Origin of the sequence: Parafilimonas sp., from assembly GCF_051953455.1 — a bacterium.
Lineage (GTDB): Bacteria > Bacteroidota > Bacteroidia > Chitinophagales > Chitinophagaceae > Parafilimonas.
Genome location: NZ_JBQCIT010000019.1, coordinates 1 through 109009 on the forward strand (window position 1 = coordinate 1; position 109009 = coordinate 109009).

The window sequence follows — 109009 nt, forward strand, 5'->3', positions numbered from 1 at the left end:
TGCTGAAGATTGGGTTTTTTATATTCCTGTTTATGTGGATCAGGTGGACGGTGCCAAGGTTTCGTTATGACCAGTTGATGGACCTCGGCTGGAAAAAATTAATTCCGCTGGCACTGGCAAATATGGTTATTACAGGGGCTGTTATTTTATGGATGAATAAGTGAGAAAAATGAATATTTTTTTAGATAAATCGTTGCCAAAAAGAACGCAGGTTTTGTTACAAATTCTGCGGGTGACACTTATTATATTAATTTTTGGCGGCTTCTTTTTAGCATCGATTTACCCGGAAATACAGGACATGTTAATATATATAAGTGTGGGAATGCTGGTAATTTTTCTTGCGGTGAAATGGATGGCTGAACGTAAAAAAGGAAGATTGATAAAACAGCGTGAAAAAGCTGAATAGCATATCAACTGTACAAGGGAGTGACACAACGAAGATGAACCATGATATGTAGCTGGCAAACAAAAAATTAAATTCAAAAATTAAAAAGGTTTTATTGACAAACGTTGTGTTTTGAGTTTTGAATTTTTACTTTTGAACTTTTAGAAATGACAACATTAACTGATAGAGCGAAACCGGTAAACCGTAAGCCGATGACTTTCCTGGAAAGCATTTACTTATGGAATATTTTCCTGGGAATGATCATTACGATAAAACATTTTTTCAAGAAAAAAGCAACGGTTCAATATCCTGAGCAAACACGCCCTTACAGCCCGGTATTTCGTGGTGTTCAAATTTTAAACCGCGATGAAGAGGGAAGGGAAAGATGCACTGCCTGTGGTTTATGTGCACTGGCTTGTCCGGCCGAAGCCATTACCATGGAAGCGGCAGAACGCATGCCCGGCGAAGAAAACTTATACCGTGAAGAAAAGTATGCAGCCAAATATGAAATAAATATGTTGCGTTGTATTTTCTGCGGTTTTTGCGAAGAAGCCTGCCCGAAGGATGCGATTTATTTATCTGAAACGCATGCACCACCTGCTTATAACCGTAAAAACTTTATCTATAATAAAAAAGATTTACTGATTCCTGATCCTGTAACACAACCTGAAGAATATGCTCAGGCAAAAGGTTTAAGGGAAATCAGCAAAAAGAATAAATAAACGAATGACTGCTACAGAAATATTATTCTGGTTTTTAAGTGCGCTTGCACTGTTCAGCGCATTAATGGTACTGGTAAGCAAAAACCCGGTTCACAGCGTGCTTTGGCTTATTGTAGTTTTCTTTTCCATCAGCGGGCATTACATTCTATTAAATGCACAGTTTCTTGCCATTGTAAACTTAATTGTTTATGCAGGGGCCATAATGGTGCTGTTTTTATTTGTAATAATGTTGATGAATTTAAACAACAGGACCGAGCCTCAGAAAAATTCACTGGTTAAACTGGCCGGTGTTGTGGCAGGTTGTTTATTATTAACGGTGTTTGTTTCTGCCGTTCGTTCGGCCCAGGAAATAAAAGACAGCCAGGCTTTAATGAATACCGGAGATATTGGTTTGATTGAAAACCTGGGTAAGGTTTTGTTTAAGGATTATGTAATTCCTTTTGAGTTAAGCAGTATTTTGTTTTTAAGTGCAATGGTGGGCGCTGTGGTGATTGGGAAGAAGGAGTAAGAAGCTCAAGCCCCAACGCTAAAGGGAGTTAAGGCAAGAGCAAAATTGAAATTAATTTATTAACTGCTTAGGTTCTATCAGGAGCTTAGGCTTAAAAGTCCCTTTAGGGATTTAGGGCATGCCAATTCAGTATTATATAATTTTAGCTGCAGCGCTTTTTTGCATTGGTGTTACCGGCGTATTAATACGCCGCAATGCCATTATTATTTTTATGTGCATTGAACTAATGCTTAATTCAGTGAACCTTTTGCTGGTTGCATTTTCAAAAATGCATTATGCTATAAGCAGTGCTAATAATAAAGGAACGCAGGCCGTTATTACTACCGGCACAGATGCCCAGTTATTTGTTTTCTTTATAATGGTAGTGGCAGCGGCAGAAGTAAGTGTGGGTTTGGCAATTATAGTAATGATGTACAGGAATGTACATTCAACCGATGTGAATTTTTTAAACAGGCTGAAAAATTAAAAACCCCAGTCCCAGGAGAGTTGGGCAGGTTTGATTAGGTTTTTGGATTTAAACTATTTTATAGCTTATGGCTTACTTAGTTCCGCTTTTTCCTTTAATTGGTTTTTTGCTTAACGGCGTTTTCAGAAACTCGTTATCCAAAAGCCTTGTAGGTATTATTGGGTGTGGGGCCGTGCTTGCTTCATTTATAGTAAGTGTAATTTTATTTTTAGATGTAAGGGCAGGCGGGGCGCTTGCCGTGCAGCCACTCTATCCTTTTATACATGTTGCCAATTTTAAAATTGATTTTGCCTTCCAGGTTGATCAGCTATCATCACTTTTTCTTTTAATTATTACCGGTATAGGCTTCCTCATTCATGTGTACTCCACCTCATACATGCATGATGAAACCAACGATCATTTTGCAAGATATTTTTCTTATCTCAACCTTTTCGTGTTCTCCATGCTTTTGTTAGTGCTGGGCGCGAATTATGTTATTATGTTCATCGGTTGGGAAGGCGTTGGCCTTTGTTCTTATTTGTTGATTGGATATTGGTTTAAGAATACCGATTATAATAAAGCGGCCAATAAAGCATTTATCATGAACCGCATTGGCGATGCCGGTTTTTTATTAGGCATTTTCTGGCTGTTATCTAAACTGGGCACAGCAAACTATACAGATGTTTTTGCAAACGTTTCAAACCTTACTCCAACAGATATTACCGGCATAACGGTTTTATTATTTATTGGCGCAATGGGCAAAAGCGCACAAATTCCTTTATATACATGGCTGCCTGATGCCATGGCCGGCCCAACACCTGTTTCCGCATTGATACATGCCGCCACAATGGTAACCGCAGGTATTTATATGGTTGCCCGCAGTAATGCACTATATTCTTTAAGCCCCATTGCTGAAAACCTGGTGGCAATTATTGGTATCGCTACGGCTTTGTTTGCAGCAACAATTGCCATCAAACAAAATGATATTAAAAAAGTATTGGCTTATTCAACGGTAAGCCAGTTGGGTTATATGTTTTTAGGTCTTGGCGTTGGCGCTTATACCGGCTCCGTATTTCATGTAATGACGCATGCTTTCTTCAAAGCCCTACTGTTTCTCGGCGCCGGTTCTATTATCCATGCTTTACATCATGAGCAGGATATGCGCAATATGGGCGGGTTAAAAAAATATATGCCTGTAACACACTGGACTTTTTTAATTGCCTGTATTGCCATTGCCGGTATTCCGCCATTCAGCGGTTTCTTTTCAAAAGATGAAATATTGGCGGCAGCTTATGCAAAGAACCCGGTTTATTGGGTGCTTGGTGTAATCGGTGCAGGAATGACGGCTTTTTATATGTTCCGTTTATATGCTACTACCTTTCTTGGTGAATTTCGCGGCACAGAAGAGCAGAAACATCATTTGCATGAAAGCCCGGCAGCCATAACCATTCCACTCATTATTCTTGCTGTGTTTGCTTTTAGCGGCGGCTTTTTTAATGTGCCTGCTATCTTTGGCGGCAGCCAGCAACTGCACCATTATTTGTCACCGGTATTAACAACAGAGCATGAACATGAAATAGCGCATGGTACGGAATTAATGTTGATGGGTATATCTGTTGGCGTTGCATTACTGGCAGCCATCATTGCCCTAACCAAATATGCAAAGAAGCCGGAACTGAATGAACCCGAAGGCCTGGGTAAAGTGCTTGCCAACAAATGGTATATTGATGAGTTGTATGATGCTGTTATTGTAAACCCTTTGCTTGCACTTGGCGGTTTCTTTAAAAATGTAATTGAGAAGTCAGGTATTGACGGCTTTGTAAATGGCGTGGGCAGTTTTGTACAATATTCATCGAGAAGGTTAAGGCTGGTGCAGAATGGTAAAGTGGGCACTTATATTCTTTTAATGATCTTTTCTATTTTGATATTGTGGCTGGCGTTTTGGTATCAGGCAACGATAACCGGCTTTTTTCAAAAAATATTTTAAATAAAACATGATCGCTTTATTACTCATACTTATACCGGTTATTGGCGGCTTAATAAATTTATTTATTAAGAATGAAAGTTCGGCTAAAGCATTTTCTTTAATTGTTTCATTGATTGTGTTAGCCGTTGCATTAGGCGGCATTTATACAAACCAGGCTGATCTTTTGCATTATGATATATCATGGATGCCCGACCTCGGAAGCCGCATTACTTTAGAGCTTGATGGATTGAGCAAAATATTATCCCTGCTTACAGCCGTTTCCATGCCGGTTATTTTAATAGCTGTTTATAAAGATCATTATCCTGATGCCGGCAAATTCTTTGGTCTTATGCTTTTATGCCAGGCCGGAATGCTTGGTGTATTTCTTTCCATGGACGCCTTGCTTTTTTACTTCTTCTGGGAACTGGCTTTAATACCGGCTTATTTTATTTGCTCCATCTGGGGCGGCGAAAAGCGCATACAGGTTACTTTCAAATTCTTTGTTTACACATTTGTGGGTTCGCTGTTAATGCTGGTGGCAATTATTTTTGTTTACTTCCACACACCTGATCATTCTTTTGCAATTAAATCTTTTTATAACGCTCACCTTACTGCCGCACAAACGCAGTGGATGTTTTGGTTATTCTTTATTGCACTGGCTATTAAAATGCCTGTATTTCCATTCCATACATGGCAGCCCGATACGTATGAACAGTCGCCTACAGCATTTACGATGATACTGAGCGGCGTAATGGTAAAAATGGGTTTGTTTGGCGTAATCCGCTGGCTGTTGCCTATGTTCCCGCAGGCTTCATCATCTAATAGTTCAATCATTATTATACTTGCCGTTATAGGAATGCTGTATGCTTCGCTGATTGCCGTTAAGCAGGATGATATGAAGCGGCTGATTGCTTATTCCTCCATCGCTCATATTGGTTTAATGTGTGCAGCTTTATTTGCGAAACAGCAGGCTGGGATAGAAGGCGTGTTCATTCAAATGTTCAATCACGGAATAAACATTATAGGATTGTGGATAGTGGTAGACGTAATAGAAAAACAATTGGGCACAAGAAAGTTTAGTGAACTCGGCGGCCTTGCCCAAAAAGCGCCAACACTCGCCATATTGTTTGTGATAATGTGCCTGGCAAATGTTGCATTGCCGTTAACCAATGCATTTGTAGGGGAGTTCCTTATGTTCAGCGGTTTGTTTAACTACAGCCCTGTTATGGCAGGCGCCGCAATTATATGCATTATACTGGCCGCAGTATATACGCTTAATATGATCCGGAAAGTTTTTTATGGTAATACCGTTGCATTAACAGAGCATGCACACGACAGCAGCTTTAATGTGAATGCAGCATTGGTAATATTAGTGATTTTGGTAATAGTTTTTGGGTTTTACCCGCAGCCAATGATTGACTTAACGCGTGAAACCGTACAACTTTTTATCACCAAAATTTCTTAACAGGCAGCAATTATGAATGCAATTATATTTTCAGCAGGCTGGGGAATAATAATGATGTTTTGCAGTTTTCTTGTAAAGAACCAATCAAGTTACAGGCATATTGCAGCCATTGGTTTGCTTGTACTGCTTGCAGCAAATATTTTTGATACCTACGGCGTTGATTTTTTTCATATTGATTCGGGCAAAATGCTTGCCTACACCCGTTTTGGATTTGTGTTTAATTCCATTGCCATTGGTTCAACATTAATTTATGTATTGCTTACGGGGAAGGATATTGAGCGCCTTGGCAGATATACTGCCGAATTTTTTACACTTATCTTTTTTGTGCTTTGCGGCGTTTGCCTGCTATCCGCTTACAATAACCTGCTGATGTTATTCCTTGGCATAGAAATTCTCACCATACCCTTATATATTCTTACAGGAAGCGATAAGCGTAATCTCAAAAGCAATGAGGCGGCGCTTAAATATTTTTTAATGGGTTCCTTTTCAACCGGCTTAATGCTCATGGGTATTGCATTAATGTATGGCGGCACGGGAACATTTTTGCTTGAATCAAGCCGCCTGCAATCTAACCTTTACCATGGCGTTTCTTTTCTTGAAATAGTAGGGCTTTTATTTCTTCTCGTGTCTATGTGCTTTAAAGTATCCGCTGCTCCATTTCATTTCTGGACGCCTGATGTATATGACGGAGCACCTTCAGTGGTTACATCATTCATGGCAACTATTGTAAAAGTAGCAGGCTTTATAGCGTTTTTTAAATTGTGTTATGTGCGCATGAGCGTAACATCAACAGCAATAGACTGGAAACTGATTTTTTCCATTATTATCATACTTACTTTATTGTTCGGCAACATCACTGCCATATTTCAGCAGAGTGTTAAGCGCATGCTTGCCTATTCCAGCATTTCGCAGGCAGGCTTTATGCTGTTTGCCCTTTTCAGTATCAATGAGTATGCCAGCAAAGGATTATTAATGTATGCTGTTGCCTATTGCCTCGCCACTATTGGTTTATTTGCCGTTTTGGTAAAAATGAAAGATGTAACATTTGAAGGGTATAACGGGCTTGCCAAAACCCAGCCGGTGCTGGCGGCTACGAATGCTATTTTCCTGTTTTCACTTGCCGGAATTCCTTTAACAGCCGGCTTTCTTGCCAAGTATTATATGCTTGCTTCCATTATGAAAACCGGAACCTATACATGGATTGTTGTAGCGGGTGTGTTGTTTGCAGCCATAAGCGTTTACTATTATTTCCGTGTTATACAGGCGATGTATTTTAAAAGCGGGGAACCACAAACAGAAAGCATCAGCAAAAGTTTTAAATTAGGTTTAGTTATTCTCGCAGCAATTATCGTCATTGTTGGCGCTTTCCCGCAGGCTTTGTTCAACTGGTTATATTTTTAGTTACGCATTATTATTTGTACCTTAAAACTGTTTTAGCAAAACAGCGAAACTTTCGTGGTACCTTAATTACTGGTCTCGATTTTAAAAATCTTAAATCTTATCTAAAAAACTACAGAAGCGTATTCTTATTTTACATTTGCTTTTTAATCGCTGAAAAACATCTGGTATTACGAATGTTAAGCCTTGCTTCGCAAATTGTTTGGTGCATACTTGCAGATAATTTTAGTTTGCTGCAATTAATTTTTCCCGACTAAGTGTCTGCCAAACACAATTTTTAAAATAAAAGCATGAACATGAAAACCAGATTTAAGTTAAACATGCCAAATGTTTGGACAGGATTTTGATTATTTATAAAACCAGGGGTTAATTAAGAGGTTTAAGAATTAGTGTATTTGTATAATTGCCTGCGGAAATAAAAAATTAACTGAATAAACACTAAGGACTTTCTTAAACACCAATTAATTTATGCCTGTGTTCAAAAAAGCGCTTTTTGTTGATGATGATGTAATAGCCATTAATATTTCTGAACGGTTACTTACGCTTAATGGTTTTGCAGAAGAAGTGGTTGCCAAAACTGATGGCGAACAGGCAAAAACATTTTTGCTGCATAATAAAACTGATCTTCCTGATATTATTTTTGTAGACCTGTACATGTCTATAATGAGCGGCGTTGAATTTATAAAATGGCTTAATGCATGGCAGGCTAAAGAAAACATTCATGTTCCGGTTTATGTGCTTTCTTCAAGCATGTCTATTGATGATTTTAACCTTGTTTCCAAACACCAAATAAGCGGTTATATTGTAAAGCCCTTAACACCGGGCCATCTTAAGGAAATAGCTACTAAGCATGCTAACAAGCTGCATCATTTTCTAAAGCTTTACTAACTTAACAGGCTATTTAAATATCAAGGTATTTGCCTTTTCAATTTCATCCGTACTGATTGTATGCCCCATGCCGGGGTAAATTTTTACAGTTACATCTGCATGCATATTTTTTAAAACCGTGACTGTTTCCTGTACTCTTTCCACAGGAACATGCATATCGGGATCACTGCTGCCTATAAACAAGGGCATTTGCAAAAAATCGCCGCTGTAATTTTCTTTATAGATTTTATCGCCAACCAGGCCACCGGTAAATGCTACAGCGCCGCCCCATTTTTGGGCATAACGTGTAATAAATTCCAGCATTAAGCAGGCGCCTTGTGAGAAACCAAGAAAATAAATATTATGTGATGGAATGCCGGCAGCAAGAATATCCGCTTCAACCTGTTTCAAAATATCTAATGCCGAAGAAAGCCAGGGTTCGTTTTGCTGTGGCGGCGCTAAAAAAGAATAAGGATACCAGGTGTTATTCGTTGCCTGCGGTGCCAGCAATGCATAATCTTTTACATCAAAATAACCGGCCAGTGAAAGTATGTCTTCGGCAAATGCGCCGCGGCCGTGAATCATTACCAGCGCCTTTTCTGCTTCATTTAAAGCTTTGCCTTTTGTGATTATTTTTTTCTGATGCATATCAGGCAAATTTTTCTGCGTTGAAACTTACCGGCGTTACAGCCTCCTCAATTATTTTACGATGTGGTTCATACCATTCAGGCAATTTTAAAGCTTCGCCTAAATGCGCTTTATCTTCATCAATAGCAAAACCCGGATCTGCGGTTGCCACTTCAAACAAAACACCACCCGGCTCCCTGAAATAAATGGAAGTAAAGTACTGCCTGTCAAGAATAGGCGTAGGGTTTAACATACGCTGAGAAATTTTTTCCCGCACAGCTTCCTGCGATTGCTTATTTGCCGTTGCAAATGCAATATGATGAACAGTGCCGCCGCCGCCAAGCCCCCGCAAGCTATCGGGCGCACAAATTATATCTACATAATTGCCGGGCGCATCCTGCGCTGCAAAACGAAAGCGGTTGCTTTGTTCGCTTATCAGTTTATGGTCCAATTGTTCGGTAAGCAGCGCCGCCGTTCTTTCATAGCCTTCTTCCCAAATTTCAACATTGTAAAAACCTTTTACAGCATATTCAATTGGGATATAACCATAAGAAAATCCTTTGCGTTCATCTTTATCATTAAACACCAGTTCAAGGCCAAGCCCGTCTTCATCTTCAAAATAAATGTAGGCTTCATTGTTGAACCGCTGCTGTGGCTGTTTAAAATTTACATTAAACTTTTTTAACCGTTCCTGCCAGTAATCAAAAGACGACATCGGTACGGAAAACGAAGTTGTATTCAGCATGCCTTTGCCATGACGGCCTTTGGCAATATTGCCATAAGGGAAAAAAGTAAGTATGCTGCCGGGCTCACCCATCTCATCGCCGTAATAAAAATGATATACTTCAGGCGCATCGAAGTTTACGGTTTTCTTTACAAGCCTCAATCCCAAAATGCCTGCATAAAAATCAATATTCTTTTGCGGGTTGCCGGCAAGCGCCGTTACGTGGTGTATCCCGGTTACCAGATTATCCATTGGAGTGTGTTTTTAGCGGTGTGTATTTTTTAAAAAGCGTACAACAATTTTGTCTATTGGTAATGATACAGATTCTTCAGTAAGCTCATTCCATTCAACCCATCTCAGTACTTCGCTTTGTCCCTTCGGATCTGCTATTTGATGTAATTCAAAATCAAAAACCTTTGTTTTTACCTGCAGTTCATTTAATCCTTCAGCCTGTACAAAATAATAAATTGAAATTATCTGGTCGAATGCATTAAATGCCGACTGCTGAAAATAATCCGTAGTGTAAATATGATCGCCAACTATAACATCAAGCCCTGTCTCTTCTTTAAATTCCCGCTTTAAACAATCTCTTGTGCCTTCGCCCAGCTCAAGCCCGCCGCCCGGGAATTTGGTAAAATAATCGCCCCGGATAAATTCATCGCTCACTAAAATCCTACTATTATCATCCAATAAAATACCGTAAACACGAACGGTATATTTCGTTATTGCCATATGCTAAAATACAGAGATAAATGCTGGTGAAATAAAATTAAAAAAATGTTTGAATTAATTTTTGCTTAACACGCATCTTACCCTTTCCGGGTTCAAAACTCCTATTATCTTTAACCTGTAAATTTGTGCAATGCGGAATACTTCTACACTTATTATTTGCATGTTGTTATCAGGTTTTATGAATGCGCAACCTGTTTCTGTAATATTTGATTCTGATATGGGGCCTGATTATGATGATGTGGGCGCCATTGCATTACTGCATGCTTTTGCTGATAAAGGTGAGGTTAACATTCTTGCCACCATTGCCAGCACCAAATATGATGATGTCGCTGCCGTATTTAGTGCATTCAATACATATTTTAAAAGGCCAAACATACCAATAGCCGTTCCCAAAGGTGAAGCGCTTGAGCTACGTGATTTTCAGCACTGGACTGATTCAGTAGTAAAAAATTATCCGCATGCTGTGAACAGCAACAGGGATGTGCCGGATGCCGTGGCCTTATACCGCAGGGTTTTAGCCATTCAACCAAACAATAGCGTAACTATAATTACAGTTGGCTTTTTGACCAATCTTAAAAACTTGTTGCAATCGAAGGCTGATATGTTTTCACCATTGAACGGTGAACAACTGGTACAACAAAAGGTAAAGCAACTCGTAAGCATGGCAGGTAAATTTCCTTCGGGAAGTGAGTTTAATATTAACCGTGATTTTATAGCTGCTAAATATGTGTTCGATCATTTTCCTGCGCCTGTATTGTTTTCAGGTTTTGAAATAGGAGAGAAGATAAAATGCGGCATCCCGCTTATTCAAAATGATTCTATTACACAAAGCCCGGTTAAGGATGTTTTCCGTATTTCAATTCCGCAGGCAAAAGAAGATAGTGCCGGCAGGAAGAGTTGGGATGAGACGGCTGTACTGGTTGGTGTGAAAGGTTATAAAGACTGGTACACGGTGAAGCAGGGCAAAATAATTATTAGTGATAAAGATGGCAGCAATATGTGGATGGATGATAAAACTTCAAAACAATACCATCTTGTAGAAAAAGCGGAGCCTGCTGTTGTACAGGAACTGATTGATAAATTAATTATGCATAAACCGGGAGAGAAGGAGTGAGGTCATTGGCAGGCACCAAACAGGTTTAGTCAAATTTTGTTGTTTAAAAATTAAATTGTTCTGCAATAGCCGATTGATAGCCGGCACAAAGCAAAAATTAATAACAGGAATAGCTAAATTTAAGGTTGTTTTGCAACAAGAAACCGGCAACTGATGAAGCGATTACTGTTCCTGTCTTCCTATATTTTTACAATACTTGTAGGCATATTCATGCTTACCAAACTTTCATTAAACGGTTACATCACTGATTTTTATTTTTTTGTTATCAGCCTTTTACTTAACCTTCTTGCATTTTGGGTGTTCGGCCGTATTGGCTGGACTAAAGGTATAGGCATTATTAACCTGGCTTTTGCCTCCTGGCAAATAATTGCACTTTGTATTTTTTTATCTATTAATACTTTGAAGGTTGATAAAGTATATACGCCCGCAAACAATAAGCACAATTTATATAGCAGAATACTCGGTTGGTATAATCGGGCTTATTTCAGGCCTTACAAAGACGATGGCTTATGCGATGGCGAATTTTGGCAAACCAAAGTGCCATATTTTTTTCCGCTGGTTGAAATAGAAACAAGCAGGGATAAGTGCCATAACATAGAGGATACACCTGATTATGACTGGCTTTTCAAGCATGTTCCGGAATAAAAACAGCGGGCATAAATTTTATTTTTTAAACTTCCCGTTGCGCCTCAATGGTTTTTTGCGTTTCTTCCTGGCTGGCATATTCTTCTTCGGGTTCAGGCAGGATTTTTATAACGGAATCCTGCAGCGATATTACCGATGACGCAGAATATAAGCCTATAAATTCGCCTGAATAAGTATAATCAATCAATGTAAGTTTTACAATGCCATCAACCGAAACCTCAATATAATTCCCATAGCTCAGCAGGCTGAAATGAAAACTCCTGTCTTCGTTTACTTTAAAAAGGCCCGCCTGTATATCATTAAAAACAAAATTGCTTTTAAAGTTATTGGGGTTGTATCCCCAGGTCCTTATTTTCACAACACCGTTGGATACATCAAATGAGATATAATAGCCGCTGCCATCACCATCGATATCTGTAACAATGCCCAACTTGCCCATGCCTTCCACATTTATTCTTCCTTCCCAAATAAAAGCAGTGGATGGTTTCTTGAAATAAAACACTTCATAACCGCTTCTTGATCCGCATACCCATTTATCGTCGTTTAAAAAAAGCGAAGCTGTAGGGTTATTGAATAAACACTTAACATCTTTTATATCCTGTTGCCGCACGCTGCCTGCTACCATTTGCTGCCAGCGATAATATGTTTTTAATAATAATCTTCCTTTATCATCGGTATCAAACTGCTTTGGCGGCGGCAATACCCTTAGCCTGTCTACAGTGCCGGCATAAAAAAAATTAAACACCAGAAGATGTTCTCCATCCTGCACCGTTCGTGCAGCGTAATTGCCAAGCGGCAATACCACATCGGAATGAAAGGAATGGTATTCCCCCAAAAATTCCGGTGAAAACCAATAGCGCACTTTTATATCCTCTCTTATTGAACCAAGTAGATAAAAACGGCCATGTAATTCAAACAAACACGGGCATTCAATATCATCGTAGGCCATGGGATGAATTAACGGCGGCAGAAACTCAGCGCCATCTGCGGTTAATTTTATAAGACCGGCACAACCTCTTCTTGATAAAGGCCCTGTATTACGGCGTGCACATACAATCAAATAAGTATCACCATTATAATCAAAACGAAAGGGATCGCGAAAGCTTAGCCACTTCCTTGGGTTGTCTTTCTTACTTTCGTAATATATGCCGGGTGGTTCAATATATAAAGCCGGTCTATCCGTTTTTTTCCAGGTGATTAAATCTTCTGATTCCGCAAAGCCTATCCTTGAAATTACGCCACGGTCTCTTCTCTGCAGGCCGGTATAATACATAATGAATTTGCCGTTGGCTTCACGCACATCCATCGTCCATAACATATCATCATCCCAATCGCCGGGATCGCCTACAAACAAGGCATTCTTTGTGCGCCGCCATGACATGCCATCTTTTGAAACAGCATGTGCTATATAATCGTGATTAGGTATAATAAGATGAAATAAATGATAAACGCCATTGTGGATCAGTACCGTTATATCGCCAATTTCCCATTCATTAAAACCAGAGCCTGAATACATATAATCTGTTTTGCAACCTTTTGAATTATCACAAATATCTAATTTTATGAGGATTAGTTACTTTTGAAGCTTACATGAAAGAATATTACATACAGTTATTCAGCCCACATGGGTTAATCCGGTATCATGAACCAGAGATAGGGAGAGATAAAGACACCGGAGGGCAGGTGAAGTACGTATTGGAACTTCTGGAAACTTTATCACAACATCCGCAGGTAAGAAAAGCAGACCTGTTTACAAGAAAGATTATTGATAAAAGGGTTGCTCCTGATTATGGAAAAGATATTGAAACGGTAAATGATAAAGCCCGTATTGTTCGCATTACATGTGGCGGCAATAATTACCGGCAGAAGGAATCGCTATGGGATCATTTGGATGAATTTGTTGACCGGACCATTCAATTTATAGAGCATGAAAAAGATATGCCCGATGTGGTGCACGGCCATTATGCTGATGGCATTTATATAGCCGGCCAGTTGAGTGAAGTATTTGGCATACCATTCTTTGCAACCGCCCATTCACTTGGCCGCAATAAAAAAAATATTCTGCTGCAGCAGGGCATGACAGAGGAAAAGATTAATGAGAAGTTTAACATGCAACGGCGCATCAAAGAAGAAGAAAAATACCTTGAAACTGCCGATGCCATTATTACAAGCACTAACTATATTATTGAAGACCAGTACAAGCTTTATGATAATAAAGCTTTGGGAAAATTTCATGTGATTCCGCCAGGCGTAAACAGTCATATCTTCTTTCCTTTTTACCGGCTCGATATGCCTTCTTACAATTTAACGCTCGAACAGGAACAGGCATTATACCGCGTGAATTCGGAAATAGAACGCTTTCTTTTCCAGCCTGCAAAACCATTGGTGCTTTCCATTGGCCGCGCCGATAAAAGAAAGAATTTTGAAACTATTATACAGGCTTACGGACAAGATAAAGAGTTACAGGCAATGGCTAATCTCGCCATTTTTGCCGGGGTAAGAAAAGATATTTCACAGATGCCGCCTGATGAGCAGGAAATACTTACCAATCTTTTATTGCTTTTAGATAAGTATGACTTGTATGGTAAAATGGCGATCCCAAAAAAGAATGACCCCAAATTTGAGGTGCCGGAAATTTACCGGATTGCTGCCCGTAAAAAAGGTGTTTTTGTAAATGCCACGCCAGGCGAAAATTTCGGCCTTACCATCGTTGAAGCTGCGGGTTGTGGTCTGCCTGTTATTGCTTCGCCCACCGGCGGCCCGAAAGAGATTATTGAGAACAGCAATAACGGAATTTTAGTTGACGTGGAAGATCCTGCTGCTATTGCAGCAGCATTAAAAAAGATAATTGCCGACCAGAGTTTATGGGAAGAATATTCTGGCAATGGCATTAAAGCCTCTACGCAAGATTACTCCTGGGAAACACATGCCAATAAATATGTTGAGCTTCTAAGCAAGGTTTTAGAAGGCAAGCATACCGGCGAAAAAAGTTATGTGCCTAAAACAGCGTATGGTAAAAAATTATCGGCTGCGCAAATGGCCTTTGTTTCAGATATTGACGGAACCCTGTTTGAAGAAGATAATACAGAAGGCCTCGGCGAATTATTGCAATGGATAAAAAATAACAGGGAGAAAATGATCTTTGGCGTTGCCAGTGGCAGAAACAGGCAGTTAACACTGGATGGCCTGCACAGTAAGAACATAAAAGATTTTGATGTGCTGATTTGTTCAGCCGGATCGGAAATTTATTATACGGATAAACTTATTCCTGATTATGGTTATGAAAACTATATTAACCGCCAGTGGAAGCGCGAAGAATTAAAAAGGGTGCTTGAATCATTTAAAGGCATTCATTTGCAGGGCCCTGATGCACAATGGCCTTTTAAACTTAGTTATTATGTGGATGAAGATTTTACAAGAACTGATCTTCAAAACCTCTATAAATTTTTGAATGACCGTAAGCTAAGGGCTAAGATATTGCTTACTGAAAACCGTTATCTTGACCTGCTGCCATTTCGTTCGGGCAAAGGCAGCGCCGTGCGGTACCTGAGTAATAAATGGAAACTGCCTTTGGAAAAATTTATAACTGCCGGTAATAGCGGTAATGATATTGATATGGTGCGCGGAAGAATTCGAGGAATAGTGGTAGCCAATTACAGCGCCGAAATGCAGGCACTTAAAAATAACCGGCAGGCCTATTTTGCCAGGCAGCCATTGGCCAAAGGCGTGCTCGAAGGCATTCATCATTACACTTCGCAGGATGATTTTAATGATTAAGGAATGTTCTGTTAGAAGCAAACATTATAAGCGCCGTCGTTTAAACCCAAAGGGTTGATGGTGGCCTGTATAGGTTAAAAATTTAGCGGAAAACCTTAAACGGTTTTATCGACTCATTATATTTACCTGCGTACAATTTTTATCGCAGTAAATAAATCGTTACATGAAAAAATCATCCCGCAGAAAATTTATACTTACATCTGCAGCAGGCGCCACTGCATTGGCCGTAAATGCAAAATCTTCGAATATGGAAAATAAACAAATAGCACATCATGTTTTTTTCTGGCTTAAGAATGACGGTTCTGCTGAAGACCGCGATAAACTGGTGGAAGGCGTAAAGACCTTATCAAAAATTCCCGAAATAAAAGAGTTGCAGGTGGGCATTGTTGCCGATACTGAAAAACGCGATGTGGTGGATGCTTCATGGGCAGTTTCTGAATTAATGTTTTTTGATACACTGGCCGACCAGGCTAATTATCAAAGTCATCCCATTCACCAGGAGTTTATTAAAAATTACAGCGGGCTTTGGAGCAAGGTGGTAGTGTATGATATACAGAAGGTGTAGAGCCCCCACCCTCGTTCGCTTTCTACTTTTGTTGAGGGATGCCCGGCTTCGAAAAATGTTATATAATTTGAATACGGGTGGCTGATTGTTGGAAGTCTGTTGCACTGTAATGCGGCCTGACTTTCTTTATCTTATTTCGCGGTTAATCCAAAAAATAAAGCAGTTTCATTCACAACCCGCAGCCGCAATAAAATATTACAGTACAAGTGCTGTGACACAACCGTGATGCCATAAAAAACCATTGCTGGTAACCTTAAAAAATCTTTTAAGTGCAGCGTAAAATAAATAAATATCGAAGCCTGATTAAGGATATTCGTAACTACCAGTGGCAGGTTTTATGATAATATTAAACAGGGGGCATCGCTCCAGGTAAATCGCAGGAAACGAGGTGAATTTTATTAACATCACACGTGCAAAAAATACTCCGTTTTAACCCTTAAACAGCATATAAATCATTAAATTTGCGGGCTTTATTTTTTTAGCGATTTTATATTACATGTAAATAACGAATGGAAGAAAATCAACTACCGCAGGAAACTGCAGATAACGATCGCGTCATCCAGGTAAATATTGAAGAACAAATGAAAACGGCCTACATTGATTATTCAATGTCGGTTATTGTTGGCCGTGCCTTACCCGATGTGCGTGATGGCTTTAAACCAGTGCACCGCAGGATTTTATATGCGATGAATGAACTGGGTTTAAGTTATAACCGTCCTTATAAAAAATGCGCCCGTATAGTGGGAGAGGTGCTGGGTAAATATCACCCGCACGGTGATGGCGCTGTATATGATGCGCTGGTGAGAATGGGACAGGAGTGGAGCATGAACCACACACTTGTTGACAAACAGGGAAACTTTGGCAGCCCCGATGGCGACCCGCCTGCGGCCATGCGTTATACAGAAGCAAGACTGGAGCGTTTGGCAGAAAGCATGCTGGATGATATTGAAAAAGAGACCGTGGATTTCCAGTTAAACTTTGATGATTCGCTGGAAGAGCCCGTTGTATTGCCCACACGTATTCCGCAGTTGCTGGTAAATGGTTCCAGCGGTATTGCTGTGGGTATGGCAACGAATATGATGCCGCACAATTTATCAGAAGTTATCGATGGTTGTATTGCACATATTGACGATAAGGAAATATCAGCAGAAGATTTAATGAAATATGTAAAAGCGCCGGACTTTCCAACAGGCGGCGTTATTTACGGCATGGATGGTGTGCAGCAGGCCATGCTTACCGGCAGGGGAAGGGTAGTGCTGCGGGGTAAATGCCATGTGGAAACAAAAGCAAGCGGCCGTGAACAAATTATTATTACGGCTGTGCCTTATCAGGTAAACCGCGATACGTTAACCGACCGCATTGGCCAGTTGGTAAATGATAAAACAATTGAAGGCATTGCACATGTAAATAATGAAAGCAATAAGAAAGAAGGCACCCGTATTGTAATTGATTTGAAACGTGATGGCGTTGCAACCGTTATCATCAATCAATTATATAAATATACCGAACTGCAAACAAGCTATGGTATTAATAACGTTGCATTAAGTAAGGGAAGGCCAAAGACTCTAAATGTAAAAGTGCTTATAAGCGAGTTTATTGATTTTAGGATGGAGGTGGTTATTCGCCGCGCCAACTATGAACTGCGAAAAGCACAGGAAAGGGCGCATATTTTAAATGGTTACTTAATTGCCATAGATCACCTGGATGAAGTTATACGGTTAATAAGAAATTCACCCACACCTGAAACTGCAAAAGAAAATCTAATAAATGCAGGCTGGGGTTTGGATGAAATCCAGGCTAAAGCCATCCTTGAATTAAGGTTGCAGCGCCTTACCGGTATGGAGCGTGAAAAGATCAAGGAAGAATACGAAGAACTGCAAAAGCAAATTGCCGGTTTGGAAGCCTTGCTTGCCAGTGAAGAATTAAGGTATGATCTTATAAAGAGAGAATTACTGGAAGTAAAAGAAAGATACGGTAAGCCCAGGCAAACAGAAATTCAGTACCTGGCCAACGAAATGCGCATTGAAGATTTAATTGAAAAAGAAGATGTGGTAATCACCATTTCGCATTTGGGTTATATAAAAAGAACCAGTGCATCTGAATACCGCCAGCAACGTCGCGGTGGCCGTGGCGCCATTGGCAGCAAAACAAGGGATGAAGATTATGTAGAACATTTGTTTGTTGCTTCCACACATGATACTATGCTGTTCTTTAGCCAGCAGGGAAGATGTTACTGGCTTAAGGTATATGAAGTGCCGGATGGCGAAAAGCAAAGTAAAGGCAGGGCAATTCAGAACATGGTGCAGTTAGTGCAGGGTGATAAAGTGAGGGCCATTATGAACGTTAAAAACCTTGAAGACAGGGAGTTTGTTGAAGGGCACAATATAGTGCTGTGTACCAGGAAAGGTGTTATTAAAAAAACGGCGCTGGCAGACTTTAGCAGGCCAAGGGCCACAGGTGTTAATGCCATTACCATTTTGGAAGGAGATGAATTGCTCACTGCACGGTTAACCGATGGAAGTTCTGAAATAATGATGGCCGTAAAAAGCGGCAGGGCTATTCGTTTTCCAGAAGAGAAAGTAAGAGCGACAGGCCGCGGCGCCATTGGCGTTGGCGGAATTGAAGTAGATAATGCAAAGGATGAAGTAATTGGTATGATTTGTGTCCAAAGGAACGAAACTGCAAAAACGGTTTTGGTTGTTAGTGAAAAAGGGTTTGGCAAACGTACCAGGATTGATGAATACCGCATTACCAACAGGGGCGGCAAAGGTGTAAAAACCATCAATGTAACAGAAAAAACGGGCAGCCTTGTAGGCATTCTCGATGTTGAAGAAAGCGAAGATTTATTAATCACCTGTAAGTCTGGCATTATTTTAAGAACATCAGTTAAAAATATAAAAGAAGCCGGCCGCGCCACGCAGGGTGTTAAATTAATACGATTGGATGAAGGGGATGAAATAGCCGCCATCACCAAACTGAATGAACAGGAAGAAGAACCCGAAATTAATGATGCTGCAGATGATGATATTATCATCACCGAAGCTGGAAGCGATATTATGGAGAACGATAATAATGAAGAAGGTGAAAATAAGGAGGGCAGCGACAATAATTCGGAGAATGATAAGGATGAAAATGCAACCGTTTAAAAATTGATTAACAGATAACAACTATAAATTTGGTTAACAATAAAATTTAAATAAAGAATGATGAAAAAAATAATTCTATTGATTGCGTTTTCATTTTCACTTAGTTACCTTATGGCGCAGGATGGCGATGTTATAGCGCTGTATGTACAACAAAAAAAGTTTGATAAGGCTAAGGAGGAGGTTGATAAAATGGTGAATAATCCAAAACTTAAAGAAAAGGATAAGCCAACAGCCTTGCTGTGGAAAATGTATGTGTATGGGCAGATGTATGGGGATTCAGCCATGGGCCCACAAAATCCGAATGCCGATGCTGAAGCGCTGGATGCTTTTAGTCAATATCAGCAAATAGATCCTTCTTTAAAACAAATGAAAGAAGGCAATTTCTCCAATGGATTAAGCAGTGTTTATAATGGGTATATTGTAAGAGGTAATGAATATTGGAAAAACAAAACCTGGGATAGCGCTTTTAAATATTTTTCAAAAGCTGAAAGGCTGGGACAGGTAATGATAGATAATAAAATGACCCAGTCCACTTCCACGATAGATACTACAATGGTTTTGTTTACCGGCGTTGCCGCCCAGAATTCCAAGCAAATTGATTCTGCAGCCAAATATTATGCAAGGTTGGCCGATTTAAAAATTACCGGCGAAGACTATGAAAGCATTTACCAGTTTTTGATCCAGTATGCCATGGATAAGAAAGATGATGCTTCTTTTAAAAAATATCTTGCACTTGCAAAAGAATTGTATCCAAATAATAATGCAACGTGGTCTCAGTATGAAATGAGCAACATGACCGCCAATTCAAGCTTATCGGAACTTTTGCAGAAATATGAACAGGAAGCCGCTGCGGGCAGCATGGACGAACAAAAGATTGTGGGTTATGCTGAAGCGTTTGCCACTAACGATTCTGCGCAGCTAAATGGTTTAGACAGTGCTCAGAAAGTTCAGATGAAACTTGCCGCAGCACGGGCTTATGGTAAAGCATTTGATGCAACCAATGGTGCCAATGGATTATATGCATTTGGCGCAGGATATTATTATCATTATGCCTTTGAAACTTTAGATGACCGCTATCACAGCTATACAGGCGAATCCGCCCCATTAAAAGCTAAACGCGATGAAATAGCAAAAGAAGAAGGTGTTTATGCCGATTCTTCAGCACAATGGCTTGAAAAAGCTTTTACTATACTCAATGCAAAGCAGGACAGGGAAAGACTTGAAACCGCCAACCTGAATCATACAGTAAATTTCCTCGCCCAGATTTATCTTTGGAAGAGGGACAGAACCAAGTTTGGTGGTAATTCTGCCGACTATGATAAATACGATGCATTGTATAAAAAATACGATGAACTGTTTAATACATTTAAGTAAGTTTAATTATTGAAAATAAAAAGAGCTGGTTTAAATTAACCAGCTCTTTTTATTTGGTTCCCGTTAGAAATTACAGGTTACGCCTCCTCAAAATTATCTTCAAAATATTTCCGGGCCACATACCATTTATCTTCATAATTTTTGGGATTACGGGCAATCATGCCCATATCTGTTTCGGGATTGTCTTCCTTGCTTACCGAAACACCCGTAAGATCTTCGCCCTTTATATATGGCCGCATTTCCGATAATCCTTTTCGTTTATACTGTTTCCAGTTTTCCATACTATTTATTTTATGATTAAGATATAACCGCTTAAAATGTTATGATGAATACAATTCAAAAATTGTGCGTGGAAATTTATAAATAGAGGTCGATAAAATATAAATCACTTTTTAGAATATTCAACTTAACATAATATTAATTATAGGATAAAATCTATTTTATCATTTTTGATAGTAAAGCTATCAAATGGCTTTAATAAACCACCAAATGATGGAGCTGCAAGGCCTTCATCAATAATCAAATCCTGGTTGGTTATAATCCTGATTTCATCAAACAGCTTTTCATCAATAAACGATTGTAATAATTTTGCACCGCCTTCTACCAGGATGCTTTGAATATTTAATTGATAACAGACATCGCCAATTTGCTGAACCAGGCTTTTGCTTTTTTCAATTTTGAAAAAATAAACTTTGTTTGTAATGCTTCCGGTATCGTTAGGTTCAAGGGTTTGTTTTTCATAATTGAATACAATTACCGGCGATTCATTATTGAATATTTTTAAAGAAGATGGCAGCCTGAGGTTCTTGTCGATGATTAATCTTACCGGATTTTTTCCCGTCCATAAACGGTTTGTAAGCAATGGATCATCCATCGCTGCTGTATGGGTTCCCACCAGGATGGACGCTTCTTCAAAACGCCATTTATGAACAGCCCTGTTTGTTATATTGTTACTGATTATTAGTCGTTTGTTGTCGGTTGTTGCTATTTTTTTATTAGCTGTCTGCGCCCATTTTAAAATTATATAAGGCCGTTGTTTAGTGTGAAATGTAAAGAAACGCTTGTTCAGGTTTTTACAGGCATCCTGCAATATGCCGGTCATAACTTCTGTTCCGGCAGCCTTTAATTTTTCAATTCCCCTGCCGTCAACTTCTTTAAAAGGATCGCGGGAACCTATTACCACTTTTGGAATTTTATACCTGACGATAAGGTCGCTGCATGGTGGTGTTTTACCAAAATGCGCACAGGGTTCCAGTGAAACATACAGTGTGGATTTTTCAATAAATCGCCGGTCTGCAGTTTGTACCGAAGCTATACAGTTTACCTCAGCGTGTGCTTCGCCATATTTTTGATGATACCCCTCGCCTATTATTCTGTCTTCATAAACCAGCACAGCGCCAACCATGGGGTTTGGGGCAACATTGCCCGCTCCGAGCTTTGCCAGTTGAATGCAGCGCTGCATGTATATTTCATCCGCGGTCATTGTCAAAAATAATTAATAGCATTGCATTATGACAATTTCTGAAGCAGGTAAAATTTTACGATCAGCATTAGATACAATATATGATCAGCGGGAAGCACCCAATATTTCAAACCTGCTTTTGGAAAAACTTACCGGTTTTTCAAGGTCTGAACGAGTAATTTATAAAGATAAGGCACTTACAGAAAACCAGGTAATTAATCTTAGAAAAAATATTGATAAATTGCTGCAACACACACCTATTCAATACATTATTAATGAATCATGGTTTGCTGGTATCTCTTTTTATGTAGATGAAAATGTTTTAATCCCGCGTCCAGAAACAGAGGAATTGGTGGAATTAATCCTGGAGAATTCTCATAATTCCGGTTTAAAAGCCCCTTTTGTTTTAGATATTGGAACTGGCAGCGGGTGTATTGCCATTTTAATTAAAAAAAAATTACCGCTGTCGAATGTTTATGCATTGGAAATCAGTAAAAAATCTTTGGAGATAGCAACAAAAAATGCTGTATCCAATGATGCACCTGTTCATTTTTTAGAAGCTGATATTCTTGATTTCCATCCGCCGGCTACTTTTCCCAAATTTGACATAATTGTGAGTAACCCGCCTTATATCACTCAAAGTGAATCATCGTTAATGCAACCAAATGTCTTGCAATATGAGCCACACAAAGCTCTGTTTGTACCGGATGACGATCCGCTGCTTTTTTATAAGATTATTGCCGGCTTTGCGCTGCAGCATCTCAAACGTCCCGGGCGATTGTACTTTGAAATAAATGAATTAATGGGTGAACAGGTTGCGGCATTATTACGTTCGAAAGGCTTTACTTCAGTTGAGATCAAAAAAGATATGCAGCAAAAAAACCGTATGGCATCTGCTTTTTTAGCGTAAAACAAGACGTTATTTATGTGGCTTAAACTAAATTTGCATTATGATTACCGGTATAAACAATTCAGCGCAGGTAAAAGAAGATGTGGACACAGAATTGTTAGATACGCTTGCGGCGTCCTATAACCTCATTGTGTGGAATGATGAGGTAAATACGTTTGACTGGGTAATTGAGACCCTTGTGGAGGTTTGCGGCCACACCACAGAGCAAGCCGAACAATGCGCTTTCATTATTCATTTCCAGGGAAAATATGCCGTTAAGCAGGGTGATTATGAAACCCTTAATCCTATGCGTGAAGCCATCATCAACCGGGGCATAAATGCAACTATTGAAGAAATGGTTGAACATTAGTTTTGCTTTTATCCAAAAAAGGATTTATTTACCGCCTGTCTGCTGCAATCTGAATTTCATCACCAGAGCATTCTTTTATGTACCTGACCGTACTGGACAATAAATTATGGTTTCCGCCTGCCACTGCAGCTACAGAAGATGGCCTGCTCGCCATGGGCGGCGATCTTAGTGAAGAGAGATTGCTGCTCGCTTACAGGCGGGGAATCTTTCCCTGGTTTGAAGGCAACCTGCCGCTTTGGTGGTGTCCCGATCCACGCTTTGTTTTATTTCCGGGTAATCTTAAAATAAGTAAAAGCATGCAGAAGGTTTTACATAATAACAATTTTCAGTTTAAAACAAATACGGCGTTTGAAGAAGTTATTAGGAATTGTAAAACGGTAAAACGTGATCATGAGGGCACGTGGATAACGAATGAAGTGGAACAGGCTTATGTTAACCTGCATAAAAAGGGATATGCCCATAGTGCGGAAGCCTGGCAGGGCAATGAACTTGCCGGCGGTTTATATGGCATAAAAATGGGAAAGGTTTTCTTTGGGGAAAGCATGTTCAGCCATATTTCCAATGCCAGCAAATTTGCTTTTATAAACTACGTAAAGCAATTGGCGCAGGAAGGCGTTGTTTTAATAGATTGCCAGGTTTATACAAAACATTTGGAAAGCCTGGGCGCTGAAATGATAAGCCGTAATGAATTTTTAAATCTGCTTCAACAGATTGCTTAACTTGAAAATGATTATACAATTTAATTATTAACCGCCTTATAACGAGTGAACGATATTTATAAGCTGTCTCTTATAATCTGCATGCTGCTTGTTTGTTTTTATGCCGGTGCCCAGAATAAGGATACTATTCAAACCACCTCAAAAAGCAATATATTCAGCCATGCACTGAAGCTTATAAAAAGAAAGCATAAAGATACAAGCTCCATTACCAGGCTTAACCGTCAGGAATTGCTTACTACTAAAAGTGAGGTCGCTTTTAAACAATATGAAGGCAAAATCATCCGGAACATTATCATTAACCGCTTTAAGTTTGAAAAAACCTTCGCAGACACATCAAAATCAATTGACTATTTCGGAACCAGGCTTTTAAACAGCCTGCATAATAATACCAAGGAATGGGCAATAAGAGATAACCTTTTCTTTAAAGAAAATACCCCTGTTGCCGCTTACCTGCTCGCCGATAATGAACGTTTTTTACGTACACTCGACTATATACAGGATGCACGCATTATTATTCAGCCTAAAACCGGTTCGCCCGATTCTGTGGATGTTTATGTAATTACCAAAGACCTTTTTAGTATTAACGGCGTACTTAACAGGGCCAGCACCGGCAGGTTTAAGGCAACCGCAGAAGATGTAAACCTTTTTGGGGCAGCCCAAAGTGTCCGGCTTACTTTTCTTGCGGAAAAAGAAAGAGAACCCACTGCAGGCATTGGCTTATCCTATACAAAATTTAATATAGCGCATAGTTTTATTGATGCATCTGTTGGGTATTCAACCATCAACCAGGATTTGTTTAACCGCACTACCGACGAGCAAGCCACCTATTTTTCCCTCCAGCGAAACCTTGCCTCGCAATACAAACATTTTGCCGGAGGTTTAACGATCGGCGATTTCAAAACCTTTAATAATTACAACAAGCAGCCTTTTGATTTTTACAATTACCATTACCGGCTTTTTGATGCATGGATCGGTTATAACCTCGGTATAAAAAAATATGCGATCAACCATAAACATCTCGACAGGCATTTTGTGAGTATCCGATACATGAATACCAATTTTATAAAAACGCCGCAGCAGGCGGTTGATAAACTTATATTCAGGTTTGATGATAAGCAGGCGGTTTTAGGCCAGTTCACTTTTTTTAAACAGGAGTTTTACAAAACCAATTACCTGTATGGCTTTGGCAATACGGAAGATGTGCCCTATGGTTATAACGTGTCACTCACGGGCGGCTGGTATAAACAATCATTTCTTTCCCGGCCTTATACCGGTGTTGACGCCAACCTCTACAGTGTTTATAAAAAAGGCGACATCGTGCAGTATTTCCTGCGTGCCGGTACTTTTTATAACAAAGGGAAATTACAGGACGGTGCTTTACTTGTGGGGGCATCCGCATTCAGCAGGGCTGTATTGTTTAAGAATTTTAAGATGCGCCAGTATGCCCGCATTTCCTATACGCATCTCTTTAACCGCACCGGCCTGGAACCTTTACGCATCAATAATCCGTTTGGCATCCGTTATTTTAAAGCTGATTCTGTGTTGGGAGAAGACAGGTTTAGCCTGCACTCTGAAACCATTACTTTTACCAACTTCAAAATTTTTGGATTTAAGTTCTCTCCTTTTGGCTTTGCTGACGTTGCTGCCGTAACAGCGGAAGATAAACCCGCTGTTACCGATTGGTACTATGGCCTGGGCGGCGGCATAAGAACAAGGAATGAAAACCTTGTATTCAAAACAGCGGAACTGAGGTTTGTGTATTTCCCAAAAATACCGGAAGGCTTATCAAAATTCCTGGCAAGAATTACCATCAACATACAGTTCAGGTATAATACCAATTATGTGCATGCGCCGGATATTATCCAGCTTAACAGCGATTATGATAATAATATTTTTTAACCGGCTAAAGACCCTGCTTTTACAGTTTAATGAAGGAGAAGATGTTTATATTCATTTTACATACAAGCAAATTTGATATGATAAATTTAACCCGGCAAAATAACGGGTAGTTTTCAAACAGACTATATTTGTTACAATATCTAACGTAAAGCTGACCGGTTTAAATGCTTGCTTTTGCAAAGGATTGGAATGCAGCGGCTGCCGGAAAGTATATTAATTTATACCTAAATAGTTTCAATTATGGGATTCCAGGAAATACTGATCATAGCAGTTGTAATACTCATACTTTTTGGCGCAAAAAGAATTCCTGAAATGATGAAAGGCGTAGGAAAAGGCATACGTGAATTTAACAGTGAAAGAGATAAAGTTTCCACTGTTGAAGAGAAAGACGAGCCGGCGAAATAAATATTCCTGCTCATTTTAGCTTATTATAAGCTTGCCTGCATCATTTGTATTCGCCATATACTGCATCGCGAAAACGCTTATGCAGAGTTCCGTAAAACGGCATTACCTGCACAAACATTACAGCCGTAAGTTCGTTTGCAGGGTCAACCCAAAATAAAGTGCTGGCAGCGCCATCCCAGAAAAACTCTCCTACCACGCCATTATTTTCCGCTTTCGTTGCCGGTGGGCGAAGCCGTACGGCAAAATCAATTCCAAATCCTACCTGCCCTTTTGAAGGCAGCCACATACGTTTGGAAATGGTATCGGATAGTTGGTTGGTATGCATCAGTTCCACTGTTTCAGGCTTTAATATTTGCACGTTGCCAAGTGCGCCTTTATTTACGAGCATGCGGGCAAACTTCATATAATCGTCCACTGTAGAGGTAAGACCAAAACCTCCGGGTTTCAGCGGCCAGTCTTTTATATTGAAAGAATTTTCATCATCCGGCAAAGGCGTTAAGCTGCCGTTTTCCCTCCTGTAAGTAACAGCAAACCGCTTCCTGTCACTCCCGGGCACAATGTAGCGGGTATTTGTCATTTGCAGCGGGCCCAGTATGGTTTCCCGGAGGTATTGATCGAAAGGTTTTCCTGATATGCGTTCCACCAGGTAAGCCTGCACATCCACTGAAGTGCCGTATGCCCATTCTTCGCCCGGTTGAAACAACAGTGGCAAACTGGCCAGTTTTTCAGCCATTTCAGCCAGCGTGTTTTGCGGGTTCATGGCATCGGCTTTTTTAATCAGCTCACCTATGCCCGGCAGGTCTGAACCATAAACAAACCCCGACGTATGACGGGTAATATCCCTCATGGTAACCGGCCGTTTGGCTGGTTCCAGTATAAGGTTGCCCGCAGCATCCACACCTTTAAACACCTGCATATTTTTAAATTCGGGTGCATATTTCGAAATGGGATCATCCAGTTTAAAAGCGCCTTTTTCATATAGCGTCATCAACGCCACACCGGTAAGTGGTTTAGTCATTGAATAGATGCGTACAATGGTATTCCTGTCCATTGGCGTTTTATTTTCACGGTTTGCATAGCCAAATGCATTAAAATACACCTCCTTGCCTTTTTCATATATCAATGCTGAAACTCCGGCAATAGTACCTGAGTCAACAAAGCTTTTTAAAACAGTATTGATCCTTGTTTTTACAGCGTCATTTACGAGAGGCACATCCTTATTTTTTATCTCATTTATAGGCTGGGAAGAAAGCGATACAAAGCAAATACAGGATAATAAACAGGCAGCAATGATCTTTTTCATATGTATGCAGGAGTTTTGTAACAGGCCTGTAAGGTACACATCTTCTTTATAAAAATGCAAGGTGCGGTAAACCATTGGCTGAGAAAGACCCTGTGTTTATTGTTAGGTATATTCTCAGTAATGCCTGGTCTCATCTGTACACTTTGGCATTAAGAACGCTTCACTTAGTTAAAAACATGTGCCACCTGTTAATTACTATCACTGTTGTATATTAGATGAGCCCTTGTAGTGATAAATTTTTGGCTGTTGCGCTGTACCTTAACCGGCATTACTTGGAGAAAGCTGGTAATGCAAACCTGTATGCAACCTTCTATATACCTTGTATATGTTTAAAGACAAGCCAGTTATTAAATCATGCACTTCCCTGAATCAACCATGAAGGAGGTATGGGGAAGAGTACATGGAAGTACCTTGTAAGGCAAAAAATAGCCCCGCCATGCGGGGCTTATTATAAATAATAAACTTTTAAATTATTATACGAGCATTCTCAACGGCTCTTCCAGCAGGCTCTTCAGCGTTTGCAGGAAGGCTGCGCCGGTAGCACCGTCCACCACACGGTGATCACAGCTTAAGGTCACCTTCATCACATTACCGGGAACTATGGCGCCATTCTTTACTACCGGTATTTGCGAGATACCACCCACAGCAAGAATACAGGCATCAGGCGGGTTAATGATGGCGGTAAATTCTTCAATGCCAAACATGCCCAGGTTGGAAATGGTAAAGGTGCTGCCCTCCCATTCTGCCGGTTGCAATTTTTTATTCTTGGCTTTATCGGCTAATGCTTTTACTTCGGTTGCTATCTGGCTTAATTGCTTGGTGTCGGCGAAACGCACAACCGGAACCAGTAAACCCTCCTCCACGGCAACGGCAACGCCAATGCTTACGTGCTTGTTTATACGGATCTTATCACCCAGCCAGCTGCTATTTACTTTAGGATGTTGTTTCAATGCCACGGCAACCGCCTTCAATACCATATCATTAAAGCTGATCTTAACCGGGCTTACATCATTAATACGTTTGCGCGCTGCAACGCAGGCATCCATATCAATACTCATGGTAAGGTAGAAATGCGGCGCGGAGAATTTGCTTTCGGCCAAACGGCGGGCAATGGTTTTGCGCATTTGCGATACAGGTATTTCTTCAAACTCCTCTTTGCCGTAAGCTGTAGTTGACGGTTGGCTGCTAACCGTTGAGGGTTGAGCTGCTGCCGGCGCAGTTTGTGCAGGTGCAGCTTTTGCAGAGATTTCGTGTTCACTAACCGCGGCTTGTGGCGTGGCGCCTGCGGCCGATGGCTGATAATTATCTATATCCGACTTGGTAATTCTGCCGTTATCACCGCTGCCTTTTACATATTTAAGGTCAATGCCTTTTTCTTCCGCCAGTTTTTTGGCAAGCGGCGAAGCCAGTATCCTTCCTTCATTTACCACCTGCTGTTCAGGCGCGGCTTCCTGTTTGGTTTCAGGCTGAGGCGCCGTGGCTTCTTCTTTTGTTTCAACAGGTGCCGCTGCTTCAGCGCTGCCACCGCCATCCTTTGCAGCATTCACCACTTTATTCACATCAAAACCTTCTTTACCAATAATGGCCAGCAAATCATTTACGGCAATTTTTTCGCCCTGCTTGGCGCCCTGGTATAAAAGCTTGCCATCTTTATAACTTTCCAGTTCCATGGTAGCCTTATCGGTTTCAATCTCGGCCAGTATATCGCCTTTTTTTACATCATCGCCCACATTTTTCTGCCAGCTTGCTATTACGCCTTCCGTCATCGTATCGCTCAAACGCGGCATCAGCACCACTTCATCCATTTTGGAAATATCCACTTTTTCACCTGAAGATTGTTGGTTACCTGCGCCTTGTGGCTGGGGGTTTGCCGGTTTTTCTTCCGTTTTTGCAGGCGCTTTACTTTCCGCCTTCTTTTCAGCTTCCTGCGGTTTACTTTCCGCTTTGCCGTTACTGCTTCCGCCACCAATCAAACCGCTTACATCTTCACCTTTATCACCCACAATTGCCAGCAGGTCGTTTACCTGCAGTTTGCCGCCTTCTTCAGCGCCGCGGTGCAGCAACACGCCATCCTTATAACTTTCCAGTTCCATAGTGGCTTTATCGGTTTCAATTTCAGCCAGCAAATCACCCTTTTTTACAGTGTCGCCCACGTTTTTATGCCAGGCAGCAATCACGCCTTCGGTCATGGTATCACTTAAACGCGGCATTAAAATTTTTTCAGCCATAATAATTTTATTTTTTGGTGGCAGGCTGCTGTTCCGTGGTTGAGCACGGTTGCGTCGCACTACCGTCATCTGCATTAATGCTATGAAGCTTTTTTAGCGCGGTGAAATTAATGCAAAATGCAAACATACATCAATGATTTACTTTACAGTTTTGAAAATGTGCAGCTTATATAATTGAACAGGTGTTTCCAATTGTTGGATGGCATCCTGATTTTTTAGGATAGGCCAAAACCTTTTCCACGTGGCATTCTAATTTTTTAGGATAGGGTTTGCGCTTAAAAATGACGGGTGGATTGTCCCAACGACAATTGCTTTTGTATAACACTAAAGCTTTGATTTTGAATAGCAGTTTTTTTGAAAATTTAGGATTGTGTGACATAAAGGCAAACCTTGCAAAGATCTAAAATTTTCCTCGCCGACCTTTAATCAGCGACAAGACTTTTTCGACACATTCACTAAGTTGTTTCTGAACATCATGCTCCCAAAATCGTATTACTAACCAGCCGTTTTGGGTCAGCAAATTGGTTACCTCTATATCTCGTTGAATGTTTCTTTCAATTTTTGGTATCCAATATGCTTTATTGGAAATGAGCTTTTTTTTCTTTTCTTCCCAATTATAGCCGTGCCAAAAATCACCGTCAACAAAGACAACAATTTTTTGCTTGACAAAAATAATATCGGGTTTGCCGAGAAGCCCCTTTGCATGCAATCTATATCTGCATCCATTGTTCCAAAGCACTTTTCTTAACAGAATTTCTGCTTTGGTGTTCTTGGAGCGAATTTTACTCATAACAGCAGAGCTTTTTGCTGTCGCATAAAAGCCTCCCTCCTCTTCAAAACGAGGTACTTTTATGATTTCTTCCTCTATAATCCTATATGGCCTATGCTTGTTCACGTTTGTTGATAACTTGATGTATTCTTAATTTACTTATCAATATAAATTTGACAAAAAATGTCCTGAAACTTGTTTCATGAACAATATTACCACATTTGGAAACACTATTCGTGATATTCGAATACAAATGAAACTTCCGATTAGGAAAGTTGCAGCACACTTAGACATTGACCCTTCAACATTAAGTAAAATTGAAAGAGATGAACGTTCTGCAAACAAAAATATGGTAGGTAAACTTGCAGAATTATTTAAAATAGATTACAACGAATTGCTTATCGCATATCTAAGCGACAAAGTTGCGTTAGACCTTTTAAAAGAAGATTTATCTGAAAAAATTTTACATGCAGCAAAGAGCAAACTGAAACATTATAAAACAAAAGAGTTAAAATAATCACGAGATGGTTCCATACAGTAAACTGAAACGGAAATTAAATATAGAATCATTGAAGCCTTTTGATGATGGTGTATCTCATTTAACGCATTATCTACATAATCATAAAAACGGTGTTTCAAAATCATATAAAAAAGAAGCGCTGAAATATTATACTTATTTGCATGAAGAATTAAGTTTAGTTGAAGAACCTGAATTGCAGGCAATGCTGCCTTTAAAATGGGACATTCCATTTCCAGCCCCGCAAGAACCTGATTTTACTTTTATTGATCTCTTTGCAGGAATTGGAGGCTTCAGAATTCCCTTACAAGAATTAAAAGGAAAGTGTGTTTTTTCATCCGAATATAATTACCATGCGCAAAAAGCCTATGAATTAAATTTTGGTGAGGTGCCCTTTGGAGACATAACCAAGCTTAACCTCGATATAATACCTAAGCACGATGTTTTAACCGCTGGTTTTCCTTGTCAGCCCTTTAGCATTTCTGGGAAAATGAAAGGCTTTGAAGATACAAGAGGCACATTAATTTACAATGTTTTTCAGATTATTGAGAAAAGAGAGCCTAAAGTAGTTTTTCTTGAAAATGTTAAGCATCTTATACATCATGATAGTGGACGAACTCTTTCTACAATTATCAAGCATTTAGAAGAACTTGGGTATATAGTTTCAGCTAAGTTGGTTAACGCTGCCGACTTTGGAGTGCCACAAAATAGAGAAAGAATTATTATCATAGGGCATAAAAAGAAAAAATTTGATTTCGATAAAATAAAAAAGAAGCCCAAACAGCCGCTGAAACCTTTCCTTGAGAAAGATGCAAATTTCGAATTCTTAAATGAACCCTACACAATTCTTACCGATTTTAGAATTCAAGAGTCGGGGTTAATTTTCATTGGGTATAGAAATAAGAGAATAAGAAAAGCAGGAGTTCGCCCTGGTACTGAACATTTGTCACGGGTACATAAGCAGCCAAATAGAATTTATTCATCAGAAGGACTACACCCTGCACTACCATCCCAAGAATCATCAGGTAGATTCTGGATTTATGATGAAGAGAAAGTGAGAAAGCTTACAATAAGAGAATGTTACAGGATAATGGGCTTTCCTGAAAAATTCAAATTAATCAGCAATCCCGGAGAGCTATATAGACAAATAGGAAATTCTGTTTGTGTTCCTATGATTAAAGAAATTGCAAAACAAGTTAAAGACCAACTATTATAAATGGCGCAGACAATCTCTGAGTTTTTAAATGAAGAATATAACAAGGCGATGACAGCGGTTGGTTCAAAAGAAACCATCACTTCCGACTTAAATGAAGCTGAACAAGCATTGCTTAACACAATACTTCAATATTCTGAACAAGCAAAAGGAGTATTAACAGTATTCATTACAAGCATTGTTTATAAAATTTTAAATCCCTCGCAAGACATTAGAAAGCACCAAGACGGTATTGAAGGAGGATATTCAGGAAGAACATTTGATAGTAAAAATATTACTCCATTTTTGAAGCAATGCAAATTCCCGGCAATGGCTGAAAGCGGCTGGCTAACTCGTTCGTTGGAACAAAAAGTTCCGTATGACAAAAATTATACTGGAGCTATTAAACCAGACAGCCTTAAAGCTGCTTTTCTTACGCTTCTCGACAATATTCAAAATGGCGCAAATACAAAAAAATATTTGAGCTATATTTTTCAAGGGCTAATAATTAAACGAAACCAGCACACGATTGATTTAGCAAAACCAACAACACTTTCAATCAATACTATTCTTTGGATATTGGATAAACACTTTAATTCAGCATATAAAGCTGAAGGTGCATCAAGACTTCCCGTTCTTGCATTATATGCAATCTATGAGTGTTTGGTTAATGAAACTAAAAGATTTGAAAACAAAGAACTGCTTCCTATTGAAAGCCATACCTCAGCGGATAGAAGAAGTGGAAGGATTGGCGATATTGAAATAATTGATGAAAATAAACGGTCATTTGAAGCTGTAGAAGTAAAACACAGCATTGTTTTATCACTCCAACTGATTACAGATGCGTACTCAAAATTTCAAACTACACCTGTAAACAGGTATTATATTCTTTCAACAGCTCCACCGCCAGCGAAAGAGGAATTTGATAAAATACAAGACGAAATCCAACGAATAAAAAATGTACATGGTTGCCAAGTAATTGCAAATGGCATTATGCCATCTTTAAAATATTATTTAAGATTACTTGACAATACTTTTGAGTTCATAGATAATTATGTAAATCTTCTGGAAACTGACACTGCTCTTAAATTTGAGCATAAAGAGAACTGGAACAAAATTATCAGTGAATTAAAATAGCAACACACCAAGCCAGGCACATTTGCAAGGCACGCAAAGCCGACACACAAAGGCCGACCTTGCAAAAGAATCCGCCTTATCCCCACGCTTCCGGGATACACCCTACTACCATGCTGACATTATGCTATTGCCAGACCATCGCAAACGCTTCACGTTAAGATAGAGCTTGCACTTTTTTAAAAAACCGCCGGATAACCTCTGTCAGCTCACGCCGCTACCCGCATCGGTTTCTTCATCAGGATTAACGAAGATGAGCTTACCGGTTTTATCTTCTGCCATCAGTATCATGCCATTGCTTTCAATACCACGCATTTTACGCGGCGCAAGATTGGCAACCACCACCACCTGTTTGCCTACTATATCCTCGGGTTTAAAATGCAACGCAATGCCGGAAACAATGGTGCGTTTTTCAAAACCTAAATCAATTTCAAGCTTTAAAAGCTTATCGGCTTTTTGCACTTTTTCCGCGCTTACAATTTTACCAACGCGCAGGTCGAGCTTGGCAAAATCATCGTATTGGATTTGAGCTTTCAGCGGTGAGCTTTCAGCTTCAGGCTTTTCTTCCCCGCTGATTGCTGATTGCTGATTACTGGTTGCCATATCTGTTTTCACCAACCCGCTTTTCAGTTTATTAATCTGCGCTTCTATTTCCTTATCCTCAATCTTCCTGAACAGAATTTCCGGCGGCCTTAAGCTGTAGCCAACACTTAATAATTTAATGGAACCGGCATTTTCCCAATCCAATATCTTATCCACCACCTTCATCATGTGCAGCATTTTCTTTGCCGTGAATGGAAGAAATGGATTAATAAGAATGGCAAGATTGGCCGTAAGCTGCAGGCACAAATGCAGGCAGTTGTCTACCAATTTTTGATTATGTTCAGCTTCCTCACTGTTGACCGTTGACTGTTGACCGTTGACCTTCTTCTTCCACGGCTCTTTTTCCTGCATGTATTTATTACCCTTGCGGCTCAGGTCAATCACCTCGAAAAGCGCTTCACGAAAACGGAATTCTTCCAGTGCATTCTCCACTTTTACTTTGGCCGCTTTTATATCTTCTATTAAAGCCCTGTCCGTATCATCCATCACATCTGCATGCAGCTTAGGCACTTTACCGCTACAGAGTTTATGCATCAAAACAAATGTGCGGTTCACAAAATTGCCGAAGATGCTGGCCAGTTCGCTGTTATTCTTCTCCTGGAAATCTTTCCACGTGAAATCGTTATCCTTGGTTTCAGGCGCATTGCTGCAAAGCACATAACGCAATACATCCTGGCAGTCTTTAAAATCTTCCAGGTATTCATTTACCCAAACCGCCCAGTTGCGGGAAGTGGAAACTTTATCGCCTTCAATATTTAAAAACTCATTGGCCGGCACATTATCGGGCAATACAAAATCACCGTGCGCTTTCAGCATGGAAGGAAAGATGATACAGTGAAAAACGATATTATCCTTACCGATAAAATGTATCAATCTTGTATCCTCTCTGCACCAGTAATCGGCCCAGTTGGGCGTTAGCTCTTTGGTGGCACTGATGTAACCAATGGGTGCATCAAACCAAACATATAAAACCTTGCCTTCCGCATCGGGCAGGGGAACTTTAATACCCCAGTTGCTGTCCCGCGTCATGGCGCGGCTTTGCAGGCCGTTATCCAGCCAGCTTTTACATTGGCCATATACGTTATTCTTCCATTCTTTATGATCTTCCAGTATCCATTGTTTCAAAAAAGCTTCATAATCCTGCAAAGGAAAATACCAGTGTTTGGTTTTCTTTTTTACGGGTGTAGCATCGCTTAAAGCACTGCGCGGGTTGATGAGCATTTCCGGGCTTAGCGAAGAACCGCAACGTTCACACTGGTCACCATACGCATTGGGATTGCCGCATACCGGGCAGGTGCCGATGATATAACGGTCGGCCAAAAAGGTTTTGGCTTTCTCGTCATAATACTGCTCGCTTTCCTTTTCTTCAAACAATTTTTTCTCATAGAGATTGAGAAAGAAATCCTGCGAGGTTTTATGATGAATTTGATTGGAGGTACGGGAATATATGTCGAACGAAACGCCCATTTGCTCCAGGCTGCTTTTTATGATGGCATGGTATTTATCTACAATCTCCTGGGGCGAAACGCCTTCTTTCATGGCACGGATGGTGATGGGAACGCCATGTTCATCGCTGCCGCTTACAAATTTCACATCGCGTTTTTGACCGCGCAAATATCTTACATAAATATCTGCCGGTAAATAAACACCGGCCAGATGACCAATATGGATAGGGCCGTTTGCATAAGGCAAAGCGGCTGTAATTAAATAACGGTTGAAGCTTTTTTTCCACGCAGATGGGTTAGCAGCTTCCTCAGTTTTTGAAGTTATATCAGTATTTCCCGTTGTTTCGTTCGTATTTTCTGCCACGCTGTTCATATATTAAAGTCTGCAAAAATAGGTTAACGCCGTTACACCCCAAGGACTTTGAATCTGGAAGATTTTCAGCCGGGCATGCGGGCATAGCTGCCAAACTAATGGCTTGCTATTTGTTTCATTACCGGTATTGTTCATCATTAAATTTTTATTTATGAAAACAAATCCATCCGAAAAAAACAGTATGGAGAAGCAGGAACAGGATGTTAATGAAACACAGCATTTAAATGATGCGAAAAATAAAATGCAGGATTTGCATGGTGATACAGAAGATAATAAAGACAATTACAGGAAAGGCAAAGGAACCGGCATGAGCAGCGAAGCCGGCGCTGATCAAAGTGAACGTTCATGGCAGGATACAAGCGGCAGTCATGCCAACAGGAATGCAGAGGGTGCAGATGGCAATGCAACCGATACTGATACCGGGTTGGGAAATAATAATACGGAAAACCTTACGTTGAAAGAAGATAAGGGGCAATGGAGTAAGAAGGGTGATAACGGTTAATGTTTTAAATACGCAAACTTTGCGTTTACGGGTTTATTTCAATAACAGGCAGGTACCATGCACCCTACAGTGCATGGCACCTGCCTATTAATTTATCAACCCAATAATAAATTACCAAAGGCAGCACCTAAACTGTTCACTACATCTGTAGCAAGCATACTTTCCTGAGATTGTGTTTCAAGGGTAATATCGGCTGCCAACCCGTGAAGATAAACGCCCATTAATGCCGCTTCAAACGGGCTGTATTTTTGTGCAAGCAAAGCGGTAATAATACCCGTAAGAATATCGCCGCTGCCACCCTTTGCGAGGCCTGCATTGCCGGTTGTATTAAACCAGCCTTTTCCATTATGGGCAATTAATGTGTAAGTGCCTTTTAAAATAATAATGCAGTTAAGCTCCGCAGATTTTTTTAATGCTGTATCAATTCTTTCAAAATCATTTTCAGCTTTGCCAAACAGGCGCTCAAATTCTTTTGGATGCGGGGTAAGGATTGAACCGGCTGTAATCAACTTAAGCAATCGTTTATGCGTTGAAATGAGATTGAGCGCATCCGCATCTATTACGGCGGGAAGTTTAAATTCATTTAAAGTTTGTTCAATCAATTGCAGGCTGTCATCTTCAGTGCCAAGCCCCGGGCCTAAGGCAACGGCATTTATCTTTTCAAAACTTAACCCGTTTTCCCGCAACTGGCACATGGCTTCGGGTAAATGTGCATGCACTGCATTTAAAAATGCAGAAAGAATATTCAAAGTGGTTAAACCGGCGCCAGCCCGTAAACAGGCGTGGGCTGCCATTAAAGCAGCGCCCATTTTTCCTGTATTGCCTGCAATAATCAATGCATGGCCATAGGTGCCTTTGTGTGAAAAATGCTTGCGCGGTTTATAAATTTGCTGAATGAATGCTGCATCTGCAGTTTGAAAAACAGTTTCTATATCATCCAGGAAGCCAGGCAGTAACCCAATATCGAGTATGATCAGCTTACCCGTATTTTCTGCATTTTCAGCAACAAGAAAACAAAGCTTGTATTGCTGAAAAGTAAGCGTAACATTGGCCCGCACCACAGCATTATTAATGCTGCTTTTATCAATAAACATTCCGCTGGGTACATCAATGCTTATAACAAATGCCATTGATTGATTGATATGCTGCACCAGCGCAGCGCTTAAATCTTTCAACGGCCTGTTGAGGCCGGAACCAAAAAGCGCATCTATTACAACATCATTTTTATCGATGACAGGAAAAAAACCTTCACCCTGTATAAAATGAATATTTGCCGTAAGCTCATGCAGGCGCTGCAAATTTGTTTGAAAGTCTTCAGTGCCAACAGCGCCAAACTCAATAATATAAACACTTACATCAAAACGCTGCTGCAGGAGCTGCCTTGCAATAGCAAGGCCATCTCCCCCATTGTTGCCTTTGCCGCAAAATATTTTAAAAGATTTACCAAATAAATCCTGCTGTACCACATAGTTTGTACAGGTTGTGGCAGCACGCTCCATTAAATCAATCGATGTTATTGGCTCATTGGCTATAGTATAAGCATCCCAGTTATGAATTTGTTGTGCCGATAAAATTTTCATGTTAAAACTAATATAATTGGTTCGCCGCAATTAATGATGAATTTATACATTTGCGGCCTTTAAAAAAATTTATGCGAAAAATAAATCTTCTTGCAATACTGCTTGTTGTAGTATTTGCCGCCTGTAAAAAAGACAGCAATAAAAGCTGCCCAGCCGTTACAACAACTGCACCGGATTCAGAAGTTGCAGCACTGCAGGCTTATCTTGATGATAACAGTATTTCCGCCACCAAAGACCCCAGGGGTTTCTTTTATATTATTCATGCCGCCGGCGATAAAAAGCCCGGTGTTTGTGATGTAATTACCATTAATTATACCGGTACATTAACCAATGGCACACAATTCGACGCTGCAAACAATGCCACTTTTTATCTGGGCCAGCTTATAACAGGCTGGCAGGAAGGCTTGCCCCTCATCGGCACCGGCGGTTCCATTACGCTGTATATACCGCCTTCACTTGGTTATGGCAACACGGCATACCACGAAATACCGGCTAACTCCAACCTTATTTTTGATATAGAACTGAATGGGGTGAATTAATATCAGTTTTCATATTTTTAAACAAAACAGGCTGCAGAAACAGCCTGTTTTGTTTGTATGTTGCCTTAATCTTTCCGGTAAACCCTTACATAATCCACTTGAAAAGTTTTTGGAAACGTTGTTTGCGAAGGATCGCCGCCATTCATTCCGCCAATGGCAAAATCAAACAACATATACTGCGGCTGCTTAAAAGGGTTGAAGCCGCTGCCATCTTTGTTCATCAGATCGTTCACTGGCACTTTAAGCATTAAAGCATCATCCACATATAAAGCAATAGCTGTTGAATCCCAGTCCATACGCCATAAATGAAACTGTGCCGCCCATGCAGCATCAACAGGTTTCTTTCTGCTATACCAGTAAGCTTTGTATGGGATAGCTGTTCCAATGGCAATATTTGCCAGTAAACTGTCGCGGTAATATTCCATTATATCAATCTCACCATTGGAAGGCCAGGGTTTGTTTTCACCAAGCATCCACCAGGCGGGCCACATACCTTTGCTTACATCTATTTTTCCACGCATTTCAAAACGGCCGTATAACCACTGCTGTTTATGCCGGGTGATAATGCTGGCCGATGTATATTCAATATTCTTCCTGTTGGTACGCCAGTCTTTACTTCCTGCTATATAGTTGGGATTAGGTTTATTTTCTTTCCTTGCTTCAAGAATAAGATAACCGTTTTTGCAATAGGCATTTTCAGGCTGGTACCATTGATGTTCTTCGTTGCGCACAAATCCTTTTTCATAACTCCAACTGGCTGAATCGGGAACACCATCTTTATTGAATTCATCAGCCCATACGAGTTTATAACCTTCGCTAATGTTTTTATCGTGCTGCGCTTTTATGCTGCTGCAAACCATTATCAATAAAATGATATAAACTATCCTGCACATGTTTATACTATCTTTCTAAAACTGTTTTACTTATTTAAAAGCCTTAAGTTCCTTATATCTTTTCATCGCTTCCAAAAAATAATAATCAGCGTAAGTAAGCGGCACATCCACTTCAGATTTACCTGGCAGGTTGCCAACAGAATGTTTTAATATAAAGCCACCGTTTGTACCAATGGCTGCTTTATATTCCGGTGACGATAAATTAGTGATAATTGTTCTGGCAACAGATACATAATTGCCGGCAACAGCTTTATCAACATAGCTGCTCAATTCAAGCAAAGCAGAAGCTGTTATGGCAGCAGCCGATGCGTCCCTCAGGGCATTGGGAATGCCGGGTGCATCAAAATCCCAGTAAGGAATTTTATCATTTGGAAGGTTGGGATTGTTTAAAATAAAATGCGCAATATGGTTGGCCTGGTCAAGATATCGCTGATCTTTTGTTTCGCGGTACATGACGGTATAACCATATAAACCCCATGCCTGCCCGCGTGCCCAGGCTGAACTGCCGGCAGCGCCCTGCGCTGTTTTTTTCTCTTGCACCGCACCGGTTTCGGGGTTATAATTCAATACGTGGTAAGAACTATAATCATCGCGGAAATGATTTTTCATGGTAGTATTAGCGTGCGTAACAGCTATCCTGTAAAATGAAGAATCGCCGGTTGCCTTTGTGGCCCAGAACAATAATTCAAGGTTCATCATGTTATCAATGATCACCAAAAAATCTGATGGTTTTGAGTTCCATGATTTGATACAACCAACTTTTGGATTGAAACGGCTTGCCAAAGATTTGGCGCTGTTGATCAATACCTGTTTATAAGCTTCATTGCCGGGATCTAAACGCAATGCATTGCCAAAACTGCAATACATCATAAAACCAAGATCATGCGTAGAGGTATTGAATTGTTCTTTTTCAAGCAATCCTAAAACGCGCCTGGCTTCGGTGTTTAAAGCAGCATCTTTTGTTTGCTCATAAATATAGAAAAGGCTGCCTGGATAAAAGCCGCTGCACCACCAGCCCGAATGGCTTGTGCGCAGGGAATCGTTCTCAAATGTTTTTGGGAGCATACCGGCAGGCAATTCCTTCATCATTACTTTATATTGCGCATCAGCATCTTTAAAATTATGGCTGATGATGCTGCGCATATTACTGCTGTTTTGTGCAGCGCAGCAAATGCAATTAATAACTGCCAATACAATTAAATATCCCTTCATGTGTTTATACATTACTTTCATTTTAAACTTTGAAACCTCTTATGTTTGGTTGCATAAACATAATCAAATATCTCATTCAGTTTTTTTACTACAACTGATTCCATAACTTTTCTAAATTTATCTTCGATATCAACCATAACCGGACAATCGTAATCAAAAGAAAATTATTCCAACCTGCATAAGCTATTCATTTTTTAAATTCACACTTCATTAAAACTATCATGCACGTGAAAAACCATGCTGTAAAATCTTTTATATGCTGTTGCTCAGCTTTTATATGCCTTACACAGGTTTTGGCACAGCCTCAGCCGGAACCGCCCTTATATCAGCAAACAAGTGAAGTGAATGATATCATGGTGCAATACAATGCAGACTACCGCAGTCTTGCACGCTTTTACGTTATAGAAAATTCACCGGAGCGCAGGCAACGGTTATTATCAACCGTTAATGAATACATAGATAAATTAAATAAACTTGATTTTGATAAACTCAACACCGGCACGAAAGCGGATTATATACTTTTTAACCGCGACCTGCATGAAGAGCAATACCAGCTTGAGAGGGAAGCGAAAGAATATGATTCTGTAAAGCAATGGTTCCCGTTTGCCGACAGTATTTACGCGTATGAAAAACTGCGCAGGCGCGGCGCCGTGCCGGATGCACAAAGCCTTGCAGCCGGTTTGAATAACTGGGGTAAACAAATACAGTTATTGCAGCAACAATTAGCCCAGCAATCATCCATTTCTTTTTATTTGGGTGAACGCGCCGTGGGCACTATAAATGGTTTGCGCGATGCACTAAAAAGCATTTACAAATTTTATTATGGTTATGACCCGATGTTTACCTGGTGGATTCCGCAACCGTATAAAATAACTGATAGTTTGCTTAATGTGTATGCAACCGCTATTAAAGCAAAAGAAAAAAGCTTATTGCCGCCGAAAAAAGACAGCAGCGGCATAAAAGGTAACCCGGTAGGCTTGGATGGATTAATGCGTGGGCTTAAATATGAGATGATTGATTATACACCGGATGAGCTGATTGACATTGCACACAAAGAATATGCATGGTGCATGAAAGAAATGCTGAAAGCCAGTAATGAAATGGGATTTGGCAATAACTGGAAAGCTGCTTTAGAAAAAGTAAAACAAACTTACGTGCCGCCGGGTCAGCAACCAGCTGCCATGTTTAAACTGTATAATGAATCTGTCGATTTTATAAAGCAACATGACCTGATAACCATTCCGCCGCTGGCAGAAGAAACATGGCGCATGAGCATGATGTCTCCCGAAGACCAGCGCGTTAATCCTTTCTTTTTAGGAGGCGAAGAACTGATAATTTCTTATCCCACCAATGAAATGAGTGAAGAAGATAAGATGATGAGCATGCGCGGTAACAACCCACATTTTTCGAGGGCTACCGTGCATCACGAACTGATTGCCGGGCACCGGCTTGAATATTATATGATGGGCCGTTATAAACCCTACCGACGCCAGTTTTATACATCTTTCTGGATTGAAGGCTGGTCTTTGTATTGGGAGATGTTGCTGTGGGACCTGGGTTTCCCGCAGTCGCCTGAAGACCGCGTGGGCATGCTATTCTGGCGCATGCACCGTTGCGCAAGAATTATCTTTTCAATTAATTATCATACCGGCAAATGGAGCCCGCAGGAATGCATTGATTTTTTGGTGGATAGCGTGGGCCATGAACGTGCCAATGCAGCAGGCGAAGTGCGCCGTTCTTTTGAAGGTGGCTACGATCCATTATACCAGATAGGTTATATGATTGGTGGCTTACAAATAATGCAGTTAAAGAGAGAACTGGTTGATACAAAGAAAATGAGTTATAAAGATTTTCACGATGCATTCATTCATCAGAATACCATGCCAATAGAAATGGAAAGAGCCATACTGGAAAATTTACCACTAACAAAAGATTATAAGGCTAGCTGGAAGTTCTATAAATAATAAGATGTTGAACTAAAATTTTTTTATCGGAATAATCAGCACCAGGTTGCAATTACAAAGAGTTTTGCCTGCAGCTCAAACTCCGGCTTGCAATTTTTCTGCCCTGCTGCAGCAAATGGCTCGTTATTTGCCTGCATGGTTTACTAAAAATTATGATTGGCACTTATCTTGCGCCTTTCGCAGTAATGTTAAACAATAACTATGAATAAAGTAAAACAACGTGCAGGTATTTTAATGTATGCTTTAATTGTGTTAGTGTCATTTGTGAATTTTGGTTCCTGTAAAAAAGACGATGTGGAAGATTATATTTCTTCCTACGTTGCAGCGCTCGACGGGATGCAAGCCATTCCTGCAAACAGTGTAACGGCAACCGGTACGTGCAATGCCACTTACGATTCAATCAAAAACCAGATTGCCTATACCATTACATGGGATGGTTTAACCGGCACACCTTCGGCCATTAATTTCCAGGCGCCTGACGGAAACAACGGTTTTGTTAACATCCCCGTAACGAATAGCTTTTCAGGCAACGGTGTTTCAGGTTATATAACCATCGACCAGCAATATGAAGCATCTTTACTTGGTTATGGCTGGTATGTAAACGTAAGCACCGCCACATATAATGATGGTGAAATACGGGGGCAATTGCTAAAACCTCAAAAATAATTTCAACATATCTGCAACGGGCAGAGGGTTACAGTCAAAGGCGTTCAGCATCAAGGTGCGGACGCCTTTACATTTTATAAATGGATAGTAACTTGCAGCAATGCAGTTACCTGTTTACCTGGATAATAATTCTACAACACCGGTTGACCCGCGTGTATTAGAGGCAATGCTGCCTTATTTTACACAGCAGTTTGGCAATGCTGCCAGCCGCACCCATGCCTATGGATGGGCTGCATCCGAAGCTGTTGAACAGGCACGGCAACAGCTTGCTTCGCTTATTAATGCGCATCCGAAAGAGATTGTATTTACTTCAGGTGCAACGGAAAGTATTAACCTTGCGCTTAAAGGCGTGTATGAGGCTTACAGCAGTAAAGGCAATCACATCATAACAGTGGCAACAGAGCATAAAGCTGTTTTAGACACCTGTAAGCATTTGGAAAAACTTGGCGCAGCCATAACATATCTTCCTGTAAACAACGAAGGCCTTATTAACATTGACGAACTTGAAGATAATATTAAACCTTCTACTATTTTAATTGCTGTAATGTATGCCAATAACGAGATTGGCATTATTCAGCCCATACAAAAAATTGCAGCCATTGCCCGGCAGCATAATATTTTGTTTTTCTGCGATGCCGCGCAGGCTACAGGTAAAATTCCGGTTGATGTGATAAAGGATGATATAAGCCTCCTCTCCTTCTCCGCTCACAAAATGTATGGCCCAAAAGGCATTGGCGCTTTGTATGTGCGGCGTAAAGACCCGCGTGCCAGGGTTATAGCACAAATGGATGGTGGCGGCCATGAAAACAATATGCGCAGCGGCACGCTGAATGTGCCTGCGATCGTTGGCTTTGGCAAAGCGTGTGAACTAAGTATGATGGAAATGGATAACGAAGCTGAACGCTTATACGCATTAAAAAATCGTTTTGAAAATGCTTTGCTGCAACAGGAGAATGTGTTTGTAAACGGAAATGTGCAACATCGCTTGCCGCATGTTACCAATCTTTATTTTGAAGGTGTTTCTGCCAACCGCTTATTAACGAGTTTCAGTAAAAGCATAGCTGCTTCATCAGGTTCGGCCTGCACTTCTGCATTGGTAGAACCCTCCTATGTTTTAAAAGCTTTGGGTATGAGCGATGAACGCGCTAATAATTCGCTGCGTTTTGGGTTGGGAAGGTTTACCGGTGATGAACAGGTTGATTATGCCGTTAAAATTATAACTGAAAATGTTAGCAAACTGCGCAAAGAATGGTATCGCTGAAAGTTATGCCTTGCTGAGCTTTTCAAGCAATTCCGCGTCCGAAGTATCAGCAGAAATGCCATAACCAGTTACTAAAATACCTTTCTCACCGCTTAAAGATTTAATGGCATATACAGCCGCCTCATCGCCAGGGTCAGAGATCCCTTCATACCGGTAAACATCAACGATATCAAAATCGCTGGCTGCAAATTTGCCTTCGGTACAGGCCAGCACATTTTCTTCAATATTAAAATCGGTTATAAAACCTTGCCGGCGCAATGCCTCAATAGCTTTGGAAACAGTGTCGTAATGTGTTTTATGCTGCATGAAAGATGGTTAAGGCATTAAGCAATAAAAATTGCTGAGTGTAAAAGTATTGAATTAGTATTTTGATATTCCTCAATAATAGTCTGAGCGGAGCCGAAGACTATTATTGAGCGAAGTCGAAAAAAAATCATGTTTGACGATTCATGTTTCATGTATTGATCACTCACAACATTAATTCTTTATCGCAGCAAAAGCCAGTAACAGCCAGCCTGCAATAAAACAAAGACCTCCAAAAGGCGTTATGGCGCCAAGCCAGTTCATGTGGGAATTGCCAATCATTTTAAAGTAAGAAAGCAAATAAAGCGAGCCCGAAAAGAGTATCATACCGGCAATAAAACACCGGCCACTCCAGGTTAATAAACTGCCGGGGATAAACTGGCTGATGATGGCCACGGCAAGCAGCGCAAATACATGATAGAACTGGTATTTAACGGCCGTCTCAAAAATATCCAATGCTTCAGGTGCCATACGGCTTTTTAAAGCATGCGCACCAAAAGCGCCAAGTATAACGGATAACGCACCTAAAACCGCTGCAATTATTAAATAAGTTTTATTCATACAACGAAAGTATTTCAATAAAATGTTTTTCGGTAAGATGGCCGCCGTTTAAATGATATTTAGCCTTTGAATAAAAGGGTTTTCTTTTTTCCCGCATTTGATAAAAGAAATCTTCAAGGTTTTCATCAGCCACATTTGCAATTAAAGGACGGTGTGCTTTTCCCTGCTGCAACCGGGCAGCAATCATGGCAAGCGGCTCATCAATCCAGATGGTAATGCCATTGGCATTCATCCATTCCATATTATCGTGAAAGCAAGGCGCTCCGCCACCGGTAGCCAGTATAAAGTTTTCTTTATCTGCAAAAGTTTTCAGCATTTCATTTTCCTTTAAACGAAAATAACTTTCACCTTTTTCAGCAAATATTTCAGCTATCGTTTTGTCTTCAGCTTCTTCAATTTCTTTATCTAAATCGAATGCAGGAATGCCAAGCGATTTGCCCGCTTTATGCGCCCAATAGCTTTTACCACTGCCCATTAAACCAATAAGAAAAATTTTCACCGTGGCAATTTAATGATTGAAATGAACCGGTAGAAATGTGATTGCAGATATTGGATTAGTTTTATTATTAAACACATATTTATGGACTTTATAATTCTTGAAACTTTCGATAATTATATTGATGCACATTTAATGATGGGCAGGCTGGAAGAAGCAGGCATAAAATGCTGGCTTAAAGACGAAGACACCATAACACTTGCGCCAATGCTTGGTAATGCGCTGGGAGGCATAAAGCTCATGATCAATAAAAATGACCTTGATAATGCAAACGGTATATTGAATGAGCTTAAAGAAATAAAGCGTAAGAGTTTTGCCTGTCCTTATTGCAGCAGCCACAATATCGAGTACATAACCTCTCCCCGTAAAACACGTAATATAATAAGTTCAATACTTACATGGCTGATGGGCAGTTATGCTATCGGTATTAAACAAACATGGCATTGCTTTGATTGCAATAAAGAATTCGATGAACCTGTTGAATTGAACAAAGGAGATTTAAATATGGGCAATGAAGCCTAAAGATTTGCAATCAGCCAGCATACAATTATTTAAAAAGCGTACAGGCTTATTGTTATTTGCGTAATCACCACCAACATTACAAGGTGCATAATAAACAAAATCACACTTCCCCATACGTACTTGTATTGAAACCATTCAAATGCTTTTTCCCTGCTCAAACCCGGCATCATTAAATATTATCCTTTGCTATCACACTCCAGTCATCATTGCCGTGGCCTTTGGCTATCCATTCATCCATTACTGCTGCAATAGCAGGTGTAGTAATTAGTTTAGAACCGGCTTCATCAGCAGCCTTCATCATTAAACCGGCATCTTTACGCGCCATATTCAATTCCCATGAAGGCTGGTTAAATGTGCCTGATGTGATCTTCTTTAACCTTGCAGGCACTCCCGCCCCGGGATTCCATACACTAAACAGGTTTTGTATATCATCAGCTGTAATACCATGTACTTTGGCAAGCGCCAGTGCATCAGCAAGGCCCGCAGTTAAACTTAACAGGAAGAGGTTGCCGGTTAGTTTTATACCTGCCGCTTTGCCTTCTGTTTCTCCAAGGTTAAGCAGCGTACCAGTCATGGCAGACAACTCCGTTTCAAACTTTTTTATAACATCCTGGTTGCCCGATACCAGCATAACACCCGAGCCTTCCAATGCATTTTGGGGGCCCATAAATACAGGTGCATGCAGATAAGTGAAGCCCTTTGCCTTCCATGCTTTTGTACGTTCGATAGCACCCTTGGCAGAAGTGGTTGTGTGATCTATAATAGCAGCGCCCGCTTTCAACCCTCCGGAGGCATTTTTCAATACTTCATCAACCACCGCATCATCTTTAAGCGTAAGATGAATAACATCCGCATTCTTTACAGCTTCAATTATATCTTCAAAAGCTTTCGCACCAAATGGTTCCAGGGCTTTTGCCTTTGATACGGTGCGGTTCCATACCTGTACGTTTTCGCCTTTTTGCAACATGGCCTTAACGAAATTGGAACCCAGTAAACCCATTCCTAAAAAAGCTTTCATGATCATTATGTTTTGGTAAATATACAAAGCCTCGTTTTTGGCAGCAGGCCGAAATTATTGTTCAGCATTTTAAATAATTGCTCGCTTGCCATCAAATTTCAAATACATTATTTTTGAAAAGCCGTAATAATGATACTTACATTAACCGAAGCACGGCAACATTTTAATTTTATTCACTCATATTAATCAATAAAAATTCAATTATGTCGAAACAAAACCAGGCATCACGCAGAAAATTCCTGCAACAGATTGGCGCTACGAGTTTATTGGCTGCAGCTTCTCCTTTAAGCAGCCTTGCAGCAAAAGAAAAGGCAGAAGAAAGAATCTTACACTACGAAAAAAAGATTTCATCTGCAGATAAAATCCGTGTAGGCGTTATCGGTTTTGGCATACAGGGACATTATGATCTGGCCACTGCTTTACAGGTGCCCGGTGTTGAACTGGCTGGCATTTGCGATTTATATCCCGGCAGATTGGAAAATGCGAAAGAGTTATATGGTAATGATTTATTCACAACGAGAAATTATAAAGAACTGTTAGATAAAAGCGATATTGATGCTGTAATAATTGCCACCACAGATTGCTGGCATGCGCGTATTACAAAAGACGCATTGGCAAAAGGAAAAGCAGTATATTGTGAGAAACCCATGGTGTATAAAATAAGCGAAGGCATGGGCGTAATTGAAGCACAAAAGAAATACGGCAAAGTGTTGCAGGTGGGCAGTCAGCGTGTGAGCAGTATTGGCCTGGCAAAGGCAAAAGAATTACTGGCTGCAGGTGAGATAGGTAAATTAAATATGGTGAATGCGGTGTATGACAGGCAAAGCTCCATCGGTGCATGGGAATATACCATTCCGGATGATGCAAGCGCCGCAACAACAGACTGGGAACGCTTTATTGAAGTAACAGAGAAGATGCCGTATGATTCCAAAAAGTTTTTCTGGTGGCGTGCTTTTAAAGAAGTGGGCACAGGCGTTGCCGGCGATTTATTCATTCATTTATTAAGCGGCACACATTTTATGACCAATTCAAAAGGCCCTGCTTCCATTTACAGCACCGGGCAGTTTAGTTATTGGAAAGATGGCCGCAATATGCCTGATGTAATGGCGGGCGTAATGCAATATGCCGATACGCCGGAGCACCCTGCATTCCAGTTAACGCTGCAGGTGAATTTCATTAGTGGCACAGGCGGCCAGGAAGCTATCCGCCTCGTTGGCTCTGAAGGGGTGATTGATGTGAAGGGAAATAACATTACAGTTCATCACAGCATTATGCCGGAAGCTCCTGGTTTCGGCGGTTACGATTCTGTTTTTACATTCTCAAAAGATATGCGTGAAAAGATGCAGAAGGAGTACGATGCAAAATGGACGGAGGCGCAAAAGAAGCGCCCTAAAAAAGATGATATTGTATTTAAAGCGCCTGAAGGATATAGTGATCACCTGGATCATTTTACCAATTTTTTTGATTCGGTAAGAACAGGAAAGCCGGTAGTGGAAGATGCTGTGTTTGGTTTCAGGGCGGCGGCGCCGGCGCTTGCCTGCAATGAAAGTTTTTTCCAGAAAAAAATTATTAACTGGGATGCTGAAAAAATGAAGCTGGTGTAATGCTGTTATAAGGCTTAGCCCGGCTTACAAGGCCGGGCTAAGCCTTAGCCATAAAACAGGCAGATATTCATTTTAAAACCCTCAACAGATTGACAGCAGTAATAATAATGGCGGAAACATGAGCGGTTACCGAAAAATGCTACGGCCTGATACAACAGAATATCCGGGATATTCCCAATACTATTTTGATCTCATAGAAACAACAGATGATATCCTGAACGAGCTGCATGATAATTTTTTCAAGCTCAAAGCATTTATTTATTCAATACCACCGGAAAAATTATTGTTCAGGTATGCTGCCGGTAAATGGACCATAAAGGAGATCCTGGTTCACCTTATTGATGACGAAAGAATATTTGCTTACCGCGCCTTGCGTTATGCACGAAATGACAACACGCCTCTGCCTGGTTTTGAAGAAAAGGATTATGCAATATATTCCGATGCAAATACCCGGAGCCTTGATAGCATTTTCGAGGAGTACCTGCATGTAAGGTTTTCTACTTTATTGCTATTTCAAAACCTGCCTGAAGAAGCTTTTTTAAGAAAGGGCTGTTGCATTGCGCCTGATGGTACTCTTATAAACGAACGCACCGTGCGTGCAATTGCCTATCATATTGCAGGACATGAACTGAACCATATAAAAATTATTATGGAACGTTATCATCCGGTAAAAAGCCTTTAAAATTGAAGCTTATTATACTGCCAGTGTTTTTGCGTGCTGTTTTGTGGCCCATACCCGGAGGTGATCCAAAAAAGGAATGAGCTCGGCACCGGTATCACTCAGCCTGTATTCCACTTTTGGCGGCACTTCAGGGTACACCTTGCGCTCAATCAATCCATCGGTTTCAAGTTCGCGCAATGTTTGTGTGAGCATTTTAGGCGTTATTGTTCCCAACCTGCGGTGTAATTCGCCGAAACGCATTACGGTTTGCTCGTTCAGGTACCATAAAATCCTGCCCTTATGCTTACCGCCAATTCTTCTAAACGCAAAATCAATCATGCAAGGTTTGGCTATAACCGTTTCCATTTTTTATATTTAATATTTCATAAATAAATGATAATCAACAATAGTATGTTTTTACATAGTATGTTACAAAAAAGTACATACTTGTTACAAATATACTGAAAGCTTAGTTTTGCGAAAATTTAAAATAATATGAATGATACCTGTTATGCTGATGAGAAAATAGCCAAAGAACGGAATAAATTTTTCAGCCTGAATTATACAAAACCACAAAAAGATGAAAATAAAATAATCAGTACCCTGCTGTTATATATAACCATTCCGCTCTCCGGTTTTGCAGTAGATGTTTACCTGCCTTCTTTTCCAAACATGGTGAATGAACTGCACACCTCTGTAACCAGTTTACAGGCCACGCTGGCGGTTTATTTATTGAGCTATGGTATTTCACAATTCCTGGTAGGAGCGATAGTGGATAGCTTCGGAAGATACAAGATTGGCATAACAGCATTTTTACTTTTTGCCATAAGCTGTTTCATTATTGCCGTAACAAGCAGTATTCACCTCATCATTTTCCTGCGGGCCATACAGGGTTTACTGATTGCCACATTAATGATATGCCAGCGTTCTTTCCTTGTTGACCTGTATAAAGATGAACCGCAAAAACTTAAAAAATATACCAGTCTTATATCCATTATCTGGTCAACTGCACCCATAATAGCTCCATTTGTTGGCGGCTATATTCAATATTATTTTAACTGGCAATCGAACTTTTATTTCCTGGGTATTTATGCACTTGTTATGATGATTATGCATCTCATTTTTTCCGGTGAAGCCTTAAAATATTTAAAGCCTTTTCAATGGAAATCGATAAGTGTTATGTATAAAGAAATGTTTGTAACGAAAGACTTTGTGTATGGTGTTTTATTATTAGGAACAAGTTTCAGCATGGTGATTTTGTTTGGCATGAGCATTCCTTTTATTGCGGAAAACAAATATCATTTCACATCAAAAACAACAGGCAATCTTGCCCTGCTATCGGGTGTTTCACTTTTTTTAGGCGGATTGTTTAACAGGTATATGATAAACAGAAGCATTACAAAAAAGCTTACTGTTTCAATCATTGTTCAGTTTGTTGTTGCTGTGGTTATGCTTATTGCAGGCATTAAAACCGAAAGCTTAATAACCATCATGTTATTTGTGGTTATGCTTCATTTCCTGGAAGGGTTTATTTATAATATGTATTTTACCTATTGCCTCACCCGCTTTACCAGTTTTGCAGGGCTTTCCAGCGGGTTCACCAGTGGCGGCGCATACATTATTACTTCATTCATTACGTTTATGTTATCACATCAGCTTATTATAAAAGGCCAGTTAAGCATGGCTGTTTATTATGTGATTATTATAGCTCTAATGCTTGTGATTTTAATGCTGGCGCTTCCTCATCTTAAAATAGTGCATAAACCTAAAGTCCGGCAACTTATTCCTTTAAAGTAATATACAAAGCAGGAATGTGTTTAAGCTGTACTTCTATGCGTACAGGCCTGGCTTGTTTAAAATAAAAAAAGGAATTGCGATTGATGGTGATTCTTAATGGATTTCTTACTCCAGATTATTTTTTCTTTCCGTATAATTTTTCCGGATGGCATTCAACACCTGTACCAGGTTTTCATTCATTGAGCTTTCATATTCCAGTGCGGCCTGCTGCTGTGTATTTAAACTTTTATAATAACGCCGCTGCTGCAGTATATCTTTTTCAACAGAAGCCGCAATTTTATCAGCAAGCTGCCTGTCGTTAACACGATACGCAGCTTCCATCATTCCAATTGAAATGCGGTTATGCATATTGTTGCCGGAAGTCATACCATAGGGCAGGTTTTCTTCCTTTATCATTTTGTCATCATGTTCTAAAACATTACGGGCTTCTGTTAATTTATTTTCGCTGATGAGGTCAAGTGCAAGATCAAGATCAGCCTTGCGAATACCTAATAACTGCATGCGGTTTATTTCATCATAATACACATTGCCAAGCTGAGCATTGCCATAATTCCACTTCTTATTATCCATAACAAGCGCATAACCCTTTGCCGTATTAATGGATGGGTTTTCAACAGGCACCAAACGATACGCCATGCCTTCGCGGCGCAGGTATTTGTCAAAACCAAGTTTATTGTAAGGCATGGTAAAATAAACGGGACGATTCCATTTATTGGCAGCAATAATATTCAGAATGGCAAGATCGTTTTTAAGCAAAATATTTTTGACAGGCAATTCAAAACGCATGGCATCAACCACTGTATCATTAGCCTTTACGGTTCCGTTTGTTCGCACAAGCGCCGTATCCACCGGCACAGCCAGCTTGCGCACCGGCAGTGTATTAACTGATTCGCCGCTGCTGCTTTGCACCTGCGCAGCTGTATCATCACTGCCCACCCAATTCTTCATTACATCATACAGATTATAATATCTGTCTTCAGCAAACTGCGGGTTAGGCTGATAAAAAACATAATCCCGTTTATTGCCCTGCACCTGTTCCTGCGACCATATTACATCAATAGGATCGCTGCTGTTCACTTTATGCCGCAACTCATTTATCTTCCAGTCAGAACCCAGTAATGTTGTAATGATGATACGCACATCAGGCCTGATACCTTCTACTTCCTGCGCATACCATAAAGGATAGGTATCATTATCGCCAATGCTGAAAAGAATGGCATTGGGTGCAAGGCTTTCGAGATAATCACGGGCCACGTCACGCGCCAGTTGCTTTTTATGCCGGTCGTGATCATTCCACTCCTGCACGCCCATTAATACAGGAACAAACAATGAAATTGTACATGCTGCAACCGTTATTAGCTGTTTATTCTTTAAAACTTTTAATGCTGAAGGAATACCTGCCGCTATGAATGCAATAAGCAGGAAAGTTACAATGCCGGTTATAAAAGATGCAGCGGCGCCATAACCTGCAACAGCAATAAAGATAGTTAAGATAAAGCTGATGAGTGCTGCATTGGTCAATACATCTTTCAACAATTTTTTATTCCATAGAGATGCCATTTCCATAAAATATAAAACAGATAAGCCTATCCATATTGCATACACATAAAAAGAACCTGCATAAGCATAATCGCGTTCACGTGGCTGATAGCCGGGCTGGTTAATATAAATAACAATAGCAAAACCTGTTGAGAGAAAAAGCAACATATTCACCAATGCATCGCTGCCTTTTCTTTTCGCCTGGTATAACAATCCAATTACGCCCAAAATAAACGGCAGCATATACATTGTATTATGCCCTTTACTTTTCTGAATGCTGTCAGGCATCATGCTTTGATTGCCATATAAAGCATTATCAATAATAGGAATGCCCGTTATCCAGTTACCATCTCTAACATTATTTATGAACGAACCCTGCAGATCGTTTTGCTTGCCGCTGAAATTCCACATAAAATAGCGGATATACATGTAATAGGTTTGGTAACTGAGAAAGAAACGCAGGTTTTCTATAAAGGTTGGACTGCGTTCATACGTACCATCCTGGCTTTTATTAATGCCGGCGAAGTAAGCATAATAATCTGCATGGTTCTGATCGTTGGTCATATCCCACATGCGGGGAAAAACCATTTTATCTTTTGGCAGGAATACATAATCAAAATTTTTACCGGCGGGAATATATTTGTGTTCACCTTTTTCATATTTCATGCCTTTATCCGCATAATTAACCGGCTGCGCTGTAAAGTTTTGTCCATACAATAAAGGAAAATCTCCATATTGATCGCGGCCCAGGTAACCTTCCAGCGCCTGTGGGTTATCAACGTTAAACATATCAATGGAAGGATCTGCATTGCTGCGGATCATGGTCGTAATATAAGTGCTGTAACCAATAAGCGTAAACGCAATACACCATAATGCCAGCCGCAAATGTGGCCATGATCTTTTTTCAGCATAACGTAATCCGATCCATATACCAACAGCTACCAGCATAAAGAAAAACGCAAAGCCGGAGAAGAAAGGCAGGTTCAGGTCATTCACAAAAAATATATCGAATGCACCTGCTGCTTTAATGGAATATTGAATTACGCCTTTAAGAATGATGCCGAATATTACAACGCCCAGCACCATAAAAATATATACGCCACCATATAATTCTTTTTTGCTTTTGACTGTGCGTTCAACCAGGAACAATAAACCGACAGCCATAATTGCGATTAGGAAAATAAGGCCTGCAAATGTGTTATCTGCGGGAATGCCTCTTGATGTATCTGCGGCAGATTGTGCAGCAACCAGCGTCAAAATAAAGCCTGCAATGCCACCAAATAAAACAATGCGTATAAAATATTTTCTTATAGCAACATATTTAAAAGATGACCTTCTTTTGAAATAATAGATCATCACAATGGCAGGAATACATAATAAACAGAGCAGGTGCACACCAATAGAAATACCGATTAAAAAGAAGATAAAGATGAGCCATTTATCAGCGCCTGGTTCATCGGCAACACGCTCCCATTTTAACGCAGCCCAAAACACAATCGCTGTAAAAAATGAACTCATAGCATATACTTCACCTTCAACGGCACTGTACCAGAATGAATCAGTAAATGTGCCTGCCAGTGCACCAACAATACCTGCTGCTATTATGCTGCATATTTGAATATTGGTTACTGGTTTTGCCGTATCAGGCTGTACAATTTTTTTTGCAAAATGTGTTATCGTCCAGAACAAAAACATAATGGTAAAACCACTTGCTAAAGCGTTCATGATATTAACTGCTTTGGCAGCCGTTAATGTATTATCGCCAAACAATACAATGAATATCCTGCCAAGCATAACGAACATCGGTGCGCCGGGCGGGTGCGGTACCTGCAGTTTATAGCAACTACTTACAAATTCACCGCAATCCCAGAAACTGCCACCGGCCTCGCTGGTCATGATATAAACAGTTGAGGCAAAGGCAAAGATTGCCCAGCCCGTAATATTGTTAATACGGTTATAGTTCATTTTGTTAGTAGTTATATGTGCTGCGTTGTTAGATTAACATAGTATCTCGTAGAATTGGCAATATCCGGGCATGATAAGTATGCATACCTTTTACATACGATTATACCGGCTAATTAAGCTATATTCTTGTATTGCCTTTTGTTTATGGCTTCTTGATCTTTAACAGGTGACTACTCACTAACTCAGGATTGTTTGAATAAAGGAACACCTGCAAAATTCTTATCTTTTGTTTTATCTGCAACTGTATTATTCAGCTTTGAATTATGTAATGATAACTCCTTTCGTTTAAGATCAATATTTATTTCAATGGCACACCGGTTATTATCGAATGTTGAGTCGATCAAAAAAGTAATAGCATGGCTGTTGATATGGTTGTAACCGTTTTTTTCAAGCAATAACTTTAACCTGTCTCTTTCACTTTTTATGGTTGCTATGGTAAAAGACCTCCCGCTTTGCAATAAACTCTTATCCTGCGTGTTTGTTATAAGCTGGCTTATGTTGGCGTCCTGTATATTATAGGTTAACTCACTCAGCATAAACGTTTCATCTTTATTGTTTGGCGTATTGGCAATATGCATTTGACCATCATTCCTGAAGGCCAGCATCATAAAAGCAATCAACGGCAATACAAACAGCATTTTCAGTAAATGCCTTTGTGAAGTGCGTGTTTTATTCATCATATAAATACGTTGTTTAAGTGATGATATTTTAAAGCTGCTTGCAATGTTTACCGGAGAATAACCCGTTACTTTTAATAAAAGGTATTGATAGCTTTTTTTGTTGGCGCCCTTTTTTAATACTGTATCATCAGCAAGAAATTCAAGGTTTTGTTTAACGGCAATTTTCATCAGCCATGCAAAAGGGTTATACCAGTTGAGCATGCAGATAAATTCGGCGATGATAACATCAGCCGTATGGCTTTGCTGCGCATGAACCATTTCATGCTGAATAATATCACTTAATTCTGCAGGGGTATGCCGGTTCCTGTTTACATAAATATTACGGCCGAAAGAAAAAGGCATAATATCTATATCCAGATTATATAGTTTTATGTTGTCTGTTGCATAAATTAAAACCGCATTGGCAGTTGTTTTCCTGAAAGAAATTAATTGCATGATAAAATGCAACAAACAAACAATCATACCGCTTATAAACAAGGTGATCAGCACAACAGGAACAGGGCTGTTGCTTTCATCTGGCATATAAGCAAAAGCATTCACAGGAATGGAAGGCACGTTATTAATAATACCGGATGTACTGATGGTTTGCGGCGTTACAAAATAATCCAGCCTTAACAATGGAATAATAAATGCAAACAAGCCAGCCGTTAATAAATAAAAGCGGTTGCTTTTATAACTGGTGAGCCTGCTTAATAACAACCAATAAAAAAGCCAGGCTGCTGCATAAACAGCCGTTAATTTTATCATGTATTCAAATAATGTTTGCATACAATTATTTTTTATTGTTTTCAATCATGTTGATAATATCCTGCAGGTCTTTTGATTTTAATTTCTTTTGCTGCACAAAAAAGTTCACCATTTCTTTATAGGAATTATTGAAATAATTACGAATAAAACCCTGCATGAATGTTTGCTTATAGGCTTCTTCAGATACGTTGGATGAATAGATGTAAGTATTACCTAACAGTTTACTGGTAACAAAGCCCTTCTTTTCCAGGTTTTTAACGGTAGAGGCAATGGTGGTATATGGAGGTTTGGGATCTGGAAATTCCTGCAGGAAAGTTTTTACCGAGCCTTCACCATACTGCCATATCACCTGCATTAATTCTTCTTCCTGCAATGAAAGTTTTTCCATCTACGAATTTTTCGTAAAACTACGAAAGTTTCGTAAAAAACAAAGTTTTATTTGATCTTACCGGTTAACGAATATCATTTTAGCAATAATTAAACAATTTCATAATTTAGGTATTGCCGTCAGCCGGCACTTTTTAAAGCGTTTGTCATTATTCATAATTTTAAACAAACGATTCAAACACTTCTTATATTGATGAAAAATTTTGATAGTGAAACATGTAAAATTATTATTGTTGGCAACAATCATTTTTATAGCAGGCAATGGATGTATGACGCACAAATCTTCAACCGTACAGTTAAAAGATAAAATAGCAGCGCAAATTGCAAAACACAAGGGCCGCTTTGCGGTGGCTTTTAAAAACCTTTCGAACGGGGAACAAATATTGATAAATGAACATGAAAATTTTCACGCGGCAAGCACAATGAAAACACCTGTTATGATTGAAGTGTTTAAGCAGGTGCATGCAGGAAAGTTTTCCATGAATGATTCCGTCACGCTTAAAAATGAATTTAAAAGCATTGTTGATGGAAGCAGTTTTTCACTCAGTGCGGGTGATGACAGTGAATTTGATTTGTATAAACATATTGGCGAAAAAAGGTCGGTTTACCAGCTCATGTACGACATGATAATTGTTAGCAGCAATTTCGCAACCAATCTCATCATTGATCTTGTCGGTGCAAAAAATGCGAATGAAACAATGCGGCAAATAGGTGCAAAAGATATACAGGTTTTACGCGGCGTGGAAGATGCTAAGGCTTATGAGAAAGGGATGAACAATACCACTACAGCCTACGATCTTATGCTGATATTTTCAAAAATTGCCAATGGTAAAATTGTAAGTAAAAGCGCCTGCGATTCCATGATCCATATTCTTTCCGATCAGCATTTTAATTCTGTTATACCAGCCAAACTTCCCAAAGATGTAAAGGTGGCGCATAAAACAGGCTCTATCACTTCTGTTCAGCATGACAGCGGTATTGTATTTCTTCCTAATGGGAAAAAATATGTTTTGGTGCTTTTATCAAAAGACTGGACAGATGAAAAAGATGCCATTAGTTTAATGGCGGATATTTCAAAAATGATTTATGACCATGTTGATGAATAGTTCAGCAGCTTACACGTTTATGGGTTCACAGGTTATTAAATATGGGAATGGCACATACTTTGTGTTTTTCTAATACAAAATTTTATTATGGAAAAACGGGTAATCGGTATTATACTAACGATACTTGGCGTAATAGGTCTTATATATGCCGGCGTTTCATTTGTAAATGGCAAATCGGGCATGTACAATATTAAACTGATGTCTGTATTCGGAATTCTTGGTTTAATATTTTTTCTTTCAGGAATAGGGTTAATTCGAAACACAAAAGATAAAGCTACTTAATCATAAGATTTGATTTCAGATCAGCGCTTAACTTCTGTTCCAGGTCCAACCCAAATTCCTTTGCGGTTTCTTTTGCTGTTTGATAACCTGCATCTGCATGTCGTATAACACCAATGCCGGGATCATTTCTCAAAACCCTTGAAAGCCTTGCTGCTGCTGCATCTGAGCCATCAGCGACAATCACCATGCCTGCATGAATACTGTAACCCATGCCCACACCGCCGCCATGATGTAAACTCACCCAACTGGCACCGCCTGCCGTATTTAATAATGCATTTAATAAAGGCCAGTCTGCAACGGCATCGCTGCCATCCATCATAGCTTCCGTTTCGCGGTTGGGACTTGCAACGGAACCCGTATCTAAATGGTCGCGGCCGATAACGATGGGCGCTTTTACCCTGCCGGTTTTCACCAGGTCGTTAAATGCAAGACCAGCCTTTTCTCTTTCGCCCTGCCCTAGCCAGCATATACGTGCCGGCAAACCCTGGAAGGCAATTTTTTCTTTCGCCAGTTTTAACCAGCGCTGTAAAGATTTGTTCCCGGGAAACATATTCGCAATTACTTCATCCGTTGCCGCAATATCATCTGGATCACCGCTTAATGCAGCCCAGCGAAATGGCCCTTTACCTTCGCAAAATAATGGGCGGATATAAGCAGGCACAAAGCCGGGGAAATCAAATGGGGAGTGATGAGTGGTGAACGGTGAATTTGTTTTCTCAATATATTCCCGGGCGCGTGCACGAATGTTATTTCCATAATCAAATGTGATAGCTCCTTTATCCATTAACTGCAACATCAAATCAACATGGCGAAACATGCTGCGATAGGCGTATTCAATATATTGTTCGGGATTTTCTTCGCGTAAAATTTTTGCCTGCTGGTATGATATTTCATGCGGCCAGTAACCAATCAGCGGGTCATGTGCCGATGTTTGATCAGTTAATGTATCGGGTATAATATTTCTTTCAATCAATCTTTCCAAAAGATGCACCGCATTACATAACACGCCAATGCTTTTGCTTACACCTTCCGTCTTATACCATACAGCTTTATTGATGGCTTCATCAATATCTATATATTTTTCATCAAGGTATTTTGTTTGCAAACGTTTATCAATACGCCATTCTTCTACTTCGGCAATTAATGCAACACCTTCATTCATGGTGATAGCCAACGGCTGGGCTCCGCCCATGCCGCCAAGGCCGGCAGTGACGTTGAGTGTGCCCTTCAAAGAGCCATGAGCTTTGAGCTGTGAGCTTCGAGCAGAACCGGAAAAATGTTTATCTGCAACCACCGAATACGTTTCATACGTTCCCTGCACGATGCCCTGTGAGCCGATATAAATCCAACTGCCTGCTGTCATTTGTCCGTACATCATCAGGCCTTTTTTCTCCAGTTCATCAAAATGTTTCCAGTTGGCCCAATTGGGTACGAGCTGTGAATTGGATATTAAAACGCGTGGTGCATTTTCATGCGTTTTTAAAATGCCGACTGGCTTGCCACTTTGTATCAGCAGGCTTTCATCATTTCCCAAAATTTTTAATGCAGCAACGATGTTATCCAGCGCTTCAAAGTTCCTGGCTGCTTTGCCCCGGCCGCCATACACAATCAGTTCATCCGGTTTCTCCGCCACTTCCGGGTTTAAATTATTCAGCAACATGCGCAATGCCGCTTCCTGAATCCAGCCTTTGCAATTCAGTTTTGAGCCTGTTGGTGTTTTATATTTAACGGCGTCGTATTTAAACTGTGTTGTTGTCATAGATAATATTTTATGTTATCAGCTGCGCCATTTCATGGCATCACGGTTGTGTCACTCACTTGTACTATTGGAATGCTATTGAGCTTTGATTTCAGGAAATAATTTTTTAAAGTCTTCCATATCTTGATATGATAAATTAGTCCATATTAAATATCCATGATGATTATTTAATCCAACTAAATCGCTCATATCGAAGGCAACTTCAAGTTCGCCAGAATTTATATCACTTTTATAATCATCAATTTTGAATAAAAACACTCGATTCAAAAACATTTTATGCATAACTGCATTAGGATGTATAGCAAAATTTAATGATGATTTATTAGTTTGAATGCTTGGATAAATTAGCATATCTGTCCTTATATTACTTGGAGTATAAAAATGTTTATGTGCTAAATAACTAGATAATAAATGATCTTCTTTTTTTTCAAAAATTGTAGCATAAAAATGCAACATTTCCTCAAGGCATTTACTTTGCTCTTCAGTCCTTACAGAAAATTCTTCTTCTAAATCTTTAAAGGCTTTTTTACTCATAGAATTATATTCATCAACAACGTCATATTCACCATAAATAAAAGGTGAGATATAAATTGGTTGATCCTCTCTGAATGACCATTCAGATAAATAATAAAAATTATTACCTTCTTTTTTAAAGCTTAACTCTAAAGTTTCTAAAAGAGCAGTATGTGCAGATGGTGATCCATAAAAAGTTGGACAATTAGGAAGATTAGCTCTTTGTAATAAGGTTTTTGAAACTTGAGGATGAGAAAACTCTGTAATTAATGAAGTATTTATAAATCCCTCTTGTTTCCGAAGTCTATAAACTTTAGAAGGTACTTTATTAGTATTAGAAGTTCTAACACTAAAAAAAATAAATCCAAGTTTTGAAACAAAAAAATCGTCTAATTCTTGAACATACTCCTGCAAAGATTTAGCCTTCAATTTATTTTCTAAATCTATTGAATCAAATTCTTCAAGCACTTTTAAAATTTGACCTTTACTTGGAATGGTTACTTTTTTTTTACGTAATAACACAACTAACCAATATTAATATTAAATGTTCCAATAAATTCCACCGCTTTCATCATATCATCATGCAAAACCCTGTCTTCCTTATTAAACGAAACAACTTTTCTGAACGCAGCATGTAATTCTTCCAATAACTCAGAAGTCTTTGCAGGCCTTCTGAAATCCAATGCCTGTGCAGCGCTCAGCAATTCAATGGCTAAAACTTTTTCTACATTATTAATTACCCGCAGGCATTTTGTAGCAGCATTGGCGCCCATGCTTACATGATCTTCCTGGTTGTTGCTGGATGAAATGGAATCAATGCTGGCCGGTGTACATAATTGTTTATTCTCACTTACAATGCCGGCAGCCGTGTATTGCGGAATCATGAAACCACTGTTCAAACCGGGATCGGTTACAAGAAACAAAGGAAGGTTTCTTTGCCCGCTTATTAATTGATAAATCCTGCGTTCACTTATATTAGCTAATTCACTCATGGCAATGCTTAAAAAATCCAGTCTTAAAGCCAAAGGCTGGCCATGAAAATTTCCGCCGCTTACAATTAAATTATCATCCGGAAAAATGTTAGGGTTATCTGTTACGGAATTTATTTCTGTTAAGAAAACATCGAGCACATTATCAAAAACATCTTTGGTGGCGCCATGCACCTGCGGCACACATCGAAATGAATAAGGGTCCTGCACCTGCTCTTTTTTGCGTGCTGTAATTTCACTTCCGTTTAAATAGGCACGAATGGTTTTTGCAGCTTCAATTTGGCCTTTATGCGGCCGGATTGTTTGAATACATTCATTTAAAGGTTCTGTTATACAATCAAAAGCATCATAAGATAAAGCGCAAATAAGATTCGCCATTTTAATTAAGTGCTCTGCTTTTTTCAAACAATACAATCCATATGCACTCATGAATTGTGTACCATTAATCAAAGCCAGGCCTTCCTTGCTTTGCAGGCGTATAACTTCCCATTCAAGTTCCTGCCATAAATCTTCCACTTTTCGTTTTTCATCTTGATAATTCACTTCACCCAAACCAATCAATGGCAAACTCAAATGGCTTAAAGGCGCCAGGTCGCCGGACGCGCCGAGCGAACCCTGTGTATAAATTACCGGCAATACATCATGATTAAACATATCCATCAGCCGCTTCACTGTATCTATCTGCACACCGCTGTAACCATAGCTCAATGATTTCACTTTCAGCATAAGCATGAGCTTTACAATAACGGCAGGCACCTCCTCTCCCATGCCGCAGGCATGCGATTTTAAAAGATTATCCTGCAATTTTTCTATCTGGCCGTTTTGTATGCGCACATTTTGTAAAAAACCAAACCCGGTGTTTATACCATAATACACTGAATCCGGGTCAGCCATTTTTTTATTGAGGTATTCACGGCATTTATTAATGCGGTCGTGTGCGTCGAACGTAATAGAGATTTGCTGGTTGTAATCCAGCAGGTTTTTCACCTGTTCAAAATCAAGCCAGCTTTTATCAAGAGGGAGATAATTGTAACTCATACAAACAATCAATTACAGGTGCGTTTCAATTCTTTCAAAAAAGCCTTTCTCTTCTAAACTGGTTTCAATACCTGTTAGAGCTTTTAATATTTTTTTACTGCTGCTGCCCGATGCTTCCGCCAGTTCATTCATGGCTTTTTCAAGTGCAGACCAAACAGGTTTTATTTTTTCCAGCAGTTTCCTGCCCTTTGCAGTAAGCATAATATTTTTATGGCGGGCATCTGTTTTTGATGTAACGGATTTAATCAAACCTTTTTGCTGCAGGCTGCTTGCAAGCTGGCTGATTGCGGAGTGGGATACCTTCAGGCTATTTGAAATTTCTTTTATAGAAACTTCATCTTTTTGCGAAAGGATATAGAATACGGGAAACCACGAGGCGTCAAACTGTATCTTATGGTTTTTGTATATGCGGTTTACATCATTTATAAATGTATTCCCCAAACGTTTTAAACGGCTGCCGAAAACAAGGAAGCCTAAATCCTGGTAAAAATTCATTCAACAAATATATAAGTACTTATATATTTTTAGCTGAGGGTAAAAATATTTTTTATTTAAATTCTTTCATTTACCAGCTAAGGGTGCTATACCGCCAAGGTTTTCCCTAACGCCAAATGACGCCCTCGGCTATTTATATCATTATTCAAACTCACATAACTTATATATATTGCCATCAATCCGTTAAATGAAGCTTTATCATTCAAGCATGGTGAAGTATACCTGAAGAATATGTTCTGTTAAAATAAAAATCATATAATAATTGCATGCACTTTGCATATAAGTTGCAACCCATCTTAATGCCGATGAAATATATTACTGTAATTGCTTTGTTATTATCAGCCTTTTCGCTTAAAGCGCAACATAATCCCGACGCCATATTAGGCAAATGGGAATCTGCAGAAAAGAACCTTATTGTGGAAGTTTATAAACAGGATGACAATTTCCAGGCAAGAATAGTGTGGTTCAATAACCCTGGTAATATGTTGCCCGAAACCGATATAAAGAATCCTGATAAAGAATTAAGATCCAGGAAAATTGTGGGCATGGATGTATTATCGGGCCTTGAATATAATGCCAGGCAAAACCGGTGGGTAGGCGGAAAAATTTATGATTGTACCAGCGGCCGCACCTGGGATGCTACTGTTTGGCTAACATCGCCCAATGACCTTAAAGTGAGGGGATACTATCTTGTAAGATGGCTTGGAAGAACCATGATGTTTACGCGTGTGGAATAAGGCTGAAGCAATTGAGCATTAATGATTGATTATTTACACCTTCATTTCAGCTTAAATAAACCGCATTGTAAATAAGTTTATATTTAATTAAATTTTTTGCCATGACATTAATGGGATTTCTGCTCCTGCTTTTAATAGCTGCAATATGCGGCGGTATTGGCCAGTCACTTGCCGGTTACGATCGTGGTGGCTGCCTTGTATCAATTATCGTTGGTTTTATCGGCGCTTATATCGGCACATGGATAGCAGCCAAATTCGGACTGCCGCCTATTTTTGAAATTTCCATACAAGGCCAATCTTTTCCTGTTGTTTGGGCAGTAATTGGTTCCGCTGTTTTTACGGCGGTTATAGCCTTGCTGCGAAGGGCATTTACCGGAAAGTAGATTAACTGCATTTTAATTGATGCATTATTATATGAGTTTATCTCTTAACAAAGGCATACTCATGCAATGCGAGCCGCCACGTGCCCGGGAGAGTTCTGCAGACGGCAATAAAATCAATGTATCTTTTAATGATTGCGGGCTTAAACCGCCATCAAACTTTTTAAACAATTCGGCTGTAGTAATTACTTCAAACCCGTTTTTACGAAAGCTGTCGGCGGTATAATCATTCCTGTCGTAACCAATTACAACACCTTCCTTTAAAGCAACCACATTACAGGAATCCGTCCATTGTTCGCGGTCATCATAAGGAAATTCATTACCACCGCTGTAAATTATTTTCACATCAGCAGGATCGCAATGATAATCTTCAACACTTACCTGCACCAGTAATTCTTCAATGCCCGAAAGTTTTTTATCAACGCTGTAATCTATCTCCGGCTTATAAAATGCATCAGCCGGCTTATAAAACTGCAGTATTTCGGGCTCTTCAATGCCAACTAAATCCGGCTGGTGCATTAGCCGCCTTAAATAAGATTGCTTCACTTTATTTTCAGCCGCAATAATATTCTCAGAATACCTTCCGTATAACACCCAAACATTGCGTTTTACCTGTGTGAAAATGGTGTCAATGTGCATTTGCGCACGGTTCTTTGCAATTTTTACAACAGAAATTTTCTCAATACCGAGATCCTTTGAAAAAATAGTATGGATAATTTCATTGATGGCGTTGGATGAAGTTCTTTCACTGCACCCTACAATCAGATGCTGCGGATGTATCATCATGATATCTCCGCCTTCAATGCTTATAAACCGGGCTTTGCGTTCCATTTCTTCATATAAAAAGAAATCGCTGTCTTCAATCACTTCCATTACTTTATTTGAATCTTCCTTAAACAGGAAATACATGGCAAGAAATTTTGTGATGAGCGATTCGCGTTTTCTTGCCGTGGTGGCCATGCGGCTTAAAAGAATATGGTCTTTTATCATGATGCCGATATCCCTTGTAAATATAAAATTGGGGATTGGCGGAAAGATGTATTGGTCTTCATGCGAGCCGCTTGCTTCTTTAGGCAGGATGCCGCTGATTAAAATTCTGGCCAGCAACGCGGCATCATCAATGGCTTCAAGCTGCAGTTGTGTTTTATGGCTGGATTCTTCATATGAGCAAACGGCTGAAATTAACCGGAGCTTTACTTTTTCGTCTTTCAATATCAGTTCTAATAAATGCTGCACTTCAAGCACATTATCTGAATTGAAATATTCTTTCTTGCCGGGAATAAAACAATTGGCTTTAAGCTTTTCATCGGCAGACGCCTGGCATTTTTTTATGTAATTAATTTTATCAGGATCAAGGAAATACAACAGCAGCATTACATAATGATTATATTCTTTCTGCATGCTTTTTAAATGAACTATGTCATCGTATAAATTGTCGGCAAAAGTGCCCGGTATTATTTTTCCAATGCCGCCATCAGGGCTATGTATAATCAGCTTTCGAAGTGTACCAATTTCTGATTCTATGTAATAGTTTTTATTATTCATAAAATATATTTTTTGATTGATAAAGAAGAAATAATGCAGCAATAAATAAAGGCAGGCAGCCCAACACATCAGGTAAGATTAAGAAAAATGGCGAGCAGGTTATGCTTCTTCATAAGTGGGTTGCAAGATAGGCATTTTTTATGGCAATACCCTGTTATAGCGGCTTTACAACGTTTTCAAAAAACCTTTTGTCATTCCATAAATGTTTTCGTCATGAACAACCTTTACACTTTAAAAAATTTCAAGCCAAGCAATGTTTTTTTATTGTTTGCCGCATTTTTCATCATTGCCGTTTTTTCTTTTAATTCCTGTTCAAAGGATGTTGATGACAGTATACCCAAGCCAATTGCAACTTTGATTAAATCAATAAAATCTGACAACCCGGATTGCACTTGTGACCCTTATATAGCTGAGTATTTTTGGCAAAATAAAACGGTTTACTTGCGTGGGTTCACAGGACCAACCTGTAATTGGATTCCTATATATTATGATTCAACTGGATCAATACTAACCATGCCTGCAAACTATACGCCTAACGATTTTCAAGAGGAAAGTAGTTTTATAAAAACTGTTTGGTCTTGCCAGCAACATTAAACAACATAATTAAATCCTATAGTGTTAATTACACGGAATCTTACAAACATTTCTTCGCTATACCAGTTTTCACTGCGGGTTTTATGAATCACATCTTTATGTTGTTGCAAGCTGTAGGCAAAATTTTTCATAGCAGCTTTATTTTCCCAGATGCTGAATGTTGCCTGTTTTATCCAGGGTACTTCTCCTATTCCATAAGAAATAATTAAGCCTTTTGCCGAAGGCGTTATACCAGCCACAGCATCAACATTACTCCAGAAATCTTTTAAACGGCTCAACCGTATGGTTGCCCTTGTTAATACAGCTATCGGCCCGTCATACATTGTTTCTTTCGGGAGCTCACCAAAAACTTTTTTTCCATCCCATAAACCATGGCCTTCTATTGGCTGCAACAACAATTCTTTTATATCACATCTGAAAAACTTCCAATAGCGGTAAAGAAATGCAGGGGCTTTTGTTATTGTATCATCTGCTGTAAATAGTAATGCCCATTGATTTAAATCGGGATGAACGTCAAATGTTCCGTTCTTCCCGCTGCCCATTAGTTTGAAAAATTTAATCTTTTTATTTAGCCATAAAGGCAGGCGGAACAAAGCCATTGATAAAAAACCAAACAGGCCGAGATGTTTTGGATAACGTGTTATAATGAGCGTGCAGTACATATCATTTTGCTGCTACCAAAAAAATAATTAAACATAAAACCGCGGCGAGCACAATGGCCAGCACCACTTTATATTTTTCCCATCGCTCCTGTTTATGTTGCTGCCGCAATAACGTATTCAATTCATGCTGCAGCCATTCGTGTTCAGCATATAAAGGCTGCATTAATTCAATCAATTGCTTTGTTTGATGGGTAGATAAATAAGCTGCGGCAATACTTACCTGCTGCAAAAATTGCTGCAGTAAAATTTTATTTGTACCCGGCAGCAGTAGTATGTCATCAGGCATTAACTGCTGTATGGCATACAGCAAGGCATTTTTATTCAAACGAAAAGGGTCTGTTGTTTTTAAACTGGCATTTAATTTTTCAATATGCTCTATTAAAGTTTCAATGGTTTCCACGGGGCGTTTATATTCTTCTTCCGCAATTAAATAACGTTCATAATTGTAACGCTTTCGTGCATCTGCATCGCCCAGTACTTTATAAGCTTCGGCTGCATCTGTGAAAATAGCAGCAGCAATAGTATCGCCCGGATTCTTATCGGGATGGTATAACATAGCCAGCTTTCTGTATGCCCTTTTTATTTCTGCGGTTGTTGCCGATGATTTTACATTCAATATGCGGTAATAATCTTTTGCAATAGCCATGAATGGCGAAAGTAAGTGTTATCATAATGTATTAATTTCACTGTCCGTAAAATGCATGTGAAATGATTAAATTGAACATTTTAATATCCACCTTTCTAGCGTTTCTTTCTATGAATACAGTGTTTGCCCAATCTCCAAAAGTGCTGGTGTTTAGTAAAACCACCACTTTCTATCATGAATCAATACCCGATGGTATTGCCGCCATACAGGCATTAGGCAGCCGTAACGGTTTTGACGTTGATACAACAAAAGACGCCGCCGCTTTTACTGATGAGAATTTAAAGCAATATGCTGCCGTTATTTTTTTAAGCACGGCCGATGAAAGCAATACATTATTAAATGAAGCGCAAAAAACTGCCTTCATGCGTTTTATACAATCCGGTAAAGGTTATGTGGGCGTGCATGCCGGTTCAGACGCCTTATATAACTGGCCCTGGTATAATAAGCTTGTTGGCGCTTATTTTAAGAATCATCCAAAACCGCAGGAAGCTGAGTTAACTGTTACTGATAAAAATTTTATTGCAACAAAAGAACTGCCTGCATCGTGGAAGCATTTTGATGAATGGTATAATTACAAAGAAACCAACTGGGATAGTGTGCAGGTGCTTTTAACGGTGAATGAAAAAAGCTATGCCGGCGGAGAAAACGGCAGTTACCACCCGGTTTGCTGGTATCATAATTATGACGGCGGACGCTCCTTCTTCCTGGGGCTTGGGCATACCAAAGAATGTTACACAGACCCGCTTTTTTTAGACTTGCTTCTGGGTGGCATTAAATATGCGATAACCAACAGGGATAAGTAAGGCCGGTCAAGACGCATAGCTGCGTCTGACCTTTAGCAACCCCCTTGAAAACCTAAAGATCAAAACAGCGGGAGCGTATAAACAAAAGCGTCCTGTATTTTTAAGGTACAGGACGCCTGAAAACATCTTCAACAAATCATCTTGGTTCAGCAGCCGGCTTCGCCGGTACTTTGTATCCTTGTTTTTGTATCAATGATTTTATTTCGGTGATGGCACGTTCCAATTGCGGATCAATGCCCTTGGCCATGGACGCAAGGTCTTCATCCACATAAATGTCCGGGTCAACGCCATGACCTTCCTTAAACCATGTTCCGTCGGGATTATACATGCGGAAACTCGGCGCTGTGATATTGCTGTTATCAATAAGATCCGGCACACCACTTATTCCTATCAACCCGCCCCAGGTACGGTTACCAACCAGCGGGCCCAGCCCTTTCTTCCTGAAGAAATCCGGGAAAGCATCACCACCCGATCCGCTCCAGCCGTTAATCAGCATTACCTTCGGGCCAAAATTGGCAAATGGCGGCCAGGGCCAGCTTTCGCCGTCTCTTACAGCCCAGTAAGCCAAAGGTGTGCGGTTAAGAATTTCTATAAAACGGTCTGGTATCTGGCCGCCGTCATTAAAACGTTCATCAATCACTAATGCTTTCTTATCCCATTGCGCATTAAACTGGCGCAGCAATTCCGTCTGTCCATCAACGCCCGTGCTTGGAACATATATGTAACCAACCTCCCCATTTGTGGCAGCTTCAACACGTTTGCGGTTTTCATTTATCCAGCTTAGATAGCGCAGCCTGCCTTCATCATCCATCGTTTGCACGATAGCTTTTTTAGCGCCGGTAAATGATGGCTTATCATTATAGGTTAACTCAATGGTTTTATCGGAAAAGCCTTCAAAAGCTGCAAAGGGTTCATGCGCTGTGGTTAATGGTATCCCGTTTACTGCCAGAATATAATCGCCTTCTTTTATATTGATGCCGGGCTTATCCAGTGGCGAACGCACTTCACCATCCCATGGCGCTGCTTTTATGATTTTTTCAATCTTGTAATAGTTACCATCTGCCTGCCAGTTCACGCCAAGATAACCAACAGCAACATGTTTCGCTCTTTCAGTTGGCTCAACACCATGATAAGTATGCGAAGCATTTAATTCGCCCAGCATTTCACCGATGATAAAATCAATATCATACCTCGTGGCGGCATCATCCAGCATTTTTTGATAGCGCTGCTTTACCTGCAGCCAGTTTACGCCGTGCATGGCGCTGTCGTAAAAATAATCCCGCTCAATGCGCCAGGCATCATTAAATACAGCCTGCCATTCTTCTCTTGGATTAACGTTCATCTGCATGTCGCCCAGCGGTACTTTCTTATCCGCATCAGCGCCTTCACTTACCTTTATTACCGCCAGGTCGTTACCAACCTGCACCAAGGCCTTTTCACCATTACCTGCCAAGATATATCTTCCCACATTGTCAATAATTTTCTTCTCTTTCCTGTCTTCAATATCAAAATATTTTAAAGATGGGTTTTCTTCTTCTGAACCCGTATTCGGCATTTTCACATACAGGATTTTACCTTTTACCGCGCCAAGGCCGGAGTAATTACCCGGGGTAATGGGCAGAAATTCAAGCCTTCCTTCAAAGCCATCGAAATCAATTTTCACGGCTTTATCTTCATCTTTATTTGCTTTATCTTCCTTCTTATTGCCTTTATCCTTTTTTCCTTTTTTGGAAGATGAAGCCGCCGTATCTTCTTTCGGTTTATCTTCTTCCACACTTATCGTATCATTTTTAGGATAGAGCAATGAAGGCGTTGTTTTGAGCAGGCTGATGGCCCCGACTTTAGTGGAATTGGCATATACAAAAGAATTGTCAACATCGCTGTAATAGGCCTGGAATTCCTGGTTGGTAAGCACATACAGGTATTTACCTTCGGGATCAAAAACAGGGTTGGAGAAGGTATAAAAACCACTTGTTGCACGATGCAACTGCCTGTTGTTATAATCATAGATAAATATGCTGTTATGATTATTTTCTTCGTCAAGCGTAAAAGCCAGCCAGCGGCTGTCGGCGCTCCAGCTAAATGTAAAATATTCCAGTGCGCCATGTGTTAAGCGCTTGCCACGGGCAACATCGGTGGTAGCGCCGGTGGCAGCGTCAACAATTTTTACCTGCATGGCTTTATCAATAAAGGCCAGCTTTTTACCATCGGGGCTCCAGTTTAACGCATACCTGAAACCGGGGCCATAGCTGGTTATTTTTCTGGCTGAACTTTCATTACCGGTTTGCATAATCCATAATTCATATTCACCGCTTTTATCGCTCCAGTAAGCTATACTTTTACCATCGGGAGAATAAACGGGATAACGTTCCGCATTACCGGAAGTGTTGGTAATATCTTTTACTACACCCTCTGTGGCGGGCAATGAAAAAATCTCTCCTCTCGATTCAATGAGCACACGGCTGCCATCTTTTGAAATAGCAGGATGCGTAAAGTAACTCCTCACATTCAGCATGTAAGGCTTTAGCGGCGCTTCATCGGCAACCACCTGTATCTTTATTTCTTTTGGGGCGCCGCCTGCCAGCGGGTATAAATAAAGTTTACCGCCATTTTCAAATACAATGTCATCCGGCCCTAATGATGGGTAATGAATGTCATACTCTGTGAAATGAGTAAGCTGTTCAAACGATTTATTGCTGATATTATATCTCCACAAATTCATGCGTAAATCAGTGCCGCGGTCTGAAATAAAATAAATATGATCGCCGCTCCACATGGGATATTCATAACCGGCATCGCTCTTACCGGAAATATTTTCAGAAGTAGTGTCTTTAAAATCATAAACATGAATATCTGAGCGCCAGCCGCCGCGATAGCGCTTCCAGTTGCGGCCAATCTGCGTGCGGAAATTTAATGCCATGTGCTGGCCATCGGGCGAATAAGAACCATATTCCGCATAAGCAAACGGCAGCTTTGTATCAATACCGCCGGTATCGGCAACCGAATAAAACTGGTTAAACCGCTGTTTGCCGCTTTCGCGCATGGAAGCAAAAAATACATGCCGGCCATCAGGCTGCCAGTCAACAACCCTGTCCGGGTAATCATGCGCCGTTAAGCGCACCGGTACGCCGCCTGTTGCCGGCATCACATACACATCCGTATTGCCATCATAATTGCCGGAAAAAGCAATTTTAGATCCGTCCGGTGAAAATTTTGGCCAGGTTTCCGGACCGGGAGGCGAACTTAATTTATAAGCTGTTCCTCCATTTTTTGAAACGATCCAGATGTCATTCGCATAAGCAAAAACCACCTGCGTTTTTGAAACATCCGGATAGCGCAGCAAACCGGCATCTATTTGTGCGGTTGCCGCTGTTACCATAAATATTGCTGTACTAAAGACTGACAGTATTTTCTTCATAAGCGAAGTGTATAAGTATTTTCGCAAACATAGTTTTACAATAAGAGAATAACCAAAACAGCTTTAAGATTTTTTTAAATGAATGCAGGAACTGATAAATGCAGCTGTTGAACGGTAAATTATACGAATAAGCTTAACAAATACTCATATCTTTAACCATTATATTTGCGCCCTTAATACTCTCCCAGATAATGAAAGGCAAACACGTAGCGCTGCTAATTATTTTAATACTCATTGCCGACCAGGCGCTTAAATTCTATATAAAATTAAATTATACGCTTGGAGAAGAGCATAAGGTTATCGGTAACTGGTTTCGCCTGCATTTTGTTGAAAACGAAGGCATGGCCTGGGGTTTAAAATTTGGCGGCGGATTGGGTAAAATTTTGCTTACGCTTTTCAGGCTGGTGGCGGTAATATTCGGCACATATTATTTAAGCCAGGTCATTAAAAAGAAATATCATAGAGGTTTTATTATTTGCGCCGCCCTCATTTATGCCGGCGCTTTTGGCAATTTAATTGACAGTTTATTTTATGGCCTGATATTCAGCAGCAGTAACCCTTTTACAGTAGCAACTTTATTTCCTGCCGGCGGTGGTTATGCTTCCTTTTTTCACGGGCAGGTAGTAGATATGTTGTATTTTCCCATTATTGATACAACCTATCCTTCCTGGTTTCCCATAGCAAGCTGGCGTGGACAGGAGTTTTTATTTTTCAGCCCGGTATTTAACCTGGCAGATTCTTCTATTTCGATTGGTGTAATTGCCTTACTTATCTGGCAGAAGAAATTCTTTCCGCAACATAAACATAGTGAAGAACCTATTAAAACCTCTCCTGCGGAAATTGATGACAGGGTGAAGACAATGTAATCTTTCTATGGCGAAACGGTGGCACTAAAACTGCCATTAGTAACCTGAATTGCGGCACCGGTTGTTACATTCTCAGCCGTTCCGGAAAATGTGCCTGTGACGACATGAGTAGCGTCATCATATGAAGATATAGTTACAGAAACATCTGAATCTATGGGCGTTCCATCAAATGCTTCATAAATTGGGTCACCGTTACCCGTAGTATAATTAAAAGCGAATACTGCTGCATTTGCGGGTGGGACAGAGTCGGTTTTATATACTCCGGTTTCAATCACGCTTTCAGGCAAATAAGCAATTAATGTTATTGCACTATCAGTTGTTGACTTTGTAAAACCAGCCATAGCAAGCATCTTTCCACCGGAATTCCAAACAAAAGTATCCTGAATGACTGTAGCAGCATAAAAAGTTCCATTAAAAGTTCCTTCGGTTGTAGTAAACTGCCAGCTCCCAACATTTCCTGTTGCCGTTGTATCAGTTCCACCCAAACCCGTACCGGTACTATCCTGCACATTGATTGTAAATGAACAAAACGTGCTGTCAAAACTTACATTAAATGTTGAAGTACCAACAATTATAGGATGGCCTGAAGGTTTCAATTGTATTGTATTAACGCCGGTATTGCTGAAATACCCGGAATCTGAAAAACTAAACCCGTTTGCCGTATCTGTTTTTATGTTATAGCCACCGGTTTTTGTAACATTTACCTGCAGCTCAACATACGCTGTGTCGCCGCCCGGCGTAACGCCATTATAATACGTACCATGCACGGTGCTGGGAAGGCAGTCGCCGGCCGAATCCCATAAACTGCCTTCTGCCGGAATGGTATTGCCTTTTTCGAAACTGTATTCCTTCTGGCAGGAGAAAAACGCCAGGAAGCAGGTTACTACAAATAGATATACAAGATTTCTGTTCATGTACAATAGTGTTCGGGTTTTAATAACGTGCGGCAATCTTAATAAATTGTCCGCACATTACTGAACTTAGTTTTTTAATTCGCCCACCATTTTAGCAGGCACCACCCATTCATCGAATTGTTCCGGCGTCATGTGTTCAAAATCAAGGCCTTTGAGTTTATATTCAACAGCAGCCTGCTTTAAGGTAATGCCGCGTTTATGGGCATCCTGTGCAATAGCGGCAGCATTATAATACCCGATTTTTGTATTGAGTGCTGTAACCAGCATCAGGCTGTTATTTACATGTTTTTGAATATTCGCTTCTATCGGTTCAATACCAACAGCACATTTATCGTTGAAGGAAACACAGCCCTCTCCTATTAATCTTGCGCTATGCAAAAAATTATAAATCATCATGGGCTTAAATACATTCAGCTCAAAATGGCCGGTGGCGCCGCCAATATTAATGGCCACATCATTACCCAATACCTGCGCCGCGATCATGGTTAATGCTTCGCATTGTGTTGGGTTTACTTTGCCCGGCATGATGGATGAACCCGGCTCGTTATCCGGAATGTGTATTTCGCCGATACCTGCCCTTGGGCCGGAAGAAAGCATGCGTATATCGTTGGCAATCTTCATTAAGCTTACAGCAACGGTTTTTAGAGCACCATGCGCCTCTACAATAGCATCATGCGCCGCAAGGCTTTCAAATTTATTTTCAGCAGTAATAAAGGGAAGGTTAGTTAATTCAGCAATCTTTTTCGCTACCAGTTCAGCATAACCTTTTGGTGTATTGATACCAGTGCCCACAGCCGTACCGCCAAGCGCCAGCTCTGATAAGTGCGGTAATGCATTTTTGATGGCCCTGATACCATGATCCAGTTGGGAAACATAACCGCTGAATTCCTGGCCAAGCGTTAGTGGCGTGGCATCCATAAAATGCGTGCGGCCAATTTTTACCACATGCATAAATGCTTTGCTCTTTTCACGCAGTGTATTGCGTAATTTTTCCATGCCGGGAATGGTTGTCTCCACCAGCATTTTATAGGCTGCTATGTGCATAGCCGTAGGAAAAGTATCATTGCTGCTCTGCGATTTATTTACATCATCATTCGGGTGCAGGAATTTTTCTTTATCGGTTAATTTACCGCCATGCAGTACATGCGCACGGTAAGCAACCACCTCGTTCACATTCATATTGCTTTGTGTGCCGCTGCCGGTTTGCCAAACCACAAGCGGAAACTGGTCGTTTAATTTATGGTCAAGAATTTCATCGCACACGGCGGCAATGGCATCTTTCTTTTCTTCCGGCAAAACGCCCAGTTCAAAATTGGCAAATGCCGCTGCTTTTTTAAGGTAAGCAAAAGCTTCAATAACAGGTTTGGGCATTTTATTAATATCCTGTGCAATCTTAAAATTCTCCACACTACGTTCGGTTTGAGCGCCCCAGTAAACATTGGCAGGCACTTTAACTTCGCCCATAGTGTCTTTTTCTATTCTGTATTCCATATAAAAATTTTTATCGCCGCAAAGGTAATCCTGAATGGCCAGAAGCAGGAATGAAAAGCGGAATTATACCACTGTAAATTCCTATTTTGTTTTGCACAGATTCGAGATTTTCACCTCTGCATCTTGATCTATAGACTGGCTCAGTCTCAAAAGACTGAGCCAGTCTTCTTAAAAATAATTCAGCAAAAATCTATGAGAGGATATTGCCGCTGTCGTAGGCCTGCCGGTTTACAACTACTCCAGCGTTTCTTGCAGCCATTTAAAAAATTCGTGTTGCCAAACCATCGCATCCTGCGCCTTCAATACCCAATGGTTTTCATCGGACAAAAACAAAAAGCGGCTTTTAATACCTTTTAGCTGTGCTGCCTGGAAAGCCTGCTGCCCCTGCTCAACCGGTACACGGTAATCTTTGCCACCCTGCACAATCATAATCGGCGTGTCCCAGTTCTGTACAAAATTGCTGGGGCTTTGACTGAAAGACCGCTGTGCCACTGCATTATCCAGTTCCCAATAAGCGCCGCCTTTTTCCCAGTTTTCGAACCACATTTCATCGGTTGTGCCATACATGCTGCGGAAGTCAAACACACCATCATGCGATAAAAAAGTTTTAAAGCGATGATTATGCATGCCTGCCAAAGCATACACGCTGAAACCGCCAAAACTGGCGCCGATACAGCCGCGTTTTGAAGTATCAACATAAGGCAAAGTGGAAGCATCATCAATAGCATTGAGATAATCCTGTAAAACCTGCCCGCCCCAGTCTTTACTTACTGCTTCATTCCATACAGTGCCGAAACCCGGCATGCCGCGGCGGCACGGCGCAACAATTATATAATTACCGGAAGCCATTAACTGGAAATTCCACCTGAAAGAATAGAACTGCGAAACCGGGCTCTGCGGGCCACCCTGGCAATATAAAAGCGTGGGATATTTTTTAGTTGAATCGAAGTTAGGCGGCAGTATCAGCCAAACCACCATTTGCTTATTATCGGCTGTAGTTACATATCTTTTTTTCCAGGAACACAAAGCAAGTGTGTTGTACATTTCATCATTAACATGTGTTATTTGTTTAAGTGTTGAAGACTTGATATCTAACGCATAAATTTCCGTGGCATGGTTGAAATCTGTTCTCGTTACATATAAGGTATTGTTTACTTCACCAACAATACCGCTTACATCAAAATCGCCTTTTGTTATCTGGCGAACCATAGCCGCCATTCTTGTTTTACCGGGATAATTTACTTCAAATAATTGCAGTGTACCATCCACCGGTGCAATGAAATATATTTTTTTACCATCATCACTCCATTTAAAACTTACCACATGAATATCATCGCGGCTGCCGGTTAAATTCATTTTTGTAATACCATCCGAAACAACTATATCATTTTTATCACTTTCATATCCATCAGTTTTCATACTTAACCAGGCCAGATCGCCTTTTTTATTGTAAGCTGGATTAACATCATAACCCATCATGCCTTCGGTGAGGTTTTTTGTTTCGCCGGTTTCAATATTATACTCAAATAAATCCGTGTTGGTGCTGATGGCATAGGCGGTTCCCTGTTTTGGTTTGGTTACATATACAACATGTTTCCCATCAGGATTAAATATAAAATCTTCCTCACCGCCAAAGGGTTTTTGCGGGCAGTCGTAAGGCTGGCCGGCCATCAGGTCTTTCTTTGCCGTATCACCTGTTTTGTTTAAAAATATATGGCTGAATTTTCCATCTTCCCACTCATCCCAATGGCGGTACATGAGTGAGTTATAGATCATGGCATTGCTCTTTGACAGACCCGGATAAAAATCGCTGCCAAATACATTCATGATCTTTACATCAGCGGCGCTGATCTGCCATTGGCCATCAGGTGACACATGCGTGTTAGGCACAAGCGTATCTGCATTGGTAATTTCTTCTGCCGCGCCGCCGCCAATGGGAACGCGGTATGATTTGGTGGAACTTTTATTCGTTGCCAGATCCGGTGTGCTTACAGCATACACAACATATTTTTTATCTTTTGAAATGCCTATGGCATTAAGCCTTCCCAGTTTCCATAGCAGTTCGGGTGTCATTACATTTTGGGCAAGACAAAACAAGGGCGCCATAAGAAGCAGCAGGAGGAATATTTTTTTCATGTGTTCATTTTTATTTTTTTTAGGCCACATGGAATTCGCCTATGAATATCTTAGGTTGGTATCAACTTTTTGTTACGGCTCATTTCATGTGATGAATTTTCCCTCACCCTCGTTCCCTCTCCACAAGTGCAGAGGATGCCCATGTTCCGGGTGCGATTATTAAATATGGCGGGCGTTTGCATTTTTAGTTTCGTGTTTTTTAAGCAGCCTTAAGTTTTATGGAAAGTTTTTTTGTTTGCAAGATATTTGAAATCTTGCTGAATTAAAACATGCAGCACAAGGCCGTAACTCCCATAATCGGCAAAGCCTAACCATTAATACCATCTATTCAACTTCGGTTATCCAAAAATCATTGCAAACAGCTTATGCACACCGCAACCATTTCAAAGGAATTAACAAACCCAACATTATCTTTGCCCCTTATGAAGAAAATCAGGAATTTCTGCATTATTGCGCATATAGATCATGGTAAGAGCACGCTTGCAGACCGGTTGCTGGAACATACCAAAACTATCAGTGAAAGGGAAATGATGGCCCAGGTGCTGGACGATATGGACCTGGAACGTGAAAAAGGTATTACTATTAAAAGCCACGCCATACAAATGAATTATGTGTATAATGGCGAACAATATATTTTTAACCTTATAGATACGCCCGGCCATGTTGATTTTAGTTATGAAGTGAGCCGTGCCCTGGCTGCTTGTGAAGGCGCTTTGCTGCTGGTGGACGCCACGCAGGGTATCCAGGCGCAAACCATCAGTAATTTATACCTGGCCATTGAAAACGACCTGGAGATTATTCCCATTATCAATAAAATTGACATGGATGGCGCCATGATAGCCGAGGTGAAAGACCAGGTAATGGACCTGATTGGTTGTAAAGAAGAAGAAATTTTACTGGCCAGTGCCAGGAATGGCATTGGCATTGAAGAAATATTAACCGCTATTGTTGAACGCATTCCCGCACCAAAGGGCAACCCCGAAGCACCTTTGCAGGCATTGATATTCGACAGCATGTTCAACAGTTTTCGCGGTATTATTGCTTATTTCCGCGTGTTTAACGGCTCTATAAAAAAGGGCGATAAAATAAGGTTTATTTCAACAGACGCTGAATATGAAGCCGATGAAGTAGGCATTCTGAAACTGGGTTTGCAGCCGGCGAATGAAGTAAAAACCGGCGGTGTGGGTTATATTATTACCGGTATAAAAAATGCCAAGGAAGTAAAGGTGGGCGATACGATTACGCTTTCTGAAAATCCGGGCGAGCCTATTAAAGGTTTTGAAGAAGTGAAGCCGATGGTATTTGCAGGCATTTATCCCGTATCTACCGATGATTTTGCAGAGCTGCGTGAATGCATGGATAAGCTGCAACTGAATGACGCTTCGCTTACATATGAAATAGAAACTTCACAAGCCCTGGGTTTTGGTTTCCGTTGCGGCTTTTTGGGGCTGCTGCACATGGAGATTATACAGGAACGTTTAGAACGTGAGTTTAATCAAACTGTAATTACAACGGTGCCTAACGTAAGTTTTCATGCTTACACCACGAAGGGCGAGAAATTAATTGTAAACAACCCTGCAGAAATGCCCGATACCACAAAGCTTGATCATATTGATGAACCCTATATTAAGGCGCAGGTTATTTCGCTGCCGGAATATATCGGCAACATTATGACCTTGTGTTTGGGCAAACGTGGTATTCTCATTAACCAGTCTTATTTAACCACTACCCGCGTGGAATTGATTTTTGAAATGCCGCTTACAGAAATCGTATTTGATTTTTATGATAAGCTGAAAAGCCAGACCCGCGGTTATGCATCATTTGATTATTCGCCCATTGGTTACCGCGAAGCAGATATTGTGAAGATGGATATTTTACTGAACAACGAGAAAGTGGATGCTTTAAGCGCCTTGATTCACCGCAGCCGTTCCCAGGATTTTGGCCGCAAGCTGTGCGAAAAACTAAAAGAGCTTTTGCCGCGCCAGCAATTCCAGATTGCCATACAGGCTGCTATCGGCGCCAAGATAATCGCCCGTGAAACCATCAGCGCTTTCAGAAAAGATGTTACAGCCAAATGTTATGGCGGCGATATAAGCCGTAAACGTAAACTGCTGGAAAAGCAAAAAGAAGGCAAGAAACGCATGCGTCAAATTGGTAATGTAGAGGTGCCGCAGGAAGCATTTTTAGCAGTGCTGAAACTGGATTAAGCCGCGATGCTGCCACGGGTCAGGCGCTTTGAAGCATCTGAGCGTTACATCAGGCTTCATGCTCATAATAAATCTTGTAATATTTACGCCCGTTTTCATCAATGCCCTGTTCTATCAGTTCACGGTTGCCGTGAATATAAATATGAAAGTTTTTATCCAGCTTTAAAACACTTTTAAATGCCCGCGCCTGCTGCTTTACAGCCTGTGCCGATATATCAAAATTATCAGCCAGCTCCACCGCATTTTCCTGCCGGTAATGCTGATCAAATTTTTGAAAAGATTCAATCACATTGGGATGAAAAAAAACTTCCTGTTCAAACTCTTCTTTATCAAACTGGTCATGTTTTTTAAAGTAATCAACGGAACGGTTGAGCAAATCAATTTTATCAGCCTTGCTCATTTCAAATTCCTCATCTATTTGCCTGGTAACAAAATGTTTGGTGATGCCCAGGAATTGATTGGTTTGCGTAAAATCATTATTCAAGATCAATACGCTTAAAAAATCATCTTTCCAGTATTGCGCTTCTGTTGCTTTATTGGTGTTATCAACAATAGACAATATAAAACCGTTTTCTTTTTCCGTATTAAAAACCAGGCAACCTTTATCAAGCTTATTAATATTAATGCCCTGCCGGCTTTCTATCTCAAATCCATTTGTTACAGGTTCAACTTCTATATAAGTGTCTTTATTTTCAGATTTAAATAAGCCAATCGCATCCATTGTCTCACCATTTAAATGGCAATCTTTAAAATAAGCCACATAAAATTCACCGCCTTTTATTTTAGGATGCGTGCTTTTATCATATAAATGTTTGGCAAGATGAACAGATTGTTCATGCAGTGACTGCGGGTTTTCAAAAATGGCTGAAATGCAGGCATGCACAGCATTTAAAGAAAGATCGATTGTGTGATAAAAACGGTAGTACTCTTCTGTCTTGAATGATGAAAGAAAATACTGGCTTAATATATCCTTCAGTTCATCGCCCAGGTTTATTGTTTCTTTTGACAACCTAATGGGCTCATCCAGTAATTTATTTCCAGTTTTATGAATTGAAATAGATTGTATCATTTTTGTTGCGCTTCAAAGCGCAACAATACAACATAAATTATTTACTTATTGTCCTCACCCCAAAAACACGGCCTGCAGTTTTACCATTGGTTGATAAAACTTTTACATTAATTGCAGATTTATCTTTTAATAAATCACCCGGTATCGAATATACTTCATCATAAAATTTACCGGTTGTTTTTCCATTCAATTGGACAGAGGCGATCTTTACTCCATCAACCAAAATATCAAAGCTCCTGTTTTTATCATCGCCGATATATGTAAACAGTAATGCCGTTGGTTTATTGCCATCCACCTTCATATCAAACGAAAAGAAACCATCCTTTCTCACTTCACGGCCGGAGCGCCCATAAGCCTGGTCAACATAAGATTGCTCGCTGGATTTTAAATTATGATCACGTTCAGGCTGCATTTCACCTATACGAAAATTATCAATGGTTTGCGCCTCAATTTCCTGCTGGCGTTTTTTCTCTGCTTCGTATTCAGCCTGCCTGGCAGTCCAGTCAGCATTGGTAAAATAATCCCAGTAAACACTGTAATGGTTATCAATATTCTTGTAAAATGGTGTAAGCGTTACATCAAAAGGTTTTCCTGTATTTTTTGTATGAAAAGTAAGCGGGGCATCAGCATCTTTTACAACCCAATCGTTTACGTTTCTATTATCTGTTAACAAAACCGGTGTGCCATAAACAGGATCGGGCAGGGTATCGCCAAGATTACCCGCAAGCACCAACGGGCCGTATAACAAAGCCACCCGGTCTTTATTATCGGGCATGCTTTCCGTATATAAACTCATATTAAAAGCAATATCAATCCTGTCATGATCATTCCATTTTTTATGGATAACAAGAAAGCCATCAGCGTCTTTTTCAGCTTTAACTTCTTTATTGTTCACTTTTATCACAGCGTTGGTTGTTGCCCACCACGGCCGGCGTATTTTTACCGGGAATGCAATTGATTTTTTTGTAGATATGACAACGGATGTTGTTCCGTTTTCAGGATAAGTTGTATGCTGCGTTACAGTTACATTTTTGCTTTTCCAGTTAAGCTGTGAAGGAATAAAAAGGTTGACGTATAAACTTCCATCGGCGCCTTCAAAATAAATGTCTTCCGTGTACTTGGAATGATTTTCCATGCCACTGCCCACGCAGCAGGTAAACGTATTGGTGGAATCACTGAATTGTTTTTTGGCGCCCATACGCAACGGTTCAAAATACAGCATCATAGCATTATGAGGGTTTTGCGAAGCAAGTATATCATTATATAATGCCCGCTCATAATAATCCATCAGGCTTGCTCCTGGCTGCCATGAAAATAAATGTCCTGTAAGTTTAAGCATGTTATAAATGCAACAGCTTTCTGCCGTATTATCGCTCAGGGCATCATTCAGTTTGCCGGGCTGGCCAAGGTATTCATAGTTGCCGTTACCACCAGTTACATAACTATGGTCATTCGCGATTATATTCCATGCACGGCTGGCAATGGTTTCATCGTTTTTATTTGCCGTTAATTCATATTGCCTGGCGCTGCCGATTGCTTTAGGAATATTGGTATTGGAATGTTTGCCTGCAAGCGGATCAGCTTTGCCTTCCGCCAATGGCTGCATAACAAAATCATCATAAAATTTATAGGAAAGGTCAAGGTATTTTTTATTGCCTGTAATGGCATAAATATTTGCCAGCACATCATTCATGCCGCCAAATTCACACTTCAGCATTTTCTGACGTTGCGCTTCATTCAACGGGTCAACAATAGATGCCGTCCAGTCAGCCATCTTTGTTACAATGTCCAGCGCCTTATTGTTATCAGCATACAAGTAAGCATCCACCAAACCGGCCATTACTTTATGCACGGTGTACCAGGGGCTCCAGCCGCCATTCAAATCAAAACCACTACTCTTAATTTCGCCGCGCTGCACTTTATAAAAAATAGAATCTTCTCCGGGAATAGCGCCCACATAACCTGTTTTTCTTGCAGCCTGGCACCTGGCCAGTTCATCAACAATATAATCTACCCGTTGTTTAAAGTGTTCATCGCCGGTGGAGGCATACATCATTGAAAGAGCGGATAAATAATGTCCTAATGTGTGGCCGGAAAGCCCTTCCCGCTCCCACCCGCCATAAACACTATCCTTCGGCGGCAAACCTGAGTTTATATAAAAACGGGTGAGCAACCTGTCAGCGCTTAAAGACAGCAAGTAACCACCATTAATTTCCATAGCATGTTTAAATGGGCTGTTATCAATCAGCCGAACATCTTTCAAATTGAATGCATATGCTTCGGGCTGCACCGCAGGCTGCACCTTAAGCTTACTATTATTTTTTTCCGGAAGCAGGGATTGGGAAAAAACAGGAAAGGAAAAAAATATTGTAATAATGAAAGTAGCGCTCAGTTTCATGCTTAAAAATACTTTAGAAATAATGAAATGGATGTATTGAACAAGAATACTGAATAAATATGTTAAACCTAATGGACACGCACCATTTTGTAAGAAGCAATGAAAAAAATTATGGGATTAAAGGCTGCTGACATACTGTTGTCACTACGGCCTTTCAACTTTGTATGGAAACTTTAAAATTACAACCATGAGTACAAAATCAATTATTACCAAAGATGAAATGCTGCAGCACTGGTTAGCGCACCGCGGCCTCACAAGAAAGACAATTGAAAAATTTCCGGAGAAAGAATTATTTGAATTCAGTATTGGCGGTATGAGGACTTTTGCAGACCTCGTAAAAGAATTACTGGCCATTGCTGTGCCCGGTTTAAAAGCTATTGCAGCAAATGTAACGGAGCCTTTCAATCATAATCTTCCCGTACAAACAAAAGCAGCACTTCTGCAGCAATGGGATGAGGCTACTCCAAAAATCATTGAATATTTCAACCAGATCCCGGAAGAACGCTTTCATGAAAAATTTAAGTTGTTTGGGCAATATGAATTAACCATCATCAATCATATTCTGTATTTCATCGACAACGAAATACATCACCGTGGCCAGGGCTTTGTTTACCTGAGGGCTTTGCAAATTGAACCTCCGTTTTTCTGGGACAGGTATTAGAAACTGTTATTTCTACATTCTGTTCATTTCAATTCCGGCATATCTGCTAACAACAGGATAATGCCGGAATTAAAGTTTATGCGAGGCATTAAATTTATAATCCATCATCATCCCTATTCATCACCAGGCCCTAACTTTATAGCTTTTAAAATAACGGCATTATGCCGCCTGCCTGCTATATGTCAGAGTTAAAAAAGAGTATTGTTTTTATTACGGCATTATTGCTTATTGCCGGCAATTGTTCAGCACAATCTTTTCAATACGATACAACTTCAGCACAGCAGCGTTATGCAGTCATGCGCCTGTCGGAGGCCTTGAAACAAGATAAATCAGCCACTGCTTATACCATACGATTGATCACGGAAAGTTCAGCTTATGCATTTGAAAGTTTTTCTGTTAACAGGAATAGCCACACGATCAATATCACAGGTGGCAGTAACCGGGCATTGATCTATGGCTGTCTCTCTGTGGCAGAAGACCTGCGTAATGGCACCACTTTAAAAAATATCCAGCCCAAAAATGAAAAAGCTTTCCTTCCATTCCGCGCTATAAAATACGACCTGCCCTGGGATACTTACCGTCACAGTTATGCGCTTTCATTGCATGATACCACCTGCAGGGATACGGCTTACTGGAAAGCATTTTTGGATATGATGGCGGAGAACCGTTTTAATGCACTTACCTTATGGAACCTGCATCCTTATACTTTTCTTATCAAACCCAAAAATTTCCCGGAAGCCAGCCCATGGAATGATGATGAGATGAAAACATGGCAAACACTTTTTCATGCCATTATGCGCATGGCCAATGAAAGAGCGATTGAAACTTACATCATTCCGTTCAACATATTTGTAACGCCTGAATTTGCCAAAGCGCATAATGTTGCCATGGATAACCTGCAGCATGATTATTTTGTAAGAGGCGATACTTCCGCCATCATAAAACAATACACCCGCGAATGTGTAACGCAAATGCTGGAGGAATATCCCGAGCTTACCGGCATGGGACTTACCCTGGGTGAAGGCATGGCGGGCATGACGCCGCAAGAGCGGGAGGATTGGATGAAAGAAACGATTATTGAAGGCATGAGGCTGGCTAACCGTAAATCAAAACTGATACACCGCATCCCGTTTTCAAGCACCACCGGTTCGCTGGGTATTACGAGTATTGAAACCGAAAAGCTTACCCGCCATGCGATAGAACAGGAAGCTGCCATGAGTTTTATGGAGACACCGGTTTGGGCTGATCTTAAATTCAACTGGTCGCATGCACATTCCACCACCAAACTCATTAAAGTGCATGGCGGCAAATTATATGACACCTATTTTAAACCGGAACCGGAAGTTTATAAGATAACATGGACAGCACGCAATGAAGACTTTTTCTGCCTGCGGTGGGGCGTGCCTTCTTTTGTGCGGGAACACATTTTAAACAACAGCCAGTCCTGGTGCGGCGGTTATACCGTTGGCTCTGAAACCTATATTCCTGCCAAAGATTATTTTACCAAAGACAAGAATGATCTTCCCTGGCAGTATGCATTTGAACGGCAGTGGTTGTTTTATAAATTGTGGGGAAGATTGCTGTATAACCCGTTGCAAAACGATGCTATATTCAACGCCGAATTTATACGCCGTTATGGTGCGCAGGGCAAACAATTACCGGAAGCATCTTCTCTTGCCGGTTCAACCGCATTGCGCATTGCATCAGATTTTGATTGTGGCTGGGATTTTACTTTATATGCCGAAGGCATGATGGCCTTGGATACGGCTACCAAAAATGTAAGTTATATTTCTGTTGAACGGTTAATAAACCAGCTGCCCCTTGATACGGATTATGTATCTATAAAAGATTATGTTCAGCAGGTACAGGCCGGGCAAGGTTTTGATAAAGAAAAAACAACGCCGCTGCAACTTGCAGCTATGCTGGAAAAAGACTGCAATAAAGCACTGTTACTTGTGCAAAATATCAATACAAAAAACAATAAGGCATTAATGTATGAGGTAGCCGATATAAAAACGTGGAGCTACCTGGGTTTGCATTTTGCCGAGAAGATAAAAGGCGGTGTTGCATTGCAAACCTATCGAATGAATGGTGATGAAAAATATAAACAGGAAGCTGTTATGCATCTTCAAAAAGCATTAGAGCACTGGGATACAATTATTCGTATTACGCGGCCTTTATACAGGGATATGCCGTTGGTTCACCTAAGCCAGCAGGGAGGAGAAGAAAACCGTGATAATTTCTATAAAACTTTTCATTGGGAGAAGTTGCGCCCTGATGTACTGAAGGACGTGCAAATAGCAGCGCAGATTCATTAATAGTGCAGGATACTTTTATACATTTGCTTAATTCAACATTATTTAAATGGCACAATCATCTAACGATAAATATCTTGAAAGGTTTGTTGAAGCGCAGCAAGCAGAATACAACATCGCATTAAACGAAATAAAAAACGGTAAAAAAGAAACTCATTGGATGTGGTATATATTTCCACAGGTTTTGGGCCTGGGCTTTACCAGCGTTTCCATGGAATATGGTATAAAAGACTTGGATGAAGCAGCCGCTTATTTAAACCATCCTGTTCTGGGCCCGCGGTTAATAGAAATATCCAACGTGTTGCTAACCCTTGATACCGATAATGCCCGTGAAATATTCGGAGGCTCTGATGCCGTTAAGTTAAGATCAAGCATGACCTTATTTTCATTGGTGCCCAATGCCGACAAGGTTTTTGAGCTTGTGCTGGAAAAATTCTTTAAAGGAAGGAAAGATGAGAAAACCCTGCAATTGCTGGGTATATAAATTTTACGGTCATTACATCCTCCGGTACACGATAATCTCTTAGTATTATCACTTACATTTTGCCGTAATATTGTTCGGGTGGCATTTTAAACAAAACGTTGCGCTGGTATTGTGTGAAGCTCTGCATTTCCTCATCGTGTGTGTAAACCCAGTTGTCATATTTATTCTTGTTGATAACCTGGCCAAACAACCATTGGTTATAAGCATCAAACATACCGTCGCGCATTAACTTCAACTGGAGATCGAATAATTTATAAGGATAATTATTGGCGTTTGTGTTTGACCAGTTCAATAAAAACCTTGCACGGTATGCCGTTATCATTTCAGGTGAAATATCGCCGCTTTCGCTTTCCATCACAGCAAGCATGGAAGATGCAACTGCTTTTTCAAAATCGTTGCCATTATTTTTCAGTTCTTCAATATTGGCTTTATTGTTAAACAGGCCTTTATAATTGTTCAGCAATGCAGTTTTTATTTCAGTAGTCCGTTTCGTAAGCGTTTCAATGTTCACGAATATTTCGCCATAAATATTACTCCAGAAAATGTTGTTGTTATCCGCATAATATTTACAGGCGTAATAATAATTGCCGCTGTAACTGGGATCGGCAGCTATGCCCTTCTCCCACTGGTTTATAGCTTCGTGTTTATTATTATACTGGGTGTACATGTCGCCATATTCACTGTATAAAACACCGCTTTTAGGAAACTTTTTCAACGCAGCTTTATACATTTTATCAGCGTCTTTATAAGCCGCTATGGCTTTATAGGCAAGGCCGAGTATCTGGTAGCTTTGCACATCGGCATCATCCCTGCCTGTAAGCGATTTGCCTATTTTTATAGAACGCTGATAATCCCTGCTGATAAAAGCGATATAAGCTTCATCTTTCAGCAGTTCAATATTATCAGGGTATTGCTCAAGGCCCTTTTCGAGTATTTGTATAGCGCCGGAAAAATCCTGTTGTTGTGCCGCCGCTGTAGCTTGTTTACGGATGGATTCAACTGTTTGCTGCGCATATAATAATTGCGAAGTGTATAGCAAAACAATCAATAAAAAAACTCTTTTCATATACCGGCTTTTAATCATAAAGAAATCAAAACGCTTTCTTCATAAAATATCATGCCCATTAGCATCAATTACCCGTTAAATTTATTCATATATAAGATGGGTAACAAGCCCGTCCCTGAGTTTTGGTTCAAACCAGGTGCTTTTTGGCGGCATAATGCTGCCACTGTCGGCAATATCAAACAATTGCTGTATGGTTACAGGATAAATGCTGAACGCCATTACACATTCCCCGTTGTTTACCCTTTTTTCCAGTTCATTCAGGCCGCGTATACCGCCAATGAAATCAATATTTTCATCGGTGCGCTGGTCTTCTATGCCAAGGTATTTCGACAACACATTGTTTTGAAGAATGGTTACATCCAGCACGCCAATCGGGTCTTCGGAATAACTGCCTTCCTTTGAGGTAAGCTTATACCATTTGTTGGCAATATACAAACCAAATGTATGTGGCTGCTGCGGCTTATAAGCGGAGTTGGCTTCTTCCACCACAAAATCGGTTTCCAGCTTTTGCAGAAATGCTTCTTTACTTAAACCATTCAGTGTTTTAACCACGCGGTTATAATCCATTATCTCTAATTGGCTGGAAGGAAATAAGGTGGTAAGAAAATAATCAGAGGCCGGCGTTCTTTTATCACCTAAGCTTTTACGCACTTTGGCGGCTGAAGCGGCGCGGTGATGGCCATCAGCAATGTAAGTAAAAGGAATATCTTTCTCAAAAGCTTCCTGTATATCTTTAATTGCTTTGTCCTCGCTCACAATCCATAAAGTATGTGCGATACCATCTTCCGTTACAAAATCATACACTGAACTTTTCTTGCTTATCAGGTTTTCAATTAAAGTATCCAATGCAGCATTGGCGGGATAAGCAAGAAATACATTACCCGTTTGTGCGCCTGTTCTTTTTATATGATTAATGCGGTCGTTTTCTTTATCGGGCCGTGTTAATTCATGTTTTTTAATGATGTTATTTTCATAATCATCAATGCTGCTTAGTGCAACAAGCCCCACCTGGCTCCTGCCATTCATGACGAGGCGATAGATATAAAAACATTCCTTGTTCTCTGAAAACAACACATCGCGTTTGCGAAATGCTTCCAGGTTTTCTTTTGCTTTTTCGTAAACAGGTTCACTGTGTATGTCAACACTTTCCGGAAGGTCTATTTCACTTTTTGTGATATGCAGGAACGAATTGGGATTACCCTGTGCTTCCACCTTTGCTTCGGCGCTGGTTAATACATCATAAGGTTTGCTCGCCACCTGTTTTGCAAATTGTGCCTGTGGTCTTAATGCTTTAAACGGTTTAATAATTGCCATTACTTTTACTATCGCCTCAATTTTATTTTATAAATGTTTATCAATGGTTAGCTGAAATCAAAAACGCATTATCCATGCTTTTCATTAAAATCTTTCATCAGGTCGCATAAAACCTGTACGCTGCTTAACGGTAAAGAGTTATACATGGATACACGCAGCCCGCCCACGGTTCTGTAACCCTTCACGCCCACCATGCCATTGTTTTTGCATATATCCAGAAACAGTTTTTCATGCTCAGGATTTTGCGTGGCGAAGGTTGCATTCATTAAGCTCCGGTCACGTTTATCTACCTTGCCTGTAAAAGCATCTAATGAATCCAATGTGTTATAAAAAAGATCGGCACGCTCCTGCGCCCTCCGCTCCATTTCCGCCAGCCCGCCTTCTTTTTTTATCCAGCGCAGTGTAAGCAGGCTCACATACACGGCAAAAACCGATGGTGTATTCATCAGGGATTTTGCTTCAATATGGTTGCTGTAATTTAAAATGGAAGGTATTGCCCTGCTTACCTTTCCTAAAATATCTTTCTTCACCACAACAATGGTTGTACCTGCAGCACCGGCATTTTTTTGCGCCCCGGCATAGATGAGCGAATATTTTGAAAAAGGCATTTCACGGCTGAATATATCACTGCTCATATCAGCCACCAGCGGCACATTGGCTTCAGGAATAAAATTCCACTGTGTGCCTTCCACCGTGTTGTTGGTAGTATAATGCAGGTAAGCAGAATCCTGCGGTACAGACAATTCCCGCGGGATATACGTATGCCCCAGGTCTTTTGACGAACAGGCAATATGCACATTGCCAAAAAGTTTTGCTTCCTTAATGGCTTTGGCGCCCCAGATGCCATTATCACAGTATGCAGCCGTGGCTTTTTCATCCAGCAAATTCATGGGCACCTGCATAAACTGCATGGTAGCGCCGCCCTGCAAATACAGTACTTCGTATGAATCATCCAGGTGCATCAGTTCCTTCACCAGCGAACGTGCTTCTTCCAGCACATTCACAAACCATTCCGTACGATGGCCTATCTCCAAAATAGATAAACCAATATGATTAAAGTCAATAACCGCTTCGGCGGCCTGCTGCAATACTTCAGCCGGTAATATGGCCGGGCCTGAATTAAAATTATACATTTTCATTTGTACACCTTAAAAAAGAGGTGCAAAAGTAAACGCTTTACGGGAGAATTATCTGCTTAAATATAAGGTGCTGTATAAATGGCATGCGGGTGTTGAAAACAAGAAGGGGCAGCGGGTTTAAGGAGAAAGGCGGAAGGTTGTCGCTTCACAAATCCAAAAAACCGCATGCGCAGCTACTAAGAAACCGCGATTTGTCGCATTTTTTTTGCTGCTGGTCGCGATGCATACAGGCTGCTATGCAACCAAAATAATATTCTGCTATCTTCATGCCCAGCTAACATTCATGTCATATATAATGGCTACAAAACAATCATTAAACAGTAAGGATCACACTATGAACATTAAACGCAAAACATGGCTGCTATCGTTTGGGCTTATAAGTTTAGCAGGATTAGGATTACAGGCATTTTCCCCGGCACCGGAAAATAAAACGGCGCTTACTGCAAAAACCACCGATACCACGCGCAGCCTGGCCGCCTATTTTACGCCGGCGGCAACAAAAAGCAAAATGCCCGATGCAGACGGTTTTATCCAGCGCTGGCTGCTCCTGGAACCCATCAGTAAACCCAACCGCACCAACACTGTTTTTACAGACAGCTACATCAGGAAAGCATTTGACACCCTGTATTTTCCAAACCAGTTTACCCTACTTCCCAAAGATGGCGACAAGGTAAATGTTGGCACACAGGAACTCACCTGGCATGCACTGGACAGCAAAAATTTTAATGTAAAACTGTTCCGCTTTGCGTACGGGTTAAACAAACCTGTTTACGGTGTCCTCTTCTGGGCGGTAACCGTGGTGAACTGCCCGCAGGAAATGAAAAATGTAAGAATGGCCGTAGGTTCAAATTCTGCATCTATGTGGTGGCTTAACGGGAAAGAAGCCGTGATACTTTCCGGCGACAGGCGCATGGTGATGGATGACGCTGTTTCTACCCGTATTACGCTTAATAAAGGAAAGAATATCATCCGCGGCGCAGTCATCAATGGCCCCGGCATGAGCGATTTCTGTGTGCGTTTTCTTGATGAAAAAGGCGAGCCGTTAAAAAATATCACAATAACTGCCGGGTAAAACCATTAAACATCCGGCCATAAAATAATCCATAATCATACACCGGGTTATTTTGAAATGAGCAGGCTGTTATCAAACACCTGCTATAAACACAGTTTTAAGTCGATCGAAACAAATTATTTACTGATGAAATATAGAATTGGAATAACCGCCGCAACCTTACTGTTATCTGCACTGTTCGCCGCCACAGCCATGGCGCAAACAGGCGAACCGTTTATACACGACCCTTCCACCATTATGGAATGCGAAGGAAAATATTACACCTTTGGCACAGGCGGCGGCGGGTTAATATCTAAAGACGGCTGGACGTGGAATGGCGGTGGGGTAAGACCGGGCCGCGGTGCTGCACCCGATGTGGTGAAGATCGGCGACCGCTATCTTATAGCCTATGGCGCCACAGGCGGAGGCCTGGGCGGTGGGCATAACGGAAATATACTGACCATGTGGAATAAAACCCTCGACCCCAACTCGCCCGATTTTAAATATTCAGAAGCGGTAGTGGTAGCCTCATCCGATGGTATGGAAGATAATGACGCTATCGACCCGGGCCTCCTGCTCGATCCCACAACCGGACGCCTCTGGTTATCGTATGGTACTTATTTTGGTTTCATCCGCCTCGTAGAGCTTGACCCAAAAACAGGCGGGCGCATCCCCGGCAACAAAGCAATCAACATAGCCATTGACTGTGAAGCCACCGATTTAATATACCGCGATGGCTGGTACTACCTGCTGGGCACACATGGCACCTGCTGCGATGGCGCCAATTCAACCTATAACATCGTAGTTGGCCGTTCCAAAAAAGTAACCGGCCCTTATCTTGACAATATAGGAAGGGATATGCTGAAAGGCGGCGGCAAAATGGTGCTGGCAGCCAGTGAAAGGCTTATCGGGCCGGGGCATTTTGGCCGGATGGTACTTGGCAACGGGATTGAAAAAATGTCGTGCCACTACGAAGCAGATTTGGACCAAAGCGGTTATAGCGTATTGGGTATCCGTCCCCTGCTATGGAAAAACGGCTGGCCCGTTGCCGGCGATAATTTTAAAGAAGGCACGTATGAAATTGAATCTGAAAGAAGAGGGTATGCCCTGGAGTTAGCCGTAGATTTTGTACGGATGCCTGGCGGCATGCGGTGGTTTAACCGGAATAAAGAGGAACCCATAAAACCCGTGCCATCGCAGGTGCTATCCGATGTGATCGATACCTGGCCTGCAGGCAATATTGATGTACGCATCGGCGATTACATGGGCCGCCCGCATCAACAATGGACTATCACAGCCGTTCCGGATGCAGCAGGTTATCCCGGCGGCCCCTCTTATAAAATAGTCATCGACAGCACAGGCCGCGCCCTTGCGGCAACAGCCGAAGCGGAAGTGGTAACAGTGCCTGCATTTACAGGTGTACCGGAACAGTTATGGCGCATCGACCAACTGACAGACGGCACTTACCGGATAATGCCTAAAGCCATCCCCGGTTCAAAGCAACAGTTAGCGCTGGTATCGGCCGGCGACAGTACGCCCACCCTCGCGGAATTTGATAGTAACAGCGATAATTCGAAATGGAATTTTAAAGCGCATTAAATGGCTCCTGCCGTTGTATGTGGCTTAACGATTGCCCGCTAACGCTTCGAACGTCATTTCGACGACAGGAGAATTGCAAAGCAATCATTGAGGCAAATGAAAACAATTTTTAATCGAAATAAATCTCCTGAGCTGTAAAGGGTTGAATGAGCATGGATGTTGAGTATCGTTTCTCTCAGAGGACGATGTGCCAGAATTGTTTAATGCATCGTCCCCTGGCAGTAGACTGTGCTGGACAGTAAAGAAATATTTAAACCTGGATTATCAAATTAAAGATGACTGCAAAATATAAAGATCTTCGAACGTCATTTCAACGATAGGAGAATTGCGAAGCAATCATTGAGGCAAATGAAAATAATTTTTAATCGAAATAAATCTCCTGGAAATGCAGAGGGTTGAATGAGCATGTACGTTTACAGGCAATGTCTTTACGTCGCATTGGGTCTTCGTTAGTGCAAGCCAGGAGACGCTGCATTAAGTAAACACAGGATCTCACCCTGCGCATCTGGCTATATAATGAAGCACCTGCTATGACGAAGCATGGTGATATGCAGGTCTGTAGTCTCTAAATTTCTCTACCGGTTGGTGTCCCCACCAACCGGAATTTTACTTCCCATAAAACCGCTCCTATCCTGTTGCCAGCGAGGGATAGGTGAAGCTTATCCCGGGCCCATGTTTACGTGGCGGGGCTAATCTCTCGAAAACTGTAATTTATAGAGGTGACTAGGTTAACCTTATATCGTAAGCTATAGCTTTCATTCCTGGATTTGCTGGATGAAAAGCAAATGAGACATTGTTTCCTACGCTAACCTTATCCTTATTCCCTTGGATAGCATGTATTTTGAAATAGAAATCTTCTTTGTCACTTTTTATGAAACCAAACCCTTTTTCTTTATTTAGACTAGATATTCGTCCACGAAGACGTTCATTGTTATATCTCTTATTATTACTTTGATTTTGCGACTTCCAAAAAATTAAAAGCTCATTGTATAAAGCAATTGCATTAGAGTATGATTGAACATCTGCTGTTCCCTTAACTTCGTCTAAAGCATTTTTTAATTCAAGTGGAATTTTAAAATTTTGCTCTTGACGAAAGAGTAAGGCAAGTTGCAAGTGCTTATACGAAAGATCAAGCCGATTTTTTGTTTTTATATATTTTGCCTAAAAGTAAATACAAGCCATCTTTCTTTTCCTTGTCACCAAAATTTAAGGCCGCTTCAAGAGCATATTTATTTGCGAGATCAATTTTTCCATCGTCAAAATATAACTCCGCCAGCTCCTTTTCTATAAACCACTCTTTCTTCTTAATAACTATTTTTTCAAGCTCTTGAATAGCCTCTGTTTTGTCACCTATTTTTATTTTGCATAAAGCAATTCTACGGGCAAACCAGATGTCGTTATTGTAATGAAACTTTTCAAGAGTTTCAAGTGCAGTTTGGCTGATTACTAAACACGTTTCATAATCATTAGTTCTAAATAGTGCATTAGCATAAGTGGATAACCAATTTTCTTTATCAGAAGCAAGTTCTGCTACTTTTTCCCTACCTTTTCTGATAAAGGTTACAGTCGGGCAATCGATACTTAGTTCATTGTAATCAAGAACGTTTAAAAATTCTAGTATCCGTTGCCAGTTAACCGATGCTGCGCTTTTTTGAATTTTTATATAAAGATTGAAAAGCTTTGAGAAGGGGCTATATTTTGATTCTTTATTTAACCTTGGCAATAGCTTCAATAGATTATTGTTCGTTTTCTCTTTATCATCTACTTGATTCACTTGTGGCTGCTCTCGCACATCGAAGTCAATAAACATTGTGTCTAGCTCTTCCTCGGGAACTTCTTCATCGACATTTTTGAAGTCTCTTTTTAACTGGTAATATGTTAACCATCCAAAGGCGTTAAGTATTTCTTCTGATAGAGAAGCGTCATCAATGCTTAACCCTAAGAATTCTAGAAAAGTAAATCCTCTTTCAGGCTTTCCACTTTTCCCAAATACATTCGATATTCCTCCTATAATGAATGTATCATTCTTTATTAATTGCTGTATTCGCACTTCGGTTTTGAATTTTATCTCTTTAAGTATATTCAATAATAATTCTAAGGATCCTTCTAAGTTAAAACGTCTAACTCCGAGTGCCTTACCAATAATTCTTTGAATGAGCATGTCGTAAAATGATGTGCTCTTATCAATTACATTAAGGAATTCCAGTAATCGAGTAGAGACCAATTGAACTTGATCTGCTGCTTCTTTCTTTATTGCTTCATCCAATTCGTTATACAACAGCCATCCGAAGGAATTCAGTATATAATTATTTTGATCTGTCTCTATTCCTATGTTAAATTCTTCAAGAAATTTGTACGCCTCCTCAAATCTTCCCAAATGTCTATATGAATCTATAACACTCTTTATTATGATAGAGTTGGAACTAATTACTTGAGACGAAAAATCAGAATGATTGTTTTTAAACGATACAATTACATTATCGTATTTTTTTTCTTTCGCCAAATCCGCTATATAGTTAGCAAAGGTTTGAATGTTATTCATTTTAGAGCTCTTTGAATTGTAACAGAATATTTGAAACGTCATCCAAAATAGCTTTTGAATTATACTTTATCAATCTTGTTGTGGTAAAAAAAACCTTCTTTGGTGTAAAAGACATTTGCCACTAACAATTCAGTCGTCCTTTTTAGAGTTAGTTCAAGATTGTAATTATGAGTAGCAACATTCCATAGATTTATATTCTTCTGTCGCAATTTCTCCTTTAATAACACAATAAAAGTTTTTATAAAACTCTCATCGACTATTAAACTAAAATCAATATTCCTAAAATATAATTTTGTAACAAGCTCTTTAGTTGCTTCGTTATTAGGAAGTGGCTGAGGAATTGATATTTTGCCCGAATTATCATAACTAAATTGTAGTTTGATAAGGTTATTCTTTGCATCTGATATAGAATAAAGTTCTTGATATTGTTTATGTTCGACGTTTAAAAACTTTACTGACTCCAATTCAAATTGGCTCAAATTATAGGCAAACAATCTGATTAACGCTGGTTTGTCTAATGGGAAATTATAAAGGCGAGCCTTTTCTTCTACTTCAGGGGTAACAATGTAAGAAGGTATATTGACTTTCAAAAAACTTGAGCTCATATACTCATCAAAAGCGTTTACGGCTTCTACACAGGCCAAATGAATATAAGGAGTTATTTTCGGAACGTTGAGAAGATATAATTTTTCCTTAGACGCTTTAAGACCAGTGTACAACCACCTGAAATATGTTTCATTTTCTTTGCCTTGGTCGGTTTCACAATCTAACATCACCTCATTCCATTTCCATCCTTGCGCTTTATGATTGGTAATGGCATAACCATACTTAATTAAAGCAACGTTGAAATACTCATTGTCCTTCAGCAGGAATTTAGTATTGGCTTTATACAACTTTTTATCGGGATTTGCTTCCTTGTATTTACGTTTAGCAACTAACATCATTGCAATTCTTTCTTCTTTCGAAATTTCTTTTGAATCAGAATTCAAGTAAGAGTCTAATATTAATAAGTTGGGAGAAATACCTAAGCGGGGAAAATGTATTTGCACTCGTCTAAAAAGCAGAAGTACGTCTATCTTCTTAACTTTTTGTCTAATACTTTCTAAATCAGGTGAACAACTTAACACTTCACCAAACTCCCCACTATATATATTATGACCTACCCCATTTAGCATAACATATATTGTGTTCGACATTAACATCCTGTCTCCTTTTTCAATAACTATCCCTTTGTTTACGGATTTTCTTATTTGAACATTTGCATTGAATACCTGTTTATGAGAATAAGTGATAAAAATTTTGTCTCTCATAGATGCATAAGTTGAGTAAAATCCTTCTATTTCAGAAGCAGAAGGCATATACACATTAATGGAATCTTTAGTCAGCCAAAGATTATTAAAAAGATTCTTTGAAATAGCTTCTGTTAAAGTAAGTGCGTTGTCAGCAAAAATCTTTGGTATCCCTTTATAAACAGGTTTGCTTAAGTTAAAATATTTTACAGCAACTTGAAACTTTTTTTCAAGAAGGGATTGAGACAATGATAAGGTTTCTTCACCTCTAATTATCTCCTTATCATCTCCAATAAAAATCACTTTTCTTCCATTCGATAGTTGAACTTGCGTGAAATTGATGAAGTCCGTTAACATCTTTCCACTCCCAAACACTGCCAGTTCATCATCAACATTTAAATCTGCTAGTAATTGAGCGTCATCCAAAGTATAAACAGTTTCTAAGGCATCCTCGTTTGCCTTTAATGGGTAGTGTGGTAGGTAGTCTTCTGTTTCAGAGAATTCATCAATAATATTCTCATCAATAGTGCCATTTTCGATATTTTGTATTTCAGTATCATTCAAATCATATATGTAACTGTAGATGCTTCGAAATGATAAACCCAATTCGAAAGTTTGTTTTTCTGCAAGTCTACTTCCTATTGTTATTAACACAGAATGTTTTAGAAGTCGTTTCACTTCATCGTTAATGCGAGAGATTAGCAGCGATTTGCCGCTGTTTGCAACGCCAGTTAGCACAAATATTTTATCTTCTTTATTAACAAGAAACTCTCGAATGTTTTTAAAAGCTTCTTCTTGTAGTTGAGTAAATTTGGTTTGTTCTCCAACCGGTTCAATAATTCTTAAAGTGCTTAATTGATAAAGAAACTTTGAAATGTTGGGAAATCGATTTTCCACTTCCATCTCCATCGATTTCATAACTGTGTCAGAAAGATCTTTGGAAATCCCATTGTTTAGCTCATTAGGAGGAAGTAATGTTGACATGATTCTTAATCTCGCAGAAGTAGGAATTTGTCCCGTCAAAGAATAATAAAGAGTAGCGCCTAAACCATAAACATCTATATGCGATCCTTTCTTTCCAGTTCTTGAATATTGCTCTGGAGCGGCATACCCTTCCGAAAAAATTGCTGTTTGTTCGACATCTGTATCAACAATTTCCCGTGCCGCACCAAAATCTATTAAAATGGCTTTTCCTTCTTTATTAATAATAATATTTGCAGGCTTGACATCCCTATGAAGAATTGCCTTTTCGTTGATGATTTCTAATGCTCCACCAATTTGTTTAATAATTTTAATACTCTCACGCTGAGATAAATTGCCTTTACTTCTTACTAATTGTTGTAAAGTTTGGCCTTCTACATACTCCATCACAAAATAGGCAGTGTTATTTTCGGCGAACACGTCAGTAATTCTGATTATGTTGTCATTAGTAAATTGAGCTAATTGTTTTGCTTCCTCTAAAAAGCTGTTTTTGAAACGTTCATAAAGTTGGCTATGTTGGCTTATTGGGTGAACGATGTTTCCGTTTCGGTAGCACCAGCGAGACGGATAGTATTCTTTTATTGCAACATTTCGTTTTAGGGAGTCGAACCATGCTAAATAAGTTGTACCAAATCCGCCCATCCCTAAAACATCAGTAATTTTATATTTTAGATTTGGTTGTAACGCGACGCCAATTTGCAAAGCACTCATGTTAGATTTTTATGTTTATATTATATGGATACTTCTTCTTAGCTCAAAATACTCAAACGCTTTGTTTTATTATTCAATAATGTTATGCAATACAAGTGTGCGACACAACGATGCTTAATAGCAGCACTTCAGCTAAGTACATAAAAATAATAACCACTAACTTCATCACGCTGCTTGGCTTTTGTTTACAATGTCTTTATCCAGTTGCTTGCCGGTATATTCAATGTCTTCATCCACCGCTTCCCAGAATTTTTTTCTTGTTAATCGTTCCCGCTTATCAACCATTTCACCCACAGCAATAGCGCCCCCATGTTTGGAAATTTTTGTATCGATAGTAAATACATTATAAGGAACAAGCACACCATCAATCACTGCCTTTTCATAACCATAATCACTCACCAGGTTTTGATGGAAATAACCAAAAGTGCGGTTATCAGGCGTAGCCGTTAAACCAATTTGAAAAGCATCAAAATAATCCAGCACCTGTTTCCATAAATTATAAATGCTGCGGTGGCATTCATCAATTACAATAAAGTCGAAGAACTCAATTGGTATGGCTGCATTGTAAACAACAGGCAATGCTTCTTTTGGTGTAAAGTGTTCATTCGGATTTTCTTCTTCTGCACTTTCATCCAGTTCTGTTCCTTTCAAAATAGAATACATGCGTTGAATAGTGGAGATATACACTTTATTATCTTCAGGAATAAAACTGCTTTTTAACCTTGTAACAGGATAGAGTTCTGTGAACTTGCGGTTGTCATCATTAGGCAGGTAACTCATAAATTCCTGTTCAGCCTGTTCACCTAAATTCTTGGTATCCACCAAAAACAAAATGCGACCAGCTTTTGCAAACTTTAATAGGCGATAAATAAACGTAATTGCAGTAAATGTTTTACCACTACCTGTCGCCATTTGAATTAATGCCAATGGCTTTGCCTGCCTGAATGATTTCTCTAAATTATTGATAGCAGTAATTTGACAGTCTCTTAAACCGGCCCCTCCCGGCCTCCCCGAAGGGGAGGAGAAAGAATCACCCAGGTCAGGTATATCGTGTAACCGGGTGCGTAATGATGTACCTTGCTTTAACCAGTTGGCAAAAGTTTCCGGACGGTGAAATGTAAACACAGGCCTTGAACGTGGTTTTTTATCACGGAAATCTGTAAATCGCGTTACATCTCCTGTACTTTCATAACCAAAAAATAAAGGCTGGTTGTTTAGGTATTTTAGTTTGGCTGTTGCATAACCTTCTGTTTGTTCTTCATGCATGGTAAGATGCACACCTTCTTCTGCACGATTGGCTTCAATAATGCCCACAGGTTTTTTGTTAATGAACAAAACATAATCAGCCGGACCAATATTAGTCTGATACTCACGGACAGCAACTCCCTGGGAAGCCGAAAGATTAATTTCTTTTTTATATTGAACAACCCAGCCACAGGCAAGTAGTTGTCTGTCTATTTCATCACGGGCAAGTTGTTCAGGATTCTGGTTTAGCAAAACAAGTAATGGTTAAAAAAGCTAAAGCTAAAGATTTGGCTTGAAACAGGCAAAATCAAATATAAATTTTTGACATCTGTTTTATTTGTTGTATATCTTTCTATTGAACGCGGTCTCTCCCCTTTCCCGCAATACCTTTTTAGCATTCTTTGTATGCAATAAACGATACCTGGCTCAACTTCCCCATAAAAAATACAAATACCCGCCCGACAAACCGGCCTATGTATGATAGCTTGCCCCAAACCTCTGCCTTGTTCGTCTTTTCTTCGTCCCATCTCGCCGGCGGGGTAAACAAAGACGAACATGGTACGAACATGGTACGAACAAGATACGAACAAGATACGAACAAAAGGTATCTGAAAAATGCTGAAAAAAGCCTTTCAACAGGGTGAGGCCCCCATTCACCACACCTGTATTATCACACTGTCACCTGCAATAAGTTGTTTAGAATTTAAAAATCAAGGTACAACTGCTGAAAAATCATCAGTACAAACGCTAAATCAGGGCGGTGAACGGATGTGTTGAAATATCATCCGTTTTTGATTTTTTGGTACTTTTTTATCAGGAGAAAAGTACAACAAGAAAACCATTAATTTTCTAATCAGTAAATCGCCGCCAATCGAAAATACCAACTATCTAATTCCGGTTTGTGAAGACACAAACCGGTAGAATAAATATCATTTTTCTTGAACCTTTTTGAGATGAAATATTCATTCAATAAACTTGTATTATCCCACTGTCACCATAAAGTTATTAGAATTAAAAGTCAAGGCATAACTGCTGAAAAATCATCAGTACAAACGCTAAATCAGGGTGTAAGAAAAAATGTGCTGAATATCATTTTTTCTTGAACTTTTGGTACTTTTCTTTCAAGAGAAAAGTACAATAAGAAAACCATTAATTTTCAGATCAGTAAATCCCCGTCAATCGAAAATATCAACTATCTAATTCCGGTTTGTGAAGACACAAACCGGTAGAAATACACCTTTGAAAACCGCTTACGATGCCGTAGCGCCCGATACAACAAAATGGACTAAATTTTTGGAGCAGATGTTTGTTTTTGTTGCAAAACCCTTTAACCTGGGCGATTCCAATATTGCTAAAATAGCAGCGCCGGTATTAATCATAGCGGGCGATAATGATGGATTGGATAAGATTGAATTGATGAAAACCTACCAGTTACTGGGCGGCGGTGTTGCCGGTGATTTGCAACCAATGCCAAAATCCCAATTGGCTATTGTGCCCGCACAAAGTCATGTTACCCTGATGATGCAAACAGCAACTATTTTAAATTACCTGGAGAATTTTTTAAAGTAACCAGTGGCCTTAAGTATAGCGGATGCCGAAAGGCTACACCACAATATCCGGTACCTGTTGCCCTGCCCTTTGGGCAACAGGTAATTTATAGGCTAACCTTTCGCTTGCCTGTACCGGAATATTGAACTTTACTAAAACTTATTTTATAAATGGCCCTACAATCGCCAGCACTTCATCCATAGTTAATGGCTCATCAAAACTCTCGGTGGCGGCGTTTGCAGTTGCACCATCTAATGCGGTAATATCAATTTTTAATTGCATGGTGTTTTCTTCCCCGTTGTAAGAAGCCTGCACGGCAGAACCAATACCATTGGTGCTTTTACCTGTAATCCACGGTTTTTCAGAAGCGTCGGCGCCTGTCATCCTGCGTATCTTTCGCACATGCGATGCATGGCGCGCTTCCACAGAATGAATTTGCAGGGCTGCCGTTAAAACTTCATTACTGCTCATCAGGCCACCTGCCTGTCCTTTGTAAGCCCGTACGCCGGTATCTTCAAAAGTTTGGGAAACGGCAAGAAAAACCTGGTAATCTGAAAAAACAGTAGGGAAAGCACCGCCCGCTGTAAAATCAAACTCGGGCTTGTCAACCGGTGTGTCGCCCAATGCAGTGATGGTGGTTTTCAGGAAGGCAACATGTGCGGTTTCATGCTGCGATATCATGGCAAAAGAAGATTTTTCAGATGCATTGATAAGCCCGGCTGAAGCAACGGCTGTAGCATAAAATTCCGCTTCAAGATATTCCAGTGTAAGCGCAAAATTTAATATAGCGGTTATGCCTGAAGGTGGTGGTGCGCTGTATGCTTTGTTCAGCATGCCACCCAGTGCAAGGGGTACGGCTGTTAATGCAAGTTTTCCGCCGATGTTTTTAAACCGGTGCATGGCTGCCCGCCTGTCATCAATACGTTCATAAATCTCAGGGTCTGTTTCCTGTATCTGGTTAAATATATTCAGCAAATTCATATTACTATTTTTTAGTTTGTTGGTAAATGGGAGGCATCAAGTTTTGAAATAAGGAAAGAGGAAGCAATTGCCAATACATCATTTGGCAGCTTTGCCATATCCAAACCATTATTATCAACGGTAGTGTTGTCGCCAAATGAGCCGTAAGCAATAAGGTCGCGTATATAGGCTGCATGCCTTGCTTCCACCGAAACAATTTTCCCGGCAACAAGCAAATATTCTGCTGATGTTATCAGCTGCCCGGCACCATTGTAAGCGCTTACGCCAAGATCTTCAAATGCTTTGGCGGTACCCAAAACACTGTCCCTGCTGGAGAAATCAATGGAAGAAAAATCAACTTCCAAAGCAGGTATGGCGGCGCTGCCCAATGCTGTTTTAAAAAATTCACGATGCGCCACTTCATGATCGCGGATGTCCGTAAGCAAAGCCACTTCATCTGTGGTAATGCCACCATACTGCGTTGTTATTACCTGCGCATAAAATGCTGCTTCCAGTTGTTCCAAAGCATAAGCATAGTTTAATATGCCGGGGTCGCCGCTGCCCAAATCAATACCGCCATTGCTGCCATGATTATCATCGTCTTTGCTGCACGCCGTTATAATGCCGGCAACAGATGCAGTTACCGCCATGCGGCCGATGAAGTCTCTTCTTTTCATACTGTTATTGTATGAAAATGTTTTACGTTTTTGTAGTGTGTTCATTCCGGTTGTTTTAAATGTGTATTGGTAATTACGGTTAATGTGCCGTATTGGATTCAACAAACAGCTAACCACGTTGTTATATTTATAGCTTTTAGGAATAAACCCGTTTTGGCAAAAAAATCAAAACCGGAAATCTGTAGCTGGCCAGGTATCGTATATGCGGCAATGAACCTTGTTAATAAAAAAATATCGCTGGTTGCCATACGCATAAAAGAAAAACGCATGCTGCTTAACTATACACAGGATTATGTGGCGCACAGGCTGAATATTTCACAGAATGCTTACAGTAAACTGGAATGCGGACTAACCAGTTGCACAGTTGAACGGCTTTTTGAAATAGCAGAGATATTTCAAACAGATATACACTTTTTCATTTGCCGGTAAAATAAATTTTTCATTATGCTGCTTTTATTACCCACAATAAATAATTGTATAACAACAGCGAATGGGTTTGTAGAAAATTTTAGAGAATATGTATTATTAATTATATAGAAAAAGTTTGAATCGTTATTTCAACGATAGGAGAATTGCGAAGCAATCATTGAGGCAAATGAAAACCATAATACACGAAATAAATCTCCTGAATTGCCAGCAATATAAATTTTATGAGATATCTCGTTACTTCGACATAACATTCGGTCAATATGATTTAATATTAAGATGCTCATAATTTTAATAGCACAACACGTTAATATATTATACCATTTTAAAAAATATAAACACCAAAGAAGCCTGCATTGCCTGCAGCAATAAAAATATTTTTATAAAAGGCTGGTTTTATGGAGCGCTAATTGTTTCTTTATGGTTTCACACAAAAGCAAACGCAATCGATCCCATAAAATCAATGTCTAATTCTTTATCTTATACAGAAGCTGAACTGGTGGCCGCCTTAAAAAGAAAGGAGCAGCCAGCATTTGGTTATTTGTATGATAATTATGCTGCGGCATTGAATGGCGTGGTTTATTCAATTTTGCAAAATGAGCAATTATCTGATGATGTGCTGCAGGAAGTTTTTATAAAGATATGGCGGCAGATAGACCAGTATGATGCTATGAAAGGCAGGCTTTTTACATGGATGATGAACATAAGCCGCAATGCAGCCATTGATGTTTTACGCAGTAAAAGTTATAATATGCAAAAGCAAAACCGCGGGTTTACAGAAAACGTATCTGAAAGTGCGGGCAAAACAACATTTGAAACAGACAACATTGATTTAAGAAAGATAGTACATACATTGAAAGATGATTACAAAACATTGATTGAACTGGCCTATTTTCAGGGTTATACGCAGGATGAGATTTCGAAGTTTTTGAAGATACCCCTGGGCACTGTAAAAACAAGATTGCGCAATGCGCTTATTCAGTTGAAAGGTTTTTTAAAAAAATAAATGGATATTAAAGCATACATACAAAGTGGCGCACTTGAACAATATGTTCTTGGTTTGGCAAGCCCGGAAGAGGTAGCCGAACTGGAACAACTGCGTGCTGAATATCCTGAACTTAACGAAGCTATTGTACAGGCAGAAAAAGATTTTGAAAATTATTTTCAATCACAAAAAAGGCAACCATCATCTCATTTAAAAGCAGCCATAGAAACAGCCTTATTTAAAGAGGATGATATACAGCTGACAACCATAACACCTGCAGAACCCGTTCAGAAAAAGACGGTTGCTTTATGGCGGATGCTGGCGGCGGCAAGCATTATACTGCTTATAATAAGCGCAGCCTTAAATTTCTACTTTTATTCAGGATATAAAGAAACCAAAGCGCAATACATATCGTTGCTAACGGAAAGAAATACGCTGCAGGCCAATAATGCATCGTATAAACAAAGCCTGCAATTGCTTGGCGACAGCGCTATGGTTAAAATTGAAATGAAAGGCACCACCGGCAGAGAACAAAATTTTGCCACGGTATTGTGGGATAAGAATTTAAAAGATGTTTACCTCTACTCGGCAAGCCTGTCGCAAATACCAGCCGGCAAACAATACCAGTTATGGGCCATTGTTGATGGTAAACCGGTTGATGCAGGCATGGTTTCCGGTTGCGACGGTATATGCAGAATGCCAAAGAAGATAGACCATGCAGAAGCTTTTGCTATAACCCTGGAAAAAGAAGGCGGCAGCCCTGTTCCCACAATGAATGAAATGTATGTGATTGGAAAGGTGAAAATCTGATAAAAACACTCGTACTTTTCAAATGCTGTTACCGCATATTGGCCATTACATTTTTAGTATTACCCAAAGAATCCAGCAACATCATTTGCGGGCTGCCTGATGAATCAACATATATTTCAAACCTCGGCCTTCCTGCATTATCATATAAAAAAACACCTGACTGGTTTTCCCGTGTCCGTCCTAAAAACAACCTTCGTTTAGAACCGGCTGATTTAAAAAGCACCTGCAGCTGTTTGTTGCGTTCAGCCGTATCTTTCATCTTATTAATGTTGTTCATTTTATCTATCAGAACACCCATATCTGCACCCACAGGAAATTCGTTAATGGCTAACCCACGCCGTACGGCCGCCTGGTTTCCATTGTAAGTTTCATCATCAATCATTTGTACAACCTGGCCGTTCCTGTAATTATCCATGATAAATGACATCATCATATTCACTTTATAACCCTCCCTGCTTTCATTATAAACGAGGCCGCCGCATTCGTTGCCGTTGTTATCAAAAAAAATAATTCCCGGCGGCCGCTCTCTTTTGGGAATATCCCTTCCGTTGATCCTGCCGGAGTGTTGTCTTGTTTCGTTGCTTAACACCATGCGCAGGCTTCCGTCTTCACCAATAAGGTTAATTCTTTTGGCTGTTAATTCATCTGCTTTTACTGTAGTAGTTTTATTGTATAAAAAGATAAACAGTAATAAAAAACTATAGTGCTCACCACGCTGTAAGCCGTAAGTAAATGAATGCGGCGTTGTAATTTTTCTTCCGTCATATTTAAAAATTTAATTGTTTACTGCGTACAAGGTGCAAAGCTGCACATCAGCGAAAGTAGTAAACTGCAAAGGACAGTAATAACGGCATTGGTTTTTTAAAACCAATATGCCCAATCGTAATCAAAGAAGTATAAGTGATTTAGAGATATAAGAGCGTCTTATACATGTTCATTTTCTTCCAAATGCGTAACCCCGCCGGATATAACAAACTTCATGGCTTCGGCACTATTCATATTATCAAGGGGCCTTATTTTTTCCTTTGGCACAAAATATACCACGCCGGTTAACGCATAAGACAAAGGCACATATACCGCCACATGTTCTTCAAGCCCGAATTGGGTAACATCATGCTGCGTAATAAAACCAACGCGCCAGGTGTCTGTTGCATCCACGCTTACCAATACAGGCTTATCAAACTTTTTGCGGTTGCCCCCAAAAGCTTCCAGAAAATCTTTTACAGCAGAATATATATATTTTATGCCGGGCGTTTGTTCCAGCACACGGTTCAAAAAGCTCAGTATCCTGGAAACAAAAAAAGAAGTGGATATAAACCCGATAACGGTTACAATTATTACAACCATTAAAAAACCAAGACCCGGAATAGTGCGCAGCGATCCGTCGGGCGCCGTCATCCATTTAGGGAACAGGGCAAACAGGATATCAGGCAGGAAATTATCAATCAGGTTAAACAGCCATACCACCACATAAATGGTAATGGCAATAGGTGCAATTACAATTATACCCTGGAAGAAATACTGCAGCACATGCCTGAAACTGAATTTTTCGGGTGAATTTTCCATACAGCAAAATTCAGGTCAAATCACGTAAAGTTTACCGTTCAGCAAAAAATAATAAAAAATTGTTTGCGGAAACTTTGGTTACGAAAATAGTTTCCATAGTTTTGCCCCCGTTTTTTGAGTTATGAGCATAAAGGAAAGAATTCAGCAGAAAGCGGGCGAGCTTTTTTTCAGGTATGGCATCCGCAGCGTTACGATGGACGAAATAGCCAGCCAGCTTGGCATTTCCAAAAAAACCATTTACCAGTTTTATTCTGATAAGGATTCGCTGGTAAAAGACATATTCACCGGTATTACCGATGAGAATAAAAAGAAATGCATACGGTTTAAAGATGTTTCTGAAAACGCCATTCACGAACAGTTTCTCGCAGCAGACTCGGCACAGGAAATTTTCAGTAACCTGAATGCTTCCGTGCTGTACGATCTTAACCGCTTTCATCCGAATGTGTTTGCAGATTTTGAAAAGTTTAAAAAACAGTTTCTTTTCAACTGTATTAAAGAAAACATGCAGCGTGGCATAAAGGAAGGCCTGTTCAGGAAAGACATCGATGTAAACATCATTACCTGGCTGAGGCTGGAAATGATTTCAGGTATTTTTCATAACGAAGAAGTTATAAGCGGCAAAACAAAACCGCATTATTTCGATGACGTAATGAAAGAGTTCTTTCTTCATGGCATCTGCACCGAAAAAGGGCTGACCCTCTTATCGAAATATAAACACCAACGTCAAAAAAAATCAACATGAGTTTATTGAAGAGTGTGTTGTTTACAGGATTAATATTAATATCAGCAAAGGCAATTTCACAGCAACCCGCAGTACATACCTTTTCCTTAAAAGATTGTATTGATTATGCTATGAAGAATAATGTTCAGGTTAAAAATGCCTTGCTGGATATTGAAATTCAGAAAGAAGATAACCGTTCCACCACCGCCAGGGCTTTGCCCAATCTTTCGGCCTCAGGTAATTATACCGGGTATGTAAAAATACCTACACAATTATTGCCGGGCGAATTCTTTGGCCAACCTGCCGGTACTTATGTGCCGGTGCAGTTTGGTACAAAATACAATGCAACCGGTACGGTTACCTTACAGCAAACTTTGTTTGACGGGCAGGTGTTTGTTGGCCTGCAGGCCCGCCGGGCGTCTATCGATTACAGGCAAAGGGCACAGGCAATTACTGAAGATATTATCCGGTTAAACATTTATAAAATATATTACCAGCTTGTAGTGAGCCGCACACAAATAGAGCAGTTGGATGCTAATATATCCCGTTCAAAAAATTTGCTGCACGTAACTTCTGAAATGTATAAAAACGGTTTTGCTGAAAAAATTGAGGCGGACAAAACTTCAGTGCAACTCGCTAACCTTGAAACGGAAAAATCATCTGCGCTTAACAGTATCAGGAATGGATATTATGGTTTGAAGTTTCTGATGGGCATGCCTCAAAAAGATTCACTGGTGCTAACAGATTCCGTTACAGAACAACAGTTAAAACAAGGGTTGCTCAACGAAGGCATATATGATTACAACAACCGTAACGATTACCAGTTAATGGAAACCCTGAATAAGTTGAATGAATACAACGTTAAAAGATATAAACTAAGCTACTACCCCACACTCGGCGTTACCGGCATTTATCAAAGATCGGGGCAGGGTAATGCATTCAATGTATTCAGTAAAGGGCAATGGTTTACGGCTTCCTATATCGGGCTTAACCTTACGGTTCCCATCTTTAGCGGCTTTCAAAAGAATGCCGATTTAAAGAAAGCGAGACTGCAGTTACAACAGTCGCAAAACCAGCTTGCTAATCTTAAGGATTCAATTGATCAGTCCATTGCAAAAGCAGTGAATGATTATCACACTGCCATTACAACACTCGATTATCAAAAAAAGAATGTAAGCCTGGCCGAGCAGGTATATGCACAAGCCCAGAAGAAATATGAATCAGGCCTTGGATCAACATTAGATATAACCAATGCACAGGCAGATTTGCGCGTAGCCCAAAGCAATTATGTAAATGCCATGTACGATGCGGCAATAGCCAAAATTGATTACCTGTATGCCATAGGTGAACTTAAATAACTAATCAAACTAAGTTTATGAACATAAAACATATAGTAATTGCAGTTTCTTTAATAGCATTCGCTTCCTGCAGTGGCAAAAAAACTGGCAACACGCTTGCCGATAAAAAAGCAAAGCTGGAACAATTGAAAAAGCAGCAGGAGGATATTACTAAACAGGTAGCCAGCCTTCAGGCAGAAATTATTAAGCTTGATCCTTCAGCCAATCCGGAGAAAGCAAAGCTGGTTGCCGTTAAAAAATTATCAACGGAAGATTTTCAGCACTACATCAACCTGCAGGGTAAAATTGACGCAGAGAATATAGCTTATGTTACGCCCCGCAACCAGGGTGGCCAGGTAAAAGCGCTCTACGTAAAACAGGGTGATTATGTAAAGAAAGGCCAGTTGCTCTTGAAGCTGGATGATGCTATTTATCAGACACAGTTAAGCCAGGCGCAGACACAATTAAAATATGCGCAGGATATATACCAGCGCAGGAATAATTTATGGAAAGAAAATATAGGCACCGAAGTGGAACTTACCACGGCAAAGAATAATGTGGACCAGGCGCAGCACCAGGTTGACCTTATTAAAGAACAGCTCGGCTATACAAATGTGTATGCAGAAATGAACGGCGTTGCCGATGAAGTAACTATAAAAGTAGGCGAAACATTTACAGGCAACCCGGTTGCCGGCGGCTATATAAAATTGGTAAACACCAGCGATTTAAAAGCAACCGCACAGGTGCCCGATAATTATCTTGAAAAAGTAAAAGTGGGCAGCACGGTAAAGATCATTTTACCCGATATTAGTGATACGCTTACTTCAAAAATTACAACGGCGGGTAAAGTGATTGATCCTAATAGCCGC

General features: G+C 40.2%; 97 protein-coding genes. 52 read left to right on the forward strand and 45 right to left on the reverse strand.

The window, feature by feature from the left end; all coding sequences use genetic code 11:
* Positions 1 to 8: 8 nt before the first annotated feature.
* From ACTHN6_RS07910 to ACTHN6_RS07950, 9 genes are all read left to right on the forward strand, one after another.
* Positions 9 to 164: an NADH-quinone oxidoreductase subunit H gene (locus ACTHN6_RS07910; protein ID WP_440435300.1), complete on the forward strand. Its 156-nt coding sequence runs from the start codon at positions 9 to 11 to the stop codon at positions 162 to 164.
* 5 nt (positions 165 to 169) lie between these two features.
* Positions 170 to 406: a hypothetical protein gene (locus ACTHN6_RS07915; RefSeq protein WP_440435203.1), complete on the forward strand. Its 237-nt coding sequence runs from the start codon at positions 170 to 172 to the stop codon at positions 404 to 406.
* 146 nt (positions 407 to 552) lie between these two features.
* Positions 553 to 1107, forward strand: a complete 555-nt coding sequence (gene nuoI, locus ACTHN6_RS07920; RefSeq protein WP_440435204.1) for an NADH-quinone oxidoreductase subunit NuoI — start codon at positions 553 to 555, stop codon at positions 1105 to 1107.
* A 4-nt stretch (positions 1108 to 1111) separates the two neighbouring features.
* Positions 1112 to 1615, forward strand: coding sequence for an NADH-quinone oxidoreductase subunit J family protein (locus ACTHN6_RS07925; RefSeq protein ID WP_440435205.1), 504 nt, complete (start codon positions 1112 to 1114; stop codon positions 1613 to 1615).
* Between the two features lie 118 nt (positions 1616 to 1733).
* Positions 1734 to 2081, forward strand: coding sequence for an NADH-quinone oxidoreductase subunit NuoK (gene nuoK, locus ACTHN6_RS07930; protein ID WP_440435206.1), 348 nt, complete (start codon positions 1734 to 1736; stop codon positions 2079 to 2081).
* Between the two features lie 67 nt (positions 2082 to 2148).
* Positions 2149 to 4047 (forward strand): NADH-quinone oxidoreductase subunit L, encoded by a 1899-nt coding sequence (gene nuoL / locus ACTHN6_RS07935; RefSeq protein WP_440435207.1) that lies wholly within the window; start codon positions 2149 to 2151, stop codon positions 4045 to 4047.
* A 7-nt stretch (positions 4048 to 4054) separates the two neighbouring features.
* A complete protein-coding gene (locus ACTHN6_RS07940; protein ID WP_440435208.1) occupies positions 4055 to 5491 on the forward strand; it encodes a complex I subunit 4 family protein in 1437 nt (478 codons plus the stop codon).
* Positions 5492 to 5503: 12 nt separating this feature from the next.
* Positions 5504 to 6892, forward strand: coding sequence for an NADH-quinone oxidoreductase subunit N (locus ACTHN6_RS07945; RefSeq protein WP_440435209.1), 1389 nt, complete (start codon positions 5504 to 5506; stop codon positions 6890 to 6892).
* Between the two features lie 465 nt (positions 6893 to 7357).
* Positions 7358 to 7777 carry a response regulator gene (locus tag ACTHN6_RS07950; protein WP_440435210.1) on the forward strand — a complete coding sequence of 140 codons (420 nt, stop codon included), beginning with the start codon at positions 7358 to 7360 and terminating at the stop codon, positions 7775 to 7777.
* 9 nt (positions 7778 to 7786) lie between these two features.
* Here ACTHN6_RS07950 and ACTHN6_RS07955 read toward each other — a convergent pair whose 3' ends face one another.
* Genes ACTHN6_RS07955 through ACTHN6_RS07965 form a run of 3 tightly spaced genes read right to left on the reverse strand, consistent with a single transcriptional unit; the run spans position 7787 to position 9839 of the window.
* Complete coding sequence (locus ACTHN6_RS07955; RefSeq protein WP_440435211.1) at positions 7787 to 8404, reverse strand: alpha/beta hydrolase; 618 nt, start codon at positions 8402 to 8404, stop codon at positions 7787 to 7789.
* Between the two features lies 1 nt (position 8405).
* Positions 8406 to 9359, reverse strand: coding sequence for a ring-cleaving dioxygenase (locus ACTHN6_RS07960; RefSeq protein WP_440435212.1), 954 nt, complete (start codon positions 9357 to 9359; stop codon positions 8406 to 8408).
* A 12-nt stretch (positions 9360 to 9371) separates the two neighbouring features.
* Entirely contained in the window at positions 9372 to 9839 is a 468-nt protein-coding gene (locus ACTHN6_RS07965) for an NUDIX hydrolase (RefSeq protein ID WP_440435213.1), read from the reverse strand.
* 130 nt (positions 9840 to 9969) lie between these two features.
* Between ACTHN6_RS07965 and ACTHN6_RS07970 the strand changes: the two genes are divergently transcribed.
* A complete protein-coding gene (locus tag ACTHN6_RS07970) occupies positions 9970 to 10953 on the forward strand; it encodes a nucleoside hydrolase (RefSeq protein ID WP_440435214.1) in 984 nt (327 codons plus the stop codon).
* A 153-nt stretch (positions 10954 to 11106) separates the two neighbouring features.
* Positions 11107 to 11598, forward strand: coding sequence for a hypothetical protein (locus tag ACTHN6_RS07975; protein ID WP_440435215.1), 492 nt, complete (start codon positions 11107 to 11109; stop codon positions 11596 to 11598).
* A 25-nt stretch (positions 11599 to 11623) separates the two neighbouring features.
* Here ACTHN6_RS07975 and ACTHN6_RS07980 read toward each other — a convergent pair whose 3' ends face one another.
* Entirely contained in the window at positions 11624 to 13114 is a 1491-nt protein-coding gene (locus tag ACTHN6_RS07980; RefSeq protein ID WP_440435216.1) for a glycosyl hydrolase family 32, read from the reverse strand.
* A gap of 74 nt (positions 13115 to 13188) precedes the next feature.
* On the opposite strand from ACTHN6_RS07980, the gene ACTHN6_RS07985 reads away from it, so the two are divergent.
* The 4 genes from ACTHN6_RS07985 to ACTHN6_RS08000 all read left to right on the forward strand — a co-directional run bounded on the left by ACTHN6_RS07985 (position 13189) and on the right by ACTHN6_RS08000 (position 20460).
* Positions 13189 to 15375: an HAD-IIB family hydrolase gene (locus ACTHN6_RS07985; protein ID WP_440435217.1), complete on the forward strand. Its 2187-nt coding sequence runs from the start codon at positions 13189 to 13191 to the stop codon at positions 15373 to 15375.
* A gap of 163 nt (positions 15376 to 15538) precedes the next feature.
* Complete coding sequence (locus ACTHN6_RS07990) at positions 15539 to 15940, forward strand: Dabb family protein (protein WP_440435218.1); 402 nt, start codon at positions 15539 to 15541, stop codon at positions 15938 to 15940.
* A gap of 509 nt (positions 15941 to 16449) precedes the next feature.
* A complete protein-coding gene (gene gyrA, locus ACTHN6_RS07995) occupies positions 16450 to 19086 on the forward strand; it encodes a DNA gyrase subunit A (protein ID WP_440435219.1) in 2637 nt (878 codons plus the stop codon).
* 57 nt (positions 19087 to 19143) lie between these two features.
* Positions 19144 to 20460 (forward strand): hypothetical protein, encoded by a 1317-nt coding sequence (locus ACTHN6_RS08000; RefSeq protein WP_440435220.1) that lies wholly within the window; start codon positions 19144 to 19146, stop codon positions 20458 to 20460.
* Between the two features lie 77 nt (positions 20461 to 20537).
* Here the strand turns inward: ACTHN6_RS08000 and ACTHN6_RS08005 are convergent, their stop codons facing one another.
* Both ACTHN6_RS08005 and ribD read right to left on the reverse strand, forming a co-directional pair.
* Positions 20538 to 20741 carry a hypothetical protein gene (locus tag ACTHN6_RS08005; protein WP_440435221.1) on the reverse strand — a complete coding sequence of 68 codons (204 nt, stop codon included), beginning with the start codon at positions 20739 to 20741 and terminating at the stop codon, positions 20538 to 20540.
* A 140-nt stretch (positions 20742 to 20881) separates the two neighbouring features.
* The gene (gene ribD / locus ACTHN6_RS08010) at positions 20882 to 21922 is read right to left on the reverse strand and encodes a bifunctional diaminohydroxyphosphoribosylaminopyrimidine deaminase/5-amino-6-(5-phosphoribosylamino)uracil reductase RibD (protein WP_440435222.1); all 1041 of its coding nucleotides are present in this window, start codon (positions 21920 to 21922) and stop codon (positions 20882 to 20884) included.
* A gap of 49 nt (positions 21923 to 21971) precedes the next feature.
* On the opposite strand from ribD, the gene prmC reads away from it, so the two are divergent.
* The 5 genes from prmC to tatA all read left to right on the forward strand — a co-directional run bounded on the left by prmC (position 21972) and on the right by tatA (position 26204).
* Positions 21972 to 22832: a peptide chain release factor N(5)-glutamine methyltransferase gene (gene prmC, locus ACTHN6_RS08015; protein WP_440435223.1), complete on the forward strand. Its 861-nt coding sequence runs from the start codon at positions 21972 to 21974 to the stop codon at positions 22830 to 22832.
* A 40-nt stretch (positions 22833 to 22872) separates the two neighbouring features.
* Complete coding sequence (locus ACTHN6_RS08020; protein WP_440435224.1) at positions 22873 to 23181, forward strand: ATP-dependent Clp protease adaptor ClpS; 309 nt, start codon at positions 22873 to 22875, stop codon at positions 23179 to 23181.
* A 77-nt stretch (positions 23182 to 23258) separates the two neighbouring features.
* Positions 23259 to 23900, forward strand: coding sequence for a leucyl/phenylalanyl-tRNA--protein transferase (gene aat / locus ACTHN6_RS08025; RefSeq protein WP_440435225.1), 642 nt, complete (start codon positions 23259 to 23261; stop codon positions 23898 to 23900).
* 45 nt (positions 23901 to 23945) lie between these two features.
* Positions 23946 to 25799: a hypothetical protein gene (locus ACTHN6_RS08030; RefSeq protein WP_440435226.1), complete on the forward strand. Its 1854-nt coding sequence runs from the start codon at positions 23946 to 23948 to the stop codon at positions 25797 to 25799.
* Positions 25800 to 26039: 240 nt separating this feature from the next.
* Positions 26040 to 26204, forward strand: coding sequence for a twin-arginine translocase TatA/TatE family subunit (tatA, locus tag ACTHN6_RS08035; RefSeq protein ID WP_440435227.1), 165 nt, complete (start codon positions 26040 to 26042; stop codon positions 26202 to 26204).
* A 40-nt stretch (positions 26205 to 26244) separates the two neighbouring features.
* Here tatA and ACTHN6_RS08040 read toward each other — a convergent pair whose 3' ends face one another.
* The 3 genes from ACTHN6_RS08040 to ACTHN6_RS08050 all read right to left on the reverse strand — a co-directional run bounded on the left by ACTHN6_RS08040 (position 26245) and on the right by ACTHN6_RS08050 (position 30630).
* Positions 26245 to 27507: a serine hydrolase domain-containing protein gene (locus ACTHN6_RS08040; protein WP_440435228.1), complete on the reverse strand. Its 1263-nt coding sequence runs from the start codon at positions 27505 to 27507 to the stop codon at positions 26245 to 26247.
* A gap of 473 nt (positions 27508 to 27980) precedes the next feature.
* Positions 27981 to 29735: a pyruvate dehydrogenase complex dihydrolipoamide acetyltransferase gene (locus ACTHN6_RS08045; protein ID WP_440435229.1), complete on the reverse strand. Its 1755-nt coding sequence runs from the start codon at positions 29733 to 29735 to the stop codon at positions 27981 to 27983.
* Positions 29736 to 30135: 400 nt separating this feature from the next.
* On the reverse strand, positions 30136 to 30630 hold the full coding sequence (locus ACTHN6_RS08050; RefSeq protein ID WP_440435230.1) for a very short patch repair endonuclease: 495 nt from the start codon (positions 30628 to 30630) through the stop codon (positions 30136 to 30138).
* A gap of 76 nt (positions 30631 to 30706) precedes the next feature.
* On the opposite strand from ACTHN6_RS08050, the gene ACTHN6_RS08055 reads away from it, so the two are divergent.
* Genes ACTHN6_RS08055 through ACTHN6_RS08065 form a run of 3 tightly spaced genes read left to right on the forward strand, consistent with a single transcriptional unit; the run spans position 30707 to position 33350 of the window.
* Positions 30707 to 31021, forward strand: coding sequence for a helix-turn-helix domain-containing protein (locus ACTHN6_RS08055; RefSeq protein ID WP_440435231.1), 315 nt, complete (start codon positions 30707 to 30709; stop codon positions 31019 to 31021).
* Positions 31022 to 31028: 7 nt separating this feature from the next.
* Entirely contained in the window at positions 31029 to 32237 is a 1209-nt protein-coding gene (locus ACTHN6_RS08060; protein ID WP_440435233.1) for a DNA cytosine methyltransferase, read from the forward strand.
* On the forward strand, positions 32238 to 33350 hold the full coding sequence (locus ACTHN6_RS08065) for a hypothetical protein (RefSeq protein ID WP_440435234.1): 1113 nt from the start codon (positions 32238 to 32240) through the stop codon (positions 33348 to 33350).
* Positions 33351 to 33551: 201 nt separating this feature from the next.
* Here ACTHN6_RS08065 and metG read toward each other — a convergent pair whose 3' ends face one another.
* The gene (metG, locus tag ACTHN6_RS08070; protein WP_440435235.1) at positions 33552 to 35768 is read right to left on the reverse strand and encodes a methionine--tRNA ligase; all 2217 of its coding nucleotides are present in this window, start codon (positions 35766 to 35768) and stop codon (positions 33552 to 33554) included.
* Between the two features lie 151 nt (positions 35769 to 35919).
* Between metG and ACTHN6_RS08075 the strand changes: the two genes are divergently transcribed.
* A complete protein-coding gene (locus tag ACTHN6_RS08075; protein WP_440435236.1) occupies positions 35920 to 36270 on the forward strand; it encodes a hypothetical protein in 351 nt (116 codons plus the stop codon).
* 95 nt (positions 36271 to 36365) lie between these two features.
* Here the strand turns inward: ACTHN6_RS08075 and ACTHN6_RS08080 are convergent, their stop codons facing one another.
* Complete coding sequence (locus ACTHN6_RS08080) at positions 36366 to 37850, reverse strand: NAD(P)H-hydrate dehydratase (RefSeq protein WP_440435237.1); 1485 nt, start codon at positions 37848 to 37850, stop codon at positions 36366 to 36368.
* Positions 37851 to 37921: 71 nt separating this feature from the next.
* Between ACTHN6_RS08080 and ACTHN6_RS08085 the strand changes: the two genes are divergently transcribed.
* Positions 37922 to 38389, forward strand: coding sequence for an FKBP-type peptidyl-prolyl cis-trans isomerase (locus ACTHN6_RS08085; protein ID WP_440435238.1), 468 nt, complete (start codon positions 37922 to 37924; stop codon positions 38387 to 38389).
* 65 nt (positions 38390 to 38454) lie between these two features.
* On the opposite strand, the gene ACTHN6_RS08090 is transcribed toward ACTHN6_RS08085, so the two are convergent.
* Positions 38455 to 39282, reverse strand: coding sequence for a glycoside hydrolase family 16 protein (locus ACTHN6_RS08090; protein ID WP_440435239.1), 828 nt, complete (start codon positions 39280 to 39282; stop codon positions 38455 to 38457).
* Between the two features lie 30 nt (positions 39283 to 39312).
* Complete coding sequence (locus tag ACTHN6_RS08095) at positions 39313 to 40494, reverse strand: glycoside hydrolase family 88 protein (RefSeq protein ID WP_440435240.1); 1182 nt, start codon at positions 40492 to 40494, stop codon at positions 39313 to 39315.
* A 227-nt stretch (positions 40495 to 40721) separates the two neighbouring features.
* Between ACTHN6_RS08095 and ACTHN6_RS08100 the strand changes: the two genes are divergently transcribed.
* The 3 genes from ACTHN6_RS08100 (at position 40722) to ACTHN6_RS08110 (ending at position 44385) form a co-directional block, all read left to right on the forward strand.
* Positions 40722 to 42458 (forward strand): DUF885 family protein, encoded by a 1737-nt coding sequence (locus tag ACTHN6_RS08100; RefSeq protein ID WP_440435241.1) that lies wholly within the window; start codon positions 40722 to 40724, stop codon positions 42456 to 42458.
* A gap of 201 nt (positions 42459 to 42659) precedes the next feature.
* Complete coding sequence (locus ACTHN6_RS08105; RefSeq protein WP_440435242.1) at positions 42660 to 43124, forward strand: CHRD domain-containing protein; 465 nt, start codon at positions 42660 to 42662, stop codon at positions 43122 to 43124.
* 100 nt (positions 43125 to 43224) lie between these two features.
* Entirely contained in the window at positions 43225 to 44385 is a 1161-nt protein-coding gene (locus ACTHN6_RS08110; protein ID WP_440435243.1) for a cysteine desulfurase family protein, read from the forward strand.
* 3 nt (positions 44386 to 44388) lie between these two features.
* Here ACTHN6_RS08110 and ACTHN6_RS08115 read toward each other — a convergent pair whose 3' ends face one another.
* The 3 genes from ACTHN6_RS08115 to ACTHN6_RS08125 form a co-directional block, all read right to left on the reverse strand.
* Positions 44389 to 44691, reverse strand: a complete 303-nt coding sequence (locus ACTHN6_RS08115; protein ID WP_440435244.1) for a hypothetical protein — start codon at positions 44689 to 44691, stop codon at positions 44389 to 44391.
* A gap of 171 nt (positions 44692 to 44862) precedes the next feature.
* Complete coding sequence (locus ACTHN6_RS08120; protein WP_440435245.1) at positions 44863 to 45249, reverse strand: DUF423 domain-containing protein; 387 nt, start codon at positions 45247 to 45249, stop codon at positions 44863 to 44865.
* Positions 45242 to 45748, reverse strand: coding sequence for a shikimate kinase (locus ACTHN6_RS08125; RefSeq protein ID WP_440435246.1), 507 nt, complete (start codon positions 45746 to 45748; stop codon positions 45242 to 45244). The genes ACTHN6_RS08120 and ACTHN6_RS08125 overlap by 8 nt, the downstream gene beginning before the upstream one ends.
* A gap of 81 nt (positions 45749 to 45829) precedes the next feature.
* Here ACTHN6_RS08125 and ACTHN6_RS08130 point away from each other — a divergent pair, with 81 nt between their 5' ends.
* Positions 45830 to 46267, forward strand: a complete 438-nt coding sequence (locus ACTHN6_RS08130; RefSeq protein ID WP_440435247.1) for a putative signal transducing protein — start codon at positions 45830 to 45832, stop codon at positions 46265 to 46267.
* A 169-nt stretch (positions 46268 to 46436) separates the two neighbouring features.
* On the opposite strand, the gene ACTHN6_RS08135 is transcribed toward ACTHN6_RS08130, so the two are convergent.
* Positions 46437 to 47285 carry an NAD(P)-dependent oxidoreductase gene (locus tag ACTHN6_RS08135; protein WP_440435248.1) on the reverse strand — a complete coding sequence of 283 codons (849 nt, stop codon included), beginning with the start codon at positions 47283 to 47285 and terminating at the stop codon, positions 46437 to 46439.
* 203 nt (positions 47286 to 47488) lie between these two features.
* On the opposite strand from ACTHN6_RS08135, the gene ACTHN6_RS08140 reads away from it, so the two are divergent.
* Positions 47489 to 48889, forward strand: a complete 1401-nt coding sequence (locus ACTHN6_RS08140; RefSeq protein WP_440435249.1) for a Gfo/Idh/MocA family protein — start codon at positions 47489 to 47491, stop codon at positions 48887 to 48889.
* A gap of 118 nt (positions 48890 to 49007) precedes the next feature.
* On the forward strand, positions 49008 to 49571 hold the full coding sequence (locus ACTHN6_RS08145; protein WP_440435250.1) for a DinB family protein: 564 nt from the start codon (positions 49008 to 49010) through the stop codon (positions 49569 to 49571).
* 12 nt (positions 49572 to 49583) lie between these two features.
* Here ACTHN6_RS08145 and ACTHN6_RS08150 read toward each other — a convergent pair whose 3' ends face one another.
* On the reverse strand, positions 49584 to 49916 hold the full coding sequence (locus tag ACTHN6_RS08150; RefSeq protein WP_440435251.1) for a winged helix-turn-helix transcriptional regulator: 333 nt from the start codon (positions 49914 to 49916) through the stop codon (positions 49584 to 49586).
* A 129-nt stretch (positions 49917 to 50045) separates the two neighbouring features.
* On the opposite strand from ACTHN6_RS08150, the gene ACTHN6_RS08155 reads away from it, so the two are divergent.
* Entirely contained in the window at positions 50046 to 51347 is a 1302-nt protein-coding gene (locus ACTHN6_RS08155) for an MFS transporter (protein ID WP_440435252.1), read from the forward strand.
* Between the two features lie 105 nt (positions 51348 to 51452).
* Here the strand turns inward: ACTHN6_RS08155 and ACTHN6_RS08160 are convergent, their stop codons facing one another.
* From ACTHN6_RS08160 to ACTHN6_RS08170, 3 genes are all read right to left on the reverse strand, one after another.
* The gene (locus tag ACTHN6_RS08160) at positions 51453 to 54851 is read right to left on the reverse strand and encodes a protein O-mannosyl-transferase family (protein ID WP_440435253.1); all 3399 of its coding nucleotides are present in this window, start codon (positions 54849 to 54851) and stop codon (positions 51453 to 51455) included.
* A 182-nt stretch (positions 54852 to 55033) separates the two neighbouring features.
* On the reverse strand, positions 55034 to 56299 hold the full coding sequence (locus tag ACTHN6_RS08165; RefSeq protein ID WP_440435254.1) for a M56 family metallopeptidase: 1266 nt from the start codon (positions 56297 to 56299) through the stop codon (positions 55034 to 55036).
* A gap of 4 nt (positions 56300 to 56303) precedes the next feature.
* Positions 56304 to 56666 (reverse strand): BlaI/MecI/CopY family transcriptional regulator, encoded by a 363-nt coding sequence (locus ACTHN6_RS08170; protein ID WP_440435255.1) that lies wholly within the window; start codon positions 56664 to 56666, stop codon positions 56304 to 56306.
* A 232-nt stretch (positions 56667 to 56898) separates the two neighbouring features.
* On the opposite strand from ACTHN6_RS08170, the gene ACTHN6_RS08175 reads away from it, so the two are divergent.
* Together ACTHN6_RS08175 and ACTHN6_RS08180 are read left to right on the forward strand one after the other, a co-directional pair.
* Positions 56899 to 57771 (forward strand): serine hydrolase, encoded by an 873-nt coding sequence (locus ACTHN6_RS08175; protein WP_440435256.1) that lies wholly within the window; start codon positions 56899 to 56901, stop codon positions 57769 to 57771.
* Positions 57772 to 57858: 87 nt separating this feature from the next.
* Positions 57859 to 58053: a hypothetical protein gene (locus ACTHN6_RS08180; RefSeq protein WP_440435257.1), complete on the forward strand. Its 195-nt coding sequence runs from the start codon at positions 57859 to 57861 to the stop codon at positions 58051 to 58053.
* Here ACTHN6_RS08180 and hutU read toward each other — a convergent pair.
* The 4 genes from hutU to ACTHN6_RS08200 all read right to left on the reverse strand — a co-directional run bounded on the left by hutU (position 58046) and on the right by ACTHN6_RS08200 (position 62847).
* Positions 58046 to 59812 carry a urocanate hydratase gene (hutU, locus tag ACTHN6_RS08185; RefSeq protein ID WP_440435258.1) on the reverse strand — a complete coding sequence of 589 codons (1767 nt, stop codon included), beginning with the start codon at positions 59810 to 59812 and terminating at the stop codon, positions 58046 to 58048. The two genes, ACTHN6_RS08180 and hutU, sit on opposite strands and share 8 nt — an antisense overlap.
* A 75-nt stretch (positions 59813 to 59887) precedes the next feature.
* Positions 59888 to 60847: a hypothetical protein gene (locus tag ACTHN6_RS08190; RefSeq protein WP_440435259.1), complete on the reverse strand. Its 960-nt coding sequence runs from the start codon at positions 60845 to 60847 to the stop codon at positions 59888 to 59890.
* Positions 60848 to 60849: 2 nt separating this feature from the next.
* Positions 60850 to 62352 carry a histidine ammonia-lyase gene (hutH, locus tag ACTHN6_RS08195; protein WP_440435260.1) on the reverse strand — a complete coding sequence of 501 codons (1503 nt, stop codon included), beginning with the start codon at positions 62350 to 62352 and terminating at the stop codon, positions 60850 to 60852.
* Positions 62353 to 62364: 12 nt separating this feature from the next.
* On the reverse strand, positions 62365 to 62847 hold the full coding sequence (locus ACTHN6_RS08200; RefSeq protein ID WP_440435261.1) for a MarR family winged helix-turn-helix transcriptional regulator: 483 nt from the start codon (positions 62845 to 62847) through the stop codon (positions 62365 to 62367).
* Positions 62848 to 63152: 305 nt separating this feature from the next.
* Here ACTHN6_RS08200 and ACTHN6_RS08205 point away from each other — a divergent pair, with 305 nt between their 5' ends.
* Both ACTHN6_RS08205 and ACTHN6_RS08210 read left to right on the forward strand, forming a co-directional pair.
* On the forward strand, positions 63153 to 63584 hold the full coding sequence (locus ACTHN6_RS08205; protein ID WP_440435262.1) for a DUF2147 domain-containing protein: 432 nt from the start codon (positions 63153 to 63155) through the stop codon (positions 63582 to 63584).
* Positions 63585 to 63685: 101 nt separating this feature from the next.
* On the forward strand, positions 63686 to 63967 hold the full coding sequence (locus tag ACTHN6_RS08210) for a GlsB/YeaQ/YmgE family stress response membrane protein (protein WP_440435263.1): 282 nt from the start codon (positions 63686 to 63688) through the stop codon (positions 63965 to 63967).
* 27 nt (positions 63968 to 63994) lie between these two features.
* Here the strand turns inward: ACTHN6_RS08210 and ACTHN6_RS08215 are convergent, their stop codons facing one another.
* A complete protein-coding gene (locus tag ACTHN6_RS08215; RefSeq protein WP_440435264.1) occupies positions 63995 to 65509 on the reverse strand; it encodes an arginine deiminase family protein in 1515 nt (504 codons plus the stop codon).
* Between the two features lie 213 nt (positions 65510 to 65722).
* Between ACTHN6_RS08215 and ACTHN6_RS08220 the strand changes: the two genes are divergently transcribed.
* Entirely contained in the window at positions 65723 to 66103 is a 381-nt protein-coding gene (locus ACTHN6_RS08220; RefSeq protein ID WP_440435265.1) for a hypothetical protein, read from the forward strand.
* Here ACTHN6_RS08220 and ACTHN6_RS08225 read toward each other — a convergent pair.
* Together ACTHN6_RS08225 and ACTHN6_RS08230 are read right to left on the reverse strand one after the other, a co-directional pair.
* Entirely contained in the window at positions 66100 to 66765 is a 666-nt protein-coding gene (locus ACTHN6_RS08225) for a spheroidene monooxygenase (RefSeq protein ID WP_440435266.1), read from the reverse strand. The genes ACTHN6_RS08220 and ACTHN6_RS08225 overlap by 4 nt on opposite strands.
* Position 66766: 1 nt before the next feature.
* Entirely contained in the window at positions 66767 to 67411 is a 645-nt protein-coding gene (locus tag ACTHN6_RS08230) for a J domain-containing protein (RefSeq protein WP_440435267.1), read from the reverse strand.
* Positions 67412 to 67521: 110 nt separating this feature from the next.
* Here ACTHN6_RS08230 and ACTHN6_RS08235 point away from each other — a divergent pair, with 110 nt between their 5' ends.
* On the forward strand, positions 67522 to 68214 hold the full coding sequence (locus ACTHN6_RS08235; RefSeq protein ID WP_440435268.1) for a ThuA domain-containing protein: 693 nt from the start codon (positions 67522 to 67524) through the stop codon (positions 68212 to 68214).
* 136 nt (positions 68215 to 68350) lie between these two features.
* On the opposite strand, the gene ACTHN6_RS08240 is transcribed toward ACTHN6_RS08235, so the two are convergent.
* Entirely contained in the window at positions 68351 to 71632 is a 3282-nt protein-coding gene (locus ACTHN6_RS08240; protein WP_440435269.1) for a S41 family peptidase, read from the reverse strand.
* Positions 71633 to 71823: 191 nt separating this feature from the next.
* Here ACTHN6_RS08240 and ACTHN6_RS08245 point away from each other — a divergent pair, with 191 nt between their 5' ends.
* Positions 71824 to 72498 (forward strand): lipoprotein signal peptidase, encoded by a 675-nt coding sequence (locus ACTHN6_RS08245; protein WP_440435270.1) that lies wholly within the window; start codon positions 71824 to 71826, stop codon positions 72496 to 72498.
* A gap of 5 nt (positions 72499 to 72503) precedes the next feature.
* Here ACTHN6_RS08245 and ACTHN6_RS08250 read toward each other — a convergent pair whose 3' ends face one another.
* From ACTHN6_RS08250 to ACTHN6_RS08260, 3 genes are all read right to left on the reverse strand, one after another.
* Complete coding sequence (locus ACTHN6_RS08250; protein ID WP_440435271.1) at positions 72504 to 73412, reverse strand: hypothetical protein; 909 nt, start codon at positions 73410 to 73412, stop codon at positions 72504 to 72506.
* Positions 73413 to 73478: 66 nt separating this feature from the next.
* Positions 73479 to 74903, reverse strand: a complete 1425-nt coding sequence (fumC, locus tag ACTHN6_RS08255; protein ID WP_440435272.1) for a class II fumarate hydratase — start codon at positions 74901 to 74903, stop codon at positions 73479 to 73481.
* Between the two features lie 234 nt (positions 74904 to 75137).
* Positions 75138 to 77039 carry a S9 family peptidase gene (locus ACTHN6_RS08260; RefSeq protein ID WP_440435273.1) on the reverse strand — a complete coding sequence of 634 codons (1902 nt, stop codon included), beginning with the start codon at positions 77037 to 77039 and terminating at the stop codon, positions 75138 to 75140.
* Between the two features lie 422 nt (positions 77040 to 77461).
* On the opposite strand from ACTHN6_RS08260, the gene lepA reads away from it, so the two are divergent.
* Positions 77462 to 79246, forward strand: a complete 1785-nt coding sequence (lepA, locus tag ACTHN6_RS08265; protein ID WP_440435274.1) for a translation elongation factor 4 — start codon at positions 77462 to 77464, stop codon at positions 79244 to 79246.
* A 49-nt stretch (positions 79247 to 79295) separates the two neighbouring features.
* Here the strand turns inward: lepA and ACTHN6_RS08270 are convergent, their stop codons facing one another.
* Both ACTHN6_RS08270 and ACTHN6_RS08275 read right to left on the reverse strand, forming a co-directional pair.
* Positions 79296 to 80315: a nucleoid-associated protein gene (locus ACTHN6_RS08270; protein ID WP_440435275.1), complete on the reverse strand. Its 1020-nt coding sequence runs from the start codon at positions 80313 to 80315 to the stop codon at positions 79296 to 79298.
* A 37-nt stretch (positions 80316 to 80352) separates the two neighbouring features.
* Entirely contained in the window at positions 80353 to 82713 is a 2361-nt protein-coding gene (locus ACTHN6_RS08275; protein WP_440435276.1) for a beta-L-arabinofuranosidase domain-containing protein, read from the reverse strand.
* A gap of 187 nt (positions 82714 to 82900) precedes the next feature.
* On the opposite strand from ACTHN6_RS08275, the gene ACTHN6_RS08280 reads away from it, so the two are divergent.
* The 3 genes from ACTHN6_RS08280 (at position 82901) to ACTHN6_RS08290 (ending at position 86173) form a co-directional block, all read left to right on the forward strand.
* Positions 82901 to 83374 (forward strand): DinB family protein, encoded by a 474-nt coding sequence (locus ACTHN6_RS08280; protein ID WP_440435277.1) that lies wholly within the window; start codon positions 82901 to 82903, stop codon positions 83372 to 83374.
* Between the two features lie 179 nt (positions 83375 to 83553).
* Entirely contained in the window at positions 83554 to 85692 is a 2139-nt protein-coding gene (locus ACTHN6_RS08285; RefSeq protein ID WP_440435278.1) for a hypothetical protein, read from the forward strand.
* A gap of 46 nt (positions 85693 to 85738) precedes the next feature.
* Entirely contained in the window at positions 85739 to 86173 is a 435-nt protein-coding gene (locus ACTHN6_RS08290; protein ID WP_440435279.1) for a DUF1810 domain-containing protein, read from the forward strand.
* 52 nt (positions 86174 to 86225) lie between these two features.
* On the opposite strand, the gene ACTHN6_RS08295 is transcribed toward ACTHN6_RS08290, so the two are convergent.
* The 3 genes from ACTHN6_RS08295 to serC form a co-directional block, all read right to left on the reverse strand.
* On the reverse strand, positions 86226 to 87239 hold the full coding sequence (locus ACTHN6_RS08295; protein WP_440435280.1) for a tetratricopeptide repeat protein: 1014 nt from the start codon (positions 87237 to 87239) through the stop codon (positions 86226 to 86228).
* Between the two features lie 81 nt (positions 87240 to 87320).
* Entirely contained in the window at positions 87321 to 88553 is a 1233-nt protein-coding gene (locus tag ACTHN6_RS08300) for a DUF1015 domain-containing protein (protein ID WP_440435281.1), read from the reverse strand.
* Positions 88554 to 88621: 68 nt separating this feature from the next.
* Complete coding sequence (gene serC / locus ACTHN6_RS08305; RefSeq protein ID WP_440435282.1) at positions 88622 to 89692, reverse strand: 3-phosphoserine/phosphohydroxythreonine transaminase; 1071 nt, start codon at positions 89690 to 89692, stop codon at positions 88622 to 88624.
* A 295-nt stretch (positions 89693 to 89987) separates the two neighbouring features.
* Here serC and ACTHN6_RS08310 point away from each other — a divergent pair, with 295 nt between their 5' ends.
* Together ACTHN6_RS08310 and ACTHN6_RS08315 are read left to right on the forward strand one after the other, a co-directional pair.
* Entirely contained in the window at positions 89988 to 90764 is a 777-nt protein-coding gene (locus ACTHN6_RS08310; protein WP_440435283.1) for a hypothetical protein, read from the forward strand.
* Positions 90765 to 90890: 126 nt separating this feature from the next.
* Entirely contained in the window at positions 90891 to 92342 is a 1452-nt protein-coding gene (locus tag ACTHN6_RS08315; protein WP_440435284.1) for a family 43 glycosylhydrolase, read from the forward strand.
* A gap of 723 nt (positions 92343 to 93065) precedes the next feature.
* Here ACTHN6_RS08315 and ACTHN6_RS08320 read toward each other — a convergent pair.
* The 4 genes from ACTHN6_RS08320 to ACTHN6_RS08335 all read right to left on the reverse strand — a co-directional run bounded on the left by ACTHN6_RS08320 (position 93066) and on the right by ACTHN6_RS08335 (position 99362).
* The gene (locus ACTHN6_RS08320) at positions 93066 to 93455 is read right to left on the reverse strand and encodes a cold shock domain-containing protein (protein WP_440435285.1); all 390 of its coding nucleotides are present in this window, start codon (positions 93453 to 93455) and stop codon (positions 93066 to 93068) included.
* A 16-nt stretch (positions 93456 to 93471) separates the two neighbouring features.
* Positions 93472 to 94884: a tetratricopeptide repeat protein gene (locus ACTHN6_RS08325; protein WP_440435286.1), complete on the reverse strand. Its 1413-nt coding sequence runs from the start codon at positions 94882 to 94884 to the stop codon at positions 93472 to 93474.
* Between the two features lie 59 nt (positions 94885 to 94943).
* On the reverse strand, positions 94944 to 97865 hold the full coding sequence (locus tag ACTHN6_RS08330; RefSeq protein ID WP_440435287.1) for a protein kinase domain-containing protein: 2922 nt from the start codon (positions 97863 to 97865) through the stop codon (positions 94944 to 94946).
* Positions 97866 to 98030: 165 nt separating this feature from the next.
* A complete protein-coding gene (locus ACTHN6_RS08335) occupies positions 98031 to 99362 on the reverse strand; it encodes a DEAD/DEAH box helicase family protein (RefSeq protein WP_440435288.1) in 1332 nt (443 codons plus the stop codon).
* A 957-nt stretch (positions 99363 to 100319) separates the two neighbouring features.
* On the opposite strand from ACTHN6_RS08335, the gene ACTHN6_RS08340 reads away from it, so the two are divergent.
* Positions 100320 to 100679, forward strand: a complete 360-nt coding sequence (locus tag ACTHN6_RS08340) for an alpha/beta fold hydrolase (protein ID WP_440435289.1) — start codon at positions 100320 to 100322, stop codon at positions 100677 to 100679.
* 138 nt (positions 100680 to 100817) lie between these two features.
* Here ACTHN6_RS08340 and ACTHN6_RS08345 read toward each other — a convergent pair whose 3' ends face one another.
* Positions 100818 to 101639 carry a ferritin-like domain-containing protein gene (locus ACTHN6_RS08345; RefSeq protein ID WP_440435290.1) on the reverse strand — a complete coding sequence of 274 codons (822 nt, stop codon included), beginning with the start codon at positions 101637 to 101639 and terminating at the stop codon, positions 100818 to 100820.
* Positions 101640 to 101650: 11 nt separating this feature from the next.
* Positions 101651 to 102340 carry a ferritin-like domain-containing protein gene (locus tag ACTHN6_RS08350; protein WP_440435291.1) on the reverse strand — a complete coding sequence of 230 codons (690 nt, stop codon included), beginning with the start codon at positions 102338 to 102340 and terminating at the stop codon, positions 101651 to 101653.
* Between the two features lie 108 nt (positions 102341 to 102448).
* Between ACTHN6_RS08350 and ACTHN6_RS08355 the strand changes: the two genes are divergently transcribed.
* The 3 genes from ACTHN6_RS08355 (at position 102449) to ACTHN6_RS08365 (ending at position 104516) form a co-directional block, all read left to right on the forward strand.
* A complete protein-coding gene (locus ACTHN6_RS08355) occupies positions 102449 to 102724 on the forward strand; it encodes a helix-turn-helix domain-containing protein (protein ID WP_440435292.1) in 276 nt (91 codons plus the stop codon).
* A gap of 460 nt (positions 102725 to 103184) precedes the next feature.
* On the forward strand, positions 103185 to 103727 hold the full coding sequence (locus tag ACTHN6_RS08360; protein ID WP_440435293.1) for an RNA polymerase sigma factor: 543 nt from the start codon (positions 103185 to 103187) through the stop codon (positions 103725 to 103727).
* A complete protein-coding gene (locus tag ACTHN6_RS08365; RefSeq protein WP_440435294.1) occupies positions 103728 to 104516 on the forward strand; it encodes an anti-sigma factor in 789 nt (262 codons plus the stop codon). It begins immediately after the preceding gene.
* A gap of 28 nt (positions 104517 to 104544) precedes the next feature.
* Here the strand turns inward: ACTHN6_RS08365 and ACTHN6_RS08370 are convergent, their stop codons facing one another.
* A complete protein-coding gene (locus ACTHN6_RS08370) occupies positions 104545 to 105108 on the reverse strand; it encodes a hypothetical protein (protein WP_440435295.1) in 564 nt (187 codons plus the stop codon).
* 332 nt (positions 105109 to 105440) lie between these two features.
* Complete coding sequence (locus ACTHN6_RS08375; RefSeq protein WP_440435296.1) at positions 105441 to 106082, reverse strand: DUF502 domain-containing protein; 642 nt, start codon at positions 106080 to 106082, stop codon at positions 105441 to 105443.
* 121 nt (positions 106083 to 106203) lie between these two features.
* Between ACTHN6_RS08375 and ACTHN6_RS08380 the strand changes: the two genes are divergently transcribed.
* The 3 genes from ACTHN6_RS08380 to ACTHN6_RS08390 form a co-directional block, all read left to right on the forward strand.
* Complete coding sequence (locus ACTHN6_RS08380) at positions 106204 to 106824, forward strand: TetR/AcrR family transcriptional regulator (RefSeq protein ID WP_440435297.1); 621 nt, start codon at positions 106204 to 106206, stop codon at positions 106822 to 106824.
* Positions 106821 to 108161 carry a TolC family protein gene (locus ACTHN6_RS08385; protein WP_440435298.1) on the forward strand — a complete coding sequence of 447 codons (1341 nt, stop codon included), beginning with the start codon at positions 106821 to 106823 and terminating at the stop codon, positions 108159 to 108161. The genes ACTHN6_RS08380 and ACTHN6_RS08385 overlap by 4 nt, the downstream gene beginning before the upstream one ends.
* Before the next feature lie 17 nt (positions 108162 to 108178).
* The coding region (locus tag ACTHN6_RS08390; protein ID WP_440435299.1) for an efflux RND transporter periplasmic adaptor subunit at positions 108179 to 109009 on the forward strand (831 nt) is incomplete at its 3' end.

What these genes read in the sequence shown, in the direction of transcription:
- ACTHN6_RS07915 (WP_440435203.1), top strand. Translation starts at nt 170, where the DNA reads ATGAATATTTTTTTAGATAAATCGTTGCCAAAAAGAACGCAGGTTTTG.
- nuoI (WP_440435204.1), top strand. Translation starts at nt 553, where the DNA reads ATGACAACATTAACTGATAGAGCGAAACCGGTAAACCGTAAGCCGATG.
- ACTHN6_RS07925 (WP_440435205.1), top strand. Translation starts at nt 1,112, where the DNA reads ATGACTGCTACAGAAATATTATTCTGGTTTTTAAGTGCGCTTGCACTG.
- nuoK (WP_440435206.1), top strand. Translation starts at nt 1,734, where the DNA reads ATGCCAATTCAGTATTATATAATTTTAGCTGCAGCGCTTTTTTGCATT.
- nuoL (WP_440435207.1), top strand. Translation starts at nt 2,149, where the DNA reads ATGGCTTACTTAGTTCCGCTTTTTCCTTTAATTGGTTTTTTGCTTAAC.
- ACTHN6_RS07940 (WP_440435208.1), top strand. Translation starts at nt 4,055, where the DNA reads ATGATCGCTTTATTACTCATACTTATACCGGTTATTGGCGGCTTAATA.
- ACTHN6_RS07945 (WP_440435209.1), top strand. Translation starts at nt 5,504, where the DNA reads ATGAATGCAATTATATTTTCAGCAGGCTGGGGAATAATAATGATGTTT.
- ACTHN6_RS07950 (WP_440435210.1), top strand. Translation starts at nt 7,358, where the DNA reads ATGCCTGTGTTCAAAAAAGCGCTTTTTGTTGATGATGATGTAATAGCC.
- ACTHN6_RS07955 (WP_440435211.1), bottom strand. Translation starts at nt 8,404, where the DNA reads ATGCATCAGAAAAAAATAATCACAAAAGGCAAAGCTTTAAATGAAGCA.
- ACTHN6_RS07960 (WP_440435212.1), bottom strand. Translation starts at nt 9,359, where the DNA reads ATGGATAATCTGGTAACCGGGATACACCACGTAACGGCGCTTGCCGGC.
- ACTHN6_RS07965 (WP_440435213.1), bottom strand. Translation starts at nt 9,839, where the DNA reads ATGGCAATAACGAAATATACCGTTCGTGTTTACGGTATTTTATTGGAT.
- ACTHN6_RS07970 (WP_440435214.1), top strand. Translation starts at nt 9,970, where the DNA reads ATGCGGAATACTTCTACACTTATTATTTGCATGTTGTTATCAGGTTTT.
- ACTHN6_RS07975 (WP_440435215.1), top strand. Translation starts at nt 11,107, where the DNA reads ATGAAGCGATTACTGTTCCTGTCTTCCTATATTTTTACAATACTTGTA.
- ACTHN6_RS07980 (WP_440435216.1), bottom strand. Translation starts at nt 13,114, where the DNA reads ATGTATTCAGGCTCTGGTTTTAATGAATGGGAAATTGGCGATATAACG.
- ACTHN6_RS07985 (WP_440435217.1), top strand. Translation starts at nt 13,189, where the DNA reads ATGAAAGAATATTACATACAGTTATTCAGCCCACATGGGTTAATCCGG.
- ACTHN6_RS07990 (WP_440435218.1), top strand. Translation starts at nt 15,539, where the DNA reads ATGAAAAAATCATCCCGCAGAAAATTTATACTTACATCTGCAGCAGGC.
- gyrA (WP_440435219.1), top strand. Translation starts at nt 16,450, where the DNA reads ATGGAAGAAAATCAACTACCGCAGGAAACTGCAGATAACGATCGCGTC.
- ACTHN6_RS08000 (WP_440435220.1), top strand. Translation starts at nt 19,144, where the DNA reads ATGATGAAAAAAATAATTCTATTGATTGCGTTTTCATTTTCACTTAGT.
- ACTHN6_RS08005 (WP_440435221.1), bottom strand. Translation starts at nt 20,741, where the DNA reads ATGGAAAACTGGAAACAGTATAAACGAAAAGGATTATCGGAAATGCGG.
- ribD (WP_440435222.1), bottom strand. Translation starts at nt 21,922, where the DNA reads ATGCAGCGCTGCATTCAACTGGCAAAGCTCGGAGCGGGCAATGTTGCC.
- prmC (WP_440435223.1), top strand. Translation starts at nt 21,972, where the DNA reads ATGACAATTTCTGAAGCAGGTAAAATTTTACGATCAGCATTAGATACA.
- ACTHN6_RS08020 (WP_440435224.1), top strand. Translation starts at nt 22,873, where the DNA reads ATGATTACCGGTATAAACAATTCAGCGCAGGTAAAAGAAGATGTGGAC.
- aat (WP_440435225.1), top strand. Translation starts at nt 23,259, where the DNA reads ATGTACCTGACCGTACTGGACAATAAATTATGGTTTCCGCCTGCCACT.
- tatA (WP_440435227.1), top strand. Translation starts at nt 26,040, where the DNA reads ATGGGATTCCAGGAAATACTGATCATAGCAGTTGTAATACTCATACTT.
- ACTHN6_RS08040 (WP_440435228.1), bottom strand. Translation starts at nt 27,507, where the DNA reads ATGAAAAAGATCATTGCTGCCTGTTTATTATCCTGTATTTGCTTTGTA.
- ACTHN6_RS08045 (WP_440435229.1), bottom strand. Translation starts at nt 29,735, where the DNA reads ATGGCTGAAAAAATTTTAATGCCGCGTTTAAGTGATACCATGACCGAA.
- ACTHN6_RS08055 (WP_440435231.1), top strand. Translation starts at nt 30,707, where the DNA reads ATGAACAATATTACCACATTTGGAAACACTATTCGTGATATTCGAATA.
- ACTHN6_RS08060 (WP_440435233.1), top strand. Translation starts at nt 31,029, where the DNA reads ATGGTTCCATACAGTAAACTGAAACGGAAATTAAATATAGAATCATTG.
- ACTHN6_RS08065 (WP_440435234.1), top strand. Translation starts at nt 32,238, where the DNA reads ATGGCGCAGACAATCTCTGAGTTTTTAAATGAAGAATATAACAAGGCG.
- metG (WP_440435235.1), bottom strand. Translation starts at nt 35,768, where the DNA reads ATGAACAGCGTGGCAGAAAATACGAACGAAACAACGGGAAATACTGAT.
- ACTHN6_RS08075 (WP_440435236.1), top strand. Translation starts at nt 35,920, where the DNA reads ATGAAAACAAATCCATCCGAAAAAAACAGTATGGAGAAGCAGGAACAG.
- ACTHN6_RS08080 (WP_440435237.1), bottom strand. Translation starts at nt 37,850, where the DNA reads ATGAAAATTTTATCGGCACAACAAATTCATAACTGGGATGCTTATACT.
- ACTHN6_RS08085 (WP_440435238.1), top strand. Translation starts at nt 37,922, where the DNA reads ATGCGAAAAATAAATCTTCTTGCAATACTGCTTGTTGTAGTATTTGCC.
- ACTHN6_RS08090 (WP_440435239.1), bottom strand. Translation starts at nt 39,282, where the DNA reads ATGTGCAGGATAGTTTATATCATTTTATTGATAATGGTTTGCAGCAGC.
- ACTHN6_RS08095 (WP_440435240.1), bottom strand. Translation starts at nt 40,494, where the DNA reads ATGAAGGGATATTTAATTGTATTGGCAGTTATTAATTGCATTTGCTGC.
- ACTHN6_RS08105 (WP_440435242.1), top strand. Translation starts at nt 42,660, where the DNA reads ATGAATAAAGTAAAACAACGTGCAGGTATTTTAATGTATGCTTTAATT.
- ACTHN6_RS08110 (WP_440435243.1), top strand. Translation starts at nt 43,225, where the DNA reads ATGCAGTTACCTGTTTACCTGGATAATAATTCTACAACACCGGTTGAC.
- ACTHN6_RS08115 (WP_440435244.1), bottom strand. Translation starts at nt 44,691, where the DNA reads ATGCAGCATAAAACACATTACGACACTGTTTCCAAAGCTATTGAGGCA.
- ACTHN6_RS08120 (WP_440435245.1), bottom strand. Translation starts at nt 45,249, where the DNA reads ATGAATAAAACTTATTTAATAATTGCAGCGGTTTTAGGTGCGTTATCC.
- ACTHN6_RS08130 (WP_440435247.1), top strand. Translation starts at nt 45,830, where the DNA reads ATGGACTTTATAATTCTTGAAACTTTCGATAATTATATTGATGCACAT.
- ACTHN6_RS08135 (WP_440435248.1), bottom strand. Translation starts at nt 47,285, where the DNA reads ATGAAAGCTTTTTTAGGAATGGGTTTACTGGGTTCCAATTTCGTTAAG.
- ACTHN6_RS08140 (WP_440435249.1), top strand. Translation starts at nt 47,489, where the DNA reads ATGTCGAAACAAAACCAGGCATCACGCAGAAAATTCCTGCAACAGATT.
- ACTHN6_RS08145 (WP_440435250.1), top strand. Translation starts at nt 49,008, where the DNA reads ATGAGCGGTTACCGAAAAATGCTACGGCCTGATACAACAGAATATCCG.
- ACTHN6_RS08150 (WP_440435251.1), bottom strand. Translation starts at nt 49,916, where the DNA reads ATGGAAACGGTTATAGCCAAACCTTGCATGATTGATTTTGCGTTTAGA.
- ACTHN6_RS08155 (WP_440435252.1), top strand. Translation starts at nt 50,046, where the DNA reads ATGAATGATACCTGTTATGCTGATGAGAAAATAGCCAAAGAACGGAAT.
- ACTHN6_RS08160 (WP_440435253.1), bottom strand. Translation starts at nt 54,851, where the DNA reads ATGAACTATAACCGTATTAACAATATTACGGGCTGGGCAATCTTTGCC.
- ACTHN6_RS08165 (WP_440435254.1), bottom strand. Translation starts at nt 56,299, where the DNA reads ATGCAAACATTATTTGAATACATGATAAAATTAACGGCTGTTTATGCA.
- ACTHN6_RS08170 (WP_440435255.1), bottom strand. Translation starts at nt 56,666, where the DNA reads ATGGAAAAACTTTCATTGCAGGAAGAAGAATTAATGCAGGTGATATGG.
- ACTHN6_RS08180 (WP_440435257.1), top strand. Translation starts at nt 57,859, where the DNA reads ATGGAAAAACGGGTAATCGGTATTATACTAACGATACTTGGCGTAATA.
- hutU (WP_440435258.1), bottom strand. Translation starts at nt 59,812, where the DNA reads ATGACAACAACACAGTTTAAATACGACGCCGTTAAATATAAAACACCA.
- hutH (WP_440435260.1), bottom strand. Translation starts at nt 62,352, where the DNA reads ATGAGTTACAATTATCTCCCTCTTGATAAAAGCTGGCTTGATTTTGAA.
- ACTHN6_RS08200 (WP_440435261.1), bottom strand. Translation starts at nt 62,847, where the DNA reads ATGAATTTTTACCAGGATTTAGGCTTCCTTGTTTTCGGCAGCCGTTTA.
- ACTHN6_RS08205 (WP_440435262.1), top strand. Translation starts at nt 63,153, where the DNA reads ATGAAATATATTACTGTAATTGCTTTGTTATTATCAGCCTTTTCGCTT.
- ACTHN6_RS08210 (WP_440435263.1), top strand. Translation starts at nt 63,686, where the DNA reads ATGACATTAATGGGATTTCTGCTCCTGCTTTTAATAGCTGCAATATGC.
- ACTHN6_RS08215 (WP_440435264.1), bottom strand. Translation starts at nt 65,509, where the DNA reads ATGAATAATAAAAACTATTACATAGAATCAGAAATTGGTACACTTCGA.
- ACTHN6_RS08220 (WP_440435265.1), top strand. Translation starts at nt 65,723, where the DNA reads ATGAACAACCTTTACACTTTAAAAAATTTCAAGCCAAGCAATGTTTTT.
- ACTHN6_RS08225 (WP_440435266.1), bottom strand. Translation starts at nt 66,765, where the DNA reads ATGTACTGCACGCTCATTATAACACGTTATCCAAAACATCTCGGCCTG.
- ACTHN6_RS08230 (WP_440435267.1), bottom strand. Translation starts at nt 67,411, where the DNA reads ATGGCTATTGCAAAAGATTATTACCGCATATTGAATGTAAAATCATCG.
- ACTHN6_RS08235 (WP_440435268.1), top strand. Translation starts at nt 67,522, where the DNA reads ATGAATACAGTGTTTGCCCAATCTCCAAAAGTGCTGGTGTTTAGTAAA.
- ACTHN6_RS08240 (WP_440435269.1), bottom strand. Translation starts at nt 71,632, where the DNA reads ATGAAGAAAATACTGTCAGTCTTTAGTACAGCAATATTTATGGTAACA.
- ACTHN6_RS08245 (WP_440435270.1), top strand. Translation starts at nt 71,824, where the DNA reads ATGAAAGGCAAACACGTAGCGCTGCTAATTATTTTAATACTCATTGCC.
- ACTHN6_RS08250 (WP_440435271.1), bottom strand. Translation starts at nt 73,412, where the DNA reads ATGAACAGAAATCTTGTATATCTATTTGTAGTAACCTGCTTCCTGGCG.
- fumC (WP_440435272.1), bottom strand. Translation starts at nt 74,903, where the DNA reads ATGGAATACAGAATAGAAAAAGACACTATGGGCGAAGTTAAAGTGCCT.
- ACTHN6_RS08260 (WP_440435273.1), bottom strand. Translation starts at nt 77,039, where the DNA reads ATGAAAAAAATATTCCTCCTGCTGCTTCTTATGGCGCCCTTGTTTTGT.
- lepA (WP_440435274.1), top strand. Translation starts at nt 77,462, where the DNA reads ATGAAGAAAATCAGGAATTTCTGCATTATTGCGCATATAGATCATGGT.
- ACTHN6_RS08270 (WP_440435275.1), bottom strand. Translation starts at nt 80,315, where the DNA reads ATGATACAATCTATTTCAATTCATAAAACTGGAAATAAATTACTGGAT.
- ACTHN6_RS08275 (WP_440435276.1), bottom strand. Translation starts at nt 82,713, where the DNA reads ATGAAACTGAGCGCTACTTTCATTATTACAATATTTTTTTCCTTTCCT.
- ACTHN6_RS08280 (WP_440435277.1), top strand. Translation starts at nt 82,901, where the DNA reads ATGAGTACAAAATCAATTATTACCAAAGATGAAATGCTGCAGCACTGG.
- ACTHN6_RS08285 (WP_440435278.1), top strand. Translation starts at nt 83,554, where the DNA reads ATGTCAGAGTTAAAAAAGAGTATTGTTTTTATTACGGCATTATTGCTT.
- ACTHN6_RS08290 (WP_440435279.1), top strand. Translation starts at nt 85,739, where the DNA reads ATGGCACAATCATCTAACGATAAATATCTTGAAAGGTTTGTTGAAGCG.
- ACTHN6_RS08295 (WP_440435280.1), bottom strand. Translation starts at nt 87,239, where the DNA reads ATGAAAAGAGTTTTTTTATTGATTGTTTTGCTATACACTTCGCAATTA.
- ACTHN6_RS08300 (WP_440435281.1), bottom strand. Translation starts at nt 88,553, where the DNA reads ATGGCAATTATTAAACCGTTTAAAGCATTAAGACCACAGGCACAATTT.
- serC (WP_440435282.1), bottom strand. Translation starts at nt 89,692, where the DNA reads ATGAAAATGTATAATTTTAATTCAGGCCCGGCCATATTACCGGCTGAA.
- ACTHN6_RS08310 (WP_440435283.1), top strand. Translation starts at nt 89,988, where the DNA reads ATGGCTACAAAACAATCATTAAACAGTAAGGATCACACTATGAACATT.
- ACTHN6_RS08315 (WP_440435284.1), top strand. Translation starts at nt 90,891, where the DNA reads ATGAAATATAGAATTGGAATAACCGCCGCAACCTTACTGTTATCTGCA.
- ACTHN6_RS08325 (WP_440435286.1), bottom strand. Translation starts at nt 94,884, where the DNA reads ATGAATAACATTCAAACCTTTGCTAACTATATAGCGGATTTGGCGAAA.
- ACTHN6_RS08330 (WP_440435287.1), bottom strand. Translation starts at nt 97,865, where the DNA reads ATGAGTGCTTTGCAAATTGGCGTCGCGTTACAACCAAATCTAAAATAT.
- ACTHN6_RS08345 (WP_440435290.1), bottom strand. Translation starts at nt 101,639, where the DNA reads ATGAATTTGCTGAATATATTTAACCAGATACAGGAAACAGACCCTGAG.
- ACTHN6_RS08350 (WP_440435291.1), bottom strand. Translation starts at nt 102,340, where the DNA reads ATGAACACACTACAAAAACGTAAAACATTTTCATACAATAACAGTATG.
- ACTHN6_RS08360 (WP_440435293.1), top strand. Translation starts at nt 103,185, where the DNA reads ATGTCTAATTCTTTATCTTATACAGAAGCTGAACTGGTGGCCGCCTTA.
- ACTHN6_RS08365 (WP_440435294.1), top strand. Translation starts at nt 103,728, where the DNA reads ATGGATATTAAAGCATACATACAAAGTGGCGCACTTGAACAATATGTT.
- ACTHN6_RS08370 (WP_440435295.1), bottom strand. Translation starts at nt 105,108, where the DNA reads ATGGTGTTAAGCAACGAAACAAGACAACACTCCGGCAGGATCAACGGA.
- ACTHN6_RS08375 (WP_440435296.1), bottom strand. Translation starts at nt 106,082, where the DNA reads ATGGAAAATTCACCCGAAAAATTCAGTTTCAGGCATGTGCTGCAGTAT.
- ACTHN6_RS08380 (WP_440435297.1), top strand. Translation starts at nt 106,204, where the DNA reads ATGAGCATAAAGGAAAGAATTCAGCAGAAAGCGGGCGAGCTTTTTTTC.
- ACTHN6_RS08385 (WP_440435298.1), top strand. Translation starts at nt 106,821, where the DNA reads ATGAGTTTATTGAAGAGTGTGTTGTTTACAGGATTAATATTAATATCA.